This window comes from Micromonospora rifamycinica, from assembly GCF_900090265.1.
Classification (GTDB): Bacteria; Actinomycetota; Actinomycetes; order Mycobacteriales; family Micromonosporaceae; genus Micromonospora; species Micromonospora rifamycinica.
In genome coordinates, this window is record NZ_LT607752.1 from 2,649,750 (window position 1) to 2,765,092 (window position 115,343).

At 73.1% G+C, this 115,343-nt stretch carries 88 protein-coding genes, 2 pseudogenes and 1 riboswitch (2 of these 91 cut by a window edge); of the genes and pseudogenes, 26 read left to right on the forward strand and 64 right to left on the reverse strand.

Going from position 1 to position 115,343, the window contains the following annotated elements; all coding sequences use genetic code 11:
* The 9 genes from GA0070623_RS10680 to GA0070623_RS10720 all read right to left on the reverse strand — a co-directional run.
* A protein-coding gene (locus GA0070623_RS10680) for a helix-turn-helix domain-containing protein (RefSeq protein ID WP_067302700.1) crosses the window boundary here: on the reverse strand, positions 1-267 show its 5' portion. Its footprint begins 180 nt before the window's first position; the window shows 267 of its 447 coding nt (coding positions 1-267); it begins with the start codon at positions 265-267; the stop codon falls past the left edge of the window.
* 165 nt (positions 268-432) lie between these two features.
* Entirely contained in the window at positions 433-1,023 is a 591-nt protein-coding gene (locus GA0070623_RS10685) for a CinA family protein (protein ID WP_067302763.1), read from the reverse strand.
* 199 nt (positions 1,024-1,222) lie between these two features.
* Positions 1,223-1,888, reverse strand: coding sequence for a response regulator (locus GA0070623_RS10690; RefSeq protein ID WP_067302697.1), 666 nt, complete (start codon positions 1,886-1,888; stop codon positions 1,223-1,225).
* Positions 1,885-4,041 (reverse strand): GAF domain-containing sensor histidine kinase, encoded by a 2,157-nt coding sequence (locus GA0070623_RS10695; RefSeq protein ID WP_231932744.1) that lies wholly within the window; start codon positions 4,039-4,041, stop codon positions 1,885-1,887. Before GA0070623_RS10695 ends, GA0070623_RS10690 begins: the two co-directional genes overlap by 4 nt.
* A gap of 47 nt (positions 4,042-4,088) precedes the next feature.
* A complete protein-coding gene (locus GA0070623_RS10700; protein WP_089004003.1) occupies positions 4,089-4,550 on the reverse strand; it encodes a hypothetical protein in 462 nt (153 codons plus the stop codon).
* Positions 4,551-4,748: 198 nt separating this feature from the next.
* Positions 4,749-7,940 carry a hypothetical protein gene (locus GA0070623_RS10705; protein WP_157517452.1) on the reverse strand — a complete coding sequence of 1,064 codons (3,192 nt, stop codon included), beginning with the start codon at positions 7,938-7,940 and terminating at the stop codon, positions 4,749-4,751.
* Positions 7,941-8,191: 251 nt separating this feature from the next.
* A complete protein-coding gene (gene pgsA / locus GA0070623_RS10710; RefSeq protein ID WP_067302686.1) occupies positions 8,192-8,779 on the reverse strand; it encodes a CDP-diacylglycerol--glycerol-3-phosphate 3-phosphatidyltransferase in 588 nt (195 codons plus the stop codon).
* A 77-nt stretch (positions 8,780-8,856) separates the two neighbouring features.
* Positions 8,857-10,395 carry a 30S ribosomal protein S12 methylthiotransferase RimO gene (rimO, locus tag GA0070623_RS10715; RefSeq protein ID WP_231932745.1) on the reverse strand — a complete coding sequence of 513 codons (1,539 nt, stop codon included), beginning with the start codon at positions 10,393-10,395 and terminating at the stop codon, positions 8,857-8,859.
* Between the two features lie 211 nt (positions 10,396-10,606).
* Complete coding sequence (locus GA0070623_RS10720; RefSeq protein WP_067302683.1) at positions 10,607-11,530, reverse strand: ornithine cyclodeaminase family protein; 924 nt, start codon at positions 11,528-11,530, stop codon at positions 10,607-10,609.
* Positions 11,531-11,620: 90 nt separating this feature from the next.
* Positions 11,621-11,687: riboswitch (guanidine-III (ykkC-III) riboswitch) on the forward strand.
* A gap of 56 nt (positions 11,688-11,743) precedes the next feature.
* Between GA0070623_RS10720 and GA0070623_RS10725 the strand changes: the two genes are divergently transcribed.
* A complete protein-coding gene (locus GA0070623_RS10725) occupies positions 11,744-12,058 on the forward strand; it encodes a DMT family transporter (RefSeq protein WP_067302680.1) in 315 nt (104 codons plus the stop codon).
* 85 nt (positions 12,059-12,143) lie between these two features.
* Here GA0070623_RS10725 and GA0070623_RS10730 read toward each other — a convergent pair whose 3' ends face one another.
* On the reverse strand, positions 12,144-12,671 hold the full coding sequence (locus tag GA0070623_RS10730) for a DinB family protein (protein ID WP_067302677.1): 528 nt from the start codon (positions 12,669-12,671) through the stop codon (positions 12,144-12,146).
* A gap of 162 nt (positions 12,672-12,833) precedes the next feature.
* Between GA0070623_RS10730 and GA0070623_RS10735 the strand changes: the two genes are divergently transcribed.
* Positions 12,834-13,079 carry a hypothetical protein gene (locus GA0070623_RS10735; RefSeq protein ID WP_067302756.1) on the forward strand — a complete coding sequence of 82 codons (246 nt, stop codon included), beginning with the start codon at positions 12,834-12,836 and terminating at the stop codon, positions 13,077-13,079.
* Between the two features lie 120 nt (positions 13,080-13,199).
* On the opposite strand, the gene GA0070623_RS10740 is transcribed toward GA0070623_RS10735, so the two are convergent.
* Positions 13,200-15,668, reverse strand: a complete 2,469-nt coding sequence (locus GA0070623_RS10740; protein ID WP_067302674.1) for an FtsK/SpoIIIE family DNA translocase — start codon at positions 15,666-15,668, stop codon at positions 13,200-13,202.
* Positions 15,669-15,781: 113 nt separating this feature from the next.
* Between GA0070623_RS10740 and GA0070623_RS10745 the strand changes: the two genes are divergently transcribed.
* Together GA0070623_RS10745 and GA0070623_RS10750 are read left to right on the forward strand one after the other, a co-directional pair.
* Positions 15,782-16,258, forward strand: coding sequence for a type III secretion system chaperone family protein (locus GA0070623_RS10745; RefSeq protein WP_067302672.1), 477 nt, complete (start codon positions 15,782-15,784; stop codon positions 16,256-16,258).
* The gene (locus GA0070623_RS10750; RefSeq protein WP_067302669.1) at positions 16,255-17,859 is read left to right on the forward strand and encodes a type III secretion system chaperone family protein; all 1,605 of its coding nucleotides are present in this window, start codon (positions 16,255-16,257) and stop codon (positions 17,857-17,859) included. Before GA0070623_RS10745 ends, GA0070623_RS10750 begins: the two co-directional genes overlap by 4 nt.
* Before the next feature lie 193 nt (positions 17,860-18,052).
* On the opposite strand, the gene GA0070623_RS10755 is transcribed toward GA0070623_RS10750, so the two are convergent.
* On the reverse strand, positions 18,053-19,285 hold the full coding sequence (locus GA0070623_RS10755) for a S1 family peptidase (protein WP_084261071.1): 1,233 nt from the start codon (positions 19,283-19,285) through the stop codon (positions 18,053-18,055).
* 185 nt (positions 19,286-19,470) lie between these two features.
* On the opposite strand from GA0070623_RS10755, the gene GA0070623_RS10760 reads away from it, so the two are divergent.
* Positions 19,471-20,355 carry a helix-turn-helix domain-containing protein gene (locus GA0070623_RS10760; RefSeq protein WP_067302666.1) on the forward strand — a complete coding sequence of 295 codons (885 nt, stop codon included), beginning with the start codon at positions 19,471-19,473 and terminating at the stop codon, positions 20,353-20,355.
* 310 nt (positions 20,356-20,665) lie between these two features.
* Complete coding sequence (locus tag GA0070623_RS10765; protein ID WP_067302663.1) at positions 20,666-21,670, forward strand: SMP-30/gluconolactonase/LRE family protein; 1,005 nt, start codon at positions 20,666-20,668, stop codon at positions 21,668-21,670.
* 78 nt (positions 21,671-21,748) lie between these two features.
* On the opposite strand, the gene GA0070623_RS10770 is transcribed toward GA0070623_RS10765, so the two are convergent.
* The 5 genes from GA0070623_RS10770 to GA0070623_RS10790 form a co-directional block, all read right to left on the reverse strand.
* The gene (locus tag GA0070623_RS10770; protein ID WP_067302660.1) at positions 21,749-23,437 is read right to left on the reverse strand and encodes a ribonuclease J; all 1,689 of its coding nucleotides are present in this window, start codon (positions 23,435-23,437) and stop codon (positions 21,749-21,751) included.
* Between the two features lie 52 nt (positions 23,438-23,489).
* Positions 23,490-24,416 carry a 4-hydroxy-tetrahydrodipicolinate synthase gene (gene dapA / locus GA0070623_RS10775; RefSeq protein WP_067302657.1) on the reverse strand — a complete coding sequence of 309 codons (927 nt, stop codon included), beginning with the start codon at positions 24,414-24,416 and terminating at the stop codon, positions 23,490-23,492.
* A gap of 46 nt (positions 24,417-24,462) precedes the next feature.
* Entirely contained in the window at positions 24,463-25,206 is a 744-nt protein-coding gene (gene thyX / locus GA0070623_RS10780) for an FAD-dependent thymidylate synthase (protein ID WP_067302752.1), read from the reverse strand.
* A 135-nt stretch (positions 25,207-25,341) separates the two neighbouring features.
* Complete coding sequence (locus GA0070623_RS10785) at positions 25,342-25,884, reverse strand: DUF2752 domain-containing protein (protein ID WP_084261074.1); 543 nt, start codon at positions 25,882-25,884, stop codon at positions 25,342-25,344.
* 61 nt (positions 25,885-25,945) lie between these two features.
* A complete protein-coding gene (locus GA0070623_RS10790) occupies positions 25,946-27,175 on the reverse strand; it encodes a winged helix-turn-helix domain-containing protein (protein ID WP_067302649.1) in 1,230 nt (409 codons plus the stop codon).
* A 78-nt stretch (positions 27,176-27,253) separates the two neighbouring features.
* Here GA0070623_RS10790 and GA0070623_RS10795 point away from each other — a divergent pair, with 78 nt between their 5' ends.
* Positions 27,254-27,805, forward strand: coding sequence for a GNAT family N-acetyltransferase (locus tag GA0070623_RS10795; protein ID WP_067302647.1), 552 nt, complete (start codon positions 27,254-27,256; stop codon positions 27,803-27,805).
* Here GA0070623_RS10795 and GA0070623_RS10800 read toward each other — a convergent pair.
* Positions 27,704-29,014, reverse strand: coding sequence for a glycosyltransferase 87 family protein (locus GA0070623_RS10800; RefSeq protein WP_067302644.1), 1,311 nt, complete (start codon positions 29,012-29,014; stop codon positions 27,704-27,706). The two genes, GA0070623_RS10795 and GA0070623_RS10800, sit on opposite strands and share 102 nt — an antisense overlap.
* Positions 29,015-29,050: 36 nt before the next feature.
* On the opposite strand from GA0070623_RS10800, the gene GA0070623_RS10805 reads away from it, so the two are divergent.
* Together GA0070623_RS10805 and GA0070623_RS10810 are read left to right on the forward strand one after the other, a co-directional pair.
* Positions 29,051-29,632 carry a GNAT family N-acetyltransferase gene (locus GA0070623_RS10805; protein ID WP_067302640.1) on the forward strand — a complete coding sequence of 194 codons (582 nt, stop codon included), beginning with the start codon at positions 29,051-29,053 and terminating at the stop codon, positions 29,630-29,632.
* 72 nt (positions 29,633-29,704) lie between these two features.
* Positions 29,705-30,085, forward strand: coding sequence for a VOC family protein (locus GA0070623_RS10810; RefSeq protein WP_067302637.1), 381 nt, complete (start codon positions 29,705-29,707; stop codon positions 30,083-30,085).
* A gap of 141 nt (positions 30,086-30,226) precedes the next feature.
* Here the strand turns inward: GA0070623_RS10810 and dapB are convergent, their stop codons facing one another.
* From dapB to rimP, 16 genes are all read right to left on the reverse strand, one after another.
* Positions 30,227-30,994: a 4-hydroxy-tetrahydrodipicolinate reductase gene (gene dapB, locus GA0070623_RS10815; RefSeq protein WP_067302633.1), complete on the reverse strand. Its 768-nt coding sequence runs from the start codon at positions 30,992-30,994 to the stop codon at positions 30,227-30,229.
* A 137-nt stretch (positions 30,995-31,131) separates the two neighbouring features.
* Positions 31,132-32,502 (reverse strand): M16 family metallopeptidase, encoded by a 1,371-nt coding sequence (locus GA0070623_RS10820; protein WP_089004004.1) that lies wholly within the window; start codon positions 32,500-32,502, stop codon positions 31,132-31,134.
* A 121-nt stretch (positions 32,503-32,623) separates the two neighbouring features.
* Entirely contained in the window at positions 32,624-35,008 is a 2,385-nt protein-coding gene (locus GA0070623_RS10825) for a polyribonucleotide nucleotidyltransferase (RefSeq protein WP_067302627.1), read from the reverse strand.
* Between the two features lie 223 nt (positions 35,009-35,231).
* Positions 35,232-35,501: a 30S ribosomal protein S15 gene (rpsO, locus tag GA0070623_RS10830; protein ID WP_067302624.1), complete on the reverse strand. Its 270-nt coding sequence runs from the start codon at positions 35,499-35,501 to the stop codon at positions 35,232-35,234.
* A gap of 242 nt (positions 35,502-35,743) precedes the next feature.
* Entirely contained in the window at positions 35,744-36,670 is a 927-nt protein-coding gene (locus GA0070623_RS10835; protein WP_067302618.1) for a bifunctional riboflavin kinase/FAD synthetase, read from the reverse strand.
* A 142-nt stretch (positions 36,671-36,812) separates the two neighbouring features.
* The gene (truB, locus tag GA0070623_RS10840; RefSeq protein ID WP_067302615.1) at positions 36,813-37,697 is read right to left on the reverse strand and encodes a tRNA pseudouridine(55) synthase TruB; all 885 of its coding nucleotides are present in this window, start codon (positions 37,695-37,697) and stop codon (positions 36,813-36,815) included.
* 114 nt (positions 37,698-37,811) lie between these two features.
* Positions 37,812-39,134 carry an MATE family efflux transporter gene (locus tag GA0070623_RS10845; protein ID WP_067302612.1) on the reverse strand — a complete coding sequence of 441 codons (1,323 nt, stop codon included), beginning with the start codon at positions 39,132-39,134 and terminating at the stop codon, positions 37,812-37,814.
* A 1,560-nt stretch (positions 39,135-40,694) separates the two neighbouring features.
* Positions 40,695-40,904, reverse strand: a complete 210-nt coding sequence (locus tag GA0070623_RS10850; protein ID WP_172898506.1) for a DUF6186 family protein — start codon at positions 40,902-40,904, stop codon at positions 40,695-40,697.
* Complete coding sequence (locus tag GA0070623_RS10855) at positions 40,904-41,311, reverse strand: hypothetical protein (RefSeq protein WP_067315727.1); 408 nt, start codon at positions 41,309-41,311, stop codon at positions 40,904-40,906. Before GA0070623_RS10855 ends, GA0070623_RS10850 begins: the two co-directional genes overlap by 1 nt.
* Before the next feature lie 19 nt (positions 41,312-41,330).
* On the reverse strand, positions 41,331-42,431 hold the full coding sequence (locus GA0070623_RS10860) for a DHH family phosphoesterase (RefSeq protein ID WP_067315724.1): 1,101 nt from the start codon (positions 42,429-42,431) through the stop codon (positions 41,331-41,333).
* On the reverse strand, positions 42,428-42,913 hold the full coding sequence (gene rbfA / locus GA0070623_RS10865; RefSeq protein WP_067315721.1) for a 30S ribosome-binding factor RbfA: 486 nt from the start codon (positions 42,911-42,913) through the stop codon (positions 42,428-42,430). Before rbfA ends, GA0070623_RS10860 begins: the two co-directional genes overlap by 4 nt.
* 369 nt (positions 42,914-43,282) lie before the next feature.
* Positions 43,283-43,576 (reverse strand): DUF503 domain-containing protein, encoded by a 294-nt coding sequence (locus tag GA0070623_RS10870; protein ID WP_067304987.1) that lies wholly within the window; start codon positions 43,574-43,576, stop codon positions 43,283-43,285.
* 89 nt (positions 43,577-43,665) lie between these two features.
* Positions 43,666-46,671 (reverse strand): translation initiation factor IF-2, encoded by a 3,006-nt coding sequence (gene infB / locus GA0070623_RS10875; protein WP_067304986.1) that lies wholly within the window; start codon positions 46,669-46,671, stop codon positions 43,666-43,668.
* A gap of 93 nt (positions 46,672-46,764) precedes the next feature.
* Positions 46,765-47,097, reverse strand: coding sequence for a YlxR family protein (locus GA0070623_RS10880; protein WP_084261169.1), 333 nt, complete (start codon positions 47,095-47,097; stop codon positions 46,765-46,767).
* Positions 47,098-47,113: 16 nt separating this feature from the next.
* Positions 47,114-48,157, reverse strand: coding sequence for a transcription termination factor NusA (gene nusA / locus GA0070623_RS10885; protein WP_067304984.1), 1,044 nt, complete (start codon positions 48,155-48,157; stop codon positions 47,114-47,116).
* Positions 48,154-48,849 (reverse strand): ribosome maturation factor RimP, encoded by a 696-nt coding sequence (rimP, locus tag GA0070623_RS10890; protein ID WP_067304981.1) that lies wholly within the window; start codon positions 48,847-48,849, stop codon positions 48,154-48,156. Before rimP ends, nusA begins: the two co-directional genes overlap by 4 nt.
* Positions 48,850-49,078: 229 nt before the next feature.
* Between rimP and GA0070623_RS10895 the strand changes: the two genes are divergently transcribed.
* The 6 genes from GA0070623_RS10895 to GA0070623_RS10920 all read left to right on the forward strand — a co-directional run bounded on the left by GA0070623_RS10895 (position 49,079) and on the right by GA0070623_RS10920 (position 54,697).
* Positions 49,079-49,528, forward strand: a complete 450-nt coding sequence (locus GA0070623_RS10895) for a hypothetical protein (protein WP_172898391.1) — start codon at positions 49,079-49,081, stop codon at positions 49,526-49,528.
* Positions 49,525-49,974 (forward strand): ferritin-like domain-containing protein, encoded by a 450-nt coding sequence (locus tag GA0070623_RS10900; RefSeq protein ID WP_067304979.1) that lies wholly within the window; start codon positions 49,525-49,527, stop codon positions 49,972-49,974. Before GA0070623_RS10895 ends, GA0070623_RS10900 begins: the two co-directional genes overlap by 4 nt.
* Positions 49,975-50,075: 101 nt before the next feature.
* Positions 50,076-50,663 carry a PadR family transcriptional regulator gene (locus GA0070623_RS10905; RefSeq protein WP_067304976.1) on the forward strand — a complete coding sequence of 196 codons (588 nt, stop codon included), beginning with the start codon at positions 50,076-50,078 and terminating at the stop codon, positions 50,661-50,663.
* Positions 50,660-51,394: an ABC transporter ATP-binding protein gene (locus GA0070623_RS10910; RefSeq protein ID WP_067304973.1), complete on the forward strand. Its 735-nt coding sequence runs from the start codon at positions 50,660-50,662 to the stop codon at positions 51,392-51,394. The genes GA0070623_RS10905 and GA0070623_RS10910 overlap by 4 nt, the downstream gene beginning before the upstream one ends.
* Positions 51,391-54,132, forward strand: coding sequence for an FtsX-like permease family protein (locus tag GA0070623_RS10915; RefSeq protein ID WP_067304970.1), 2,742 nt, complete (start codon positions 51,391-51,393; stop codon positions 54,130-54,132). Before GA0070623_RS10910 ends, GA0070623_RS10915 begins: the two co-directional genes overlap by 4 nt.
* Positions 54,133-54,217: 85 nt before the next feature.
* The gene (locus tag GA0070623_RS10920; RefSeq protein ID WP_067304967.1) at positions 54,218-54,697 is read left to right on the forward strand and encodes a nitroreductase family deazaflavin-dependent oxidoreductase; all 480 of its coding nucleotides are present in this window, start codon (positions 54,218-54,220) and stop codon (positions 54,695-54,697) included.
* A 12-nt stretch (positions 54,698-54,709) separates the two neighbouring features.
* On the opposite strand, the gene GA0070623_RS10925 is transcribed toward GA0070623_RS10920, so the two are convergent.
* Complete coding sequence (locus tag GA0070623_RS10925; RefSeq protein ID WP_067304964.1) at positions 54,710-55,426, reverse strand: VIT1/CCC1 transporter family protein; 717 nt, start codon at positions 55,424-55,426, stop codon at positions 54,710-54,712.
* Complete coding sequence (gene map / locus GA0070623_RS10930) at positions 55,423-56,280, reverse strand: type I methionyl aminopeptidase (RefSeq protein ID WP_067304960.1); 858 nt, start codon at positions 56,278-56,280, stop codon at positions 55,423-55,425. Before map ends, GA0070623_RS10925 begins: the two co-directional genes overlap by 4 nt.
* An 84-nt stretch (positions 56,281-56,364) precedes the next feature.
* Here map and GA0070623_RS10935 point away from each other — a divergent pair, with 84 nt between their 5' ends.
* Entirely contained in the window at positions 56,365-56,682 is a 318-nt protein-coding gene (locus GA0070623_RS10935) for an STAS domain-containing protein (protein WP_172898392.1), read from the forward strand.
* Positions 56,683-56,698: 16 nt separating this feature from the next.
* Here GA0070623_RS10935 and GA0070623_RS10940 read toward each other — a convergent pair whose 3' ends face one another.
* The 6 genes from GA0070623_RS10940 to GA0070623_RS10965 form a co-directional block, all read right to left on the reverse strand.
* Positions 56,699-60,250 (reverse strand): SpoIIE family protein phosphatase, encoded by a 3,552-nt coding sequence (locus tag GA0070623_RS10940; protein ID WP_089004302.1) that lies wholly within the window; start codon positions 60,248-60,250, stop codon positions 56,699-56,701.
* A gap of 387 nt (positions 60,251-60,637) precedes the next feature.
* The gene (locus GA0070623_RS10945) at positions 60,638-61,189 is read right to left on the reverse strand and encodes a pyridoxamine 5'-phosphate oxidase family protein (protein ID WP_067304957.1); all 552 of its coding nucleotides are present in this window, start codon (positions 61,187-61,189) and stop codon (positions 60,638-60,640) included.
* 118 nt (positions 61,190-61,307) lie between these two features.
* Positions 61,308-61,988, reverse strand: a complete 681-nt coding sequence (locus GA0070623_RS10950; protein WP_067304991.1) for a gamma-glutamyl-gamma-aminobutyrate hydrolase family protein — start codon at positions 61,986-61,988, stop codon at positions 61,308-61,310.
* A 95-nt stretch (positions 61,989-62,083) separates the two neighbouring features.
* Entirely contained in the window at positions 62,084-62,851 is a 768-nt protein-coding gene (locus GA0070623_RS10955) for a 3-oxoacyl-ACP reductase (protein ID WP_067304953.1), read from the reverse strand.
* A gap of 5 nt (positions 62,852-62,856) precedes the next feature.
* Complete coding sequence (locus tag GA0070623_RS10960) at positions 62,857-64,212, reverse strand: aldehyde dehydrogenase family protein (RefSeq protein ID WP_067304950.1); 1,356 nt, start codon at positions 64,210-64,212, stop codon at positions 62,857-62,859.
* Positions 64,213-64,374: 162 nt separating this feature from the next.
* Positions 64,375-65,739 (reverse strand): glutamine synthetase family protein, encoded by a 1,365-nt coding sequence (locus GA0070623_RS10965; protein WP_067304947.1) that lies wholly within the window; start codon positions 65,737-65,739, stop codon positions 64,375-64,377.
* Positions 65,740-66,290: 551 nt separating this feature from the next.
* Between GA0070623_RS10965 and GA0070623_RS10970 the strand changes: the two genes are divergently transcribed.
* The gene (locus tag GA0070623_RS10970; protein ID WP_157517491.1) at positions 66,291-66,839 is read left to right on the forward strand and encodes a hypothetical protein; all 549 of its coding nucleotides are present in this window, start codon (positions 66,291-66,293) and stop codon (positions 66,837-66,839) included.
* Between the two features lie 111 nt (positions 66,840-66,950).
* Here GA0070623_RS10970 and GA0070623_RS10975 read toward each other — a convergent pair whose 3' ends face one another.
* The 6 genes from GA0070623_RS10975 to pcaF all read right to left on the reverse strand — a co-directional run bounded on the left by GA0070623_RS10975 (position 66,951) and on the right by pcaF (position 74,958).
* Positions 66,951-68,588: an amino acid permease gene (locus GA0070623_RS10975; protein WP_231932746.1), complete on the reverse strand. Its 1,638-nt coding sequence runs from the start codon at positions 68,586-68,588 to the stop codon at positions 66,951-66,953.
* Positions 68,589-69,267: 679 nt separating this feature from the next.
* A complete protein-coding gene (locus GA0070623_RS10980; RefSeq protein WP_067304942.1) occupies positions 69,268-69,468 on the reverse strand; it encodes a hypothetical protein in 201 nt (66 codons plus the stop codon).
* A 525-nt stretch (positions 69,469-69,993) separates the two neighbouring features.
* Positions 69,994-70,494, reverse strand: coding sequence for a DUF456 domain-containing protein (locus tag GA0070623_RS10985; protein WP_067304939.1), 501 nt, complete (start codon positions 70,492-70,494; stop codon positions 69,994-69,996).
* Positions 70,491-72,680: a putative bifunctional diguanylate cyclase/phosphodiesterase gene (locus tag GA0070623_RS10990; protein WP_067304936.1), complete on the reverse strand. Its 2,190-nt coding sequence runs from the start codon at positions 72,678-72,680 to the stop codon at positions 70,491-70,493. The genes GA0070623_RS10985 and GA0070623_RS10990 overlap by 4 nt, the downstream gene beginning before the upstream one ends.
* 7 nt (positions 72,681-72,687) lie before the next feature.
* Positions 72,688-73,506: an SAM-dependent methyltransferase gene (locus GA0070623_RS10995; RefSeq protein WP_067304932.1), complete on the reverse strand. Its 819-nt coding sequence runs from the start codon at positions 73,504-73,506 to the stop codon at positions 72,688-72,690.
* A 246-nt stretch (positions 73,507-73,752) separates the two neighbouring features.
* On the reverse strand, positions 73,753-74,958 hold the full coding sequence (pcaF, locus tag GA0070623_RS11000) for a 3-oxoadipyl-CoA thiolase (RefSeq protein WP_067304929.1): 1,206 nt from the start codon (positions 74,956-74,958) through the stop codon (positions 73,753-73,755).
* A 199-nt stretch (positions 74,959-75,157) separates the two neighbouring features.
* Here pcaF and GA0070623_RS11005 point away from each other — a divergent pair, with 199 nt between their 5' ends.
* The 3 genes from GA0070623_RS11005 to GA0070623_RS11015 all read left to right on the forward strand — a co-directional run bounded on the left by GA0070623_RS11005 (position 75,158) and on the right by GA0070623_RS11015 (position 78,493).
* Positions 75,158-75,841 carry a DUF998 domain-containing protein gene (locus tag GA0070623_RS11005; protein WP_067304925.1) on the forward strand — a complete coding sequence of 228 codons (684 nt, stop codon included), beginning with the start codon at positions 75,158-75,160 and terminating at the stop codon, positions 75,839-75,841.
* Between the two features lie 203 nt (positions 75,842-76,044).
* Entirely contained in the window at positions 76,045-77,352 is a 1,308-nt protein-coding gene (locus GA0070623_RS11010) for a dicarboxylate/amino acid:cation symporter (RefSeq protein ID WP_172898507.1), read from the forward strand.
* Between the two features lie 73 nt (positions 77,353-77,425).
* Entirely contained in the window at positions 77,426-78,493 is a 1,068-nt protein-coding gene (locus GA0070623_RS11015; RefSeq protein ID WP_067304919.1) for an NADH:flavin oxidoreductase/NADH oxidase, read from the forward strand.
* Positions 78,494-78,536: 43 nt separating this feature from the next.
* Here the strand turns inward: GA0070623_RS11015 and GA0070623_RS11020 are convergent, their stop codons facing one another.
* Together GA0070623_RS11020 and GA0070623_RS11025 are read right to left on the reverse strand one after the other, a co-directional pair.
* Positions 78,537-82,148 (reverse strand): ATP-binding cassette domain-containing protein, encoded by a 3,612-nt coding sequence (locus GA0070623_RS11020; RefSeq protein ID WP_067304916.1) that lies wholly within the window; start codon positions 82,146-82,148, stop codon positions 78,537-78,539.
* A gap of 129 nt (positions 82,149-82,277) precedes the next feature.
* Positions 82,278-83,117 (reverse strand): GNAT family N-acetyltransferase, encoded by an 840-nt coding sequence (locus tag GA0070623_RS11025; RefSeq protein ID WP_067304913.1) that lies wholly within the window; start codon positions 83,115-83,117, stop codon positions 82,278-82,280.
* A 128-nt stretch (positions 83,118-83,245) separates the two neighbouring features.
* Here GA0070623_RS11025 and GA0070623_RS11030 point away from each other — a divergent pair, with 128 nt between their 5' ends.
* Positions 83,246-83,845 (forward strand): PadR family transcriptional regulator, encoded by a 600-nt coding sequence (locus GA0070623_RS11030; protein WP_067304910.1) that lies wholly within the window; start codon positions 83,246-83,248, stop codon positions 83,843-83,845.
* A 90-nt stretch (positions 83,846-83,935) separates the two neighbouring features.
* Here the strand turns inward: GA0070623_RS11030 and ispG are convergent, their stop codons facing one another.
* From ispG to GA0070623_RS11060, 6 genes are all read right to left on the reverse strand, one after another.
* A complete protein-coding gene (ispG, locus tag GA0070623_RS11035; RefSeq protein WP_067304906.1) occupies positions 83,936-85,108 on the reverse strand; it encodes a flavodoxin-dependent (E)-4-hydroxy-3-methylbut-2-enyl-diphosphate synthase in 1,173 nt (390 codons plus the stop codon).
* Positions 85,109-85,116: 8 nt separating this feature from the next.
* Positions 85,117-86,358 (reverse strand): M50 family metallopeptidase, encoded by a 1,242-nt coding sequence (locus GA0070623_RS11040; RefSeq protein ID WP_067304903.1) that lies wholly within the window; start codon positions 86,356-86,358, stop codon positions 85,117-85,119.
* Positions 86,358-87,569 (reverse strand): 1-deoxy-D-xylulose-5-phosphate reductoisomerase, encoded by a 1,212-nt coding sequence (gene dxr / locus GA0070623_RS11045; protein WP_067304900.1) that lies wholly within the window; start codon positions 87,567-87,569, stop codon positions 86,358-86,360. Before dxr ends, GA0070623_RS11040 begins: the two co-directional genes overlap by 1 nt.
* 43 nt (positions 87,570-87,612) lie before the next feature.
* Entirely contained in the window at positions 87,613-88,374 is a 762-nt protein-coding gene (locus GA0070623_RS11050) for a Uma2 family endonuclease (RefSeq protein ID WP_067304897.1), read from the reverse strand.
* A gap of 547 nt (positions 88,375-88,921) precedes the next feature.
* Positions 88,922-89,128, reverse strand: coding sequence for a DUF397 domain-containing protein (locus GA0070623_RS11055; RefSeq protein ID WP_067304895.1), 207 nt, complete (start codon positions 89,126-89,128; stop codon positions 88,922-88,924).
* Positions 89,119-89,925, reverse strand: coding sequence for a helix-turn-helix domain-containing protein (locus tag GA0070623_RS11060; protein WP_157746965.1), 807 nt, complete (start codon positions 89,923-89,925; stop codon positions 89,119-89,121). Before GA0070623_RS11060 ends, GA0070623_RS11055 begins: the two co-directional genes overlap by 10 nt.
* Positions 89,926-90,420: 495 nt before the next feature.
* Here GA0070623_RS11060 and GA0070623_RS30955 point away from each other — a divergent pair, with 495 nt between their 5' ends.
* Positions 90,421-90,861: a hypothetical protein gene (locus GA0070623_RS30955; RefSeq protein ID WP_231932747.1), complete on the forward strand. Its 441-nt coding sequence runs from the start codon at positions 90,421-90,423 to the stop codon at positions 90,859-90,861.
* A 102-nt stretch (positions 90,862-90,963) separates the two neighbouring features.
* On the opposite strand, the gene GA0070623_RS11070 is transcribed toward GA0070623_RS30955, so the two are convergent.
* The 4 genes and pseudogenes from GA0070623_RS11070 to GA0070623_RS11080 form a co-directional block, all read right to left on the reverse strand.
* A complete protein-coding gene (locus GA0070623_RS11070; RefSeq protein ID WP_067311472.1) occupies positions 90,964-92,538 on the reverse strand; it encodes a pectate lyase family protein in 1,575 nt (524 codons plus the stop codon).
* A gap of 451 nt (positions 92,539-92,989) precedes the next feature.
* Positions 92,990-93,538 carry a GNAT family N-acetyltransferase gene (locus GA0070623_RS11075; RefSeq protein WP_067311468.1) on the reverse strand — a complete coding sequence of 183 codons (549 nt, stop codon included), beginning with the start codon at positions 93,536-93,538 and terminating at the stop codon, positions 92,990-92,992.
* A 380-nt stretch (positions 93,539-93,918) separates the two neighbouring features.
* Positions 93,919-94,146: a hypothetical protein gene (locus GA0070623_RS29910; RefSeq protein ID WP_157517583.1), complete on the reverse strand. Its 228-nt coding sequence runs from the start codon at positions 94,144-94,146 to the stop codon at positions 93,919-93,921.
* A 26-nt stretch (positions 94,147-94,172) separates the two neighbouring features.
* A pseudogene (locus GA0070623_RS11080) lies at positions 94,173-101,931 on the reverse strand (ricin-type beta-trefoil lectin domain protein).
* 451 nt (positions 101,932-102,382) lie between these two features.
* On the opposite strand from GA0070623_RS11080, the gene GA0070623_RS11085 reads away from it, so the two are divergent.
* Both GA0070623_RS11085 and GA0070623_RS30960 read left to right on the forward strand, forming a co-directional pair.
* Entirely contained in the window at positions 102,383-105,517 is a 3,135-nt protein-coding gene (locus GA0070623_RS11085; protein WP_067311454.1) for an FG-GAP-like repeat-containing protein, read from the forward strand.
* A gap of 126 nt (positions 105,518-105,643) precedes the next feature.
* Positions 105,644-106,579, forward strand: a complete 936-nt coding sequence (locus tag GA0070623_RS30960) for a YhjD/YihY/BrkB family envelope integrity protein (protein ID WP_084261443.1) — start codon at positions 105,644-105,646, stop codon at positions 106,577-106,579.
* Positions 106,580-106,611: 32 nt separating this feature from the next.
* Here the strand turns inward: GA0070623_RS30960 and GA0070623_RS11095 are convergent.
* Positions 106,612-108,690, reverse strand: a pseudogene (locus GA0070623_RS11095) (MMPL family transporter); the annotation flags it as partial.
* Between the two features lie 648 nt (positions 108,691-109,338).
* On the opposite strand from GA0070623_RS11095, the gene GA0070623_RS11100 reads away from it, so the two are divergent.
* Positions 109,339-110,940, forward strand: coding sequence for a phytoene desaturase family protein (locus GA0070623_RS11100; RefSeq protein WP_067311451.1), 1,602 nt, complete (start codon positions 109,339-109,341; stop codon positions 110,938-110,940).
* A gap of 77 nt (positions 110,941-111,017) precedes the next feature.
* Here the strand turns inward: GA0070623_RS11100 and GA0070623_RS11105 are convergent, their stop codons facing one another.
* Positions 111,018-111,770 (reverse strand): TMEM175 family protein, encoded by a 753-nt coding sequence (locus GA0070623_RS11105; protein ID WP_084261444.1) that lies wholly within the window; start codon positions 111,768-111,770, stop codon positions 111,018-111,020.
* 174 nt (positions 111,771-111,944) lie between these two features.
* Positions 111,945-113,501 (reverse strand): Rieske 2Fe-2S domain-containing protein, encoded by a 1,557-nt coding sequence (locus tag GA0070623_RS11110; protein ID WP_089004006.1) that lies wholly within the window; start codon positions 113,499-113,501, stop codon positions 111,945-111,947.
* Between the two features lie 291 nt (positions 113,502-113,792).
* Between GA0070623_RS11110 and GA0070623_RS11115 the strand changes: the two genes are divergently transcribed.
* Positions 113,793-114,014, forward strand: a complete 222-nt coding sequence (locus tag GA0070623_RS11115; RefSeq protein WP_084261577.1) for a DUF2631 domain-containing protein — start codon at positions 113,793-113,795, stop codon at positions 114,012-114,014.
* Positions 114,015-114,171: 157 nt separating this feature from the next.
* On the opposite strand, the gene GA0070623_RS11120 is transcribed toward GA0070623_RS11115, so the two are convergent.
* A protein-coding gene (locus GA0070623_RS11120; protein ID WP_067314440.1) for a DivIVA domain-containing protein crosses the window boundary here: on the reverse strand, positions 114,172-115,343 show its 3' portion. Its footprint extends 58 nt past the window's final position; 1,172 of the gene's 1,230 nt are visible here — the last part of the coding sequence; the start codon falls outside the window, past its right edge; it ends in the stop codon at positions 114,172-114,174.

Consider the following 115,343-nt stretch of genomic DNA (forward strand, 5'->3'; position numbering starts at 1 on the left):
GTCCTGGACCGGCATGAGCACGCCCGGCAGCTGCTCGGCGAGCGCGACGGTGTCGCTCACCTCGCGCAGCAGCTCGGACAGCCGGGCACCGAGCGCGTCACAGATGGCGGCGAGCAGCTCGCTGGAGGGCTCCTTCTGGCCGCGTTCGATCTCGGACAGGTAGCCGAGGCTGACGTTGGCGGCGGTGGAGACCTCGCGCAGGGTGCGGTGCTGACCCTGGCGTCGCGCGCGAAGTGCGTCACCGATCACCCGGCGTAACAGGACCATCGCACCTCCCCCTGACGGGATCTACTCTCCGGGCGGCTGATCGCCCGCGCCGGACGCGGTGGACCGCGCCGCCGCCGACACCGTACGCCGGAGCCTTCCCGCAACCGTACCCGTTGGTCGGCCCGGCGACATCCCGCCCCGCCTGTCGGATCCGGGCAGGGCCGGTCAGCGCCGCCGGGTGCCGGTCGGCGGGGCGTCGGCCGGCGGCCCGGGGCGCGGGGCGGGGCCGACCGCCGGGAAGGACCCGTGAATCCGCTCCGCGAGCAGGCGCAACGCCTCGGTCACCGCGGTCGCCCGGATGCGGTCGCGGCCCCCGTCGAGGTCCAGCCGACGGACCACCGGGCCGCCCGGCCCAGCCACCGCGACATAGACCAGGCCGACCGGTCGGCCGTCCTGCGGCTCGGGACCGGCGACCCCGGTGGTGGCCAGCCCCCAGTCGGCGGCGCAACGCCGCCGGCCCCCCTCGGCGAGGGCGACGGCCACGTCCGGATCGACCGGTCCGCGTTCGTCCAGCAGATCCTCGGGTACGTCGGCCAGCCGCGCCTTCAACTCCGTGGCGTACGTCACGAGTCCACCCCGGTAGACGGCGCTGACCCCGGCGATCTCCACGATCGCGGCGGCCAGCAGGCCACCGGTCAGGGACTCGACGGTGGCCAGGGTCTGCCGCCGCTCGTGCAGGCTGTGCACCACGCCCGCCGCCGGGCTACCCACCGTCGGGCTGCCCGCCGTCGGCCCGTGTTCCGTACCGGTCCCCATGCCGTCCTCCTTCCCCCGGGTCACCCCGCTACTCATCTTCCGGGCCGCCGGTCCGGCCGCCGCCGGGGGGCGACCAGCCGGCGTCCCCACCCGGGGGACGGCCAGCCGGCGTCCGCGACGGGCGGTCAGCGGGGTGGCCGACGTTCCCGGCCGGCAGGGTGGTCAGCGGGGTGGCCGACGTTCCCGGCCGGCAGGGCGGTCAGCCGGTGAGCCCGACGTCCCGGGCGAGCAGGGCGGCCTGCACCCGGTCGGCGACGCCGAGCTTGGCGAAGACGGCCGAGAGCTGGTTACGGACCGTCTTCTCACTGAGCCCGAGGTGCCGGGCGATCCGGGCGTTGGTGTCCCCACCGGCCAGCCGGCGCAGGATGTCCCGCTCCCGGGGGGTGAGCCGGTCGAACGGGGGCGGCAGCTCGACCGGCTGACGACGCAGGCTGGTCAGCACCTGCGGACCGACCCGGGGGCCGAGGACGAGCCCGCCACCGGCCACCGTGCGCAACGCGTCGACGATCACGTCCGGGTCGGTGTCCTTGAGCACGTAGCCCCGGGCACCGGCCCGCAGCGACCGGCCGACCACGTCCTCGTCGTCGGCCATGGTCACCATCAGCACCCGGATCTCCGGTCGGGCCTGCACGATCCGCCGGGTCGCCTCCACGCCGTCGCCGTCCGGCAGCGCCACGTCCATCGCGACCACCCCCACCGGCTCGGTCGCCGCGATGCCGACCGCCTCGGCGCAGGTCGCGGCCTCCAGCACGCCGTCGACCCAGGCCTCGCCCTCCAACATGGTCCGCAGGCCACGGCGGACCACCGGGTGGTCGTCCACGATCAGCACCCGGACCGCCCCGCCGCGCGTCGCCCCTCCGGTCAATGCCCTCCCCCTCCCGCAGCGTCTTCCTCCACACGACCCCCACCCGCCACGCCCCCCGCCGGGTTCCGGGAACCCCCGGTGATCAAGAGCTTGGCGTCATCCTCCGGCCGGATCCTGACGCAAACCTCTTGATCACCGGAAGCGGGCGGGCCGGGGGTGGGCGGGGCGGGGGTGGGCGGGCCGGGGGTGGGCGGGAGGGGGAGCCGGACCCGGACCAGGGTGCCGTGCGGGGCGCGGGCGACGAACTCGCAGTCGCCACCCAGCTCGGTGGCCCGCTCCCGGATCGAGTCCAGGCCGACCCCGCCCGGCCGGCGGGCGACGATGCCGGTGCCGTCGTCGGACACCTCGACGACCAGCGCCCGGCCCCGGCGCACCACCACGTCGCAGCAGGTCGCCCCGGCGTGCCGGGCGGTGTTGGCCAGCGCCTCGCCGACGATCCGGTACGCCGCGACCTCGACGGCGGCCGGCAGCCGGTGCAGGGCGTCCGGCACGCTCAGCCGGACGGCCAGGGCCGGGCCGTCGAAGCGCTGGCACTCGGCCCGCAACGCCGACTCCAGCCCCCGGTCCAGGGCCGCCGGCCGGAGCTGGTCGACCAGTTGGCGTACCTCGCCGGTGCAGGTGAGCAGGTCGTCGGCGAGCCCGTCGAGGATGCGGGTCAACCGGTCGGGGTCGGCGGCGACGATCTTGCGGGCCGCGCGTACCTGCATGGACATGCCGGCGAGGGTCGGACCGAGACCGTCGTGCAGGTCCCGGCGCAGCCGACGGCGCTCCTCCTCCCGGGCCGTCACCAGCCGTTCCCGGGAGTCCCGCAGGTCGCCGATCAGCCGGGCGGTCGCGGCGGCCACCGAGGCGTGCATCGCGACGTCGCCGAGCAGCCGCCGCTCGACCGGGGTGAACCGGGTGCCGGCCGCCCGGTGGGCCACCACCAGACGACCCACCCGCTCCCCGTGGGTGACCATGTCGAAGCGTTCCAGCGAGGTGGTGGCCCGACCGTACGCCGCGTGTACCCGTCCGGGGTGCCCCTCGTCGACGTCCTCCCCGCCGAGTTCCACCGCCACGTACGGCACCTGGAGCGAACGGGCGATGGTGCCGGTGAGCAACGGCAGCACCGCCTGCGGCTGCACCGTCCGCTCCAACAGGTCACCGAGCCGGGCCAGCACCGCGTACGGCTCGTCGCGGTCGCCGTAGAGCAGCCGGTTCACCCCGCGCTGCACCCGGTGCCGCAGCGGCTCGAAGGTCACCGCGATCAGGCCGGTCGCCACCAGGGACGCGTTCGAGGTGTCCCCGCGCAGCACGAGGTCCCGCAGCAGGGCGACCACCCCGACGAAGGCGGCGATCACCAGCAGGCTCATCACCAGCCAGACCAGGGTGCGGTTGATCACCTGTTCCAGGCCGTAGAGCCGGTAGCGGAGCACCGCCAGGGTCATCGCGCCCGGAATCGCGATCACCATCAGCAACCACGCGCCGGAGAGGCCGAGCCAGTCCAGCAGGAGGCCGAGCAGGAACAGCGTACCGGCGGCCAGCAGGCAGGCGAGCTGCTGCCGGACCTCGCCGACGGCCCGCCGCCACCGGCGGGCCAGCGACCCGAGCACGGCGACCACCAGCAGCAGCTCCACCGCGACGGTCAGCAGGGCGAGGCGGACCAGCAGCCGGGCGGTCGGGTCGGCGGCCGGGGTGGCGGACAGCAGCAGGCCCCGGGGGTCGCTGGTGGCGGCCACCGCCAACGCCACGGCCACCACCGACGTGGTGACCACCAGCCCGACGGCGACCGGCCGCCAGCGCCGACCCGGCAGCCGGCCGTCCGGGAAGACCAGCAGGGCCAGGAAGACCAGGCCGTACGGCGGCCACCAGAGCCACTGGCTCAGCCACGCCAGCGGGGTGACCGCCGACCAGCTCAGCGCCAGCACCGTCGTGCCCGCGACGAGACCGGCCGCCAGCATCAGCCGGCCTACCGGGTGGCCGGGCAGCCCGGCGAGCACCAGACCCCCGAGGGCGGTGAACGAGACGGCGATCGCGCCGGTCAACGCCGCCGGCCCGGCCGCCGCCGGGTACGGATCCCGCCACTGCCCGACCAGGACGAGCACGGCGACGACCAGGCCCACCCCGGCCAGGACCCGGCGCGGGGCGGACAGCACGGCGATGGTCGACGGCACGGCAGGCCCTCCCGGGGTGGTCGTCGGTGGTCGGGGCGGGTGTCGGTTCAGTCCGCCCAGCCGGCGGCGTGCATGGCGTTGTGCAGCCAGTTCCCGGAGTCGTGCTCGAGGTGTTCCGGCAGGGCGCCGATGACCTCGGAGAGGTCCGGGTCGTCGAGGCGGGGCAGCTCGGACAGCGCCCGCTCCAGCGGGATCCGGGACCGGACGAGCACGTCCGGATGGTCGTGGACGTACTGCGTCACGTGCGCGACCACCGTGGTCAGCCGCTGCCGGACGACGTCCGGCACCGCCGGGCCGGTGCCGGCCTCCAACGCCTCCAGCCGCCAGTCGGCGGAGAAGACCGGGTGCAGCCGGCGCCCGGTGACGTCGAAGAACTCGACCGCCCCGGCGAGCTTCTCGCCGTGGTCGGCGGTCGCCAGCAGGTCGGCCAGGTTCTGGTAGACGTGGCAGAACGTGTCGTTGGTGGCGATCAACAGGATCCGTCGGTCGTCGCCGGCGGTCAGCGTCATGGTCACTCCTCGGATGCCGTGCGCGGACGGCGGGTCCGGTCTCCCGGCACCCGTCCCGCCGCAGCGTAGGTGGTGGATCGTCCACAGTGGCACCGCCGGGTGGGCCGGTGGTCGGCGGTGAACGGTCGGACCATCGTCGTCCGTCGGCTGTCCCGCCGGCCCGGGGCGGATGTCCCGGGCCGGCGGGACGGATCGGCGTCAGCCCGCCGGGTGCACGCCCACCGTGGTCGCCCGGGTCATGTCGATCGTCGCCGTGACCTCCGGCAGCCCCTCGACGTGCCCGCCGGAGCGGATCCGGGCCGACCAGTGGTCGTACCGCTCGCCGAGCTGCCCGACCCGCACGTACGCCGCACCGGCCAGGCAGGCGCTCAGCGGGTCACGCGGCTTGTCCGGCATGGTGGCCTGGGCGCAGCCGGCACCGTACTGGCCCTGGTCGCGCAGCGGGTCGAAGCCCGACCGGTCCCCGTCGCACGGGTTCCAGTCGAACGTCTGCACGCAGTCGGCGTAGTTGGCCACCGCCTGCGTCATCGCGTTGCGCAGGTGCTGGTGGGCCGACTGGTCGGCGTCGCTGCGCGGCCGGGTGTAGTCGGCGGGCAGCCCGTTGCCTCCGAGGAGCAGGCCGGCGAGGCTGTCGTCGAGCTCCAGCGCGGTCCCCCAGCCCAGTTCGGTGTACGCCTGCAACAGCCGCAACGCGTCCGCGACGGCCTTGCCCTTCTGCCACAGCACCCGGGACACCTCCCAGGTGTCGCCGCTCGGCGGGTTCGGCCCGGTGCCGGCCCGCATCACCCGGTAGAAGTACTTCTGCCGGCCGGAGAGCATCGCGGCGGCCTTGGTGCGGGCGGTCGTCGCCTGGGTCGCGTCGACCGGGACCGCCGTCGACTCGAACGCCGGCTTGTACGTCCCGGCCCACCGCTCGGTGAGGTACTTGTTCTCGTCGTGGCAGTAGCCCTGCGGGATCGGGGACCGGACGTCCCACGAGCAGATCGTGCCGACCGGGAACGTCCGGGTGGTGTTCTGCACCTCCTGCCAGTCCCCGCCGGCCCACCTGACCCGCGACCGCAGGGTGATCTGGAGATCGCCGGTGGTGGTCACGAACCGGGGGCCCTCGTGCTCCTCGATGTTGACGAAGTTCGCGTCGTAGCAGGTGGAGAACGCCGGTGCGTGCCCCGGCGGCATGGCGTGGTGGGCCAGGTGGAAGGCGTTGGGCAGGTTGCTCCGACGCACCGTCGAGGGGGTGGGCCGGCTGACCCGGCTCGCGCCGCACCCGCCGATCGACTCGGCCTCGGGAATCCGGTTCGCCGCCGGGAGTTCCTGGTCCGGACTGCCCCACATGTCGTGCACCGGCAGGGTGTCGCTGCCGTTCCAGACCACCGCCCTGCGGACGTTCTCCACCTGGGCGTTCCAGCCGGCGACCGCCGTACGGTAGTCGGCCATCAGCGCGGTGAACAGCGGGTTGGTACGACCGTCGGCCGTGGGTTGGCTGAACTGCCGGACCCGCTCGTTGACGGTCCGCCCGGCCTGCGTCACGGCCTCCCCCCGGCCGGCGGCGACCTGGCCGGCGAACTGCGGGTTCTCCAGTTGCAGGATGTTGTAGACCCGGGCGGCGGTGGTCCAGGCGGCGGCGTTGGCGACCGGGCCGATGGTCCACTCGCCACCGACCCGGTCCCTGGCCCACCGACCGAGGTAGTTGATCGAGCCGGCCGGCAGGTGGGTGTCGAGCACACTGACCGGGTCGGCCAGGCTGGCGCCGGCCGGAGCGGTGAAGGTGCCCTCGTCGGAGGCGTTGACGGTGGCGAAGGTGAAGGTCGGCGACTCGGCCTTCGGGAAGTAGGTGCCCAGGTAGTCCGGGATCGGCTGCCCGGTGATCTCCCGGTGGTGCACGTACGTGGTGATCACCTGGTTGAGCTGGCTCTTGGCGATGTTCTCCAGGGCCACGTGGGTGGCGAGCGCCATCGAGTCGACCTTGCGCTCGATGGTCTGCAACTGGGTGGCGATCCGGCCGAGGTTGGCGCGTACCTCGTCGAGGCCCTTGGTGAGCGCGTCGAGCTGGGCGACCAGCCCGGCGTACATCTCCTTGAGCGCCGACTCGATCCGGTCGAACCGCTTGTCGATGCCCTTGGCCAGCCGGTCGATCTGCTGGCGCAGCTTGCCGATCTCCGCCTGGATCGCGGCGTTCGGGTCACCGCCACCGGCGAAGAGCCCGATCAGGCTCACCGCCGCGCCGAGCAGGTTGCCGGTCAGCACCGCCGTGCCCATCGCCGTCGCGGCCATGGTCAGCCCCTGGCCGAGCACCGTCGTCACGTACGTGTTGATCGCGGTCACCGAGGTCACCACGGCCTTGCCGATGGTCTCCAGTTGCTTGCCGAACTTCTTGTCGACGAAGCCGACCAGGGTGGACAGCACCGTGACGGTGGAGCCGAGACCCTCGAAGATCTTGCGGTTGACCTCGGTCTTCGCCTTCTCCGCGTCGACCAGGGTCTGGCTCGGCTTCGGGTCCTGGTTGAGCGGGTAGCTGTTGGCGTAGCCGACCACCTCGGTGATCCGGCTGTTGCCGTCGGTGTCGAGCACCTTCAGGGCGGCGTACGCCCGCTCCTGCACCAGCGTCCGGAAGGCGGTCGGGTCGCCGCGCAGGTCGCGGATCGCCGCCAGCGGCACGTAGTGGCCGAGGGTGCCGGTGTTGCCGTCGGCGCGCGGCTCGTGGATCCGGGCGGCCAGCAACCCGTCGACCGGGGTACGCACCCCGGTGCCGGTCCGTCCGACGAAGGCGCTGTCCCAGCCGGCCGCCAACGCGTCGTCGGTGGCGGCCCGCCGGTGCAGCTCCCGCCAGGTGTCCTGGGCCAGGTCCCGGGAACGGGCGTTCCACGCCGCGTCCTGGTAACCGCCCCGGACCAGGTTCAGCGCGTCCGGCACCACGTTCGCGCCCTCCGCGCCGACCGTGCTGGCCAGGAACGCCCGTACCGCCGGGCCGGTGGTCACCGCGCCGGTGGAGTCGCCGAGCCGGGCCAGCACCGCCATCGCCACCGCGAACCGGGAGCGGTCCTCGGCCCGTGCGTCACCGACCGCCGCGTCGGCGACCGCCCGGGTGGTGGCGACGTGCCCGGCCACCTGCGTCGCGTCCGCTCCCGGCTGGCCGGTGCGCCAGTCCAGCAGCTCGGCGGTGAGCAGGGCGTCCTTCAGACCGGCCGCCCCGGCGTCGCGCAGTTGCACCACCGCCCCGAACAGTGCCCCGTGCACCGCCTGCTCGTCGAAGGGCACCGGGTCGGCGGCACGGGCCGGGGTCTGGTGCATGGTGACCGCCAGCACCGCCGTCAGGCCGGCCGCCCACAGCCGTCGGCCACGCCACCCACCGCCCCGGGAGCGTCCCCGGATCTGTCTCGTCGCTGTCCCCACCGCTGTTCCTCCCGCACCGGGCGCGCACCGCCCGCCGTCGCCGGACGTCGACCCGACCGGGCCGACGCCGCACCGGACCACAGGGGCCGGTGCGGTGACGACTCTGCGGGGCGCGGTGTCCCGGCCGGCAGGGACAGCCGTCCCACCCGCCCCGGGATTCCGGCGCGGGCACCGAGACAATGGCGGGACGCCTCCCGGTCAGGCGGTGACGACGGGACGCCCGGTCGGGCGGTGACGGTGGGAAGCCCCGGTCAGGGACGGGGGCGGCGCAGGCGCAGGGCCTGGGCGACGTAGTCGAAGCCGGTGACCACGGTGACCAGCACGGCGGCGGCCATGATCCAGGGACCGACGGCGGCGAGGGCGGCCGGCATCGGCCACAGGTACCAGGCGATGGCCAGGATCTGCAACGCCGTCTTGAGCTTGCCGCCCCGGCTGGCCGCGATCACCCCGTGCCGGATCACCCAGAACCGCAGCCCGGTGATGCCCAGCTCGCGGACGAGGATCAGCACCGTCACCCACCAGGGCAGCCGGTCGTAGACGGAGAGCAGCACCAGGGCCGCGCCGGTGAGCGCCTTGTCGGCGATCGGGTCGGCCACCTTGCCGACCGAGGTGACCAGGCCGAAGCGGCGGGCGATCCAGCCGTCCACCAGATCGGTCATCGAGGCGAACGCGAAGATCAGGCAGGCGGCGATCCGCCACCCGGTGTGGGTCATCCCGGAGGCGGTCACCGAGACCGCGAAGACCGGCACCAGCACCAGCCGCAGCAGGGTCAGGCCGTTGGCCGCGTTGAGCACCGGCACCCGGGCGACCGGCGGCGCGGACTCCGCCGCCCCGGTCACCGCCGGACCCCGCTCCGGCCGTCGAGGCCCACCTGGCACCGCCCCACCTGGCTCCCCCGCTCCGTCCGGGCCCACCGTCACCGTTCCGCGCCGGGCGCCGCCGAGATCATCTCATCCGGCACGGCCACCAGGTCGACGCCCTCGGTCGCGGTGACCGTGGCCCGGACCAGGTCGCCGGGGCGCAACGCGGCCAGGTCGACCCCGCCGCCGACCGGGGCGACCAGGGTGGTCGAGCCGTCGACCTCGGGGGCCTGGTGCGCCGCCCGGCCCTCCACCACGCCGTCGTCGACCGTGTCGACCAGCACCTCGACCGTGCTGCCGAGCCGCTCCTCGGCCCGCTGCGAGCACAGCTCGTCGGCGAGCGCGGCGAGCCGGTCGTAGCGGCGCTTGACGGTGGCGGCGGAGAGCTTGCCGGGCAGCCCGGCGGCCTCGGTGCCGTCCTCGTCGCTGTAGTCGAACACGCCGATCGCGTCGAGCCGCGCCTCGGTCAGGAAGCGGGTCAGCTCGGCCACGTCCTGCTTGGTCTCGCCGGGGAATCCGACGATGAAGTTGCTCCGCGCGCCCGCCTCCGGGGCCAGGGCGCGGGCACCGGCCAGCAGCTCCAGGAACCGGTCGGTGGAGCCGAACCGGCGCATCCGGCGCAGCACCGGCTCGCTGGAGTGCTGGAACGACAGGTCGAAGTAGGCGGCCACGCCGGGGGTGGTGGCGATCGCCTCGACCAGGCCGGGACGGGTCTCGGCGGGCTGGAGGTAGCTGGCCCGTACCCGGACGATGCCGTCGATCGCGGCGAGCTGCGGCAGCAGCTTCTCCAGCGCCCGGGGGTCGCCCAGGTCCTTGCCGTACGACGTGGAGTTCTCACTGACCAGCACCAGCTCGCGGACGCCGGTCTTGGCCAGCCACTCTGCCTCGGCGAGCAGCTCGTCGGGGGTACGCGAGACGAACGCGCCCCGGAACGCGGGGATGGCGCAGAACGCGCACCGCCGGTCGCAGCCGCTGGCCAGCTTCAGCGAGGCCACCGGGCCGCTGTCGAGCCGGCGGCGCAGCACCTGCCGCAGGTGTGCCGGGGTGTGCGCGTCGGTCTCCGGCGCGACCCGGGTGGGGGTGCCGTGGCCGGGCAGGGACACCGCCGACTCCCGCCGGGCGACCGGGGTGAGCGGCAGCAGCTCGCGGCGGTCCCGGGGGGTGTGCGCGCCGATCGCCTCGCCGGCCAGCACCGCGTCGAGCCGGGCGGCGATGTCGGGGTAGTCGTCGAAGCTGAGCACCGCCTGCGCCTCGGGGAGGCTGTCGGCCAGCTCCCGGCCGTACCGCTCGGCCATGCAGCCGGCGGCGACCACCTTCGCCCCGGTGTCGGCGGCGGCGAGCAGCGTCTGGATCGAGTCCTGCTTGGCCTTCTCCACGAACCCGCAGGTGTTGACGACCACCACGTCGGCGCCCTCGCCGTCGGTGGTGACCTGCCAGCCGTCGGCGTGCAGCCGGGCGGCCAGCTCCTCCGAGTCGACCTCGTTGCGGGCGCAGCCCAGGGTCAGCAGGGCGACCCGGCGGCCGTCGGCGGGCGGCTGCTCCGGGGCGCGGCGGGACGGGCCGGCATGGTCGGGCGTGGGGGTGGCAGACACCATCCGAGGGTACCGGGCGCGGGAGCGGGCCTGACCGACGGCAGCGCGCGGTGTCGGCCGGTTCACCCTGCCGCCCGGCCCGTCGTTGATCAAATGACGAAAATGCACACGACACGCCGGGAACACTCGCTGCCACCGCAATCTGATCGTGGCGCACCCGCTGGGCGGTTCCGGTGACCGGCGAACCGTCGCGCCCCACACACCGCGACGACGGTCAGACCGCCGCCGCACCGACCCGGACCAGCCGGTCCAGCAGGGCGACCTCGGTGCCGGCCAGCCCGGTGGAGCAGAACACCGACACCTGGTCCGCGCCGGTCCGGCCGGGGACCGCGCCGGCCAGCACCGCCCCCAGGTCCCGCAGCCTCCCCCGGTACGGCCCGACGGCGGTCAACAGCGGCGGGTCGTACGCCGCCGCCTGGGCCGGCGAGTCGGTGACCAGCAGGTCGGCGGCGTCGAGCAGGTCGGTGCCGAACTCGTGCCGGTGCACCTGCTTGAAGCCGACGGTGTTGACGTGGGTGCCGGGGGCGAGATCGGCGGCGGCCAGCACCGGGGTGACGCTGGTGGTGGCGAGGACCACCACGTCCCGGTCGCGGACCGCCCCGGCGGCCGAGCCGACGGCGCGGGCGGGGATCCCCAGCTCGGCGCGGACCCGGGCGGCGAACGCCTCCCGGCGGGCCGTCGAGCGGCTGTGCACTGTCACCTCGCGCAGCGGCCGGACGGCGGCGGTCGCCCACACCTGCGTCCACGCCTGCCCGCCCGAGCCGATCACACCCATGGTGGCGGCTTCCGGGCGGGCCAGCGCGTCGACGGCCACCGCGCCCAGCCCGCCGGTACGCCGGGAGCCCAGCTCAGCGCCGACGGCGATGGCCCGTACCGCCCCCGTCCGGGCGTCGTGCAGCACCACCAGCTGCCCGCCGGCCGGGTGGCCGAGGGTGTCGTAGGAGCGGAAGCCGTACCACTCGTCGGCGAGCTGCCCGGCGGTGAGCACCATCCGGCCGCCCGCCAGGGGTGCGGACGCCCGGGGTGGGGCGACGAGCCGGCCGGCGTGGGCGGCCAGCAGGGCGTCCCGCATCGCCGCGACGGTGGTCGGTGCGTCCAGGGCGGCGGCGACCTGCCGGTCGTCGAAGAGCAGCGTCATGTCGTCATGCTGCAACCTCAAGCTGACTTCAGCTCAAGAGGTGGTGGGAGGGATCACCCCACCCGGGCAGCCGGCGGTGCTAGCGTCGGTCGTGGTGGCCCGCGCGGCCACCCCGGACGAGTCGTGGGCGTACCCGGTCAGGCCAAGACGCCCCGTACCGAACCGACTCGTCCCCGGTCGCGGCCCGGGACCGACCCACCGAGGTGATGCCCGATGGCCTGGATCGTGCTGGTGCTCTCCGGACTCCTGGAAACCGCCTGGGCGGTCTCCCTCGACCGCAGCGCCGGGTTCACCCGGCCGCTGCCCTCGGCCGTCTTCGCGGTCACCCTGGTCGCCAGCATGGCCGGCCTGGCGTACGCGCTGCGCGACATCCCCGTCGGCACCGGCTACGCGGTCTGGGTCGGCATCGGGGCGGTCGGCACCGCCGTGGTCGGCATGGTGGCGCTGGGCGAGTCGACGAGCCTGCCCCGGCTGCTCAGCCTGCTACTGGTGATCGCCGGCGTGGTCGGCCTCAAGATCTTCCACTGAGCCGGCCCGTGGACGCGGCCGGGCCGGCTGCCGGTGAACGACCGGGCCCGGCTGCCCGGCGCGCCCCCAGCCACCGCCCGACGGGTCAGGACCGGCTCGCCTGCCGCAGCAACCGGAGCTGGCCGATCTCGGCGACGTTCTTCATCAGCTCGGCGTTCACCCAGGCGACCTGGTGGGCGACGGTGTACGCCGGGTCGTCCCGCCACGGGAACGACGCGGTCGCGTCGAGGTCGACGTCGCTGAGCTGGTCGAGCACCGCCAACCAGGTGGTACGCAGGTCACCCAGCCACGCCACCGTCCGGTCCCGGTCGCCGGGCCAGCCGATCTCGGTACGCTCCCGCGGCCGACGACCCCGGGCATGGTCGCCAGCGACCGTCCACCACCAGCCGATGTGCCAGGTGATCCAGCCGATCGTCGGGACGGGAACCGGGTCGGGCTCGACGTCGGCCCAGTCCGGCACCCACCCGCCGTCGGCATCCGGGCGCATCGTCCAGCAGAGCGGCCCGGGCTCCCAGAGCAGGTCCGCCGGCTCCAGGCGTTCCAGGTGGTATCTGAACAGCGCCCAGGTCAGCTCGAACTGCGCACGCAACAGGTCACCACGGGATGCCGGCATCGGATGACCCTGCCACACCGGCAGGCCCCGGATCGACCGGAATTCCCGGGCCGACGCCGACAGGCACGCGGTGGGAGGTCGCCGCCCGGTGCGTAGTTTTCGTCCGGTGTGGGTAGTGAGCGATCAACACCGCACTCAATGCTCCCGACCACGGAGGACGTCATGGCCGACACCCACGCCCCCGCCCGCCCGCGTACCAACGCCGCCCGCATCTGCACCATCCTGGCGTTCGTCTTCGCCGTCGTCGCGCTGCTGATCGCGCCGGTCATCTTCGGCATCATCGGCCTGGCGCTCGGCATCGTCGGCGCGGTCCTCGGCGACAAGCCGCTCGGCTGGTACGCGGCCGCCGCGAACGTGGCCGCCATCATCCTCAGCCTCGTGCTCGTCAGCGCCATGATGAACAGCTGACCACGCCTGCGCGGACGGGCCCGCCGGACTTCCGGCGGGCCCGTCGCACGTTCCGGCCCGGCCAGGGGTACGGCCCGACCGGCATCGGGGGCCAGCCCCGACCGGCGCACCCCCGCAGGCTCAGTCCACGTCGCCGCGCAGGCCGTCCAGGACCTCTTCCAACTCGTCCGGCTTGACCAGCACGTCGCGGGCCTTGGAACCCTCGGACGGGCCGACCACCCCCCGGGTCTCCATCAGGTCCATCAGCCGGCCCGCCTTGGCGAAGCCGACCCGCAGCTTGCGCTGGAGCATCGAGGTCGAGCCGAACTGCGAGGTGACCACCAGCTCCACCGCCTGCACCAACAGGTCGAGGTCGTCGCCGATGTCCTCGTCGATCTTCTTCTTGCTGTCCTGTGCCGGGGCCAGCACGTCGTTACGGAACTCCGGCTCCCGCTGGTCCTTGCAGAACTTCACCACGTCGGCGATCTCGCGCTCGGTCACCCAGGCGCCCTGGATCCGGACCGGCTTCGACGCGCCCATCGGCAGGAACAGCCCGTCGCCCCGGCCGAGCAGCTTCTCCGCGCCCGGCTGGTCGAGGATGACCCGGGAGTCGGCCAGCGACGAGGTGGCGAACGCCAGCCGGGACGGCACGTTCGCCTTGATCAGGCCGGTCACCACGTCGACGCTCGGCCGCTGGGTGGCCAGCACCAGGTGGATGCCGGCGGCGCGGGCCAGCTGGGTGATCCGGACGACCGAGTCCTCCACGTCGCGCGGGGCGACCATCATCAGGTCGGCCAGCTCGTCCACGATCACCAGCAGGTACGGGTACGGCCGCATCTCCCGCTCGCTGCCCGGCGGAGCCTTGATCTCGCCGTTGCGCACCTTGCGGTTGAAGTCGTCGATGTGCCGGACCCCGTTGGCGGCGAGGTCGTCGTACCGCATGTCCATCTCGCGGACGACCCACTCCAGCGAGTCGGCCGCCTTCTTGGCGTTGGTCACGATCGGGGTGACCAGGTGCGGGATGCCCTCGTACCCGGTCATCTCGACCCGCTTGGGGTCGATCAGCAGCAGCCGCACCTCGTCCGGCGTGGCCCGGGTCAGGATCGACACCAGCAGGGTGTTGAGGCAGCTCGACTTGCCGGCGCCGGTGGCCCCGGCGATCAGGATGTGCGGCATCTTGGCGAGGTTGGCCACCACGAAGCCACCCTCGATGTCCTTGCCGAGGGCCACCACCATCGGGTGGTGGTCGCTGGTGGCGGCCCGGGAGCGCAGCACGTCACCGAGGGCGACGTTCTCCGGGTCGGTGTTGGGGATCTCCACGCCGACCGCGCTCTTGCCCGGGATGGGGCTGAGGATCCGCACGTCCGGCGACTTCACCGCGTACGCGATGTTGCGGGAGAGCTGGGTGATCCGCTCGACCTTGACCCCGTGCCCCAGCTCGACCTCGTACCGGGTGACGGTCGGTCCCCGGGTGAAGCCGGTGACCTCCGCGTCCACCCCGAACTGGTCGAAGACGCCGGTCAGCGCGGCGATCACCTCGTCGTTGGCCTTGCTGCGGGTCTTCGGGGCCGCGCCGCCGGTGAGCATGTTGGCCGGCGGCAGCACGTAGTCGCCGGCGAGCCCGGTCAGCGCGAGCTGCTCGGCCCGGGTGGGCGGGGCCGAGTGCTCGGGCGGCTCCACCGGCTTGCGGCTGGCCGGCACCCGGCTCCCCGGCCGGCGGGGCAGCACGATCGTCTCCTGGAGGTCCACCTCCGGGCCGACGTCGTCGAAGTCGTCCGGGTCGACCGGCGGCGGCGCGGCCTTGCGGGGCCGGCGACGGGCCGGCTTGGCGACGGTCTCCGCCGGCTCCGCAACCTCCTCCGCCGGGGCGTCGGGCGGGGCGACCAGCGTGCCGGCGAGCAGGCCGAGCCGTTCCGGGATCCGGTTGATCGGGGTGGCGGTGACCACCAGCAGCCCGAAGACGAGCAGCAGGATCAGCAGGGGCATGGCCACCCAGGCCGTCATCGCCCGCTCCAGCAGGTCACCGACCCCCGCGCCGATCAGGCCACCGGCGTAGTCCCGCTGCACCGGGTCGACCGGATTCTGTCCGATGTGCAGCATCGCCGCCGTGGCGACCAGCATGGAGCCCCAGCCGACCAGGCCCCGCCCCCGGTGCTCCGGGTCCGACGGGGTACGCATCAGCCGCCAGGCGCCGATCATCAGCAGCACCGGCACCACGACCGCGATCGCCCCCAGGAAGAGCCGCACGGTGTCGGCGAGGCGGGCGCCGAGCGGGCCCGCGCCGGAGAACCAGATGCCCACCGCGCTGAGGATGGCCAGGCCGAACAGCAGCAGCCCGGCGCCGTCGCGGCGGTGCTCCGGGTCCAGGTCCCGGGCGGAGGCGGCCTGCCGGCCGGCGGCCCGGAAGCCCCAGCCGACACCGTGCGCCAACCCCATCCACAGTGCCCCGACGGCCCGCCCGACGTACGCCGCCGGAGCGGGCCGGGCCGCCGGCCGCCGCCGGGGGGTCGCCCGGGTGGTCTTCTTCGCCGGCTGACGGGCACGACTGTTCGTGGTGCCACGCGGCGACGCGCCGCGCCGCCGGCTCGCCTGAGAGGTACGGCCCGCCATAGAGTCACCGTAACGGCGTCACCCGGCAGATCGCCGCTTTTCCGGGTCGTGTCCGCGCGTCGCAACACGGACCACGCCCGCAGACGTGTTATTCGCCTCAGAAGGGATGCCCGATGGCGTCGCCTGCCTTCGCGGACCGTCCGGACCCCCTGGCGGGTGACCCGCAGGCCCTGCGTCCGCTGACCGCCGAGCTGGTCGCCGCCGTGCTGCGCAACCGGGGGTACGTCGTCGTCACCGACGAGGACGGCGACCTCCTCGGCCGCTGGGACGACAGCCTGATCTGGTTCCTGCGCCAGGGCGCCCTCGGCGAACTGCTCCAGGTCCGCACGCTGGCGGCGCCGACCTTCGGTATCGAGCACGTGCCGGCGCTCTACGCCTTCTGCAACGCGTGGAACCGCGACCGGCTCTGGCCCAAGGCGTTCGTGCACGTCGACGACGACGGACGCGCCCAGGTCTGCGGTGAGGTGATCACCGACCTGGAACGCGGGGTCACCCCGCACCAGCTCGACCAGCTGCTCGACCGGGGCATCACCACCGGTTGCCAGCTCGCCGCCGCCGTCGGCCTGTTGCCCGGCGGGACACCCGGATGACCGCCGAGTTCCACCCCCCGACGGACCGGCCGGCCGTCCACCGCGACCCCGGCCTGGCGTCCGCGCTCACCGACGCCGCGGAGCTGCCCGACGGGGAGACCCGACTGGCCGAACTCGACCGGATCGCCGCCCGCGCCGACGCGCTCGGCGACCCGCACTCCGGCCTGGACGCCCGTTTCGCGCTGGTCGAGGCGTACCTGCGGGGTGGGGGCCGGTGGCGGATCGTCGAGCCGGTACGCCGGCTGCTGGCCACCGTCGACCGGTCCCCCGGCCTGCTCGACGCCCGCCCCGGCGACGCGGAGCTGCTGCGGCGGCACCTGCGGCAGGCGGTGGAGGCCGCCATCGGCACCCCCCGCATCGGGCTGGCCCAGGCCCACGCGCTGCTCGACGCGCTGGCCCGACGGATCGGCGAGGACGCCGCCGTGGTCGCCCAACTCCGCTGCCGGCTGGCCGACCACCGGGGTGACGAGCCGACCGCCCGCCGGTGGTACGACCGGTGGACGGCCACCGACCCGGACCCGGCCGCCGGCTGCCCCGGCTGTCTGCCGGTCCGTCGGGCGGAGCTGCTGGCCGGCTGGGGGGACGACCGGGCGGCGCTGGACGCGCTGCGGCCGGTGCTCGATGCCGTGGTCGAGTGCTCCGACCAGCCGGAGGGCGCCCTCGCGGTGGGTCTGCTGCCCTGGTTGCGCACCGGGGCGACCGCGCGGGCCGCGTCGGCGCACCTGCGGGCGTACCGGCGGCACCGGGGGGAACGGCGGGCGATGCCGTACCTGGCCGCGCAGCTGCGGTTCTGTGCGCTGGCCGGGCACCCGGAGCGGGGCCTGGACATCCTCGCCGAGCAGTTGCCCCGGCTGGACCACCCGTACGACGACCTGTCGGCGCTGGAGTTCGCCGCCGCCGGGGCGCTGGTCTGCGCGCTCGCCGTCGAGTCCGGACGCGACGGTCGACGGGTGCACCGCCCCGGCCACGCCGACCGGCCGGCCGCCGACCTGGACGTGGCGACCCTCGGCACCGACCTGCTGGCCGTGGCGACCCGGCTGGCGGGCAGCTTCGACGCCCGCAACGGCACCGGTCACCACGCCGGCCGGATCGCCGCCTGGCTGGCCGAGCGGCCGACCGGTGACCCGGTGCCGGTGCCGGCGTGGGAGAGCGTCGCCGAGCCGGACGACGAACCGGTCCCGCCCGCGGCCGACGAACCGGCCCCGCTGAGCCTGGCGCAGCTCACCGCCGTGCTGGACGCCCGGGGTGACGTGTACGCGGTGGACGCCGGTGGCGTGGTGGTCGGCCGCTGGGACGATGCGGTGATCCAGTTCTCCCAGTTGGGCCGGCAGGGGGAGGTCCTGCACGCCCGGGTGGTGGCGGCCCGGCGGCTGGCGGCGGGACGGCTCGCCGAGGCGTACGAGTTCTGCAACGCCTGGAACCACGACCGGCTGCTGCCCAAGGCGTACGTGCACGAACTGCCCGGCGGTGAGCTGGTGCTGGCCGGCGACGTCAGCACCGACCTGGCGTACGGGGTGGCCCCGACGCAGCTCGGCATCCTGGTCGACGCGGCGGTGAGCACCGGCGTCGCGTACGCCAGGGCCGTCGCCGCCCTGCCCTGACCCGCCTGCCCTGACCCGCCCGCCCGCCCTGCCTGACCCGACCGTCCCACCCTGACCCGACCGTGCCGCCCTGGCCCGGGCGGCGGGGCCGGACACGGAGCGGCCCCCGACCCCCGGGCGGTGGGGGTCGGGGGCCGCGGTACCGGTTCACCGGCGCGGCCGGTCGACGGCGGCCGGGGCGCGGGTTGAGCGCTCAGCGCACCGATCCGGGGGCGGTCCGCGCCCGCAGCCGGGTGTTCGCCTGCGCGTCCTGCCGGCCGTCGGCGGTCACCAGGGTCAGGTTGTTGCGCTGGAGGATCTCGTTGACCGGCTGGAAGAAGGTGACCCCGCCGACGGTGCAGTCACCGGAGCCGCCGGAGGTGACGCCCTGCGCCTGGTCGCCGGAGATCCACGAGCCGCCGGAGTCCCCCGGCTCGGCGCAGACGTCGGTGCGGGTCAGCCCGGTGACGGTCCCCTCCGGATAGTTCACGGTGGCGTTGCGGGCCTGGACGACACCGCAGCGGGCACCCGTGGTCGAACCGGAGCGGCAGATCGACGCGCCGGCCGGCACCTCGGTGGAGCCGTTGACCGGCACCACGCCGCCGTTGAAGTCGCTCACCACCCCCTGCGGGGTCCACTGGCCGTTGGTGCGGACGAACGCCCAGTCGTCGCCGGGGAACGACGACGCCGCGAAGACGCCCTGCCGGGCCTGGTTGAAGCCGGTGGTCCGGTCGCCGACCCGGCCGCAGTGCCCGGCGGTGACGAAGCCGCCCACCACCGAGAAGCCGATCGAGCAGCGACCCACGTCGTTGATGAAGAACGGCTCGCCGCCGACCAGGTCGAACAGGGGGCGCGGCTGCTCCCGGGAGGTGGTGATCCGCACCGCGTCGGCCGGTGCCCCGCTGCCCGCCGCCCACCGGCGGGCCCGCGCCTCGGCACCCGGCTGGGCGAGCACCACCACCGTGTTGGTGGCGACGTCGACGTACCAGCCGGTGATGGCGGGCGACGCCTGCCGGCCCACCGCGTCGAGCCGGCTCTTGGCCGCGTCCAGCTCGCCGACCGGGCGGTCGACCTGCTTGGGCACCGCACCGGCGGCCCGCACCCGGTCGGCTTGGGCGGGGTCGGCGACCGCCACGTTGAGGGTCGACCCGTCGCCGCTGATCCAGGCCCCGCCGTAGGTGTCGCCGAGGGTGGCCCGCAGCCGGGCCAGCCGCCCGGCGGCCTGCTGCTCGGCGGTCAGCCGCCGGACCGCCTGGTCCCGGCTGATCCGCAGGTCGCGGCTGAGGGCGTCCACCACCTCGGGGGCCACCCCGCCGGTGGCCCGCGCGTCGGCTCCACCGGCCTCCGGCGCGCCCTGGTCACCGGCGAACGACGGCAGGGTCACCGCCGCCGTCAGGCCCGCTGCCGCCAGCACGACGCCGATCGCTGTCATCCGTCTGCGGTCCATCCGTCATGCTCCTCCCGGCCGACGCGGGGTACGCCCGCCGGTCGGAGGTACGGAAACGGACACCGCCCGGTTGAGGAGATCCGCAGATATCGACGGAAGGTGTCCGCGCCGTCACACAACCGGCCGCCCTGGCTACCCCTGACAGGGTGTGGTTGGCCGGGTGGCCGGTGCCGATACTGGGAGTCATGCAGGCATCAGGACAGCTCGGCGAGTTCCTCCGCTCGCGCCGCTCCCGGCTCAGCCCGGAGGAGGCCGGGGTGGCCACCTACGGCGGGCGGCGGCGGGTTCCCGGGCTGCGCCGGGAGGAGCTGGCCCTGCTGGCCGGGGTGAGCGCCTCGTACTACGCCCGGCTGGAGCAGGGCCAGGCCACCAACGCCTCACCCGAGGTACTGGACGCGCTCAGCCGGGCGCTGCGCCTCGACGCCACGGAACGCCGCCACCTGACCGGACTGGCCGCCGGGCACCGACGCCCGGCCGTCCGCCGGTCGCCGCCGGAGCGGGTCGACCCGGCCGTACGCCAGCTCGTCGGCGCGCTCGGGGACGTGCCCGTGCTGGTGCTCGGCCGTCGGCTCGACGTGCTGGCCTGGAACACCGCCGGGCACGCCCTCTTCGCCGGCCACCTGGACCCGGCGGCGGTGGACCGGCCGGACCGGCGGCCGAACATGGCACGGCTGGTCTTCCTCGACGCGCACACCCGTGAGCTGTACGTCGACTGGCCGGCCAAGGCACGGGCGGTGGTGGCCACCCTGCGGATGGCCTCCGGGCAGCACCCGGCGGACCCGTTGCTCGCCGCGCTGGTCGGCGAGCTGGCGGTCCGCAGCCCCGAGTTCGCCGCCGGGTGGGCCGACCACCGGGTCAAGGCCGGCGGCGCTGCCGGCTACGTGATGCGGCACCCGGTGGTCGGCGAGCTGACCGTCACCCAGCAGACCCTGCGGACCACCGACGACCAGGCGGTCGTCGTCGCCACCACCGCACCGGGTTCCCCGTCGCAGGCGGCGATGACGCTGCTCGTGCACGCCGCGGTCACCGGCCGCGCCGCCACCCGGCAGCCACTCCCGGCCCACGGTTGACGGGTCCTGCCCACCCCTGGCCGACCCACCGGCGGCTGACCCACCCACCGCCCACCGGCGGCTGACCCCTGACCGCTATCCACCGGCGGCACCCGCCGCTCCCCTACCTGCGGCAGCCTGTGCTGCTGCCCTACCTGCGGCAGCGCTGTGCTGCTGCCCCCGCCGGCCCGGCGGGCCGGCCACCGGACCCGGACGGTCCGGCCGGTCGACGCCGCGGCGACACCGTAGGACGAGGGCACCTGAACGGGTGCCGGATCGTCCGCGCCCGAAACCGGGTCCGCTCCCGGACCCCTCACCAGAAGGACGAACCATGCGCAGCAGAATCCTCACCCTCGCCGTCGCCACCGCGGCGGCCGGCGCCCTGGTCATGCCATGGGCGGCTCCGGCACCGGCGAGCACCCCGGCCGCCGTCGTCATCCCGGCCGGGTCGGCCCCCGTCACCCCGGCCCGGTCGGCCCCGGCGGCCCGGATCGTGACCCACTTCGACCTGGCCAAGGGGCAACTGCCGGAGAACATCGCGCTGGGCCCCGACGGCACGGCCTACCTCACGTTCGCGGCGGCCCGGCAGGTCGCCGCCGTCGACCGGACGGGGCGCACCCGGGTGCTGGCCACCCTGCCGGCCCCGGCCGACGGCGGCGTCGCCACCCCGGTGCTCGGCTTCGCCCTGACCAGCGGCATCGTCCGCACCGGCGACGGCACGCTCTACTTCCTGTACGCCAGCGGCGACGCCGCCAGCACCGGCCTCTACCGGATGCCACCCGGCCAGCAGCCCCGACGGATCGCCGCGCTGCCGGCGGCCGGGCTACCGAACGGCCTGGCCCTCGACCCGACGAGCCGGACGTTCTACGTCACCGACTCGGTGCTCGGTACCATCTCGACCGTTCCGCTGGCCGGCGGCGCCGCCCGGGTCTGGTCGTCGGCGTCCGCGCTCGCCGCCACGGGGTTCCTCGGTGTCAACGGCGTCAAGGTACGCGACGGTGCGGTCTGGGTGACCAACCTGGACCAGGGCACCCTGCTGCGGATCCCGCTGCGGCAGGGCCGGGCCGGCAGTGTCGAGACCAGGGCGACCGGCCTGGTCGGCCTGGACGACTTCGCCTTCGCCCCCGACGGCCGGGTGGTCGCCACCCTCAACGGCCCGAACACGGTGGTGGTCGTCGACGGGGACGGGCGGACCCGGACTCTGCTGACCGGTGCCGACGGTCTCCAGAACCCGACCTCGGTGGCCGTCCGCGGGCACACCCTCCTGGTGGCCAGCGCCGCCTACACCACCGCGACCGACCCCAACCTGATCGCGGTCCCCCTGCACCACCGCTGAGCGCACCGCAGGTGCGCGGGCCGGCCGCCGTCGTCTCGACGGCGGCCGGCCCGCAACGCTGTCGGTACGACGACCCGCTCAGACCTCCACGACGGTCGGGACGATCATCGGGCGGCGGCGGTACGCGTCGTTGACCCAGCGCCCCACGGTGCGCCGGACGATCTGCTGGAGCTGGTGCGGATCGGTGACGCCGTCCGCGGCGGCCCGGTTCAGCGCCTCGGTGACCAGTGGGATCACCGGGTTGAACGCGGCCGGGTCCTCGGAGAAGCCCTTCGCCGACAGGGTCGGGCCGGCGACCACCTTGCCGGTGACCGAGTCGACCACCACGGTGGTCGCGATGAACCCGCCGTCGCCGAGGATCCGCCGCTCGGTGAGCAGCGACTCGCTGACGTCGCCCACAGCCAGGCCGTCGACGTAGACGTACCGGCTCTTCACGTGCCCGACCACGCTGGCCCGGCCCTCGACCAGGTCGACCACGTCGCCGTCCTCGCAGATGACCACCCGGTCCGGGGCGACGCCGGACTCGATGCCGAGCCGGGCGTGCGCCCGCAGGTGCCGCCACTCGCCGTGCACCGGCATCAGGTTGCTCGGCCGGACGACGTTGAGCAGGTAGAGCAGCTCGCCGGCCGGGGCATGCCCGGAGACGTGCACCTTGGCCACGTCCTTGTGCACCACCACCGCGCCGGCCCGGGCCAGCCGGTTGATCACCCGGTAGACCGAGGTCTCGTTGCCGGGGACCAGCGAGGAGGCCAACACCACCGTGTCACCGGGGGCGATGGTGATGTGCCGGTGGTCGCCACTGGCCATCCGGCCCAGCGCGCTCATCGGCTCACCCTGCGACCCGGTGGACATCAGCACGATCTGGTCGGGCGGCAGCGTGGTGGCCTCCTCGATCCCGATCACCAGCCCGGCCGGGATGTTGAGCAGGCCGAGGTCACGGGCGATGCCCATGTTGCGGACCATCGACCGGCCGATCAGCGCCACCTTGCGGCCGTGCTCCAGCGCCGAGTCGAAGACCTGCTGCACCCGGTGCACGTGCGAGGCGAACGAAGCGACGATGATCCGCCCCCGCGCCTTTGCGAAGATCGAGTCGAGCACCGGCCCGATCTCCCGCTCCGGGGTGACGAAACCGGGGATCTCGGCGTTGGTCGAGTCCGACAGCAGCAGGTCGACGCCCTCCGCGCCGAGCCGGGCGAAGCCGGCCAGGTCGGTGATCCGGCCGTCCAGCGGCAGCTGGTCCATCTTGAAGTCGCCGGTGTGCAGCACCAGGCCGGCCGGGGTCCGCACGGCCACCGCGAGCGCGTCCGGGATGGAGTGGTTGACCGCGAAGAACTCGCACTCGAACGGACCGAGCCGCTCCCGGCCCCCCTCCCGCACGGTCAGCGTGTAGGGCTGGATCCGCCGCTCTGCCAGCTTCGCCTCGACCAGGGCCAGGGTGAACTGGGAGCCGACCAGGGGGATGTCCGGCTTGTGGGCGAGCAGGTACGGCACCGCGCCGATGTGGTCCTCGTGGCCGTGGGTCAGCACGATCGCCTGCACGTCGGCCAGCCGGTCCAGGATCGGCCCGAAGTCGGGCAGGATCAGGTCCACGCCGGGCTGCTCGACGTCGGGGAAGAGCACCCCGCAGTCGACGATCAGCAGCTTGCCGTCGTACTCGAAGACGGTCATGTTCCGACCGATGGCACCGAGTCCGCCGAGCGGGATGATCCGCAGGCCGCCCTCGGGCAGTGGCGGGGGCAGTTCACCCTCGAATTGCGCCTCGGTCACGCGTCCACCTCATTCTGCGACGCCGTAACCCGGCGTCCGTCGTGTCGTTCGGTCATTCGGGCAGGTCCAGGCCTGCCGCCGCGCAGTCCGCGCGCAGCAGGGCCAGTTCGTCGTCGGTGGCGTCCACCAGGGGCGGACGCACCGGCCCGGCGGGCAGGCCCATCGTGTTCAGGCCCGCCTTCACCAGGATGGTCCCCGGGCTGCGGAAGATCCCGGTGAACAGGGGCAGCAGCCGCCGGTGCAGGGTCAGCGCGGTGCCGGTGTCCCCCGCCTCGTACGCCTCGATCATCCGCTTGGCGAGCGCGCCGGTGAAGTGGGTCGAGGTGCCGACCAGGCCGACCCCGCCGACCGCCAGGGTGGGCAGGGTGAGCGCGTCGTCGCCGCTGTAGAAGGCGAGGTCGGTGCGGCTGGTCACCCAGCTGGTGGCGGTCAGGTCGCCCTTGGCGTCCTTGACCGCGACGATCCGCTCGTGCGCGGCGAGCCGCACCAGCGTCTCGGTCTCGATCGGCACCCCGGCCCGGTGCGGGATGTCGTACACCATCACCGGCAGGCCGGTGCCGTCGGCGACCGCGGTGAAGTGCCGCACCAGGCCGCGCTGCGGGGGCTTGCTGTAGTACGGCGTCACCACCAGCAGGCCGTGCGCCCCGGCCTTCTCCGCCGTGGCGGCCAGCTCGATGGTGTGCCGGGTGTCGTTGGTGCCCACCCCGGCCACCACCTGCGCCCGGTCACCGACCGCCTCCACCACCGCCCGGACCAGGGACTCCTTCTCCGCGTCAGTGGTGGTCGGCGACTCACCGGTGGTGCCGTTGACCACCAGCGCGTCGTTGCCCTGCTCGTCGACGAGGTACGTCGCCAGCCGTGCCACGCCGTCGAGGTCGAGGGAGCCGTCGGCGGTGAACGGTGTCACCAACGCGGTGAGCAGACGCCCGAAGGGGCGGGAGGTGGCCCGGTCGGGGGCGGCAGGGTGGTCGTGCGTCATGCTCACAACCTAGCGGACGAGCACCGGACGTCCGGTGGGGAAGGGCTCAGGACAGCTGTGCGTGCGGGCTCGTCGCCACCTCGGTGCCGTCGGGCAGGGTGGCGACGACGAAGTCGGCGAACACGTTCGGGGCGACCCGCTGGAGCTGCCGCAGGCACTCCACGGCCAGCTCACGGATCTCGACGTCGGCGTGCTCGGTGGCCCGCATCCCGATGAAGTGCCGCCAGGCCCGGTAGTTGCCGGTGACCACGATCCGGGTCTCGGTGGCGTTGGGCAGCACCGCCCGCGCCGCCTGCCGGGCCTGCTTGCGGCGCAGCGTCGGGTTGGGCTCGTCGGCGAACCGCTGCTCCAACCCCTCCAGCAGCTCGGTGTACGCCCGGACGCTCGCCTCGGCGGCCTCGACGAACCGCTTGTGCAGCTCCGGGTCGTCGGCGATCACCGCCGGCTCGACCATCGCCGCGTCCCGCTCCGGCACGTAGCGCTGGGAGAGCTGGGAGTAGGAGAAGTGCCGGTGCCGGATCAGCTCGTGGGTGAACGAGCGGGACACCCCGGTGAAGTAGAACGTCACGCTGCCGTGCTCCAGCACCGACAGGTGCCCGACCTCCAGGATGTGCGCCAGGTAGCCGGCGTTGGTGGCGGTCGCCGGGTTCGGCTTCTTCCAGCTCTGGTAGCAGGCCCGGCCGGCGAACTCGGCGAGCGCCTGGCCGCCCTCGGCGTCGGTCGACCACGGCACGTCGTCAGGGGCCTGGAACTGGGTCCACGCGATCAGCTGCACCTGGGGCTGCACCATCTCCGGCATTCCTGCGACTGTAGTGGCCCGACGGGCTGCGGGGAAACTCGGGCCACCGCGCTGACCAGCGAGATCATGGACAGTTCCGCCCCGGGGCGGCGACGGGTGGCCAACGTCTCCCCCGGCGGCGACGGGTCAGACGTAGAGGGCGGTGAACGGTGCCCAGGGCAGGTTGCGCACCACCGAGAAGGCCATCCAGACGGCGAGGAAACCGCCGATCACCGGGGAGCTGAGCCGCAGCTCGGGCAGTCGCCAGCCGAACGCCTGCCGGCCGGCCCAGGCGACGAAGAGGTAGGCCAGGAAGGGCACCGCGAAGACGAAGAGGAAGTGGTGCCGGGCGGCGGCCGGCAGGTCGGCGTGCAGCAGGTACCACAGCGCGCGGGTGCCCCCGCAGCCCGGACAGTCCAGCCCGGTGGTGAGCTTGAGCAGGCAGCTCGGCGGAGCGTCCGGATCGCTGGTGGTCGGGCCGCTGATGAGTGCGTACGCCATCCCGGCACCGACGCAGCCGAGCGCGGCCAGCGGCACCGCCCACCGCGGCGAACGGTCGTAGAGGCGGACCACGAGCCGGGTCAGGCGGTCCGGCTCGGGCTGCTGCCACGCCACCGGCGGCCCGGCCGACCACGACCCGGGCGGCATCGGATCGGTGTCCGGCCCGGCCGACCAGGAGCCGGGCGGCATCGGATCGGTGTCCTGCCCCGACCGGCCCGGCCCGGTCGGCCCGTCAACGCTCGTCACGGCCTCACGGTACACCGGTGAGGCGATGCAGCGCGGCGGCGAGCGGGGCCGCCAGGTCGCCCGCCGCCGGTGGGGCGACCGCGTCCAGACCGAGCCAGCCGGCGAGCCGGCGCAGCTCGGCGGCGAGCGCGACGGCCGTCTCCCCCGGGTCGACGCCGGGCTCCTGCCAGACCGCCGGCACCAGCAGCACCCCGGCCTTCCGGTCGGCCTTGAGGTCGACCCGGGCGGTGAACCGCTCGCCCTGCAGGAACGGCAGCACGTAGTAGCCGTGCACCCGCTGCGCGGCCGGCACGTAGATCTCGATCCGGTAGCCGAAGCCGAACAGCCGCTCGGTGCGGGCCCGCTCCCAGACCAGCGGGTCGAACGGGCTGACCAGGGTGTTGACGCGTACCCAGCGGGGCAGCCGGGCATCGACGTGCCGCCAGGCGGGCTGCCGCCACCCCGGCACCGTCACCGGCACCAGCTCGCCGGCCTCGACCAGCTCGGCGACGGCCTGCCGGGCACCGGCCAGCGGGAGCCGGAAGTAGTCCCGCAGCTCCGGCTCGGCGGCCACCCCGAGCGACCGGGCCGCCACCGCGACCAGGATGCGGTACGCCTCGGCGTCGGTCGGCGTGGGCGCGTCGAGGACGGCCGCCGGCAGCACCCGCGCGGGCAGGTCGTACCGGCGGGCGAAGGAGGGGGTACGGGTGGCGGCGGTGACCTCGCCGGCCCAGAACAGGAACTCCAGTGCCCGCTTCACCGCCGACCAGTTCCACCCCCAGTTGCCGGTCTCCCGGGGCGCGTCGTGCTCGATCTCGGCGGCGGTCAGCGGCCCCCGCGCGGCCACCTCGTCGCGGACCCAGGCGACCAGCTCGGGCTGCTCCTGGGCGATCCGCCGCATCCCGCCCCAGGCGTCGTCGCGGGCCTTGGCCATCCGCCACCGCAGCGCCGGGTGCAGCCCCACCGGGACCAGGGACGCCTCGTGCCCCCAGTACTCGAACAGCTCCCGGGGCGGGCGGTAGGCGGCGGTGTCGAGCAGGCTCGTCGGGTAGGGGCCGAGCCGGCTGTAGAGCGGCAGGTAGTGCGCGCGTTGCAGCACGTTCACCGAATCCATCTGGATCAGCCCGACCCGGTCGAGCACCCGGCGCAGGTGCCGGCGGGTGGGCGCCCCGGTGGGCGGCGGGTCGGCGAAACCCTGGGCGGCGAGCGCCATCCGCCGGGCCTGGGCGAGCGAGAGCGATTCCGGTGCGGCCATCGCCGACGACCCTAGACCAGCGGTACGACACCACACCGGGTACTGGACCGAACACCCGCCGGGGCATAGAACGGACACATGCTCACCATCCGCCGCGAGGAGCCGGACGACGCCGAGGCGATCGCCCGGGTGCACATCCACGGCTGGCAGGCCGGCTACGCCGGCTTCATGCCGGCCGAGGTGCTGGCCCGGCTCAACCCGGTGGCCTGGGCACAGCGCCGACGGGACGTGGGCACCGCCGACCCGGAGCACCCGTTCACCACCCTGCTCGCCGAGATCGACGGGGTGCCGGCCGGGTTCACCACCTTCGGCCCGTACCGCAGGAACCAGGACCGGGGCGACCTCGACCCGGCGTACGGCGAACTGCTGGCGATCTACGTGGAGCCGGCGCACTGGGGCGACGGCACCGCGCGGACCCTGCTCGCCGCCGCCCGGGACGGGCTGGCGGCACGCGGCTGGCGGGAGTACCGGGTCTGGGTGCTGGCCGACAACGCCCGCGCCCGCCGGTTCTACGAGCGGGCCGGCCTGTCAGCCGACGGCCGACGGTCCCGCTACCCGGTGCCGCTGGCCGGCGGCGGACCCCCGGTCCACCTCGACGAGCTGCGCTACACCGGCCGGCTCCCCGGCTGACCCGAGCGGAGGCGGCGGCCCGTCACCCCGGCCACCGACCGGGGCCGCCCAGGCCCGGACCGGCAGCAGCACCAGCAGCGCGAGGCTGATCCAGACGTAGGTGTTGCTGCCCAGGAAGCCGCCGACCCCGGTGAAGTCCTTCTCCCAGGCCCAGACGATCCGGCTGCACAGCAGCGCGTAGCCGACCACCGCCAGGGCGAGCAGCAGCCACCGCCGCAGACCGCCGGCGGGGGCGGCGACGGCGTTGTCGACCAGCAGGATCAGCGCCGGGATCAGCCAGACCAGGTGGTGCACCCAGGTGACCGGGCTGACCAGGCACATCACCGCGCCGGTCAGCGCCAGCCCGGTGGCCTCGTCGCCGACCGCCACGGCGGCCCGGCAGCGCCAGGCCCAGACGACCAGGGTGAGCAGCACCAGGACCAGCCAGGCCAGGGTGCTCGGATGCTCCGGGTTCAGCCGGGCCACCACCCCGCGCAGCGACTGGTTGGACACGAAGGCCAGCTCGCCCACCCGGTCGGTGTTCCACAGCGCCGACGTCCAGAACTCCCGGGCGGCGTCGGGGAAGAGACCGGCGGCGAGCAGGGTGGCCGCCGCCGCCGCGGCGACCGCGGTGCCGGCGGCCCGGAACCGCCGGGTGACCAGCAGATAGACGATGAAGACGCCCGGGGTCAGCTTGATCGCGGTGGCCAGCCCGACACCGACCCCGGCCCACCGGTTGCCGGCCGGCAGCAGCCGCAGCAGGTCCACCGCCACCAGGAAGAGCAGCAGCATGTTGACCTGGCCGAAGTTGACCGTCTCGCGCATCGGCTCGAACGCGGCGGCCAGGCAGAGCGCCACCGCCAGGGTGAACCAGCGGGTCCAGCCGGCCCGCCGGGCGACCGGGTCGAGCAGCCACCAGACCAGCACCGCGCTGACCACCACCGTGGCCGCCACGCTGACCGAGATCGCCACCGGCCACGGCAGGTAGGCCATCGGGAGCATCACCAGGGCCGCGAAGGGTGGGTAGGTGAAGCCGTACTGGGTGCCGGGCTTGAGGTAGTCGTAGATCTCGCCGTGGTCGTGGACCCAGAAGTGCAACGCCCCGTAGTAGACCTTGAGGTCGAAGAAACCGTGCCGGACGGCCGCCACGGAGAGGAAGGCGGTCACCGCGACGGCGAGCGCCACCACCGCGACGACCTGCCCGGTCGTCCGCCTGGCACCCTGCGCCACCGTCGCCTCCCTCGCTGTGGCCTAGGCTTTCGTGCCATGGCTCTGGGGTTCGTCCGCCCGGCGCGTCCGGAGGACGCCGCCGAGATCGCCCGTGTGCAGCTCGCGACCTGGCGGGTCGCGTACCGTCGACTGCTGCCCCGGCACGTGCTCGACAACCTGGACGAGGCGTGGCTCGCCCGGCGGTGGAGCGCGGCGGTGCAGGAGCCGCCCTCGGCCACGCACCGGGTGCTCGTCGCCGTGGAACAGGCCGAGCAATCCTATCTGGTGGGTTTCGCGGCTTCCGGGCCGGCGGACGCCGAGGCGCTCGCCCCGGGCGAGCCGCCGGCCGCGCTAGGGGCCGGCGTGGCGGCGGTGACCGACCTGCTGGTCGAACCGCGCTGGGGTCGGCGCGGGCACGGCAGCCGGCTGCTCGCCGCCGCCGTGGACGGCTGGCGGGCCGACGGGTTCACCCACGCGGTGGCCTGGGCGTTCGACGGGGACGAGGCGACCCGCAAGTTCCTCACCAGCACCGGCTGGGAGCCGGACGGCGCGGCCCGCGCGCTGGACGTCGACGACATGCTCGTCGGCCAGGTACGGCTGCACGTGGCGGTCCCCGCCGAGCCGACCGACACGCCCTGACCCGGCCGGTTCTGTCGGCCCGCCCTGGTAGACCGGAGGCGACAGGGTGCCACCGACGGTGAGGAGACGACCATGTTCCGGGAGACGAAGGCGTTCAGCGGGTTCTCGGCCGCCGACACCGACCGGGCGCGGGAGTTCTACGCCGACACCCTCGGCCTGCGGGTGTCGCAGCTCGGCGGCCCCGGCGGACTGCTGAAGCTGCACCTGGCCGGGGACCGGGACGTGGTGGTCTACCCGAAGGCCGACCACGTGCCGGCGACGTTCACCGTGCTCAACTTCCCGGTGCCCGACGTCGACCGGGCGGTCGACGAGCTGACCGCCCGGGGGGTGCGGTTCGCGCGGTACCCGGGGTTCCCGCAGGACGACCGGGGGATCATGCGCGACAACGGGCCGACGATCGCCTGGTTCACCGACCCGGCCGGCAACATCCTGTCGGTGATCGAGCAGGAGTGACGCCGTGGACGGGTCAGCGGCGCAGCTCGGCGACCACGGCCCGCTCTGCCGCCCGGCGGGGCGGGGTACGGCACGGCGGGGCGGGGCGGGGCGGGGCGACCGGACAGCGGGGCGGGGGGCGTTACGGCGCGGCGCGGCGGCCTAGTCGAGCAAGGCGTCCAGGCCGATGGTCAGGCCCGGTCGTTGCCGGACCGACCGCACCGCCAGCAGCACCCCCGGCATGAACGACACCCGGTCGTACGAGTCGTGCCGGATGGTCAACGTCTCGCCCAGGGTGCCGAACAGCACCTCCTGGTGGGCGAGCAGACCGGTGGAGCGGACCGCGTGCACGCGCACCCCGTCGACGTCGGCCCCCCGCGCGCCGGGCACCTCGTCCCTGGTGGCGTCGGGGGTCGGACCGAGACCGGCCTCGGCGCGGGCCTGGGCGACCAGCCGGGCCGTGTGGGTGGCGGTGCCGCTCGGCGCGTCGAGCTTGCGCGGGTGGTGCTGCTCGATGATCTCCACGGACTCGAAGTGCCGTGCCGCGCGGGCCGCGAACTGCATCATCAGCACCGCGCCGATGCCGAAGTTCGGTGCGATCACCACCCCGACGTCGGGCCGGTCGGCCAGCCAGCCGCGCACCTGGTCGAGCCGCTGCCCGGTGAAGCCGGTGGTGCCGACCACGGTGTGCACGCCGTGCTCGACGCACCAGCGCAGATTGTCCATCACGGCGTCCGGGGTGGTGAAGTCGACGACCACCTCGGCGGCGGCGAGGGCGGACAGGTCGTCGCCCTGGTCGACCGCCACCACCAGGTCCAGGTCACCGGCACCGTCGACGGCCCGGCACACCTCGGCGCCCATCCGGCCCCGGGCACCGAGCACACCGACCCGGATCGACCCGTCCCGGCCTTTCGTCTGCTCCTCAGTCACGGGGCACAACCTATCCCAATCGGGACGCGGCCCACCGCCGGACCACCACCGTCCCACACCCGCCACGCACCACGCCCCCGCCGGGCGGACCACCGCCCGCGCCGGGTCACCGCACCGCCGCCCGGGGCGGCAGCGGCTCAGCCGACGAAGTCGCGCTCCCCGAACGGCCCGACCACCGCCAGCGACATCGGCCGGCTCAGCAGCTCGGCGGCCAGGGTGTTCACGTCGGCCACGGTCACCGCGTCGACCCGGGCCAGCAGCTCGTCCACCGGCGTCAGGTCGCCGTAGAGCAACTCGCCCTTGGCCAGCCGGCTCATCCGGGAGCCGGTGTCCTCCAGGCCCAGCACGAACGAGCCCTTGCTCATCCCCTTGCCCCGGGCCACCTCCGCCTCGGTGAGCCCGTCGGCGGCCACCCGGGCCAGCTCGGCGCGGGTGAGCTGGAGCACCTCGTCGACCTTGCCCGGCGCGCAGCCGGCGTAGACGGCGAACAGCCCGCTGTCGGCGTACTGGCTGGCATAGGAGTAGACCGAGTAGGCCAGGCCACGGCGTTCGCGGATCTCCTGGAACAGCCGGCTGGACATCCCGCCGCCGAGGACGTTGTTGAGCACCCCGAGGGCGAACCGCCGGTCGTCGACCCGGTCGATGCCGGGGCAGCCGAGGATGACGTGCGCCTGCTCGGTCTCCTTCGGCTCGACCAGGACGGTGGCCGGCTTCGTGCGTACCGCCGGGGTGTTCGGCCGGGGCGTGCCCGGCTCGGCCGGGGCGGTGTCCAGCGGAGTGCCGTGCAGCGCCCGGCGGACCAGCCGGACCACGGCGGCGTGGTCGAGGTTGCCGGCGGCGGCGACGACGATCTGCGGCGCGGTGTAGCGGCGGCGGTAGAAGCCCTGGATCTGCCGGCGGGTCATCGGGGTGACCGTCTCCTCGGTGCCGGAGATCAACCGGCCGAGGGGGTGGCCACCGTAGACGGCCCGGGCGAACAGGTCGTGCACCTCGTCGCCGGGCTCGTCGTCGTGCATGGCGATCTCTTCGAGGATGACCCCGCGCTCGGTCTCCACGTCGGCCGGCTCCAGCAGCGAGTCGGCGACCGCGTCGCACATCACGTCGATCGCCAGCGGCAGGTCCGCGTCCAGCACGCGGGCGTAGTAGCAGGTGTATTCCTTGGTGGTGAAGGCGTTGGTCTCACCGCCCACCGCCTCGATCTCCGAGGAGATCTCCAACGCGGTGCGCTTGTGGGTGCCCTTGAAGAGCAGGTGCTCCAGGAAGTGCGCGGCCCCCGCCTGCGGGCCGGTCTCGTCGCGCGAACCGACGGCTACCCAGATACCGAACGAGACACTGCGCACCGTCGGGATCGCCTCGGTGAGCACCCGCAGGCCGCTCGGCAGGACGGTCCGCCGCACGGTGCCGCCCAACGGGTCGTCACTGATCGTGCGGGTGACCGCCCGGGACGCCGTGCCGGCGCGACCGGCCGGCCCGGCGGTGGCGTGCCGGACGACACCGGGCGGGGTCACCGGCCGTCGAGCCGGGGGGAACGGCGAACGGCTCACGCGGACCTGCTCTCCGTGCGACGAGGGGTGGGAGGGAGACGCACCGGCCGGGTGACGACGTCGTCGTCACCCGGCCGGTCACTGCTCAGCTGTGCCGGGTACGCCGACGCGGACGCTCGCCGCCGTCGCCACCCTCGCCGCCACCCGGGCCGCGCTCGCCGCGCTCCGGGGCACGACCACCCCGGTCGCCGCCCCGGTCACCGCGGTCCCGCGGACCCCGGTCACCACCGCGGCCGGCCGGGCGGTCGCCACCGGCGGCCTCACCGGCCTCACCGGCGGCCGGCGCCTCGGCGCCCTCCGGACGGACCTTGTCCAGGTAGATCTTGCCGCGGGCGTCGATGTCCGCGATCTCCACCTCGACCTTGTCACCGACGTTGAGGAAGTCCTCGACCCGCTCGACCCGCTTGCCGTCGCCCACCTTGGAGATGTGCAGCAGGCCGTCCCGGCCGGGCAGCAGCGAGATGAACGCCCCGAACGCGGCGGTCTTGACCACCGTGCCGAGGAACCGCTCGCCGGCCTTGGGCAGGGTCGGGTTGGCGATCCCGTTGATCCGGTCCACGGCGGCCTGCGCCGACGGGCCGTTGGTCGCGCCGACGTAGATCGTGCCGTCGTCCTCGATGGAGATCTCGGCGCCGGTCTCGTCCTGGATGGCGTTGATGGTCTGCCCCTTCGGGCCGATCACCATGCCGATCTTGTCCACCGGGATCTTGACGGTGGTGACCCGTGGCGCGTAGTCCGACATCTCGGCCGGCGACTCGATCGCCGCCTGCATCACGCCGAGGATGGTCTGCCGGGCCTCGTTCGCCTGCTGGAGCGCGGCGGCGAGCACGTCCGACGGGATGCCGTTGAGCTTGGTGTCGAGCTGGAGCGCGGTGACGAACTCCGGCGTGCCGGCGACCTTGAAGTCCATGTCACCGAACGCGTCCTCGGCGCCGAGGATGTCGGTCAGCGTCACGTACTGGGTCTTGCCGTCCACCTCGTCGGAGATGAGGCCCATCGCGATGCCGGCCACCGGCGCCTTGAGCGGCACACCGGCCGACAGCAGCGCCAGCGTCGAGGCGCAGACCGACCCCATAGAGGTCGAGCCGTTGGAGCCGAGCGCCTCGGAGACCTGCCGGATCGCGTACGGGAACTCCTCGCGCGTCGGCAGCACCGGCAGCAACGCCCGCTCGGCCAGCGCGCCGTGGCCGATCTCCCGCCGCTTCGGCGAACCGACCCGGCCGGTCTCCCCGGTCGAGTACGGCGGGAAGTTGTAGTTGTGCATGTAGCGCTTGCGGTTCTCCGGCGAGAGGGTGTCCACCATCTGCTCCATGCGCAGCATGTTCAGCGTGGTGACGCCGAGGATCTGGGTCTCGCCCCGCTCGAACAGCGCGGAACCGTGCACCCGGGGCAGCACGCCGACCTCGGCGGTCAGCGCCCGGATGTCCCGCGGGCCCCGGCCGTCGATGCGGACCTGCTCGCGCAGCACCCGGTTGCGGACCTCGGACTTGGTCAGCGACCGGAAGGCCGCGGACAGCTCCTTCTCCCGGCCCTCGAACCGGCCGCCCAGCTCCTCGGCGACCTTGGCCTTGATCCGGTCCAGGGCCTCCTCGCGGTCGGCCTTGCCGGCGATCTGGAGGGCCTCGGCCACCTCGGCGCGGACCAGCTCGGCCACCGCCTGGTAGGCGTCGTCCTGGTAATCCAGGAAGACCGGGAACTCGGTGACCGGCTTGGCGGCCACCTCGGCCAGCTCGCTCTGCGCCCGGCACAGCTCGCGGATCGCCGGCTTGGCGGCCTCCAGGCCACTGGCGACGATCTCCTCGGTCGGGGCGGTCGCGCCGCCCGCGATCAGGGCCACGGCGTTCGGCGTCGCCTCGGCCTCGACCATCATGATCGCGACGTCGCCGTCGTCGAGCGCACGGCCGGCGACCACCATGTCGAAGGTGGCGCGGGCCAGCTCCTCCAGGGTCGGGAAGGCCACCCACTGGCCGTCGACGTGGGCCACCCGGGTCGCCCCGATCGGGCCGGAGAACGGCAGGCCGGACAGCTTCGTCGACATCGAGGCCGCGTTGATCGCGACCACGTCGTACGGGTGCTGCGGGTCGAGCGCGAGGACGGTCTCGACGACCTGGACCTCGTTGCGCAGGCCCTTGACGAACGACGGGCGCAGCGGCCGGTCGATCAGCCGGCAGGTGAGGATCGCGTCCTCGCTGGGCCGGCCCTCGCGGCGGAAGAACGAACCGGGGATCCGGCCCGCGGCGTACATCCGCTCCTCGACGTCGACGGTCAGCGGGAAGAAGTCGAACTGCTCCTTCGGGTGCTTACCGGCGGTGGTGGCGGAGAGGACGACCGTCTCGCCGAGCTGGGCGACGACGGAGCCGGCGGCCTGCCGGGCCAGCCGGCCGGTGGAGAAGGTGATCTCACGGGTGCCGAACGACCCGTTGTCGATCACGGCGGTACGGGATTCGGTGCCGAGGTTGGTCTCGGTCATGTGCGGCGGTACTCCTTCGCGTCGTGGGCCCACGACACCGGAGCTGCTCAGACGGCCGGTCTTCGATCGAAGCGCCCGGGTGGCCGGCATGATGCCGGGTTGCCCGGGGGCCACTACCGGAGACCGGTACGCTGACCGGCTCCCTGTCGGGTGGTCGCGCGGCCCTCTTCTTCTGGTGGTGCGCGGAACGGGGGAGCGACCCGGTGGCCGCTCCCCCGTCACGTCATCGGCGCAGGCCGAGCCGCTCGATGAGCGACCGGTAGCGGTTGATGTCCTTCTTCTGGACGTAGTTGAGCAGCCGGCGGCGCCGACCGACCAGCAGCAGCAGCCCGCGGCGGCTGTGGTGGTCGTGCTTGTGCACCTTCAGGTGCTCGGTCAGCTCCGCGATCCGCTTGGTGAGGACCGCGACCTGCACCTCCGGCGAACCGGTGTCGCCCTCGGCGGTCGCGTACTCCGAGCGGATCTTGGCCTTGGCTTCCTGGTCGAGCGCCATGTTCTCCCTGTTTCGGTGGGTTGACAACTGATGTCCGTCGTACGGATCCGAGTGGACCGGGGACGGACGAACCTCGCACCCGCGGCGTCGTGCAGGCACGCGAGGCCCCGCGTCGGTCATCCGACGTCACCGCCACCTTACCAGCCCGTCGCGGAACCGCCCGGTCAAGGCCCACGCGCCGGCCCCGACGGCGCATCCCGGCCAGGCTGCCGAGGACGCCGGCCCGCCGACGGCCCGACCGGTCAGGCGACGGCCCGGCGGGTCCGCTCGACGTCCTCGGCCATCTGGACGAGGAGCGGCTCGATCGCGTCGTAGCGGATCTGGCCGCGCAGGTGGGCGGCGAAGTCCAGGGCGACGTGCTCGCCGTACAGGTCGCCGGAGAAGTCCAGGACGTGCGCCTCGACCCGGCGCTCCCGGCCGGCGAACGTCGGGTTGGTGCCGATCGAGATGGCCGCCGGCAGCCGCTCGGTACCCCCGCGCACCAGCCAGCCGGCGTAGACCCCGTCGGCGGGCACCGCCGCGTGCGGCGGGCAGCGCAGGTTGGCGGTGGGGAAGCCCAGTTCCCGGCCGCGCTGGTCGCCGAGGACCACCACCCCTTCGAGCCGGTGCGGTCGGCTGAGCACCGCCGCTGCCGCCGCCACGTCACCCGCCTCGACCCGGGACCGGATGTACGTCGAGGAGAAGACCGTCCCGGCGGCGGCGACCAGCGGGGCGTGCTCCACCTCGAAGCCGGAGTCGCGGCCGAGCCGTTCCAGCAGCTCGACGTTCCCGGCGGCCCGGTGCCCGAACCGGAAGTTGTCCCCCACCACCACCAGCGCGACGTGCAGGTGCTCGACCAGGATGTCGTGCACGAACGCCTCGGGCGACAGCCGGGAGAGCTCTTTGGTGAACGGCACCACACAGAGCACGTCGACCCCGAGCGCCTCGATCAGCTCGGCCTTGCGGGCGGGCTCGGTGAGCACGGCCGGGTGCGAGCCGGGGCGGACCACCTCGACGGGGTGCGGGTCGAAGGTCACCACCACCGAGCCGATGCCCAGGTCCCGGGCGCGGGCCACGGCGTGCCCGATGGTCGCCTGGTGCCCCCGGTGCACGCCGTCGAAGACGCCGATGGTGACGACCGACCGCCCCCACCCACCGGGCGTCGCCTCGTACCCCCGCCACCGCTGCATGCCGCTCCTCCCCTGCTCCGCCGCTGACCGGCCCACCGTGCCCACCACCACCGCCGGGCCGTCCCGGCCGCTGTCCCCGCTCGTCGCGCCGTGCCGTCCGTCGCCGACCCACCCGCCGCCGTCGGCGCTGGTCGGCGACCGGTCAGGCCGGGGCGAGCACGATCTCCGCCCGGGCCCGGCCGTCCCGCTCGCTGACGATAGCGATCAGGCCGCCGTCCGGTCCGAAGACGGCGTACGGCCCGGCGATGCCCACCGGGTCGAGCGGGCCACCGTGCGAGAGCACCCGCGCCTCGTCGACCCCGGCGTCCCGGCGGGGGAAGTACCGGCCGGCGGCGGTGTCCAGGGGCAGGTTGACCACCTCGGGCGCCCGCTCCTCCAGGGCGGCGAGGGTGGCCGCCTCGGCGAGGGTGAAACTGCCCACAGCGGTCCGCCGCAGCGCGGTGAGGTGCCCGCCGACGCCCAACGACCGGCCGGCGTCGCGGGCCAGCGCCCGGATGTACGTCCCCGACGAGCAGGTGACGTCGATGTCGACGTCGACCACGTCCGGGGCGTCCCGACGGATGGCCAGCACGTCCAGCCGGTGCACGGTGACCCGGCGGGCGGGTAGGTCGACGCTCTCCCCGTCCCGGACCCGCTTGTACGCCCGCTCACCATTGATCTTGATAGCGCTGACCGCGCTGGGCACCTGGTCGATCTCGCCGGTCAGCGGCCCGAACGCGGCCCGGATCGCGGCGTCGGTCAGCTCACCGGCCGGCGTGCTGGTGAGCACGTCACCCTCGGCGTCGTCGGTGACGGTGGACTGGCCGAGCCGGACCGTCGCGGTGTAGCTCTTGCCGGCCCCGATCACGTACGTCAGCAGGCGGGTGGCCCGGCCCACCCCGATCACCAGCACCCCGGTGGCCATCGGGTCGAGGGTGCCGCCGTGCCCGACCCGGCGGGTCCGGGCCAACCGGCGGATCCGCGCCACCACGTCGTGCGACGTCATGCCGCCGGGCTTGTCGACCACGATCAGACCGTCACCGTTCACGACCGCCAAGCCTGCCAGACGGGCCGGCCGCCCCCGTCACCGCACGGCGACGACCGCGACCACGACACCCGCCACGCACCACGGCACCGTGCCCGACGGGCGGTCCCGCCCTGCTCAGCCGCGTACCGCGCCGACCACCGCCCAGCCGCCGGAGCGCAGCCGCAACAGCAGGGCGACCAGCCGCAACAGCACGAAGAGGGTCAGCCCGGCCCAGATGCCGCCCAGGCCCAGATCGAACGCGTAGGTCAGCCAGATCGCCGGCAGGAATCCGCCGAACGCCGCGACGATCGTCAGGTTGCGCAGGTAACGCACGTCCCCCGCGCCGATCAGCACCCCGTCGAGGGCGAACACCACGCCGCCGAGCGGTTGCAGGGCCACCAGCCAGGGCCAGGCGACCATGGCCTGTTCGCGTACCCGGGCATCGGAGCTGAACAGGCCGGGCACGACGCCGGCCCCGACGGCGATGAGCACCGCGAACGTCACTCCGCAGGCGGCCCCGAGCAACGCGAGGCGGCGGGCCAGGGCGCGGGCGCCGGCCGCGTCGCCCGCCCCGAGCGCCGCGCCGACCAGCGCCTGCCCGGCGATCGCCAGGGCGTCGAGCAGCAGGGCGGTGAGGAACCACAGTTGTACGGCGATCTGGTGCGCGCCGACCGACGCCGCGCCGAACCGGGCCGCGACAGCGGTGGCGGACAGGAAGCTGGCCTGGAAGGCGACGCCCCGGACCAGCAGGTCCCGGCTGAGCATGAGCTGCTGGCGGAGCACCGCGGGACGGGGACGCAGCGCCACCCGCTCGCTGATCAACGCGGCGACGAACAGCCCACCGGCGACGGTCTGGGCGAACGCGTTGGCGACCGCCGAACCGGTCAGCCCCCAGCCGACGGGATAGACCAGCACCGGGCAGAGCAGCGCGGAGAGCAGGTTGGGGCCGAGCACGAACCACAGCGGCCGGCGGGTGTCCTGCACCCCGCGCAGCCAGCCGTTGCCGGCGGCGGCGAGGAGCAGGCCGGGAGCGCCGAGCGCGGCGACCCGCAGCCACCGCTCGGCCGCCTCGGCCACCTCTCCCGGCCCGGCGAGGAGGTCGGCCAGCGGGCCGGCGCCGAGCTGCATGCCGAGCGCGACCAGCAGCCCCACCCCGAACGCCAGCCAGGAGGCCTGGACACCCTCGGCCACCGCGGCGGACCGGTCCCCCGAGCCGAACCTGCGGGCCGCCCGCCCGGTGATCCCGTACGCCAGCACGGTGCCCAACCAGGCGATCAGGGTCAGCACCGTGCCACCGACGGCCAGCGCGGCGAGCGCCACCCGGTCGAGGTGCCCGGCCACGGCGGTGTCGACCAGGACGTAGAGCGGCTCGGCGGCGAGCACCACGAGGGCGGGCAGCGCCAGCGCGGCGATCCGGCGCGGCGCGGCGACCGTGGGTGGGGTGACGGAGGTGGTCATCGGAGCCGATCCTGCCATGATCAGGTAAGGATCACAATAGGTGTCATTCCTTACGTGAGCGAACTCGGCAGAACGGTCGAGCGAGCAGCCTTCCGGCACGTCGTCGCGCCATTCCCGGAAACAGATACCGATAGCCGAAAACAGGAACGCCGCCGCCCGACGGCGGCGGCGAAACGGATGGCGAGGGTCCAGCGGAACCACCGGACCGGCGGTCGCCCAGTCGTCGGCTGAACTCGCCCGTGCCGGGCGTCGGCGACGGCGCGGAATGCGCGTGCGTGACCGCGGCGGGCAGGGGCGGCACGGAAGGAGCCCGGGTTCCCAGCACGGTGGTCAGCCGGCACCACGCGCCTGCCCGGACACGCTGTTTCGCCGCCGGGAACCTCGGCGTACCGGCCAGGGCGTCGCACCCGGCGGCCGGGACCACACGCGGAGCCGGCGACCGTCGCCCGACCGTGGCCCCTTCGGGGGCGGAAGGCGCCGCCACCCGCCCCGGCCAGGTCGTCCCGCCGCCGGGACGGCCGGGGCGGGACACCGCTGCGCACCCCGGAGGGGATCGTCACAGCCACCGAGGCGGACGGCGCTGCCGCGCGCCCCGGGGATCGTCACAGCCACCGAGGCGGACGGCGCTGCCGCGCGCCCCGGGGATCGTCACACCGCCCGGGGCCACCGGCGGCCCGCGCGACGTGGTCAGCGCGGCGGCCGTCGACCTCGGGGTCGAGCATCCTCTGACAGGGGTCGAGCATCCTCTGACGGGAGCGTCGGAGCAGGAGTGCCGGCCCCGAACAGGCGTCGCCGTCATGAGCTGGACCGTCCGGCGGCAGGAAGACCCACCGGCGGCCCGCGGTGACGCCGACGAGTCGGCGTCACCCTCGGTAGGTCAGTTCACTGCCGGGTGTCCATCGAGGTCTGCAACGCGCGACGCATCTGCTCGCGGGCCTCGTCGGTGGTCTCGGTCTTGGGCTTGGTCGCCATGGCGGTGTCCTTCCAGGGTGCGGGTCACCGGAACAGGTGGCCCCACGGGCGGTCCTGCTGAGCGCCGGGAGGGCGGCCCGGGATCACCGGAACGGCTCGCCTGGCAGCGTGAGCCCGGGTCGGTCAGACCCTGGAGGGAGGCGGCACCGGGTGTGGCACCACCGCCCACGACCTGCGTCGCGACGCGACGTCGGCCTTTCCCAAGTTAACGTTTACTTTCCACATGCTGTCCACTCTTCCCGCCATCTGGACGGGAGGGGAGGAACCGGTCCGGGCGACCCCGCCGGTGACCGAGCCACCCGCGCGCAGGCCGCTGACGAGCCACCCACGCGCAGGCCGCTGACGAGCCATCCGCGCGCAGGCCGCCGCCATCGGCAGCGCGGGAGAGCAGGCAATCCGCACGTGTCGACCCCATACCGGCCTTCGACACGTCGACGGGCGGGCAGCAGCATCGACGCTGGTGCTCGACGACACCGGGGTCCGACCGCGCACGGGATCGGCGGCGACGCGGCTCGACGACACCGGGACGACAGCCGCGACACGGCGACAGTCAGCGGGACCGCTGGCCCGGTGGCGGATGGTTGACGCTCAGCGGGCCAGGAAGTGCCAGCCCAGCCACCACCAGAACCCGAACAGTCCGATCCGGCCGACCGGCACCGGGCCGACCTCGTACCGCATCACGTAGGCGCAGACGTCGCCCAGGGACGGAATCCGGGAGCCCTCCCGACGGGCGGCCCATTCGACCGCCGCGAACATCACCAGCGAGGCGAGGAACCCGCTGATGGCGAGGGTACGCATCATCGCCGCACCAACCCCCAGAACGCGGCCAACCAGGCGAACCAGGCCGCCGAGCGGACCAGCTCGTCCTCTAGCAGCGGGTCGGCCAGCCGGGAGAAGGTGGGAAAGTCGTCCCCGACCGACATCACGAAGGTGGCACCTTCGAGGACACCGAACACCGCCGCCGGGAGCAGCCACCACACGGCGCCCCGGCCCAGCCGGCGCGGTGCCGGACGACGCTGCACCCGGTTGCCCAGGCCGAGCCAGATCAGCGCACCACCGGTGCTCAGCGTCCAGAGGTTGGCCTGGGCGGAGAACGACGGAAACTGCCCGCCGACCAGGGAGATGCAGGCCAGCACCGGCACGGTGACCACCGGCCTGTCCCAGGTACGGGAGGCTTCCAGGGCGATCTCGTGCGGCTGTTCCATCGTCCGATTCTCCCCGGGCTCACCCTGTGCGGGAAGGCCGACACCCGTCGACATCGGCGCGGCTCCCCGTCAGGGCACCGGGCAGCTCAGCTCGGATGAGGGCGATGACCTGCTCGGCGTCGCCGCGTCCGGTGAACCCGGCGGCGAAGCGGTGACCTCCGCCACCCAGCGCCACCGCCACCGCGCTCACGTCGACCGCTCCCTTGCTCCGCATCGACACCGCCCACTCGTCCGGCCCGACCTGCTTGAGCACACACGCGACGTCCGCCTCGGCGGTGCACCGCACCGAGTCGATCAGTGACTCCAGCACGTACGGTCGCTGGTCGTGCCGGGTCAGGTCGTCGAGGGTGGCCTGCGTCCAGACCAGGCCGTGACCGGCGGCGGCCTCCGGTTCGAGCCGGGACCGGCCCAGCACCTCGCCGAAGAGCCGGACCGCGCCGAACGGCCGGGTGTCGAAGACCTCGCGGGAGATGTCACCGGGGCGCAGGCCGGTGGCGAGGAGCCGGGCGGCGAGCTGGTGCACCTCCGGCGTGGTCGCCGCGAACCGGAACGAGCCGGTGTCGGTGGTCAGCGCGACGTAGAGGCCCGCCGCGATCTCCGCGTCCAACGGCACGTCGAGCCGGGCGAGCAGCTGGGCGGCGACGACCGAGGTGGCCGCCGCGCCCGGGTCCACCAGGCGCACCGTACCGAAACCGGTGTTCGAGGCGTGGTGGTCGAGGACCACCGCCGTGCCGGCGGTGTCGAGCCGGTCCACCAGGTCACCGAGGCGCGACTCCGCCGCCGCGTCGAAGCAGATCACCAGATCCGGATCGGGGTACGCCTCCGTCGCCGGCACCAGCAGGTCGATCCCGGGTAGCCAGCGGAACGGCTCCGGCACCTCGGGCGGCCCCGGAAAGGTGGCCTGCAACCGTCGTACGCCGAGCCGGCGCAGGCCCAACCCGAAGCCGAGCATGCTGCCCAGCGCGTCACCGTCCGGATTGACGTGACAGATCAACAGCACCCGGGCATCGGCCGGCAGGCCGCGTACCGCCGCGACGGCGGCGGCCCAGTCGTCGTCGCCGGGGCCGGTGGACGGCGAACCGGTGCGGAGCCCGTCGGCTGTGCCCGGGGCGGCGGTCACCGTCGGTCCGTCACGGACGGGTCGGCGTCGGCGTCGGCGTCGGCGTCGGCGTCGACGGCGTTGTCCGCGTCGACCCGGTACGGCTGGGCGTCGCCCGCGTACTTTGCCTGCGCGGCCAGCCGCTGCACCTCGGCGTCGGCGTTGCGGGCCTGCGCGAGCAGGTCGTCGATCTGCTTGACCTGGTCCTGTACGTCGTCCAGGGCGAAGGTCAGCGAGGGCGAGTGGCGCAACCCCAGGGCCTTGCCGACCGTGCTGCGCAGCATCCCCTTGGCGCTCTCCAGCGCGGCGGTGGTGCTCGCCTGGGCCGTCGCGTCACCGAGCACGGTGTAGAAGACGGTGGCGTCGCGAAGGTCGGCGGTGATCCGGGCATCGGTGATGGTGATCATCCCCAGCCGGGGGTCCTTGATCTGGCTCCGCACCACCGAGGCGACCAGTTCGCGGATCCGCTCGGCGTGCCGGCGAACCTTGGCCGGATCAGTCATGTCCCCCACCTCCAGGGCTTTCCTCCCGCGGCCGGAGCGGCGACGCCGAACGCCACCGAACCAACCACCCAACACCCGAACACTACCCGCGATCCACCTCCACCCACCCACCCCACCCGCCCGCTCCCCCACCCCACTCCCCGCCTCGCCCGATCCCCCGCTCCGCCGGCTCAACCCCACCCGTCCACCCCCAGCCCCACCCCGGCCCACCCACCCACCCACCCCGCAGTCTCCCGCCCTGGTGCCAACCGCCCCGGTGATCAAGAGGTTCAGGTCACCACCCCGCGGAAACCCTGACGCGAATCTCTTGATCACCGGGGCGACGCGGGACGGACCAGGGCGGGGCGGGGCAGGGCGGGGCGGGGCGGGTCAGGTTTCCGGGGTGTGGAGGTCGCGGCGGACGGAGAGGAGCTCGATCTCGGGGCGGGCGGCGACCAGGCGCTCGCAGGAGTCGAGCACGTCGCGGACGTGGGCGGCCTCGGCGGCCACCACGGCCACCCCGATCTCGGCCCGACCGTGCAGGTCGAGCGCACCCACCTCGGCGGCCGACACCTCGAAGCGGCGCAACGCCGCCACGATCGGCCGGACATACGATCTCTTTGCCTTCAGCGATCGGGAGTCGCCCGGCAGGAGCAGGTCGAAGAGTGCGGTTCCGGTATACATCGCCCAGGACGTTACGGAACCGTCCCGGACATGCTCAAGGGGTTTACGCCGGTCGGCGTAAACCCCTTGAGCACTGTGTCAGCCCCGGATCAGGAGCGCGGCTTCTCCCGCATCTCGAAGGTCTCGATGGTGTCGCCGACCTGGACGTTGTTGAAACCACCCAGGGTCAGACCACACTCGAAGCCTTCGCGGACCTCCGTCGCGTCGTCCTTGAACCGCTTGAGCGAGCTGATGGTGAGGTTGTCCGCGATGACCGCCCCGTCCCGCAGCAGCCGCGCCTTGGCGTTGCGGCGGATGATGCCGGACCGGACGATACAACCGGAGATGTTGCCGATCTTGGACGAGCGGAAGACGTCGCGGATCTCCGCGGTGCCCAGCTCGACCTCCTCGTACTCCGGCTTGAGCAGCCCCTTGAGCGCGGCGTCGATCTCCTCGATGGCCTGGTAGATGACCGTGTAGTACCGGATCTCCACGCCCTCGCGGTCGGCGATCTCGCGGACCTTGTTGGCGGCCCGCACGTTGAAGCCGATGATCGTGACCGCCTCGGACGAGGCGCTCGCGAGCATGACGTCGCTCTCGGTGATCGCACCCACACCCCGGTGGATGATCCTGAGCTGGACCTCCTCGGGGATGTCGAGGTTGAACAGCGCGTCCTCGAGGGCCTCCACGGAACCGGAGACGTCGCCCTTGAGCACCAGGTTGAGCGAGGTCTTCTCGCCCTCCTTGAGCTGCTCCATGAGCGTCTCGAGGGTGGCCCGGCCACGGGAGTTGGCGAAGGACGCCGCCCGCCGCCGTGCCTGCCGCTGCTCGGCGATCTGCCGCACCGTACGGTCGTCGGCCGCCGCGAGGAAGGTGTCACCGGCACCCGGCACCGCGGTCAGACCGAGAACCAGCACCGGACGGGCCGGACCTGCCTCGGTGACCTGGTTGCCGTTCTCGTCGAGCATGGCACGGACCCGGCCGTGGGCCCCACCGGCGACGATCGAGTCGCCGGCCCGCAGGGTGCCCTTCTGCACCAGCACCGTGGCCACCGCGCCGCGACCCTTGTCCAGGTGTGCCTCGATGGCCACACCCTGGGCCGGGCCGTCGATCGCCGCGGTCAACTCGAGCGACGCGTCGGCGGTCAGCAGGACCGCGTCCAGCAGCTCGTCGATGCCGATGCCCGGCTTGGCCGCCACGTTGACGAACATGGTGTCGCCGCCGTACTCCTCGGCGACCAGGCCGTACTCGGTCAGCTGCTGGCGGACCTTGTCCGGGTTGGCCTCCGGCTTGTCGACCTTGTTGACGGCCACCACGATCGGCACGTCGGCCGCCTTGGCGTGGTTGAGCGCCTCGATGGTCTGCGGCATGACACCGTCGTCGGCCGCCACCACCAGCACCACGACGTCGGTGACCTGGGCACCACGGGCACGCATGGCGGTGAACGCCTCGTGACCCGGGGTGTCGATGAAGGTGACCGCCCGGTCCTCGCCCTCGTGCGGGACGTGGACCTGGTACGCGCCGATGTGCTGGGTGATGCCGCCCGCCTCGCCGGCCACGACGTTCGCCTTGCGGATCGCGTCGAGCAGCTTGGTCTTACCGTGGTCGACGTGACCCATGACGGTCACCACCGGTGCCCGGCTGACCAGGCGGTCCGCCGCGACCTCGGCGTCGAGGTCGATGTTGAACTGCGCGAGCAGCTCGCGGTCCTCGTCCTCCGGGCTGACGATCTGCACGTCGAAACCGAGGTGCTCACCCAGCAGCAGCAGGGTCTCGTCAGAGCAGGACTGGGTCGCGGTGACCATCTCGCCCAGGTTGAACATCTCCTGGACCAGCGAACCCGGGTTGGCGTTGATCTTGTCGGCGAAGTCCGACAGCGAGGCGCCACGGGAGAGCCGGACGACCTGACCCTGACCCCGGGGAGCACCCGAGGACATGGTCGGGGCCGACAGGTTGTCGAACTCCTGTCTGCGCTGCTTCTTGGACTTGCGGCCACGGGTCGGCCGGCCACCCGGACGCCCGAAGGCACCCGCGGCGCCACCGCCACGACCACGGCCACCGCCACCGGGGCGGCCACCGCCACCGGCCGGGGCACCCGGACGGAAACCGCCGCCGGGAGCACCACCGCCACCACCGGGGCCACCACGGTAGCCACCGCCGCCGGCGCCACCGCCGCCGCCGGGACCGCCACGGAAGCCACCGCCGCCGCCACCGCCACCGGGGCGGAAGCCACCGCCGCCGCCACCGGGACGACCGGCGCCGCCACCGGGGCCACCACGACCGCCACCGGGACCACCGGGGCGACCGGTGGTGGGCCGCTGGCTCGGCATCGAGGCCGGGCTGGGACGCGGCGGCATGGAGGCCGGGCTGGGACGCGGCGGCATGCCGGCCGGGTTGCCGGGCCGGGGACCACCAGCACCGGCGGCCGGGGGCCGCTGGGGCTGACCGCCCTGGATCCCGAACGGGTTGTTACCGGCGCCGCGCGCCGGCGGACGACCACCGGGCCGGGCACCCGGACCCGCCGGGGCGCCACCGGGACGACCGGCGGCCGGGGTACCCGGACGCGGCGGCACGGCGTTCGGACCGGGACGCGGACCCGGACGGGGACCACCCTCGGTCGGGGGCTCCCGTCGGACGGTGTCCCGCTGCTGCTGCCGGGCGGCCTGGGCGGCCTTGACCGCCGCCTCCTGCTCGGCCTTCAGCGCGGCGGCGCGCGCCTCGGCGGCCGCCACCTCGATGTCGTGGGCGCTCGCCGGCTTGGCAACCGGGGTCACCGGCTGCGGCGGACCGGGGACCGGGCCCTTGGGCCTCGGTCCAGGGGTCGGCGCGGCCGGCCGCCGGGGCGGCATCGGTCGGGCCGAGACCCGGGGGGCACCCGGGGTCGGGGTCGGCGTCGGGGTCGGTGCCGGGCTCGGGGCCGCCGCCGGAGCGGACGGTGCCGACGAACCACCGGCGGACGCGACGAATGCGCCACGCAGCCGACGGGCGACGGGCGCCTCGACGGTGCTGGACGCGGACTTCACGAACTCGCCCATTTCCTTCAACTTGGCGAGCACTGTCTTGCTCTCGACCCCGAGCTCCTTCGCAAGCTCGTGTACGCGGGCCTTACCTGCCACTGCACTCCTCACTCCGAGGTCGTGCGGGCAGCACCCGCAGCGACCTCACTCCTGCACTTGAAGCCTGGTCATTTCAGGGACTTCATCGTGTGCTCATGTCGGTCGTCCTACCTTGCTAGCGACCCTCGCCCGGTCGGGTTGACCGGACGTAGTGGTTGGCGCATCGACGTGCTCCGCGACGGCACCGTGGTCAGGAACCCCGGTGAGCCGCAGCGCCCGCCCGAAGGCGCGACGCCGCACCGCCAGCGCGAAGCAGGCCGGATCCGGGTGCAGGTTCGCTCCCCGACCCGGCAGACTGCGGCTCGGATCAGGCCGGAGACTGTGACCATCCTCGTCACCGACCGCGACGATCCGCAGCAGTTCGCTGGCCGGCGCGCGTTTCCGGCAACCCACACAGGTGCGCTCCGGTTGCGCGCGTCGTACCACTGGAGGAAGTCTACCCCTAGCCGCCCGAGATCGCTCCGCCCGGCTCCGGGACGCCCCCGGCCGCCTCCCGGCCGCCGGTGCCCGCCTGCTCCGCGTCGGAGCGGATGTCGATCCGCCAACCGGTCAACCGGGCGGCAAGTCGGGCATTCTGCCCCTCGCGCCCGATGGCCAGGGAGAGCTGGAAGTCCGGCACGGTCACCCGGGCGGTACGGGTGGCCAGGTCGACCACCTCCACCCGCAGCGCCTTGGCCGGGGAGAGCGCGTTGCCGACGAAGGTCGCCGGGTCGTCCGACCAGTCGATGATGTCGATCTTCTCACCGTGCAGCTCGCTCATCACGGCGCGGACCCGCTGGCCCATCGGCCCGATGCAGGCCCCCTTGGCGTTCACGCCCGGGGTGGTGGAGCGTACGGCGATCTTGGTGCGGTGACCCGCCTCACGCGCGATCGCCCCGATCTCGACGGTGCCGTCGGCGATCTCCGGGACCTCCAGCGCGAAGAGCTTCTTCACCAGCGCCGGGTGCGACCGGGAGAGGGTGATCTGCGGACCGCGCATCCCCTTGGTCACGTGCACCACCACGCAGCGGATCCGCTCGCCGTGGTGGTAACGCTCCCCGGGCACCTGCTCGGACTGCGGGAGCACGCCCTCCAGCTTGCCGAGGTCGACGCTGACGATGCCCTTCTCGCTGCGGGCCTCGTGCGCCTGCACCACGCCGGTGACCAGGTCGCCGTCGCGGCCGACGTACTCGCCGAAGTGCACCTCGTCGGTGGCCTCCCGCAGCCGCTGGAGGATCACCTGCTTGGCGGTCATCGCCGCGATCCGGCCGAAGTCGTGCGGGGTGTCGTCCCGCTCCCGCACCACGCTGCCGTCGTCGTCCAGCTCCTGGGCGTAGACCAGGGCGGCCCCGGTCCTACGGTCGATCTCCACCCGGGCGTGCGACTCGGCGCCGTCGGTGTGCCGGTAAGCGGTCAGCAACGCGGTCTCGATCGCCGCGAGGATCGTGTCGAACGGGATCTCCCGCTCGCGCTCCAGTGCGCGCAGCGCCGCGAGGTCGATGTTCACCTCTCCTCGCCCTCCACATCATCATCGTCGTCGTCATCTTCGTCGTCGGCGTCGTCGCCGGCCCCGTCGCCCAGGTCCGCCTCGTCGATCTCGTCGAGGCGGTGGAACTCGATCTGCACCCGGCCGGGACCGAGGTCGGCGTGGCGGTGCTCCACCCGGCCGGCGTCGGTCTCCAGCACCACACGCTCGTCGTCGACCGCGACCACCCGGCCGGTCACCTGACGGTCCACCGCAGGCTGCCCGTCGGGTCGCGCGACCCGGGCGGTCACCTTGACCAGCCGGCCGGTGCTGCGTCGCCAGTGCCGGGGCAGCGTCAGCGGACGGTCCACCCCCGGGGAGCTGACCTCCAGCTGGTACTCCCCCGCCACGATGTCCCCGCCGGACTCCTCGGCCGCGTCCAGCGCCGCCGAGACCAGCCGGGAGACGTCCGCGACGGCGTCCAGGTTGATCCCGCCGTCGGCGTCCACGATCACCCGCACCACGTGCCGACGGCCGGCCCGGGAGACGGAGACGTCCTCCAGGTCGTAACCCGCGCCGGTGACCACCGGTGTGATCACGTCACTCAGCGTGGCCCGGCGGGCGGCCAGGTCGCCCCGGGACGCGCCCGCACGGTCCCCGCCCCGGGGGCCGTCGGTGCGACGGGAGCGTCCCGTCGGCGCCGCCGGCCTGGTAGCACGACCACGCTGCGTCATCTGGGCACCCTTCTCCTGGTCAACGGCGGTCGTCGGAACGGCACGCCGGGACGCCACCGGGGCGGCAGCGCCGGTGGCTGCGCAGAGCGTAACGCGCCGCCGGGGGGACGGCCCCGGCGGCGCACCGACGGCGGTCGCCCGACGGTCGGCACGGATGGTGTTGACTTGTCCGGTGGCCACCGGCAGAACGACGACTCACCACGACGGAGCGGGGCGATCCCGGCGTTCCGTGCTCCGCACCGGCGCGCTCCTGGCGGTCGGCGTGACCGCCGTACCGCTGACCGGTTGTGACCTCCTCGACCGCGACGGGCCGGACCGGCCGCCCGACCCGCTGGAGCCGCTCGCGGGCGAGTCCCGGGCGCTGGCCGACCGGTACCGGGCCGCGATCGCCGCCGACCCGGGGCTGACCGACCGGCTCACCCCGATCGCCGACGCGCACGCCGCGCACGCCGACGAGTTGCGCCGGCTGATCGGCCGCCCCGCGCCCAGCGGCCCGGCGACCCCGGAACCGACCGCGGCCACCGGTACACCCGCCACCGTCCTGGCCGGGCTGCGGGCCGCCGAGCAGAGCGGCCGGGACAACGCGGCGAAGGCGTGCGCCGACGCGCCGGGCGAGCGGGCCGCGCTGCTCGGCTCGATCGCCGCCGCCCGGGCCACCCACCTGGAGGCGCTCAAGTGAACCGCCGTACCGCCCCGTCCGCCCCCGGCGGCGCGCTGGCCGACGCCCTGGCCGCCGAGTACGCCGCCATCTACGCCTACGGCCCGATCGGGGTACGCCTCACCGACGCCGACCGGCGGGCGGCCCGCGCCGCCGAGGCGGCCCACCGGTCCCGCCGGGACGCGCTGGTCCTCCAGCTCAGTGCCGCCGGCGGCACGGTCCCCGCCGACCAGGCGGGCTACGCGCTGCCGTTCCCGGTCACCGACCGGGTCAGTGCGCTGCGGCTCGCGGTGCAGGTGGAGGAGCGCACCGGGGCGTTCTGGCGGGCGGCGCTGCCGGTCACCACCGGCGCGGACCGCACCCGGGCGCTCAACGCGCTGACCGACTGCGCGGTACGGGCCACCCGGTGGCGGCGCAGCGCCGGCACCACCCCGCTGACCGTCCCGTTCCCCGGCCGCCCCACCTAGCCCCGACGCCGGCCGCACGACGGGCCACCGGGTGACGCCGGTCACGCCCCGGTGCTCGCTCCGGTTGCGCTGCGCATACGGGGTATGCATACTCCGTTGCCATGTCCATCCGTCACGGCCTGCTCGCCCTGCTCGAGCGTGGCCAGATGTACGGCTACCAGCTCCGGGCCTCCTTCGAGGAGTCGACCGGCTCGACCTGGCCGTTGAACATCGGTCAGGTCTACACCACCCTCAACCGGCTGGAACGCGACGGCCTGGTCCGTTCGCTGCCCGAGCACGAGGGCGGCCAGCGGCCGTACGAGATCACCGACGCCGGACGGGCGGACCTGGCGCTGTGGTTCGTCACCCCGATCAGCCGCACCGACCGGCCCCGCGACGAGCTCTCCATCAAGCTGGCCCTGGCGCTGACCACCCCCGGGGTGGACGTCCGGGCCGTGGTGCAGACCCAGCGCAGCGCGACCATGCGTACCCTCCAGGAGTTGACCCGGTTGAAATACACCAGCGACCGGCCGGAGGACCTGCCCTGGCGGTTGGTGCTGGACGCGATGATGTTCCAGGCCGAGGCGGAGGTCCGCTGGCTGGACCACTGCGAGACCAGCCTGGTCCGGCACCGACCCGCGACGCCGACGACCCGCACCGGGTCACCGCCGGAGGTGGTGGACCGGGCCGACGAGGAGGCCCACCGGTGACCGGTTCCGACTGCGCGGTGCTCGAACTCCGCGACGTGCACCGTACCCACGGCGGCGGCGCGGCGGCGGTCCACGCGTTGCGCGGGGTGAGCATCACCGTGCGTCCGGGTGAGCTGGTGGCCGTGATGGGGCCGTCCGGTTCGGGCAAGTCGACCCTGCTCACCCTGGCCGGCGGGCTGGACCGGCCGACCGCCGGGGAGGTGCTGGTCGAGGGGGAGCCGCTCGGCCGGCTGGACGGGCGACGACTGGCCCGGCTGCGCCGCCGCCGGATCGGCTACGTCTTCCAGGACCTGAACCTGCTCGGCAGCCTCACCGCCGCCGAGAACGTGGCGCTCCCCCTGGAACTCGACGGGGTGGGGGTACGACCGGCCCGGCGGGCGGCGCTGGAGGCGCTGGAGGAGGTCGGCCTGACCGGGCTCGGCGGGCGCTTCCCCGACCAGATGTCCGGCGGCCAGCAGCAGCGGGTGGCGATCGCCCGCGCGCTGGTCGGCCAGCGGCGGCTGGTGCTGGCCGACGAGCCGACCGGAGCGCTGGACTCGCAGACCGGGGAGGCCGTGCTGCACCTGTTGCGGCGCCGGGTCGACGCGGGCGCGGCCGGTGTGCTGGTGACCCACGAGGCCCGGCACGCGGGCTGGGCGGACCGGGTGGTCTTCCTCCGCGACGGCCGCATGGTCGACTCGACCGCGCCGCTGACCGGGGTCGAGCACCTGCTCTCGGGCATCGGCCGGTGAGCCGACCGCCCCGCCCCGAACGCTCCGGGCGGCTCGGCGAGGCGGTCGGGTCCTGGCGGGCGGCGCTGCGGATCGCCCGGCGGGAGGCCCGCCGGGCGCGGGGGCGTACCGCGCTGGTGCTGGCGATGATCGCGCTGCCGGTGCTGGCGTTGAGTTTCGTGGCGGTCAGCTACGACATGGCCGCCCTCACCCGGGCGGAGAGTTTCGACCACCGGGTCGGTGACGCCGACGTGGAGCTGCGCTGGTTGTCGGAGAATCCCCTGCATCAGGACACCTGGGGCGAATCGACCTGGCCCCGGCAGGGTGAGCAGGTGGACCGGGAGCGGCCGGTGGACCGCCGGGAGATCGAGACGTTGCTCCCCGCCGGCAGCCGGATCAGCCGGATCCTCTGGTGGGTGCCGTTCGAGGTCCGGATCGGTGACCGCACCGAGACGATGGACGGGCGGGTGCTGGACTTCACCGACCCGCTGGCCCGCTCGACGGTGCGGCTGCGGGCCGGTCGGGCGCCGACCGCCCCCGACGAGGTGGCGGTCAGCAGGCGGGCCGCCGCCCGGCTGGGCGTACGGGTCGGTGGGACGGTCGCCCCGGCCGACGGTTCCGGCCGGTGGCGGGTGGTCGGCGTGGTGGAGTTCCCCAGCCAACTCGGCGAGGTGGTCGCGGTGGCCCCGGGCGGGCTCCCCCGCCTCGGCCCGGGCCACGAAGAGAGCTGGCTGGTCGACCTCCCCGGTGCGCTGGACACCGCCCTGGTGGACCGGCTCAACGCGCACGGCGTCATGGTCCGCGCCCGCACCGCGGTGCCCGGCGGGCAGCCGCCCGGCGGGGGGCCCGAGCGCGTCACGCTGCCCGATCCGGTGGCGGCGAGCAACTCGGTCCTCGTCGGTGGGCTCGGCCTGTTGGAGGTCGTCCTGCTGGTCGGCCCGGCCTTCGCGGTCGGGGTCCGCCGCCGCCGACGGGATCTGGCGCTGGTCGCGGTGGCCGGCGGTGACCCGGTGCACCTGCGCCGGATCGTGCTCGCCGACGGGGTGGTGCTCGGTGGCCTCGGCGCGGTGCTCGGGCTGCTGCTCGGGGTCACCGCCGCCGTCCTCGGCCGGTCGCTGGTCGAGGAGTACGTCATGGGCGAGCGGGGCGGCGGCTACCGGTTCTTTCCGGCGGCGCTCGCCGCGATCGCCGGGGTGGCGGTGCTGGCCGGGGTGCTGGCCGCGCTCGCCCCGGCGCTGGCCGCCGCCCGGCAGGACGTGGTGGCCGGGTTGGCGGGCCGCCGGTCGGTGCCACCGCACCGGCGGCGCTGGCTGGTCCTCGGGGTGACACTCACCGTGCTGGGGGCCGGGGCCGCCGCACTCGGTGCCGGCCACGGCGACACCCCGGTGCTGCTCGCCGGGCTGGTCCTGGGCGAGTTGGGCCTGGTCTTCGCCACTCCGACGCTGATCGGGCTGCTCGCCCACCTCGGCCGGCTGCTGCCCCCGGCACCCCGGATCGCGTTGCGCGACGCCAGCCGCAACCGTTCCTCGGCCGCGCCGGCCATCTCGGCGGTGATGGCCGCCGTCGCCGGCAGCGTCGCGCTCGGCGTCTACGTGGCCAGTGACGACGCCCGGAACCGGGCCGAGTGGCAGCCGGGCATGCCACCCGGTCGGGTGCTGCTGGTGCGGGCGGACCGCGAGGGCACCGGCCCGCTGCCCCCGCTGCCGCTGGTCACCGAGCGGATCCGGGCCGAGCTGGGCACCGACGCGGTGGTGCCGCTGGCCGTCCCCGAATGCGTCGACCAGACGCCGGACGGGTACTGCTCGGTGACGTCGGTCCTGCCGGCGGAGCGGGTCTGCCCGTACGAGGCGAGGGAGTACCGCTCGGCGGAGATCCGCCGGCAGGCGCTGGCCGACCCGCGCTGCGCCGCGCCGGCCCGGGCGGTGAACGGCTCCTACCTGCCCACCCTGGTCGACGACGGAGCCGCCCTGAGGGTGCTCAGCGGTGCCCCGCCGGAGGAGGTGGCGGCGGCGGGCGCCGTGTTGCGCGCCGGTGGCGTGGTGGTGACCGACCCCCGGTACCTCGTCGAGGGTCGGGTGGTCGTCCGGGTCGACCGTTCGACGGGTGGTTCCCGGCCGTCGACGTTGACCACCGTCACCCTCCCCGGGTACCTGTTGCGCGGCGGGCTGCCGGTCGACCGGCTGGTGCTCTCCCCGGCTGCCGCCGGTCAGGCGGGCCTGGCCGCCCGGCCGTTCGGCTATGCCGTCGACACCGCCACCGCGCCGTCCCCCGCCCAGCTCGACCGGGTGGTGACCGCCCTGCGGCCGGTGTTGCCGGTGTCGGTGGAGGTGGAGCGGGCCCCGCCGGCTTCCGCGCAGCGGCCGCTGCTGCTGTTGCTGGCCGCCGGTGCCGGGGTGATCACGGTGGGCGCCGCCGGGGTGGCCACCGGGCTCGCCGCGGCGGAGGGCCGCCGGGACCTGTCCACGCTGGCCGCGGTGGGGGCCAGTCCCCGGGTACGCCGGGTGCTCTCGCTCTGCCAGGCGGGGGTGATCGCCGGGGTGGGTTCGGTGCTCGGCATCGCCGCCGGGCTCGGCTCCGCGTTGATCATCCTGACCGCGATGAACCGGCAGTACGCCCAGACGTGGCCGGTCGAGTCGCCGTACCCGGTAGTGGTGCCCTGGCAGACCCTCGGCGTGCTGGTGGTGGTGCCGTTGGTGGCCATGCTCGGTGCGGGTCTGTTCACCAGGTCCCGTCTCGCGGTCGAACGCCGACTGGACTGACGGTGCGGCCGGCCTGGTCGGTCCGTCGGTGCCGGGATGGGATCCGGTGGGTGCGGATACGGGTCCGACCAGGCAGACTGGCCCGGTGCCCGTCATCGGAAGCCTCACCCGTCGGCTCGGTCACCACGAGTGGTTCGGCACCGCCATGCGCCTGCTGGTCCCCGCCGACCGGCTGGTCGGCCGGCTCACCCGCGGCCGGGTGGTCGCGTTGGGGCTGGTCCCGTCGCTGATCATCACCACCACCGGGCACCGGTCCGGGCTGCCGCGCAGCAATCCCCTGCTCTACGTGCCGGACGACGACGGTTTCGTGGTGATCGGCTCCAACTGGGGTCAGCGCCAGCAGCCGGGGTGGGCGTTGAACCTGCTCGCCCGGCCGCAGGGGGAGGTGACCGTCAAGGGTCGCCGGCTCGCCGTCCGGGCCGACCGGGCCACCGGGGCGGAGCGGGAACGACTCTGGCAGCTCCTGGTCACCGAGTGGCCGGCCTACCGGACGTACGTGCAGCGGGCCGGCGGCCGGGAGATCCACATCTTCCGGTTGGTCCCGACCGGTCCGGCCCAACCGTGACCGCGCCGGCCGTCAGCCGAGGCCGCCCTGGACGCCGATCAGCATGCCGACGAGGTACGTCGCTCCGGCCGCCGCCGCGCCGAGCAGGAGCTGACGCAGCCCGCCGGACCACCACGGGCGACCGGTGAACCGGGCCACCACCGCCCCGGCAGCGAAGAGCCCCACCCCGCCGATGGCGAGCGCCAGCACCAGGCTGGTCGAGCCGAGCAGGTAGCTCAGCAGCGGGATCAGCGCGCCGACGGAGAAGCAGAGGAACGACGAGACGGCCGCCGCCCAGGGGCTGGGCTGTTCGTCGGGGTCGACGCCCAGCTCCTCCCGGACGTGCACCCGCAGCGCCTCCTCCGGGTTGCGGCGTACCGCCTCGGCGACCTGGGTGGCCAGGTCGCGGGGCAGGCCCCGGGCCACCCAGGCGTCGGCCAGCTCGCGGGCCTCCGCCTCCGGGTGGCGTTCCAGCTCCCGGCGTTCCTTGGCCACCTCGGCGGCGACCTGCTCGTTGGCCGAGCGGACGCTGGTGTACTCGCCCAGCCCCATCGAGATGGCGCCGGCGACCAGGCCGGCGGTGCCGGTCAACACGATGCTGTGCGCCGACACCCCGCCGCCGCCGACCCCGGCGATCAGGGCGATGTTGGTGACCAGCCCGTCCATCGCGCCGAAGACGGCCGGCCGGAGCCAGCCGCCGGACACGTCCGCGTGGTGCGCCTCGCGCAGCGCCGCCGGGGTCTCGGTCACGGCAGGGTGAGGATCTCGTGGCCGTCGTCGGTGACGACGATGGTGTGTTCGAACTGGGCGGTCCACTTCCGGTCCTTGGTGACGACCGTCCAGCCGTCGTCCCACGTGTCGTACTGGTAGGTGCCGAGGGTGATCATCGGCTCGACGGTGAAGGTCATCCCCGGTTCCATGATGTCGGTGGGGCGGGGGCTGTCGTAGTGCGGCACGTAGAGGCCGCTGTGGAACGCCTCGCCGATGCCGTGGCCGGTGAAGTCGCGGACCACCCCGTAGCCGAAGCGCTTGGCGTACGACTCGATGACCCGGCCGATCACGTTGATCTGCCGGCCGGGGCGGATCGCCCGGATGCCGCGCATCATCGCCTCGTGGGTGCGTTCGACCAGCAGCCGGGCCTCCTCGCTCACCTCGCCCACGCAGAAGGTGGCGTCGGTGTCGCCGTGCACCCCGTCGAGGTACGCGGTGACGTCGACGTTGACGATGTCGCCGTCGACGAGCTCGGTGGAGTCGGGGATGCCGTGGCAGATGACCTCGTTGATGCTGGTGCAGCAGGACTTGGGGAAGCCCCGGTAGCCGAGGGTGGAGGGGTAGGCCCCGTGGTCGACGAGGAACTCGTGCACCACCCGGTCGATCTCGTCGGTGGTCACCCCGGGCTTGCAGTGCTCCCCGGCGAGCTGGGTGGCCTGGGCCGCCAGCCGGCCGGCGACCCGCATCTTCGCGATGGTCTCCGCGGTCTGCACGTGGGAGCCGCGCCACTGCTGCGGTTGCTTCCTGCCCACGTACTCCGGTCGGGCGATGTGGCCCGGAACCGCTCGCCACGGGGAGAGCGTGCCGGGGGTGAGCGGGGCACGGACGGTCATGACGACAGCCTATCTCCGGGCACCCGCGTGATCCCCGGCACGGCGGTTGTTGCCGGCACCACCGGGCTGTGCCATTGTGGCTGCGTGGATCAAGGGGGCGCACCTCCCGTGTTCTCCGCATGCGCGGAGGTCGCCGGTGACCACGCCCGCGTCACGGTGACCGGTGAGGTCGACATGGCCACCGCCGACACCATGATCCAGACCGCGCTGCGGGAGCCTGCCCGGCAGCTCACGCTGGACCTGCGCGCCGTCACCTTCTTCGACTCGGCCGCCATCCACGCGGTGGTCCAGCTCGCCCAGCGGTTCCCTCCGGGCGCGCTGACCGTGCTCCCGTCCCGGCAGGTCAGACGGGTGTTGGAGATCTCCGGCCTCGGCGAGCAGGGCTGGCTCGACCCGGCCTGACCAGCGCCGGCCCGGCTCAGTCGGTCAGCCGGCGGCGCAGCGACACCTCCGTGCCCTCCCCGGTGCGCCGTACCGTCAGCTCGCCCAGCGCCTCGATCAGGGCGAGTCCCCGGCCCCGGAAGCCCGCCCCGGTCGACTCCCGCCAGCGGCCGGTGTCGCGCACCGTCGCCACCACCGTGCGGTCGACGATCGACACCTCGACGGCGATGGTCGGCTGGACCGGCGCGACCGGGTGCTCGATGGCGTTGGCGGCGGCCTCGGAGACGGCGACGGTCAGGTCGAACAGGTCGTTCTCGGCCACCCCGTGGGCGACCAGGAAGTCCTCCAGCCGCTTGCGCAGCACGCTGAGCCGGGTCGGGTCGGCGGGCAGCCGCAGCGTGAACCGGTTCGGCTCGGCGGCCTCCAGCGCCAGCACCGCGACGTCGTCGTGCCGGGTGCGCCCGTCGACCCGCGCCACCACGGCGTCCACCAAATCGGCGACGTGCTCGCCGCCGGTGCCGGCGTCCACCCGGAGCTGGGCCAGGGCGGCGTCGATGCCGGCGTGCCGGTCCTCGATCAGCCCGTCGGTGTAGAGCAGCAGCCGGCCACCGGGGGCGAGTTCACCCCCGGCCGTCCGGTAGTCGGTGCCGGCGATCGCGCCGATCGGCGGTCCGAGCGCCCGTTCGTGCAGGAAGGCCACGTCGTCTCCTCGGATCAGCAGGGGGGACGGATGACCGGCGCTGGCGTACCGCAGCCGGCCGGTGTGCGGGGAGAAGGAGAGGCAGAACACGGTGGCGAACGACTGCCGCTCGGTCGAGCCGACCAGCCGGTTCAGCCGGGTCAACGCCTGCCCCGGGTCGTACCCCTCCAGCAGGTACGCCCGCAGGCCGTTGCGGAGCTGACCCATCGCGGCGGCGGCCCGCACCCCCTTGCCCACCACGTCGCCGATGACCAGCACCACCTCGTCGTCGCCGATGCCGATCACGTCGTACCAGTCGCCGCCGACCTCGACGTCGGTGCTGCCGGGCAGGTAGCGGCTGGCCACCACCGCGCCGGGGAGCTGGGGCAACGAGCGGGGCAGCAGGCTGTGCTGGAGGGTGGTGGCGATCCGGTGCTCGGCCTCGTAGAGCTGGGCGTTCTCCAGCCGTACCCCGACCAGCCGGGCCAGTTCCGCCACGGCGGCCTGGTCGGTGCCGTCGCCCTCGTGCCGCCAGACCCGCAGCTCGCCGAGCTGCGCACCGGTGGTGCCGGTCAGCGACAGCACCTGGGACGGCTGGTCGGGGGCGGTGCCGCCGCCGTCGGCCTCGTGCCGCGCGCCGGTGGTCGTGGCGACCACCACCCGGGCCGCCTCGGCCAGGTGCAGGGCGTGCCGGGCGGCGACCTGGACCACCTCGGCGGTCGACTTCGCGGTGTTCACCGCCACGGCGGCGTCGGCGAGCGCCCGCAGCCGGCGGATGATCTGCCCACGGAGCTGGCCCAGCTCGACGTTGGCCCGGACCCGGGCGATCAGCTCCGCGCCGGAGAAGGGCTTGGTCAGGTAGTCGTCGGCGCCGACCGAGAGGCCGGCGACCGCCTCGGCGGAACCGGCCCGTGCGGAGAGCAGCACGATCGGCACGTGCCGGGTACGCCGGTCCGCCCGCAGCGCGGTGACCAGGCCGAAGCCGTCCAACCGGGGCATCATCACGTCGGTGAGCACCAGGTCGAACGGGCTCGCGGTGGCCTCCCGCAGGGCTACCGCGCCGTCCGGGACGGCCACCACCTCGTACTCGGGGCCGAGCAGTCGGGTGACGTGTTCGCGCAGGTCGGCGTTGTCGTCGGCGAGCAGGACCCGGCCCGCCCGCCCGGTGCCGCCGCCCGCCGGGGCGGCCGGCCCGCCGTCGGTCCACAGGGCGGTCTCCGCGACGTAGAGCGGCGCCTGCGGCGACTCGGCGGTGGGCAGCGGCGTCGCCTCGGCGACCCGGTCGGCGGGCAGGTGCGCGGAGCCGAACGGCACGGTCACCGTGAACCTGGTGCCCTGGTCGACCCGGCTCGCGGCGGCCACCGTGCCGCCGTGCATCTCGACCAGCTCACGGACCAGGGCCAGGCCGATCCCGGTGCCCTCGTGGCTACGCGACCGCGCCCCCGGCACCCGGTGGAACCGCTCGAAGACGTGCGGGAGCTCCTCGGCGACGATGCCCACCCCGGTGTCGGACACCTCCAGCCGGGCCGCGTCGTCCGCCGCGACCAGCCGGACCCGGATCTCACCCTCGAAGGTGAACTTCAGCGCGTTGGAGAGCAGGTTGAGGACGATCTTCTCCCACATGTCCCGGTCCAGGAAGACCGGCGCGGGCAGCGGCGGGCAGTCCACCACCAGCCGCAGCCCGGCCCGCTCGGTCGCGGAGCGGAAGGTGCTGGCCAGCCGGGCGGTGTACGCGGCGAGGTCGGTGGGCTGGTAGTGGGCGGCCAGCCGGCCGGACTCCAGCCGGGAGAAGTCGAGCACCGTGTTGACCAGCTTGAGCAGGCGCAGCGCGTTGCGGTGCATCACGGTCAGCCGGTCGAGGTGCGCCGGCGGCAGCGCCGGATCGGCCAGCATGTCCTCCAGCGGGCCGAGCACCAGGGTCAGCGGGGTCCGGAACTCGTGGCTGACGTTGGCGAAGAAGTTGGTCTTGGCGCGGTCCAGGGCGGCCAGCTCGGCCGCGCGGGCCCGCTCCTGCTCGTAGACCCGCTGCTGGCCGACCACCCGGGAGACCTGGGCGGCGATCAGGCCCACGAAGTCGCGGTACTCGTCGTTGAACGGCAGCCGGGCGGAGAGGCCGACCACCAACACCCCGGCCGGCTCACTGGTGGCGGTGAGCGGCAGCGCCAGGGCCTGCTCGGCGACACCCTGGGGCACCTCGCCGCACAGCTCGGCCACGTCGATCCGGGCGGCCACCCCACCGGCGGCGACCCGGGACAGCACGCTCGGCAGTTCGGCCGGCACCCGGTCCGGATCGATACCGCTGGCTCCGGTCAGCACCGGGCGGCCGGTCTCGTCGGTCAGGTGGACCAGGGCGAAGGGGACGTCGTCCCGGTGCCCGTCCAGCACACCCGCCGTCGCCTGCCCCAGCTCCGCCATGCTGCCCGCCGCGCCGAGCCGCGAGCCGAGTTCGGCCAGCGCCCGCAACCGTCGTTCGCCGAGAACCCGGCCGGTGGTCTCGTTGACGAAGCAGAACACCCCGTTGACGCCGCCGTCGGCGTCCCGGATCGGGTCGTAGGAGATGTCGAAGTAGACCTGCTCGACGAAGCCGTGCCGGTCGAGCAGGAACGGATGGTCCTCGCCCCGGTACGCCTCCCCGGTGCGGCGCACCCCGTCCAGCAGCGGGCCGAGCGCGTCCCAGGTCTCCGCCCAGTGCTCGGGGGCCGATCGGCCGAGCGCCTGCGGGTGCTTGTCGCCGATGGTCGGCCGGTAGGCGTCGTTGTAGAAGGCGAGCTGTTCAGGACCCCAGAACATCACGATCTGCGCACGCGAGGAGAGCATCATGCCGACCGCGTGGCACAGCGCCGACGGCCAGGTGTCCGGGGTGCCCAACGGGCTGGTCGACCAGTCGTGCGCGGCCAGCAGGCGGCCCATCTCGCCACCCGCGGCGAAGGACGCCGCCAGGGCCGGCGCCAGCCTCGGCAGGGCGGGCGGAGCGGGGTCACCGGGCACGGTGCCCCCGGGCGGCGTCGAACTCCCGGACGGGGTGGCCCTGCCAGACCGGGGGGCGTCGGCAGCCGACAGGAAGGACAACCCTCGTCCCTCCTCGCCCCCATAGGACGAGCTCATCCGCGCCCCCTGCTCGGCCGGTCGTGCCCCCCAGTACGCCCCGGCTGACGCCGGCCGCGCCACGTCTTCTACCCCGACGGGTCGGAAACGTAACGCGGGGGTTCCGGCGGACGCTGGTAACCCGTGCCTCATCCTGCCGTCACTCTCCCGACGGCGCACGGCGGGAGCCCGTGGAGGGCGGGCGGACCGGCCTCAGAACACCGGCAGACCGTCGATGCTGGCGGCGTTCTTGGTCGCCCGGTAGGTGACCAGGTCGTCGGCGGTACGCCGGGAGTGTGACGTGAGCAACAGGTCCCGGTCGCCCCGGTAGTCCATCAGGGGCACCGCGAAGCCGCAGGAGTCGCTGACCCGCTCCACGGCCACGTCGATCACGGCCCGGACGGCGTGCAGGTCGGGCGGGTCGGGAAAGGCGGCCAGCAGGGCGGCGAAGCCCGGGTCGGTGACCGGGGTGGCGACGCCCCGGCCGTGCAGCCGGAGGATCTTCGGCGGGCCGTCGAAGGCGCAGAACATCAGCGTGATCCGGCCGTTGTCCCGCAGGTGGGCGATCGTCTCCGCCCCGCTGCCGTGGTAGTCCAGCCAGGCCACCCGGTGTGGGCCGAGCACGACGAAGGTGCCGCGCATCCCCTTCGGCGAGACGTTGACGTGCCCCTCGGCGCCGCTGGGCGCGGTGGCCACGAAGAACATCGGCTGCGCCTCGACGAACTCCCGCAGTCGCCCGTCCAGCGCCGGATACACGGTCCCCATGCCGCCATCCTGCCGCCGCCGACCGCATTCCGGGAACGTCGTTCCCACCAGGCAGGAAGACCGTCCCGGAAACGTCGACACGGTGGGCCGCGCGGCCGGGCCGTCGGCGCGGCGGTGGTCAGCCCGGGCGGGCCGCCCGGACCAGGGCGGTCACCGGGCGCGGGTCGTCGTCGTTCTCCGGATGCCACTGCACCCCGAGCAGGAACCGCCGGGCCGGGTCCTCCACCGCCTCCACCACCCCGTCGTCGGCCCAGCCGGTGACGGTGAGGCCGCCCGGGTCGGCCACCCCCTGATGGTGGTACGAGTTGACCCGCTCCACCCCGGCCAGCACGGTCGCCGTCCGGCTCCCCGGGGCGAACCGCACCGGATGCGCCCCGTACACCCCGGGGGCGGGGCGGTGCCGGTCGTGGCCCACCACGTCCGGCAGGTGCTGGTGCAGCGTCCCGCCGTACGCGACGGCCAGCAACTGCATGCCCCGGCACACCCCGAGCACCGGCAGGTCGGCGGCGAACGCGGCGGCCAGCAGGGCGGACTCCCCGGCGTCCCGGTCCGGCCGGGGTTCGGTGCGCGGGTCCACCGGCTGGCCGTAACGCTCCGGGCCGACGTCCGCGCCCCCGGCCAGCAGCAGCCCGTCGAGGACGTCGACCACGTCGGCGTCCAGGTCGTCCGGGGGCAGCACCACGGCCCGGCCCCCGGCGGCGGTCACCGAGCGGACGTACGCCTGCGGCACCAGCGACGCCGGGACGTCCCGCCAGACCGCCCAGCTCGCCGGCTCGACGTACCCGGTGATCCCGATCAGCGGACGTGCCCGCCGGCCGGTCCCCGCGGGCCGGAGTGCGCGGGCCGGCGGGTGGCCGGGGTGGTCGCCGACCGGGCCGGGCCGGGCGGAGCCGGTCACAGCGGGGTGACGTACGCGCCGGTGATGCCGCCGTCGACGACGAACTGCGCGGCGGTCATGAACGAGGCGTCGTCGCTGGCCAGGAAGGCCACCGCGGCGGCGATCTCCTCCGGTGCGCCGAACCGGCCCATCGGCACGTGCACCAGCCGGCGGGCGGCCCGCTCCGGGTCGGCGGCGAACAGCTCCATCAGCAGCGGGGTGGCGACCGGGCCGGGGCAGAGCGCGTTGACCCGGATGCCCTCCCGGGCGAACTGCACGCCCAGCTCCCGGGTCATCGCCAGCACCCCGCCCTTGCTCGCGGTGTACGCGATCTGCGAGGTGGCCGCCCCCATCAGCGCCACGAACGAGGCGGTGTTGATGATCGACCCCTTGCCCTGCCGGCGCATGTGCCCGATCGCGTACTTGCAGCACAGGTAGACGCTGGTGGTGTTGACCCGCAGCACCCGCTCCCAGGCGTCCAGCCCGGTGTCGAGGATGGAGTCGTCGTCGGGCGGGGAGATGCCGGCGTTGTTGAACGCCACGTCGACCCGGCCGTGCCGCTCGACCACCCCGTCGAAGAGGCTCCGCACGGCCGCCTCGTCGGCGACGTCGGTGTGCACGTACTCCCCGCCGACCTCTTCGGCGGCCCGACCGCCGGCCTCGTCGTCGATGTCGACGCAGACCACCCGGGCCCCCTCGGCGGCGAACCGCCGCACGGTGGCCAACCCGATCCCGCTGCCCGCTCCGGTCACCACGGCGACCCGGTCCTGTAACCGACCCTGCACTGGCGTCACTCCTCCGTGCCGATGAAGACGTTCTTGACGTCGGTGAAGGCGTGCAGCGCGTCCGGGCCCAGCTCACGGCCGAGCCCGGAACGCTTCATCCCACCGAACGGGGTCCAGTAGCGCACCGAGGAGTGCGAGTTGACACTGAGGTTGCCCGCCTGGACCGCGCGGGCCAGCCGTAGCGCCCGGCCGACGTCCCGGGTCCAGATCGAGCCGGACAGGCCGTACTCGGTGTCGTTGGCGAGCCGGACGGCGTCGGCCTCGTCGTCGAAGGGGAGCACCGAGACGACCGGCCCGAAGATCTCCTCCCGCCAGTGCCGGTCGGCCGGGGAGTCGGCGAGCAGCACCGTCGGGGCGTGCCAGAAGCCTGGGCCTTCGGGGCAGGTGCCGGTGAAGGCGACCGTCGCGCCGTCGAGGTAGCCGGCGACCCGGTCGCGGTGGGCGGCGGAGATCAGCGGCCCCATCTCGGCGGTCTCGGCGGCCGGGTCCTCCACCCGCAGCGCCCGGACCGCGGGTTCGAGCAGCTCCAGGAACCGGTCGTACACCGGACGCTGGACCAGGATCCGGGAGCGGGCGCAGCAGTCCTGGCCGGCGTTGTCGAACACGGCGTACGGCGCGGTGGCCGCCGCCTTCTCCAGGTCGGCGTCGGCGAAGACCAGGTTGGCGCTCTTGCCGCCCAGCTCCAGGGTGACCCGCTTCACCTGGGCGGCGCAGCCCGCCATGATCCGGGTGCCGACCTCGGTGGAGCCGGTGAAGCAGACCTTGCGCACGGCCGGGTGGGTGACGAACCGTTCGCCGACCACGTCACCCCGACCGGGCAGCACGGTGAACACCCCGTCCGGCAGGCCGGCTTCGCGCCCCAGCTCGGCCAGCCGCAGCGCGGTCAGCGGGGTCAGCTCGGCGGGCTTGAGCACGACCGTGTTGCCGGCGGCCAGCGCCGGGGCGAAACCCCAGGCGGCGATGGGCATCGGGAAGTTCCACGGCACGATCACCCCGACCACGCCGAGCGGTTCGTGGAAGGTGACGTCCCAGCCGCCGGGCACCGGGATCTGCTGCCCGGTCAGCCGCTCCGGCGCCCCCGCGTAGTAGTCGAGCACGTCACGGACGTTGCCCGCCTCCCACCGTGCATTACCGATGGTGTGCCCCGCGTTGCGCACCTCCAGCTGAGCTAACTCCTCCAGGTGCGCGTCCACCATCCCCGCGAACCGCCGCAGAATCCGCCCCCGCTCCCCCGGCGCCACCCCCCGCCACGCTTCGAACGCGACGGCGGCCCGCGAGACAGCCCCATCCACCTCCCCCACCTCCACGCCCGGGACCTCCGCCACCACTTCCCCCCGAGCCGGATCCACCACCCGCGTCACACCCCACCCCTTTCCCCGTCGATCATGGAGTTGTGGTGCCCTACATAAGCCACGTCACACCACATATCGTCCACCACAACTCCAAGATCGACGCGGGAAGGGGGTTGGGGTGAGGGGGGTGGGGTGAGGGGGGTGGGGGTGGGGGTGGGGGTGGGGGTGGGGTTAGAGGCGTTCGAAGCCACGGGTCAGTTCCCAGTCGGTTACGGCGGCGTCGAAGGCGGACAGCTCGACCTTCGCCATGTTGGTGTAGTGGGCGTGTACCTCCTCGCCGAAGGCTGCCTTGGCGATGTCGGAGGTCTGCCAGAGGGTGAGGGCGTCGCGGAGGGTGGGTGGGACGCGCTCGGCGGACGGGTCGTCGTAGGCGTTGCCGGTGCACTCGTCGGCCAGCTCCAGCTCCTGCTCGATGCCGTGCACGGCCCCGGCGACCAGGGCGGCGATCGCCAGGTACGGGTTGACGTCCGCGCCGGGCACCCGGTTCTCCACCCGCATCCCCTGCCCGTGACCGACCAGCCGCAGCGCGCAGGTGCGGTTGTCGGTGCCCCAGCGCAGCGCGGTCGGCGCGAACGAGCCGGGCTGGTAGCGCTTGTAGGAGTTGATGTTGGGGGCGAACAGCAGGCTCATCTCCCGCATGGTGGCGAGCAGCCCGGCCAGCACCCGCTGCCCGGTGACGCTGAGCTGCGCCGGCCCGTCGCCGAGCATCGCCGAACGGCCGTCGACGTCGCGCAGCGAGAAGTGGATGTGGCAGGAGTTGCCCTCCCGGGCGTTCGGCTTGGCCATGAAGGTGATCGACATGCCCTCCTGGGCGGCGATCTCCTTCGCCCCGTTCTTGTAGATCACGTGGTGGTCGGCGCAGGCCACCGCCTCGTCGTAGCGGAAGGCGATCTCGTGCTGGCCGAGGTTGCACTCGCCCTTGGCGCTCTCCGGGGTCAGCCCCGCGCCGGCCATCTCGGTGCGGATCCGGCGCAGCAGCGGCTCCACCCGGGCGGTGCCGAGCAGCGAGTAGTCCACGTTGTACTGGTTGGCCGGGGTGAGGTCGCGGTAACCGCGCTGCCAGGCGTCCTCGTACGAGTCGCGGTAGAGGACGAACTCCAGCTCGGTGCCGGCGTACGCGGTCAGCCCGTGGTCGGCCAGCCGGTCGAGCTGCCGGCGCAGGATCTGCCGGGGCGAGGCGACCACCGGGCCGGACCCGTCCAGCCACTCCAGGTCGGCCAGGAGCAGGACGCTGCCCGGCTGCCACGGCATCCGGCGCAGGGTGGACAGGTCGGGACGCATGGCGAAGTCGCCGTAGCCGCGTTCCCAGCTCGACATGGCGTACCCGTCGACGGTGTTCATGTCGACGTCCACGGCGAGCAGGTAGTTGCAGCCCTCGCTGCCGTTGGCGACCACCTGGTCGAGGAAGAACGGGGCGTGGAACCGTTTGCCCTGGAGGCGGCCCTGCATGTCGGTCAGGGCGAGCACCACCGTGTCGATCTCGCCGTCGGCGACGGCGACCCGGAGCTGTTCCAGCGTGAGCGGGGCTTTCCTCATCCGTGCGCCTCCATCACCAAGGTCTACCGGCCTAGCGGATCACCGTCAATGCCCCGTCCGGGCGTCCCGGCAAACCCGCTCCCGGGGTACGCCGTCCCGCTCCGGAGCCGTCGCCCGCCACTGCCGCCCGGGGTGTCCGGCGCGGTGGCTCCGGGCGGTCCCCGCGCCCGACGACCCGCCCGGCTGGTGGTGCGCTCCGGTGGCATCGATTACCACTGGGAATTGCCGGGGCGCACAACACCGGAAACGATTATCTCCAACCCGGGAAAGAACTGCGGCGACACGCCGTTCATCCATTCGGACAGACCCTCGGAACGGCTATCGCCAATCACACAGTGACCTTGCGGGAGCGCCGCCGCCTTGCCAGACTCTGACCAACCGGGTTCGGCGTACCGCCTTTTCTCGAACGACCCGCCCCACTCCCCCGCCAACCACCTGCGCATGTGCGCGCCATGCGCCGGTGCGGCCTGCGGAGAAACGGCGCGTCCGCCGCACCCGACAGGAATTCCGACCGCCCGAACCATTCCAGCACGACGCACAAAGGACACGTCATGACGAGAGCAATTCTGCGCGGCACGCCCCGGTCCTTCGCCGCCATGGTGGCGACCGCCCTGTCCACCGTGCTGCTCGCGGTGGCCGCCCCGGCCCAGGCCGCACCCGCCGCCGGTGCCGAGTCGACCGGCCCGCTGTCCTCCCTCTCCGCCGGGACCATCGGCCGGCCGGCCGGCTCCGTCGGCACGCTCGCCTCGACCTCGGTGACGGGCACCGTCGGTTCCATCACCGTCACCTGCACGCTGACGCCGAGCACGCCGTTCGTCTACTACGGCGGCCCGTACGGTGGCGGCGAGGAGGGCCTGGCCACGGTGCGGTGTACCTACCCGGTCTACGCGATCCAGGTCGAGGTCGCCCTGTTCCGCTACGGCACCCAGGTCACCTACAACACGCACACCCTCTACAGCACCACCACGGCGAGCGCCGACACCGAGTACCCCCGGTCCACCGGGGAGTACAAGACCGGCGCGGACGCCTTCATCACCTGGAGCTACGGCGGCTCCACCAGCTTCGTCCCGCTGACCTTCAGCAACAGCATCTACCTCTGACGGTGCCCTGATCCGGCGCGGCAGGACATCCGCCGGCCCGACCGGGGCGGCCCCTGGCCGAGGCCTCTCTCCGGAGGCCCCACCAGGGGCTGCCCGTGGTGCGTGGGGTCGTCAGGCCGGCTCGTCGGCCCGCGCGGGGTCCACCGCCGCGGGCGACCCCGGCGGGGGCAGGTCGACGGTCCGGCGGGGGCCGGTGAACCACTTCCGGGCCGAGGCGTACCACCAGATGCCCACCCCGAGCAGCACCCCACCGACGGCCAGCGGCGCGTAGTTCACCGCCGACCAGCTGAACTCCGCGTTGCCGGGCACCCCGGCCGGCACGATCGGCAACACGAAGTAGACCGAGATGACCACGATCTCGACCACCGCGATCCAGCCGAACAGCTTGTACTTCCGGCCGAGGGTCCACGGCCCCGGCTGGAACCGGTCGCCGAGGCGCAGCCGCAGCGCGATCGGGATGACGAAGGACAGGTAGAGGCCGATCACCGCCACCGACACCACCGCGTAGAACGCGACCGGGACGCCGCCGCTCTGGTAGAGCGCCGGCAGGGTGAGCACCAGACCGGCCAGCGTCGCCCCGATGATCGCGTTGGCCGGGGTGCCGTTGCGGTCGACCTTGGACCACAGCCGCCAGCCCGGCACCGCCCGGTCGCGGCTGAACGCGTACGTCATCCGGCTCATCGAGGTCACGCAGCTCATCCCGCAGAAGAACTGCCCGATGGTGGAGATGATGATGACCGTCTTGAAGAAGAACGGCGTCAACGCGGACTCGAAGATCGCCCCGGAGAACCCGCCGGCCGCGTTGATCGCGTCCACGTCGGTGGCGGCGAACAGGAAGGCCAGCAACAGGATCCAGCCGCCCACCGCCGAATAGAAGATCGACCGCCACAGCCCCTTGGCGGCGGCCTGCGACGCACCCCGGGTCTCCTCCGAGACGTGCGCGCAGGCGTCGAATCCGGTGATCGTGTACTGGGTGAGCAGGAAGCCCAGCGGCAGCACGTAGAACCAGAAGGTCAGCCCACCGGTGTCGCCGTCACCGAAGCCCGAGTTGTTGAACCGCTCGGTGAACACGAACTGGAAGCTCTGGTGCTCGTCCGGCACCAGCAGCAGGATGGCCACCACGGCGGCCGCGCCGGCCACGTGCCACCAGACCGAGACGTTCTGGAGTACGTCGATGATCCGGTGCCCGAAGATGTTGATCAGCCCGTGCAGGGCCAGGATGATCACGAACAGGACGAACGCCTGCCGCAGCGTCCCCTCCCACCCGTCGAAGAGCGCCGACAGGGTGAGGTTGAGGAAGGTGGCGCAGCCGTAGTCCACCGACGCGGTGACAGCGACCAGGCCGATCAGGTTGAGCCAGCCGGTGAACCAGCCGTGCACCGGCCGGCCCATCTTCGCCGCCCACCAGTAGATCCCCCCGGCGGTCGGGTACGCCGACACCAGCTCGGCCAGGCAGAAACCGATGATCAGGATGAACAGCGAGATCAGCGGCCAGCCCCAGGAGATGGCGACCGGCCCGCCGTTGTTCCACGCCTGGCCGAACGTGGTGAAGCAACCGGCCAGGATCGAGATGATCGAGAACGAGATGGCAAAGTTGGAGAAGCCGCTCCACGTGCGGCGCAGCTCCTGCTGGTAGCCGAGTTCGGCGAGCCGTCGGGCGTCGTCGTCCGGCGGCGCGGTCGGCGGTTGCCCGGCGGTCGATTGTCCGTTGGTCGGTCGTCCGCTGGTCGGCGGGGGCGTCGTGGCCACAGCACACCTCCGTGAGGTGGTACCCGGTACCGCCCGGGTGGTCCCGGTACGAGTGCGCCCGAGTCTCGTCCCGCCGATAACCACGGTCAATCCGTCGCCGGTGCCGAACTCGTTACATCGCGCACCCCGGCCCGGCAGTAGCGGCATCCCCAGTGGGCAATGGGGACGTTCCCAGCCAGGCGGGAGGGACGCCGACCCAGGCGGGAGGGACGTCCCAGCGGGGCAGTGGGGCGTCCCCAGCCCGCGGTAATCAGATTGCCCCGAGCCGCGCACCGCCGCATGCTTGAGCCCGTGACCAGGCCCGATCGCGACGGGCCGACGCCGGGCGCTCGGCAGGAGCCCGGCTCACGGCGGCGCGGGGCGTCCACCTCTCTCTCACGTACGGCGTCCCGCCGTACCCGACGGACGTCCCGCACCGCCGTCCCCGGTCGACACCGGGCCGACCGCCCCTGGCCAATGGCAACGGCGCGGGGAGTATGCCCAGCAGTCATATTCATGCCTGAGGGGCATAAGGCTGTCGACGGAATGCTGACACGTCGACCCGCTCGGCGCCGGCCGGCAAGAGGCGATCAACATCATGTCCGTCGATACGACGCCCGGCCGCCGCACGACGAGGTCGGCGCGTTCCCGCCGAGCCGACCCCGGCGGGCTGGTGCCGACACGAGGGTGAACCGCCCCGTCAGAGACTCCCACCGGAGCTGCGGAGGTTACTGCCGTCCGTCGGGTTCCGGTGGTCGTCCAGCCGGCGGCGGGCCTCCGCCGACGCCGCCAGGTCGCGGACCCGGCGGTCCCCGTCGATCGCCGTCCGCCGACTGCGGCGCCACAGTGCCAGGGCCACGACGGCCAACAATACGACGATGAGGATGATGAGCCAGCGCATGATCGCCTCCCGAAGGTGAAGTCCCTGCCGTCCAGGTTGCCCTTTCAGGTCAAGGATGGGAAGTGGCGCAACCCGGGGCGAACTCCAGATCAGATTGCAGTTTTGCAGACGACATGCCGATACGAGTACACGAAATCGCTATTTGATCACGTCGATTCTCAGCATTCCTACCGGCGGCCCAGTAGCAGCGCATCTCCGTCACCGAGTGCGGGCGCATGAGGCGGGCTACCAGGCGTTGATCACCTGACCAGACAGATCACCACCGCTGCCCGATCTTCCGCCCAGCCTCGGCGACCCACCCCGTCTTGATCGACACACCTGGGTCGATGTTGCGCTGTCCCAGCGACCGGATACCGCATCAACGACCCAACTGAGTCGACCATGCCCCCGGCAGGGGAGAGTCGATCATGCCGGCCCCCGCCCGCACAGGAAGAGTCGATCATGCCGCCCCTGCCAGGATGGGTGAGTCGATCATGCCGGCCCACGCCGGCACAGGTGAGTCGATCATGGCTGTGTCGTGGGGGGTCAGGTGAGCAGTAGGCCCGCCACCCAGAGGGCGGCGACGAGCAGCCCGGCCAGGAACTCCACCAGCATGGACAGGCCGGCCGCCTTCAACGCCTGGACGGTCGCCGGCCAGGCGAGCTGGTTGCTGCCCAGCCGCAGCCGCTCGGCCCCCCACACCCCGCCGACGAAGCCGATCACCAGGCCCACCACCGGGATGACGAAGAACCCGACCAGCCCGAGCAGACCCCCGACGAGCAGGGACGACGTGGGCACCCCGGTGCGCTTCAGGTTGCGCCCCGGCCAGGCGTACTTGACCACGGCACCGGCGGCGGCGACCACCGTGGCCGCGCCGAGCACCGCCCAGCGGCCCGGCCCGGCACCGCCGAAGAGCGCCCAGACCAGCACCCCGCCCCAGCACAGCGGCAGCGCCGGCAGGCCGGGCACCACCACCCCGGCCAGGCCGGCGACGATCGCGAGCGCCGCGATCACCGAGGCCGCCGTCCCGCCGTCGGTCAGGCTCACCCCGCCACCTCTCCCCCGTCCGGTCCCGATCCGATGCCGCCCCGCAGGCGGGCGGTGATCTGGCCCGCCGGGGTGGGCGGGCCGAACCAGCGGCCCTGCCCGGTGTCGCAGCGCAGCGCCCGCAACCGCTCCGCCTGCTCCCCGGTCTCCACCGCCTCGGCGGTCACCCACAGCTCCAGTGCGTGCGCCAACCGGACCAGGGCGTCGACGATCCGTTCGTCACGGTGGTCGGGCGGAGACCCGTCGCCGACACCCCGGATGCCCTCGACGAACGGACCGGCCAGCTTCAGGCAGTGGATCGGCAGCCGCCGCAGGTAGACCAGGTTGGAGTAGCCGGTGCCGAAGTCGTCGATCGCCAGCCGTACCCCCAGGTCGGCCAACCGGTACAACGACCGTAACGGCTCCCCGGCGGTGCCCATCACGGCGCTCTCCGTCAGCTCCAGCTGCAACAGCTCCGCCGGCAGGCCCGTCCGGCTCAGCGCACTGGCCACCGTGTCCACGATCGCCGGGTCGTCCGCCTGCCGGGCCGCCAGGTTGACGCTGACCACCAGTTTCGCCTCGGGGAACTCGCGGTGCCAGGCGCGGGCGTCGCGGCACGCCTGCCTCAGCACCCACTCCCCGAGCCGGACGATCAGCCCGGTCTCCTCGGCCAACCCGATGAACCGGTCGGGGCCGACCAGACCCAGCTCCGGGTGCGCCCAGCGGACCAGCGCCTCCACCGCGATCATCGAGCCGTCCAGCAGGGAGACGATCGGCTGGTAGTGGACCACGAACTCGCCCCGGTCGAGGGCTGCCGGCAGGCCCGCCGCCAGGGCGGACCGGGCGATGTCGGCGGCGCTGCGCTCCGGGTCGTACACCGCCCAGCGGCCCCGGCCCTCCGCCTTCGCCCAGTACAGCGTGGTGTCGGCGGCCTTCATCAGCTCGGAGACGCTGGTCTCGCTGGCCGGGCACTCGACCACCCCGATGCTGGCCGAGACGGCGAGCTGGTGGTCGCCGACGAGCACCGGGGCGGCCACCGCGGCCAGCGCCAACTCGGCGACGCCCACCGCATCGTCGATCCCCTCTCCGCCGTTGACCAGGATGACGAACTCGTCGCCGCCCATCCGGGCCACCAGGTGCCCCTGGCCGATCACGCAGTCGGAGAGCCGTCGGGCGATGGTGACCAGCAGCCGGTCACCGAGGTCGTGGCCGAGGCTGTCGTTGACCGCCTTGAAGCCGTCCAGGTCGAGGAAGCAGACGCCGATCCGCTGCTCGGGGGCGGCGTCGGCGAAGACCTGACCGAGGGTCTCGAAGAACAGCGTCCGGTTGGGCAGGCCGGTGAGCGGGTCGTGCAGCGCCTGGAAGCGCAGCCGCTGCTGGAGTTCGTACCGCTGGGTGATGTCCTCGATCATCGCGACGGTGAACCGGGGTCGACCGTCGTCGTGGCGGATCAGCGAGACGGCCAGGTCGGTCCAGACGACGCTGCCGTCCTTGCGGTAGTAGCGCTTCTCCACCCGTACGCTGTCGTGCTTGCCCTCGATCAGCTCCTGGTACAGCTCCCACATGCCGGCCGCGTCCTCGGCGTGGAAGAGCGACGCGACGTTGGTCTGCCGCAGCTCCTCCGGGGTGTAGCCGAGCATGTCGGCGAAGGACTGGTTGACGTCGATGATCTGACCGTCGATGCCGGCGATGCCGATACCGATGGCCGCGCCGGTGAAGACGGCCCGGAACCGGGCCTCGCTGTCCCGCAGCGCCCGCTCCACCGCGTCCCGGGCCTGCCACGCCGAGCGGGCGATCCGTTCCTGCTGGCTGAAGGTACGGTCCCGCAGCGCGCGGCCGAATCCGGCGGCCAGTCCACCCTGGAGGGCGGCCACCCGGGTGGTCAGGTCGGACGGCAGGTCGACCGGGGGCAGCACCCGCTGCGGCAACTGCTCGCCGAGCGCCCGCACCGACCAGTCCAGGATCCGCGGCTCGGTCAGGTGCGCCTCCACCAACGCCCGGCCGACCTCCTCCGCCGGGGTGGTGGAGAAGTCGTCGGCGAGCAGGGCCTGCGCCAACCGTACGGTGTGCACGAGCAGCAGCCGCTCGGTCTCGTCCGCGCTCATCGGCACGAACCCGAGCCGGCGTACCGCCCGTGCCCAGTCGGCGGCGTAGCCCTGGGCACCCGGCCGGGCGTCGGTGCCGCCGGAGTCCGGAACGGCGGACATGGTCGGCTCAGCCGGCTGTGCGGTCGTACCGGGCGACGCCGCCGAACGCCCCGAACCGCTCGGGGTGCTCGTCCACGTCGGACGGGGAGTCGGGCCGCCACAACGGCATGTGCACCACGCCGGGCTCCAGCACAGTCCAGTCACCGAAGAAGCCGGTGACCTCGGCGCGGGACCGTAGCGTGATCTCGGTGTCGGTGCGCGCCGAGAGCCGCTGCGCGTCCAGCATCTCCTGGGGTTGATCCTCGAACGTGGAGTGCGAGACGACCAGGAAGCTGCCCGGTGCGGCGGCGGCCCGCAGGGTGGCCAGGATCTCCGCCGGCCGGTCGGCGTCCGGGACGAAGTGCACGACCCCGGCGAGCAGGATGCCGAGCGGCCGGTCGACGTCGATCAGGCCGCTGGACCGGGCCTCGTCCAGGATCAGCTTCGGCTCGCGCAGGTCGGCGTGGATGGCGACGGCCCGGTCGTTGCCGGCGAGCAGTTCCCGGCTGTGCGCCACGGCCACCGGGTCGATGTCGACGTAGACGATCCGGGCCTGCGGGTTGGCGGCCTGGGCGACCTCGTGGACGTTGCCGACGGTGGGGATGCCCGAGCCGATGTCGAGGAACTGGTCGATGCCGGCGTCGAGCAGCACCCGGACCGCGCGGCGCAGGAACTCCCGGCCGGCGCGCATGGTGTCGGCGAGGTTCGGGGTCATGCTGGCGATCTGTTCGGCGAGCCGCCGGTCGATCTCGAAGTTGTGCGCGCCGCCGAGGAAGTAGTCGTAGACCCGGGCGGCGCTGGGCCGGCTCAGGTCGATCTCGGCGGGAAGTCCGTCCGACGTCTGCATCGCTGACTGGCCCCCAGTTCGTCGCCGCGGTGCGGGAGGGCACCGGTGTCGGCGGCGTGCGCGGGCACGCGGAGCCGCACCGGCCGACCCGCGGATCGTGTGGTGCTGACCACTCTAGGCCCGTCCGTCCAGGTGCGGGAGATCAGCTCACCCCGATCTGTGGCCGCCCCAGCAGGGAGGACGGCCCGAACGGCCGGCGGTAACCCTAAGCAGCCGGACACCTATCGGTCGGTGACGACGACCGGCTCAGTCGGCGGATTCGAGCAGTAGGGAGATGCCCTGCCCCACCCCGACGCACATGGTGGCCAGCGCCCGTCGACCGCCCCGGCGGCGCAGCTCCAGGGCGGCGGTCAACGCCAGCCGGGCGCCGCTGGCCCCGAGCGGGTGCCCCAGCGCGATCGCCCCGCCGTTCGGGTTGACGTGCTCGGCGTCCTCCGGCAGGCCCAGCTCGCGGAGCACCGCGACCCCCTGCGCGGCGAACGCCTCGTTCAGCTCGATCACGTCGACGTCGGCCAGCGCGACGCCGAGCCGGTCCAGCAGCCGGCGGGTGGCCGGGACCGGCCCGATCCCCATGATCCGCGGCGGTACGCCGGCCGCCGCCGCGCCGCGGATCCGGGCCAGCGGGGTGAGCCCGTAGCGGGACACCGCCGCCGCGGAGGCGACCAGCAGGGCGACCGCGCCGTCGTTGACCCCGGAGGAGTTGCCGGCGGTGACCGTACCGCCGTCCCGGAACGGGGTGGGCAGCGCGGCCAGCTTCGCCAGCGACGTCTCCCGGGGGTGCTCGTCGACCTCGACCAGCCTCGTCTCCCGGCGGCCGGCCGGCACGGTCACCGGCACGATCTCTTCGGCGAACCGGCCGTCGGCCTGCGCCTTGGCGGCCCGCTGCTGCGAGCGCAGGGCGAACTCGTCCTGCGCCCGCCGGTCGACGCCGAACTCGGCGGCCACGTTCTCGGCGGTCTCCGGCATCGAGTCGATGCCCCAACCCGCTTTCATCAGCGGGTTGACCAGCCGCCAGCCGAGGGTGGTGTCGTACACCTCGGCGGCGCGGGAGTAGGGGGTGGCGGCCTTCGGCATGACGAACGGGGCGCGACTCATGCTCTCGACGCCCCCGGCGAGCACCAGGTCGGCCTCGCCGGCCACCACGGCGCGGGCGGCGGTGGCCAGCGCGTCCAGCCCGGAGCCGCAGAGCCGGTTGACGGTGCTGCCGGGCACCTCCTGCGGCAGGCCGGCCAGCAGCGCCGCCATCCGGGCCACGTTGCGGTTGTCCTCGCCGGCCTGGTTGGCGCAGCCCAGCACCACGTCGTCGACCCGGGTCCAGTCCACCGAGGGGTGGCGGGCGACCAGTTCGCGCAGCACGTGGGCGGCCAGGTCGTCGGGGCGCACCCCGGCGAGGGCACCGGCGTACCGGCCGATCGGGGTACGGACTCCGGCCACGAGGTATGCCACGGTCATCGACGCACGTCCTTCGGGGGGTGGGAAGGGGCTGGCGGGCCGGCGTGGCCCGGGTCACGCCGACGCCGGCCGTCAGGATATCCGCGCCCGGTGGGCCGTGCCGGGGGCGGATAGGTTGGAGACATGGCCCCGTTCAACGCAGTGACCCCCACCGGTGGGGCGGTCGTCCGCCGGCCCGGCCGGGCCACCCCGTACCGCCGTGCCTGACGCCGCGTCGGTCCGGGCCGCCGCCGGGTGGGTCGCCGCCGGGTGCGTGCTGGTCGGCGCGGTCGCGGTGACCGTCGCCGTCGCCGCCGGTCCCGGCAGCCCGGCGGGCGGGTACGTCAGTGAGGCCGGTGTCCCCGACAGCGCTCTCGCGTCGACGTACCGGATGGGGGTCTTCACCCTGGCGGCGGCGCTGCTGGCGCTGGCCGCCGCGCTGCCGACGGCGCTGCGGGCCGCGGCCGTCCTGCTCGCGGCCGGCGCGGTCGGCGCGGTGCTCTCCGGCGCGGTCACCTGCAGCGCCGGCTGCCCGCTGCCGCCGTTCGAGGCGGCGACCCCGGCGGACCTGGTGCACGGCGGGGCGAGCATCGCCGCGGTCGGGGTGACCGTGCTCGCGATGCTGGTGATCGGTTTCCTCCGCCCGGCGACGCCGGCCCTGCGGCGGGTGGCCCGGGTGTCCGGGGTGCTGGCGTTGCCGGTGGCCGGGGCGACCGCCCTGGGGCTGCTGACGGTGGGTCGCGGCGGCCTGCTGGGCGGGCTGGAACGGCTGCTGCTGGCGATCTGCGTCGGCTGGGGCCTGCTCACCGCGCTGCTGCTGACCCGGCACCGACCTGCGGCACGGAGCGTGCCGGACGGTGCCGAACATGACGAACCGGTCGCCGCGTCGAGAACGCCCCTGTAAGGAGCCTCACGCCGAGCGCTCCTTCCACCTGCCGAGCGTCCCGGAGTAGCGTCGGCTGGCGATGACCAATGTCTGGCACCTCACCGTGCGCCTGTACGTCGATCTCCGACGGCAGGCCAGCGGGGTCTGTCCGGCGCAGCCACGCTCCTGACGCTGCCCACCGGCCACCCCCTTCAGACCCGGGACACCCCATGTCTTCCACCCTGCGTAAATTCCCCTTCTCCGCCCAGATCCTGCTCGGCCTCGTCCTCGGCGTGGCCCTGGGCTTCCTCGCCCGTGCCAACGACCTGAGCTGGCTGGCCAGCACCCTCGACACCGTCGGCGGACTCTTCGTCCAGCTGCTCAAGCTGGCCGTGCCGCCGCTGGTCTTCACCGCCATCGTGATCAGCGTGGTCAGCCTGCGCGGGGTGGCCAACGCCGCCCGGCTGGCGCTCAAGACGCTGCTCTGGTTCGGGGCCACCGCGCTGATCGCGGTGAGCATCGGCATCGGTCTCGGCCTGGTGACCAACCCGGGCCGGGGGGTCAGCCTGGACGTCGGCGGCGCCACCGCGCCGAAGACCACCGGCTCGTGGACGGACTTCCTCACCGGCATCGTGCCGACCAACCCGGTCGGCGCGTTCGTCGAGGGCAACGTGCTCCAGATCGTCTTCCTCGCCCTGGTCGTCGGGGCCGCCGCGCTGCTGGTCGGCGCGGCCGCCGAACCCTTCGTCGAGGTCAACCGGGCGGTGCTGGCCATCGTGCAGAAGGCGCTGTGGTGGGTGATCCGACTCGCCCCGATCGGCACCCTCGGCCTGATCGGCCACGCGGTCGCCGCGTACGGCTGGGACCTGCTGGCCCCGCTGGCGAAGTTCACCACCGCGGTCTACGTCGGCTGCGCGGTCGTCCTGTTCGTGGTCTACCCGCTGCTGCTGGTGACGGCCGCCCGGCTCAACCCGCTGCGCTTCTTCGCCGGTGCCTGGCCGGCGATCGAACTGGCCTTCGTCTCCCGTTCCTCGGTGGGCACCATGCCGGTGACCCAGCGCTCCGTCGAGCGGCTCGGCGTCCCCCGCGAGTACGCCTCCTTCGCGGTGCCGTTCGGCGCGACCACCAAGATGGACGGCTGCGCCGCGATCTACCCGGCCCTCGCCGCGATCTTCGTGGCCCAGGTCTTCGGGGTGGACCTCGGCGTCGGCGACTACCTGCTGATCGCCTTCGTCTCGGTGGTCGGTTCGGCCGCCACCGCCGGCCTGACCGGTGCCATCGTGATGCTCACCCTGACCCTGAGCACGCTGGGCCTGCCGCTGGCCGGGGCCGGTCTGCTGCTGGCCATCGACCCGATCCTGGACATGATCCGCACCGCCACCAACGTGGCCGGGCAGGCCGTCGTGCCGACCATCGTGGCCGCCCGCGAGGGCACCCTGGACCGGGACGCCTACGCCGCCGCCGGCCGGCGGGACCTGACCGACGCCGACGAGACCGCCGACGCCGAGCCGCCGGCCCGCCGCGACGAGCTGACGCCGGCACCCGCCTGAGCGCGCCGGGCGCTCCCCCGGACCCTGCGCCCCGCCCCGCACCGCCACCTGCCCGTACCGGAGGATCACCCGCATGAGTTCCCTGTTCACCCCCCTCGCCCTCCGCGGCGTCACCCTGCCGAACCGGATCGCCCTGGCGCCGATGTGCCAGTACAGCTCCGGCCCGGACGGCCTGCCCACCGACTGGCACCGGGTGCACCTCGGCTCCCGGGCCGTCGGCGGTGCCGGCCTGATCGTCACCGAGGCCACCGCGGTCGTCCCCGAGGGACGGATCAGCCCCCAGGACACCGGCATCTGGTCCGACGCGCACGTCGACGCGTGGCGTCCGGTCACCGCGTTCGTCGCCGGGCAGGGGGCGGTGCCCGCCGTGCAGCTCGCGCACGCCGGGTTCAAGGCCAGCACCTACCGGCCCTGGGCGCGGCAGCACGGCGGGGTGCCGGACGCCGAGGGCGGTTGGACGCCGGTCGGCCCGGGAGCCGACCCGTTCCTGCCCGACTACCGGCGGCCGACCGCGCTGGACTCCGCCGGGATCGCCGGGGTGGTGTCGGCCTTCGCCACCGCCGCCGGCCGGGCCGTCGACGCCGGCTTCGCCGTGGTGGAGATCCACGCCGCGCACGGCTACCTGCTGCACGAGTTCCTGTCCCCGCTGACCAACCACCGCACCGACGGCTACGGCGGCGACCGGGCCGCCCGGATGCGGCTCACCCTGGAGGTCGCCCGCGCGGTCCGCGCCACCGTCGGCGAGCAGGTGCCGGTGCTCACCCGGATCTCCGCCACCGACTGGGTGGACGGCGGCTGGACGGTGGACGACAGCGTCGCCCTCGCCGCCGAACTCGCCGCGACCGGGGTGGACCTGGTGGACGTCTCCTCCGGCGGGGCGGCGGCCGGAGCCAGCATCCCGGTCGGGCCGGGCTACCAGGTGCCGATGGCCGCGCGGATCCGCCGCGAGGCGGGCGTCCCGACCGGCGCGGTCGGCCTGATCGTCGAGCCGGAGCAGGCCGAGCAGATCGTCGCCGCAGGCGAGGCCGACCTGGTGCTGCTCGGCCGGGAGCTGCTCCGCGACCCGTACTGGCCGCGCCGCGCCGCCGCCAAGCTCGGTGCCGCCCCCGACTGGCCCGACCCGTACGCCCGCGCCTTCTGACCTGCCCGCCGGCCACCACCGGCTGACCCCGCGCGAGGCGGGGTCAGCCGGCCAGGTGACCCCAGTCGTTCTCCAGGTCCCGCCACGGCCCCTGCGCGGCGACCGTGCCGTCGACCAGGACCACCACGTGGTCGGCGCGGACCAGCGCGGCCCGTTTCGCGGTGGAGCCGACCACTGTCACCCCGTGCTCGCGCAGCGCCGCCCAGAGCGCCAGCTCGGTGGTGACGTCCAGCGCGGACGACACGTCGTCGGCGACCAGCAGTTCGGTACGCGGCGCCAGCGCCCGCGCCAACGCGAGCCGCTGCAACTGCCCGCCGGAGAGCCGGGTGCCCTTGTGCCCGATGAGCAGCCCCAACCCTCCCCCGGCCGCCAGATCGGGGGTGAGCTGGGCGGTGGTCACCGCACCGGCGGCGTCCACGTCGTGCCCGAGGGCGATGTTGTCGGCCACCGTGCCGGAGAGCACCCGGGGGAGCTGGCCGACGTAGCCGACCTGACCGGGGCGCAGGAACAGCTCCGGCTCGGTCACCGGCTGGCCGTTCCAGCGCAGCTCGCCGACGTGGTGCACGATCCCGGCCAGCGCCCGCAGCAGCGACGACTTGCCCGCGCCGACCGGACCGACCACCAGCACGAGCTGCCCCCGGTCCACGGTCAGGTCGACCTCCCGGACGGCCAGGGTGCCGTCGGAGTGCAGCGCCCCGAAGCCGGCCAGTTCCAGCCGGCGCAGCGGCCGACGCGGCGGCGGCTCCGGCGCGGGGGCGGTACCGGCGACCAGGTCCACTCCGGGCACCTTCGCCGAGTACGCCCCGACCCCGGTCATCGCCACCGTCCGCCGGGTCCAGACCCGGGCCGACGGGTACTGCGAGACCAGTGCCGCGGTGGTCCAGGCGAACCAGCGGGCCGCGCCGAGGGTGGAGACGGCGACCAGGGTGGCACCGGCGGACAGCCCACCGGCCAGGTAGAGCGCCCACGCCCCGATCGGCAGCAGCCCGCTCACCACCGACGGGGTGGAGCGGGCCCACACCTGCGCGGCGATCTCCCGCCGCTGCCGGTCGCTGCGCACCAGGTCCAGGGCTGAGAGATGGTCGAGCACCGGCCGGGTCGCACCGGCCAGCTTGACCGTCCGGGCCGCCGACAGCGAGGAGACCAGCGCGGTGGCGAAGGCCGCGCGGGCGGCGACGGTGTCCCGGGCGGAGCGCTCCAGCCGGGGCCCGAACAGGGTGGCGGCGAGCCCGGAGACGGCCATCGTGCCGAGGAAGAACAACCCCGGCACGGGGCTGCCCGTCACCGCCGTCATGACCACCATGATGATGACGGCGATGAACTGGTCCATCAGGTTGTCGGCGAGCTGCACCACCCGCTCGGTGTCGCCGCTCTGGGCCACCACCTCGGCCGGGGTGTGCGTACTGGTCCGGCGGGCGCCGGTCTGCCCGTGCACCAGCCGCAGGCTCATCCGCAGCATCTGCCGCACCCACCACTGGGGGAAACGCAGGTTGGTCCAGTAGGGCAGCGGCAGCACGACCAGCAGCGCGCCCACGATGCCGATCGCCGGCAGCCACGGGCTGCCGCCGTCGACCACGTCCGCCCAGAGCCAGGGCAGCACCGTGCCGTCCAGGCCCAGCACGCTCATCACCACGAACATCGCGACCGACAGCAGGCCGAAACGCGGGTCGTTGACCGCCAACCGCAGGATCTCCCCCATGGTCCGCGCGGGGGCGGCGGGTGGCAGCGGCGGCGGATCCCTCTTGGGTACGACCACCGCCCTCCCGCCGGCCGCCCCCGCTCCTCCGCCGGTCGCCCCCGCTTCCCCGGTGGCCTGGCCGGCGGATCCCCGCACCGCCTCCCCGACAGCTTCCCCGGTGGCCGGTCCTTGGGATCCCCGGACGGCTCCCCCGGCCTTCCACTCCTCGCCGTCGCCGTCCGGGCAGGTCGGAGCCGGGCCGTCGAGCAGGCCCACCCCGCCCCGGGCGGTACCGGCCGGGGTGTACGCGGCGGCGCGGCTGGTGGCGAGCAGCTCCGCGAAGCGGGCCGAGGAGCGCAGCGGCCCCGCCTCCAGGACCGCCCCGTCGGCCATCACCACCACCTCGTCGCAGCGCTGCACCGAGGAGAGCCGGTGCGCGATGATGATGCCGATCCGGTCGGTCAGCAGGCGTTCGGTCGCCTCGCGTACCCGGATCTCGGTGACCGGGTCGAGCCGCGCGGTGGCCTCGTCGAGGATCACCACGTGCGGATCACGGACCAGGATGCGGGCGAACGCCACCAGCTGCTCCTGACCGGCGGAGAGCACGTACCCGCCCTCGCCGAGCCGGGTCCGGATGCCGTCCGGCAGCTCCGCGACCCACCCGGTGAGGCCCAGCTCGGCCAGCGCCCGGGGAGCCGCGTCGAGCAGGTCCGGGTCGAACAGGGCGACGTTCTCGGCGAGGGTGCCGGCCAGGATCTCGGTGCGCTGCGGCACCACGGCGATCCACCGGCGCAGCTCCTCGACATCCAGGTCGCACAGGTCGGTGTCGCCGAGCAGGACGGTGCCGCGCGGCACCTCGACCGCCCGGGTGAGCACCTTGGCCAGGGTGGACTTGCCCGAACCGGTCCGGCCGACCAGCGCGTACGACCGGCCCCGGACGAAGCTGAGCCGGACGTCACGCAGCGCCGGCCCCCGCTCGCCCTGGGCGGCCGGGTAGCGGAAGGTCAGCCCGCGCAGCGTCAGGTCGCCGTCGGTGGGGGTGACCCCGCCGGAGGGTTCCTGCCGGGAGTCGGAGAGCAACAGCACCCGCGCCCAGGCCCCGAGCGCGTACTGGAGGTGCGGCACCCAGCGGGCGAGATGTTCGACGGTGGCGCCGAAGCTCAACGCGAGCAGCCAGATCGCCGTCAACCGCGCCCCGTCGACCCGCCCGGTGGTCAACGCCCAGGCCCCGGCCAGCACCACCCCGGCGATCCCGATCCGGATGACGCCGGCGGCGAACGCGGTGACCCGCGCCGACATCAGGAACACCCGGCGACAGCGGGACAGCACCTCGGCGGCCCGCCGGGCGAACAGCCGCAGCACGTACGGCTGCGCGAGGCTGGTGCGTACGTCGTCCTGGCCGTGCACCGCCTCCTCCATCACGGCGGCCAGATCTGACCAGGCCTCCTCCTCGGCCATCCGGGCTGGCGTGATGGCCGCGGTGGGTCGGCGCAGCAGCACCCCGAGCAGCGCGGTGAGCAGCAGCATGGCGACGCCGGCCGGCCACCAGACGAACAACGCGCTGACCGCGGCGAGCAGACAGAGCACCAGGCCCTGGATCAGCCGTACGCCGGTGTTCCGCAGCTCGGCGGCGACCTGGTAGACATCGTTGTCGATCCGGTCCAGCAGCTCGCCGACCGGGGTGCCCTCCAGCGTCGGCAGATCCTGGCCGAGCGCGACCCGGCAGAGCCTGCGGCGCACGTCGGCCGACCAGTCCGCGGTGATACCGGCCATCAGCAGCGCGATCACCAACTCGCTGAAGACGGCGACGACCAGCGCCACCACCAGCGCCACGAACCAGCCCGCCGACCGGTGCACCAGCACCGGACCGGCGACCGCCGAAGCGGCGGCCTGACCGGCGGCACCCAGCACGACGAGGACGATCACCACCGACACCCGACGCGGCGCGGAGGCCCAGAGATCACGGAGCAGGCGCATGGAGATTCCCTCCGGACTGGGGTGGCGGTACCCCCAGCCTGACCCGCCCCGAGCCTCCCCTCAACGGATTTACCCCACCGCCCCCACCCGCTCGCCGGCCAACCCGCCCGCTCGCCGGGGCGGGGCCGGTCAGAAGAGGATGGTGGCGAGGGTGCCTACGGGGTGGAAGCCGCAGCGTTCGTAGACCCGGCGGGCGGGGCGGTTGAAGTCGTTGACATAGAGGCTGACGGTGGGGGCGACCCGGAGCAGCGCGTCGCGTACCACGGCGGCCATCGCGGCGGTGGCGATGCCGCGTCCGCGCCACTGCGGCGCCACCCAGACGCCCTGGATCTGGGCGGTCCGGCGGGTCACCACGGCCAGTTCGGCTTTGAACACGACCTCCCCGTCGACCAGGCGGGCGTACGCCCGGCCGGCGCGGACCAGGTCCTCGACCCGGCGGCGGTAGGCCCGGCCGCCGTCGTCGGCCAGCGGGGAGACGCCCACCTCCTCGGCGTACATGGCGACGGCGGCCGGGAAGAGCCGGTGCACCTCGCTGGGCCGGACCCGGCGTACCTCCGGGTCGGCCGGGATGGCGGGCAGCGCGTCGGTGGCCAGTAGCGGCTGGTTGGGGCGTACGTCGCGGGCCGGCCCCCAGTGGTCGGCGAGCCGTTCCCAGAGGCCGAGCACCGCGTCGGCCCGCCCGACGATGGAGGAGCAGAGTCGTTCCTCACCGGAGAGCTGCTCGGCGAACGCGGCGACGGCGGAGTCGGTGGCGAGGATCGGGGTGAGGTTGCCGCCGAGCCAGCAGATCGACTCCAGGTTGCGGCGGGTGCCGTAGCCGAGGATCCGCCCTTCGGCCCGCCACCAGGCCAGACCCCGGGCGGAGATCCGCTCGGCGACCTGCGCTCCGGCGAACGGGTCGAGGTCGAGCAGCCGCTCCACCGCGCGACGCTCCGACTCTCCCAGTTGGCGTACCGGCACCGTCAGCACGGTTACCAGCCTGCCAGATGGGGGCGGTGCTCCGCCGGGCGACCGGCACAGCCAGTGAGGGACTTGTCGACAACACATTGCCGATATATCGTTGATGCATCAGCGACAACACGAGGGAGGACACCACGATGGGATTTCACCGTCGAATCCACGCACTGCACGAGGCACGGCAACGCGGCTTCGGCTTCCCGCCCGTTCCGCCCGGCCCGCACGGTCCCGCGGGTTGGGGCGGCGGCCCCGGGGGCTGGGGCGGCGGGCGGGGCGGTCGCGGGCGGGGCCGGGGTCGCCGGCCGAACGTCCGGGCCGCCGTGCTGGCCCTGCTCACCGAGCGGCCGATGCACGGCTACGAGATGATCCAGGAGATCGACTCCCGCACCGGCGGGGCCTGGCGGCCCAGCCCGGGTTCGATCTACCCGACCCTGCAACTGCTGGAGGACGAGGGCGTCATCGCGGCCAGCACCGATCCGGCCGGCGGCGGGCGCAAGCGGTTCGGCCTGACCGACGCCGGTCAGGAGGAGGCCGCCACGGCCGCGCAGACCCCGCCCTGGGCGGAGTTCGCCGAGAACACGGTCAACAGCTGGCACGACATCCGGGACGCCGGCGCGCAGGCCATGCACGCGCTGCGGCAGGTGATGATGACCGGTACGGACGACCAGCGGGAACGCGCCGCCCAGGTGCTCGACGAGACCCGCCGCAAGCTGTACGCGATCCTCGCCGAATCCGAGTGACCGCCGGGACCACCCCGGCGGGCCCCCACCACCGCAGGCACGCAGAAGGGCGGCTCTCCCACCGGGAGGGCCGCCCTTTCCGACGGTGGCTCAGTGCACGGTGACGGTGGGGCCGGGGACCAGCTCGCGCAGCTCCTCGGGGATCTCCGCGCCCATCTCGTCGGCGATCCGCAGCGCCTCCTCGATGAGCGTCTCGACGATCTGCCCCTCGGGGACGGTCTTGACCACCTGCCCCTTGACGAAGATCTGCCCCTTGCCGTTGCCGGAGGCGACCCCGAGGTCGGCCTCACGGGCCTCGCCCGGCCCGTTCACCACGCAGCCCATCACGGCGACCCGCAGCGGCACCGGCAGCCCTTCCAGGCCGGCGGTGACCTCCTCGGCGAGCTTGTAGACGTCGACCTGCGCCCGGCCGCAGGACGGGCAGGAGACGATCTCCAGACCGCGTTCGCGCAGGCCCAGCGACTCCAGGATCTGGTTGCCGACCTTGATCTCCTCGACCGGCGGGGCCGACAGCGACACCCGGATCGTGTCGCCGATCCCCTCGGCGAGCAGCGCCCCGAAGGCGACCGCCGACTTGATGGTGCCCTGGAACGCCGGCCCGGCCTCGGTCACGCCCAGGTGCAGCGGGTAGTCACACTGCTCGGCGAGCTGCCGGTACGCCCGGATCATGACCACCGGGTCGTTGTGCTTGACCGAGATCTTGATGTCCCGGAAGCCGTGCTCCTCGAACAGCGAGCACTCCCACAGCGCCGACTCGACCAGCGCCTCGGCGGTGGCCTTGCCGTACTTGGCGAGCAGCCGCTTGTCGAGCGAGCCGGCGTTGACGCCGATCCGGATCGGCGTACCGGCGGCGGAGGCCGCTGCGGCGATCTCCTTGACCTTGTCGTCGAACTGACGGATGTTGCCCGGGTTGACCCGGACCGCCGCGCAGCCGGCGTCGATCGCGGCGAAGACGTACTTCGGCTGGAAGTGGATGTCGGCGATCACCGGGATCTGCGACTTGCGGGCGATGGCCGGCAGCGCCTCCACGTCGTCCTGGCTGGGCACGGCGACCCGGACGATCTGGCAGCCGGAGGCGGTCAGCTCGGCGATCTGCTGGAGGGTGGCGTTGACGTCGGAGGTGAGGGTGGTTGTCATCGACTGCACCGAGACGGGCGCACCTCCACCGACCGGCACCGAGCCGACCATGATCTGACGGCTGATCCGGCGGGGGGCCAGCGGCGGGGGCGGGACGGCGGGCATACCGAGACTGACAGCGGTCACTTGGGCACTCACCTCGTGAAGAGCGTGATCGGGTTGACGATGTCTGCGGTGGCGGTGAGCAGCGTGAACGCGCCACCGATGAGGATCACCGCGTACGTGATGGGCATCAGCTTGAGGTAGTCGACCCGGCCCGGGTCGCGCCGGCCGATCCGGGCGTAGAGCCAGGAGCGCGCCCGCTCGAACCAGGCGATGGCGATGTGACCACCGTCGAGGGGTAGCAGCGGCAGCAGGTTGAAGACGCCGACGAAGAAGTTGAGCGAGATGAACAGCAGGACGAGGAGCTGCCAGACGCCGTTCTCCAGCGCCTCGCCACCGAGCCGGCTCGCGCCGACCACGCTGATCGGGGTGTCCTTGTCCCGTTCGCCGCCGGTGATGGCGGTCCACAGGGCGGGCACCTTGTCCGGGATGCGCTTGATCGCCTCGTAGGTGCCGACGGCCAGGTCCTTGGTGTAGCCGGCGGTGGCCGGGATCGCCTCGACCGGGCCGTAGGTGACGTTCGCCGGCACACCGGGCGGGAGCATCGGGCCGGCGACACCGAGGGCGGAGACGGTGACCGGGGCGCCGTTCGGGTCGTCCAGCGGCCTGCGCTGCACGGCGGCGAGGTCGGCGCGGACCTCACCGGACACGCCGTCGCGCTCGTAGGTGATCGTCGCCGGCTGGCCCGGGGGCAGGTCGCGGACGGTCTTGACCAGCGCGGTGTAGTCGGCGACCGGAACGCCGTTCACGGCGACGATCTTGTCGTCGTCGCGCAGCCCGGCCTGCTTGGCGGGGCTGACCGGGTCGCCCGCAGCGCACTCGCGGACCGCGTCGGTGGGGATCACGCAGTCGACGACCTTGACGTGCGCCGGCAGCGGGTTGGGCAGATCCTTGTTGGGCAGGCCCATGAACATGGCGGCCAGCCAGATCGCGACGACGGCCAGCGCGAAGTGGGTGACCGAGCCGGCGGACATCACGATCGTCCGCTTCCAGACCGGGTAGCGCCACATCGCCCGCTTCTCGTCACCCGGCTCGACGTCGTCGTCCTGCGGCGTCATCCCGACGATCTTGCAGAAGCCGCCGAGCGGGATGGCCTTGAGGCCGTACTCCGTCTCACCCCGGCGGAACGACCAGATGGTCGGTCCGAAGCCGACGAAGTAGCGGGTGACCTTCATGCCGAACGCCTTGGCGGTCAGCATGTGACCCGCCTCGTGCAGGCTCACCGAGATGAGGATCGCCAGGGCGATCACCACCACCCCGAGCAGATAGAGCATCAGGCTTCCTTCCCCGACCCCGAGATGATCTCCTGCGCGTGCGCGCGCGCCCATGATTCGGCGGCGAGCACGTCCACGACGGTACCTGGTTCGTCGAAATCGGGGGTGTCCTCCAGGACCCGCTCCAGGGTGTCGACGATGCCGAGGAACGGCAGCCGGCCGGCGACGAACGCCGCCACGCACTCCTCGTTCGCCGCGTTGTAGACCGCCGGGCGGCAGTGGCCCGCCGTACCGGCCGCCTTGGCCAGCGCCACCGCCGGGAACGCCTCGTCGTCCAGCGGGGTGAACTCCCAGGTGTGGGCGGTGGTCCAGTCGACGGCGGCGGCGGCGTCGGGCACCCGGTCGGGCCAGCCGATGCCGAGCGCGATGGGCAGCCGCATGTCCGGCGGGCTCGCCTGGGCGAGGGTGGATCCGTCGACGAACTCGACCATCGAGTGGATCACCGACTGTGGGTGCACCATCACGGCGATGTCGGCGTAGGGCACGTCGAACAGCTCGTGCGCCTCGATCACCTCCAGCGCCTTGTTGACCATCGTGGCCGAGTTGATCGTGACGACCGGCCCCATGTTCCACGTCGGGTGGGCCAGCGCCTGCTCCGGGGTGACAGCGGTCAGCTCGTCGCGCCGCCGCCCCCGGAACGGCCCGCCGCTGGCCGTGACCACCAGCCGGCGCACCTCGCCCCGGGTGCCGCCGCGCAGGCACTGGGCCAGCGCCGAATGCTCCGAGTCCACCGGCACGATCTGCCCCGGCCGCGTCACCGCGGCCTTCACCAGCGGGCCGCCGGCCACCAACGACTCCTTGTTGGCCAACGCGAGGGTACGACCACAGCGCAGCGCGGCCAGCGTCGGCGCGAGCCCGAGCGACCCGACCACCCCGTTGAGGACCACGTCGCAGGGCCACTGCGCCAACTCGGTCATCGCGTCCGGGCCGGCGATGATCTTCGGCAGCTTGAAGTCCCCGGTGGCCCAGCCGCGCCGGCTCGCCTCGGCATAGAAGGCGAGTTGCAGATCCTGCGCGGCGGACGCCTTGGCCACCCCGACCGCGTCCACCCCCAGTTCGAGCGCCTGGGTGGCGAGCAGGTCGACGTTGCCGCCGCCCGCACCGAGCGCCACCACCCGGAACCGGTCCGGGTTGCGCCTGACGATGTCGATCGCCTGGGTGCCGATCGAACCGGTGGAGCCGAGCAGTACGAGATCCCGGGGAGTTGTCACGCGGTCATTCTGCCCCGGCCGCGCTGTACTCCCGCTGGGAGCCTCACCGCTCGACGTCGACCTCCCCGGCCGTCCGCTCCCCCTCGCCCGGTTCCCCCTGTTCGGCCGGTGCCTCCTCGCCGAGGGGTGCCGCCTCGTCCAGCAACTCGGCCGGGTCGACGGAGAACGCGAACGGCTGTGTCATCACGAACGTCGTCCCCGCTGCCGCAGCGGCCGTCGGTCGGTACTCCCCGTCGGCCAGCTCGTAGAGCGCCAGGGTGGGCACGCGGTTGCGCAGGTCGACCCGGAGGAAGAAGGGAACCCCGGCGGCGGCGTACTCCCGGGGCCGGTCGATCACGTCCTTGCGCCGGTTGCCGGGTGACACGATCTCCCCCAGCAGCACCGCCTGCCGGATGTCGATCGCCGTCCGCCCACCACCGGAGGAACGGAGCACCGCGATGTCCGGAATGTAGAGGTCCTTGCCGGAGATCAGATTGATCTCGGGGTACACCCAGTAGCCGGCTCGGCGTGCCGCGCGGTGCAACAGGTAGGGCAGTTCCCGCTCGACCGACTGATGGTCGATTCCGGCATGTGGGGTCACGATCACGCTTCCGCTCAGGACTTCAACCTTGGGACCGTTGGTCTCCGGCAACAGGTCGAGGGCGAGCTGGGCGGTCCACGGCTCGTCGTGCCAGCGCAGCGCGTCGAACGACGGCCCCGTCGGCCGGCCGGCCGACCCTTGCGGCTGGCCACTGGACTCGGGCCAGTGGGACGTCGGGTCAGGTGACTGTGGTGCCGGCTCGGGCGCGAATGCGGCCTGGGCCATCCGGGCTCACCCCCTCAGCGGAACATCCTGCTGGTCCCACCCTAATCGCCGCAGCCCCCGTGGCCGCCCGTCGCACCACCGGTGCGCCTCGGTCAGCCCACGGCCTCCCCGCCCGTCGACCACCACCACGCACGTGATCAACACATCGGAGCCGATACAGGATGGCCCCTCCCCCGCGGCCCCCACGCCCGCGCCGCCCGACGCCAAGATCGCGCTCGATCCGGGTTGTAGTGGTCTCGAACCAGGAGGGATGCCACTACATCCCGGACAACACCGTTGCGTTAACGCCGTGGGCGGCTGGTCAACCCGGGGCAGGAAGTGCCCGATCGGGAAGCGGGTGTGCCCGCTTGGCGATCATGGAGTTGTGGTGCCGATTTTGGGGATTTTACGGGCGTTTTGTTACCCACCGCAACTCCATGATCGGCGAGGCAGTGCTGGTTGACGAACAGCCGTTCCGCCTAACGCAACGGTGTTGACATCCCGGAAGTAGCACGACCTTGGCGCGTGGCGCAGGAACGCAGACGCGGGGCGATGGTGAGTGGAGCCGCTACGGGCGATCGGCGAACGAGCCCGCCCTGGTTGAGGCTACGAAGCTGGACCAGGCGGCGGGCGCGAAGGTCAACGCGGGGCCACGCCGGTCCTTGCTGTCCCGCACCCCGACCACCTGCGACAGGTTCGTCGCCACCTCCACACAGGTGGCACCGCCGTTGTCGCTACGGGTGGACTTGCGCCAGATCGCGCCGGTCAGCTCCATGACTTCGCCAACTCCCGTATCAGCTCCCGGGAGGCCCGCCTGGGCAGTGCCTCGCCTCGCAGATTCTCCCACCTGCGTTGAAGGCTATCAACGTCGTCCGGACGGTCGGTGACCTGCGCTCGCAGCGGAGTGTCCAGGTGCGCCACCTCGCCGCCCTCGGGTGTGCGGGCCAGGATGAACGGACCCGCCAGACCGGCGTGCATACCGGCCTCGGCCGGCACGACGTGCAGACTGACGTAGGGCCGCTCGGTAGCGCAGAGTAGGTGCTCGAACTGTCCGATCATCACCGCCGGCTCACCGACCGCCCGGTGCAGGACCGCCTCGTCGATCACCGCCACGAACTCCGGTGGATAGTCCCGATCCAGCACGGACTGCCGTTCCAGACGCGCCGCCAGCCGCTGTTCAATCTCCCCCTCGCGCAGCATCCCGCCGCCATGCAGCACGGCCCGGCCATACGCCTCGGTCTGCAACAGACCCGGGATGAGGGACGGCTCGAACCAGCGGATCAATGTGGCCTCCCGCTCCACGCTGATCCACTCCCGAAACCACGGGGGCGCGGAGTCGGCGCGTACCAGGGTCAGCAGCCGCTCGAAGAGGCCGCCGGCCTCCAGGGTGGCGTCCGCGCGGGTGATGAAGTCCTGCGACGGCGTACGATGGCCGATCTCCACCATGCCCACCAGCGACGACGAGTAGCTGATCTGTTGGGCCAGCTCCTCCTGGCTCAGCCCGCGATCTTTGCGCGCCCGGCGCAACTCCGCCCCGAGGAATTCCAGGGTCGACATCGGTCCGCCGGTCATCACACCTCCCCCCACGTCTGCCATCCGCCCCCACCGTCGGCCACCGCACCGACGCCGGTCGGCACACCCGACGCTGAGGTCACGCGCCGCCTTCCGACAGTAGTCGCGTCACCGCAGAGTGTGAACAGGCATACGGAGGGAGTGGTGGATGAGCAAGCGCGACAGACCGGTACCGACAGCGCCACGGCATCGGCGGGACTGGTCGAGGTGGGGGCGGCACTGCACCTGCGGATTGCGCTGGCCGTGCCCGGACCGGCTGGCCGCCGTACCGCCGGGGGAACCCCCACCGTCTCCGCTGCCGGCGCACCGCCACCATCCGTGGAACGGCCCCACCGTCGTGTACCGGGTGGGTGCTGCGGACCCGGCCACCGGGGGCCGGGCCTGCCGGGCGACCGGTCGCCGCCGGTGACCCCGCCGACGGGCGGCACCCGGCGCGGGCGGCCGGCACCGGCGACCTCAGCGGACGGTGACGCACGGCAGGGGTGGCCGCCGCCGGTGACCCTCGGCACGCGGCGCGGGCGGCCGGCCTCGCAGGAGGGTGACGCAGGGCGCGGGCGGGCGGCGGGCGGCCGGTTGGACGGGCCGGGCCGGCACGTCGCCGCGCGGCCCGCCTGGCGGTGCCGGGCCTGCGCCGCGCCGTGGCCGTGCCAGCCGGCCAAGCTGGGCCTCCGGCGGGAGTACGCCCACGACCGGCCGATGTTGGCCATCTACCTCTGCCTGCTGATGCACGATGCGATCACCGATGCGCTGCGGGTCGGCTCGGGGACGGTCGACCCGGCCGCCTACTTCACCCGGTTCCTCGCCTGGACCCGCCACGGCTGGCCGCCACCCGGCCCGCCACCCGGCCCGCCCTCCAGGCCACCCCCCGGCCTGTCGCCCAGCCCACCACCCGGCCCGCCGTCCGGGTCGTCGCCCGCACCCGCCGACGCGGGTTGATCGACACAACGGGGCCGATATGGGGGTGTCCACGCCGACCGGACACCCCTACATCGGCCCCACTGAGTTGATCATGGCCCCGGACGCGGCCCGGGGACGACGTCAGGCGTAGGTCTCGAACTCGGCGATCTTCGGGGTGGCAGCAGAGCTGTTGATCCGGAAGGTGATCTTCTTCAGCGAGGTCCGGGCGAAGGTGATCACGCCGGCCCGGCTGCCGGAGGCCAGCACCGCGCCGGTGTCACCGTTGAGGACCTGCCAGGAGGTGACGCTGCCGGCCGAGCCGGACGCCTCCCGGATGTTGATCGAGGAGATGCTGGTCGCGGAGCCCCACTTGATCGAGATGTCACCGGTCGACCCGGCCGGCGACCAGAAGGTGCTCATGTTGCCGTCCCGCACGTCGCCGTAGCTCGTACCGCTGGCCTTGCTGGAGCCGTCGGAGCCGGCCCCGATGCTGAGGTTGGTCCCGCCGGGGTTGCCGGTGGGCGGCGGGGTGGTCGGCGCGGGCGTGGTGGGGGCGGGGGTGGTGGGAGCCGGGGTGGTCGGTCCCGGGGTGGTCGGGTTGGGGGTGGTCGGCGTGCAGCTGCCGTTCGACTCCTTGAGACCGGTGTTCGCGCCGGCCGTCTGCCGGACGATGTCCGGCACGCAGCTCGCCCCGTCCAGCCGGTAGGAGTACGGGATGCTGACGCTGGTGTTGGACGGCATGCCCGGGCCGGCGGGGTTGGTCTCGCTGCCGGGGCTGGACCAGGTCACGTTGTCCAGGATGTTGCCGCTGGCCTGCCAGTAGCCGGCCTCGCTGGTGTAGAAGGTGCCCAGCACGTCCCGGGAGTTCTTGAAGTAGTTGTTCTCCACCTTGGCCCGCGCGCCGGCCCGGGAGTTGATCCCGGACTCGTTCAACTGCACGTAGGAGTTGTTGTAGGCGTGCGCGATCCCGCCCCGCAGCAGGGGCGTGCGGGAGTCGATGTTCTGGTAGAGGTTGTGGTGGAAGGTGACGAAGCCGTTGCCCCGGTCGCTCTCGCTGGAGCCGATCAGGCCGCCCCGCCCCGAGTTGCGCAGGATGCTGTACGACAGCGTGACGTACTGGACGTCGTCCTTCATGTCGAACAGCCCGTCGTAGCCCGCCGACTCGCCGCCCGACGCCTCCAGCGTGGTGTGGTCGACCCAGACGTTGCGCACGCTGCTCTCCATGCCGATGGCGTCGCCGCCGTTGGAGGTGGGCGAGCCCGACTTCTTGACGTTCCGCACCGTCACGTTCTGGATGATGATGTTGCGGGAGTCGCGGATGTGGATGCCGAGCTGGTCGAAGACCGCGCCACTGCCGACCCCGACGATGGTGACGTTGCTGATCTCCTTCAGCTCGATCTTGTCGGCGGCGGTGTTGCAACTGTTGCCGGAGACCTTCGTGGTGTTGCCGTGGTTGATCGTGCCCTGCACCTCGATGACGATCGGGGTGCTGCTGCTGGCCCGGTTGCACAGGGCAGCGTGGATCGCGGTGCCGGTGCTGGCCCGTACCGTCTGGCCGCCCGCGCCGCCGGTGGTGCCGCCGTTCTGGGTGGCGTAGCCGCTGGCACTGCCGGCCGCCGCCGACGCCTGGTGCACTGGCAGGGCCACGCAGATCGCCGCACCGACGGCGGCCGTGGCCAGCCCCGCCTGGACTCGTCGTGCAACTGGTCGTCTCATCCTCGCCTCATCTCCGTTCGGCAAAACCGGGTGGTGGTACTGCGAAACGTGGTGGTGCTGCGAAATGTGGTGGCACTGCGACCCCGGTGCCGCTGCCCCGGTGCCGCTGCGGACCGCGAGCGCACGGGGAACCGTGGTCGTCCCGGTCAGCCGTCGAGGCCGCCGACGGGTCGACGGCCGTGAGTCCGGCCACGGATGATCGCGCTCGGGCTCCGGCCCGCTCGGGTCGGATCCGCTCCGCCCACCGTGCTGCCGCGCACGGCGAACTGGCGCCGTCGGCGGCGGCAGAACTCGCCGGGGCACCCGCTCTGACCATCTGGAAAGCGCTTTCCGAAACCGACAATAGAGTGACGTCTATTAACATCGCAAGATGTCGTCCGGATTGCGGGGGAATGACCATTCTGGGGCGGGTCGGCTGCGGCGATCACACCCGCCCCACCGCCGTCGAGGTCTACGGCTCCGCTCGGCGGACGAAGGTCTCCAACTCCTCGCCGCCGTACCAGTCGGTACGCCGGCCCAGGTGGGTCATGCCGAGCCGGCGGGCCACCGCCATCGACGCCGTGTTGCCGGGGGCGACCACCGCGTACACCTGCGGGGTGCCGGTGGCGAGTTCCCGGTCGACCAGCGCGCGGGCCGCCTCGGTGGCATAGCCGTGGCCCCACGAGTCGGGGTGCAGGTGCCAGCCCACCTCGATGTCGTCGGTGGGCACGCGCTCGTCCCGGCCGGGCAGCGGTTTGAGCAGGATCGTGCCCACCACCAGGCCGGCGTCGCGCGTCTGCACCGCCCAGGTGCCGTACCGGTCGCCGTGGTCGGCGTGCCGGGCCTGCCAGAGCGCCAGCCGGTCGGCCGCCTGGGCCAGGTCGGTCAACGGCAGGCCGGGGGCCGCGCCCAGCCAGCGCACCACCTCGTCGCGGGAGTAGAGGTCGTAGATCCGGGCCAGATCGGCTGGGCTGTCGGTCCAGTTTCGGATGGTCAGCCTGGTGGTGGTGAGCACGGTCATGCCCCGGGATCGTAATGAGTACGCGAAGCACCAGCGGGGACGACGATCACGCAGCGGGCCAATGGAACTGAGCCAGCGACACCTGGAGAGTCAGCCACGATGACGATATCCACGGCAGCGCGCACAAAGGTCTCTCAACCGCTATTTGTGCCGACGCTTGAGCATGAGGCTCATGACTGGCAGATTCGCAGGGAGACCCAATAGAAGCAAAGTACTCCCCCAACGATGCATCAATATCATGGCGATCGAAAGCTAGGATTGCAGCCACAACACCGACCTTGAAGTGCTCGGTGGAACCACCCCGCCCAAGCCATAACGAGTCGTCGTCACAAAATCACTTGACATAGAAGAAGAACGCCGGCACCGTGACGCCGATCCAGCTACTTGATTCCCGTTTGAATCGTGCGGCATATTTCCAAGAGAGATGCTTCACTGCCGTCTCCTCCTTCAGCCCAACCCACAACCGCCAAGGCTTCAACGATCTTGAATCCAAACTCTTTCCGCAGTGCCGCCGCCGCCTGAACATATTGACCAGATTTTCCGTGAAGCCTGATTAAGCGAGCAATATCAACCAGTTCGCCACCAGAATCAACCGACGCACGGAACATGTGGCGCCACTCTCCCACACCGGGCATCACGGCCTACCGAACTTTAGCCGAACAGGCGCCCCACCAGATACCTCCTGGTCTACATGCAACAGTGTCGTAAACCCATGCCTTTGAGCCATTTTTCCGGTCCAGGTCATCCATGCAGCCTGCTCCGGCGCGTGTCCGCTCGCAAGTGCTGCGACAAACGCCGCCTTGTTCTCATCCACAAGGTTCCCATTGATTGTTCGCACCTTGCCACCTAGAGCATCCATCATCCGCCCAAAGATCACTTGCCCCCTCACCGGGCTGTTTTTCATGTCGGCCAGTAGAGTTAATCCGCCGTCGGCATCAACTTCACTATAAAGAAGACTGCCACTCTCGTCATGATCCCATTCGTAGCTGCTACCGCTGAGGCTCTCCCGACCCTCACAGTTGTGCACAAGCACTGAAGTTGTGCCGGCCAGCACATAGTACGTGTGGGTGTTGGCGACCGTGAGGTTGTGGACTCTGGCCTGTAGGACGGTCCACCGTTCGACAGCGGTGACCTGGACGAGAGTCCCGGCGCTGGTCCGCAACCACTGCCCCGACCGCAGGTCCGTGGCGTGGACCCACTCCCCCAGCTCAGGCATCCAGAACGGATGCGCCTCGGTCGCCACCAGCCCGGCCGACTCCGACTCCGACTCGGGCTCCGACGACGACTTCGACCCCGCCGCGTCGACGGTGATCCTCACCAGGTTCTTCACACCCTGGCTCGTGACCGTCGCGGTGACCGTCTCCACCTCGACCCGACCCGTCCGCGGATCAGTGACCCTGACCCGGTCCCCCGGCTTGACCTGCTCGATCGGCTTGGTCGACCCGTCGGCCATCAGCACCCGGGTACCGGGAAGGAAACTGTTGGGCCGGGTACAGGAGTCGCCCGCACCACCACCGCTGGACCCACCGTTGCTGCGCGCGGACCCACCCGACGAACCACCCGACTTCGACCCACCCCCACCGGACGACGACGAGGGCTTCCTCCCACCACCGCCGGACGCGGCAGCCGAGGACGCCTTCGGGTTACCGTTCGCCTGCGCCTGCTTCTGTACCGGGTTGCCCGTCTTCCGCGCCGCCTGCGCCGCCGCGTTACTCGTCGTGTTGACCTTGTCGACCGGCTTCTTGGCCGCCGCCTGGGCAGCCTTCTTCGCCCGTTCGATAGCCAGTTTCTTCGCGTTCAACGCCGCCGTCTCGGCCGCCCGCGCCGCCGCCAGGACCGCCTCGGCGGCCCGCTTCGCCGCCTTCCACGCCTGGATCGCGGCGATCGTCCGATTGATGGCTCTGGCCACCGCGGGGATCTTGCCGAACTTGGCCCAGGGGATCGCCCCGATGATGAGGCTGCCGCACGCCCACAGATCGCCACCGAAGCAGTTCAGGGCGTCGTTGATGCCGAGGAACTCCTTCAGCATGTACCAGGCCGAGTCCAGGATCACCGACATCAACGACCGGCCCATGTTGGCCTGCGCCTGCGCCACCTGGGCCGTCGACAGGCCCGCACCGGCCAGCGCCGCCGCCATCTCCGACGCCGTCAACGACACCGACAGCCCCGACGGGTCCGAATGCGTCACCGGGTTGTTGTGCGCGTAGGCGTAGCCGTTGTTCTGCTGCGGGTCCGTCAGGTCCAGCACCGGATCGGCCGACAGGAACCGGCCCACCGACGGGTCGTAGAGGCGTGCGCCGAGCGGCACGAAACCGGAGGCGTCGTCCCGGGTCGCGCCGAGGAAGCCCGCGTTCGTCTGCATGTTCGCGCCCAGATCGGCCGCACCACGCTGGTTGCCGAACGGGTCCTGCTTCCTGATCCGCACCGGCATCCCGCTGTACAGGCCCACCTCCGCGTACGGGCTGCCCTGGTGGTCACCGGCCACGGCGACCAGACCTGGGGCGTTGACGCCGTGGGCGTAGCGGACCACCGCACCGCCGGGGGCGGCGTACGTGCGCTGGGTGTTCACCAGCGTGCCGCCCCGGCCGACGGTGACCTGCGACTCGCCCAGGTCGAGGGTCGCCTGCCGGCCCTGGATGGTCAGCAGCCGGTTGCCGCCCGGTCCGTAGATGTGCCGGGTCTCCGACTGCGCCTCCCACTGCTGGGCGGTGGAGGCGTTGTCGCAGGCGGTCAGCAAGATCGGGGTCGCGTTGGTCGGGGCGGCGTTCTGCACGGCGAGGCACAACCCGGAGGCGACGTGCCTGAGCTGGCCGGTCGACGCACGAACCAGGTGCTGGGCGGTCGACCGGTCGCACTTCTGCAGACGCAGCGGCGACCCGGCGGTAGTGGCTGCCGGCTGGACGCACCAGCCGTCGGGGCCGGTGAGAGTGCCCAGGTTCGGGTCGTTCTGGTCCATGCCCGGCACGGGAGCGAAGGCCCACTTCTGGGCCGGCGAGCCGTTGCACGAGTAGAGCTGGATCGGCTGGTTGGCCTGGGCGAGGCCGGCGCTGAGATCCAGGCACTTGTCGGCCAGGCCCACGTACGGGGTCCGCCCCTTGCTGCCCAGGCCGGTGATCCGCTCGACCTTGCCGTCGTACGTCCAGGTCAGGGTCTGCTCGTCGCCGTTGTTCGAGGTGACCGACTTCGTCTCGCCGGTCAGCTCGTACAGCCGGGTCGCCTCGGAGGTGATCTCGACGCCCTGTGGGGTGGTCCAGTGCCGGGCCACCGTGCTGAGGGTGCGCGGCTGGCTGCTGGTGTACTGGTACGTGCTGGTGATCGCGCCCGTCGCGGTCGCACCGCTGAGGTCCTGCTCCACCAGGGACTTGCGGTTGCCGAGCAGGTCGTAGCGGTACTCCTGCCAGTAGCCGGTGCCGTCCTGGCCGGGCGACACCGCGAGGGCGCCGAGCGGTCCGGTGGCACAGGCCTCCTGGTCGGCGGAGGTCCAGGCGGTCTCGAGCTGGCCGAGCGCGTCGTAGCGGAAACACTGCCGCTCGGCGATGTCGGTCGCACGCTCCCGGATCGCGGTGACGTTGCCCGCGTCGTCGTACGAGTACGCGCGGCGCGAAACCAGGTTGCTGCCGTCGAACCGGTTGCTGGTCTTGTCCTTCTGTTCCCGGTGCACCTGCTGCTCGGTGAGCGCGCCGCTGGCGTCGTCGTAGCTGGCGGTGGTCCACACCCGGTAGGGCTGCGCGCCGAGCGTGGAGCGCAGCACCTGCCCGTACGGTGAGTAGACCGTCTCCGCGCCGTACCAGTCCTTGCCCGAGACCGAGAGCGGCAGGCCGTCGGCCGTGTACCTGACCAGGATCTTCTCGGCGGGCAGGTTACCCACGGCGGGCAGGGTCGACGACTCGGCCAGGCCGGTGTCGGTGTACGAGTAGTCGTACCGGTAGGAGGAGCGCAGGCCCCAGGTGTCGGCCACCGACTGCGGCAGGGTGAGCGTGGTCGACGTCGGCTGGTAGTCCTCGGTGTAGCCACCGATCGTCTGGGTGTAGGGCAACCCGTCGGTGTATCGGGTGGCGCTGGCCGGCAGACCCTTGCCTCCCGGGACCGTGTCGTAGCTGAACTCGGCCAGGAGCGCGCCGGTGCTGCCACCGAGTCGCTGCCGGGTCGGGCGGGACAGCTCGTCGTAGCCGTTCCAGACGGTGACGCCACGGGCGTTGGTGGCGGTCAGCTGCCGGTCCCGGTGGTCGTACGTGAACTGGGTGGTGCCGGCGTCCGGGTCGGTGCTGGAGGTGAGCCGGCCGCGCTGGTCGTAGTTCCACGTCCACGGGCGGTCCGCAGCGGCGGAGTGCCGGGCGTTCGTCAGCCGTCCCTGCGCGTCGTACCCGTACGTCATCGAGGTGAACTCGGTGCGGGCCTCGTCGGTGAAGGTGTCCACCCGGGTGGTCCTGCCCAGCGCGTCGCTGAACATCCGGTAGGAGGCCGACCCGGTCGGGTTCACCACGGTGGACTGGTCGGTGCCGTAACCGTAGGTGGTGGCCCGCTCGGGCCGCTCCTGGTCGCGGAGGATGGGCAGTTCCCGGGTCACCCGGCCGAGGCCGTCGTAGCTGTAGCGGGTGATGTTGGGTACGGCGGTGCGCGCCAGCGGCACGAAGAGTTCGCCGCGCGGTCCGCCCTCGGTGTAGTAGGCGTTGTAGGTCTCGAAGACCTCGCCGGCCTTGTTGTAGTACCGGTCGGTGATCAGCCGCCCGCCACCGGTGGCCTGTTCCTGCCGCTGCCGCTCCCGGCCCAGGCCGTCGTAGATGGTGACGGAGGTCTGCACCCCGTCCTCGTGGCCCCGGCTGAAGGTCGTCACGTACGGCGACCTGCCCTCGGGGGTGGCGTACTCGGCCCGGAAATCCGGGACGGCGGTGACCGACGGGGTGCGGCCCGGCCCCCAGGCTTCGACCAGACGGCCCAAAGCGTCGTACCTGGCGTTGCTGACCCGCCCGTTGGGATCGGTGGTCTTGAGCGTGACGGCGCGACCGGGATCGAGTTCGCGGACCTGATCGTGCCCCAGCGGGTTCCGCTCCTTGACCGAGTACGCCTGGCCGGTGGAGGGCAGGTACTCGATCTGCGACTGCTTGCCGTCGGGGTCGGTGCGGAAGGTGACCCGGCCGATGCCGTCGATGGTGGTGGTGCCGTCGGACTGGAAGCCCGCGCCGTCCGCCTTCAGCGACCACGTTTCGCGGACGCGGCCCCTGGTGTCGGCGGCGAGAGCGACACCGTACGCCTCGTCGTCGTAGGCGATCCGGCTGGCGGAGCTGAGCGTCGTCAGATCGCCGAAGGCGGCTGCCCCGCAGGTTGTCGGGCTGGTCAGGACCTGCTTGGTCAGGCCGATCAGGTTCTTGTCGGTGCGGTGCAGGTACTCGATCGTGGTGCAGGACTCGTCACCAGCCTTGCCGACCTCGCCGAGGGACTCGATGCGGTCGGGCAGCCCGTACGTCTCCTCGAACCTGGTCTTCGTCTCTATGGCACGGTCGCCACCGGAGGAGCGCCTGTACGCGACCTGGCGCGGCTCGGTGACCCGCCAGGCGCGCAGCGGGCTGAGGCCGGACCCGCGCTCCCGGGTGGCGAGCAGCGTCGCCTCCGGATACGTGATGCTGCGGGTGAGCCAGTTCGCCCTGAGGTGGGCCGCGTCGGCGCCGGGCTCGGCCTCGACGTACGTCAACTCCTCGGCGACCCGGCCGGCGAAGGGCTCCTTGTCCTTCGCGATCTCGTCGCCGGCGATGTCCTTCACCGACACGGTGTCGCCCAGGCCCCGGAAGTAGCGGGTGACGGACATCGTCTGCCGGCTCCCGGTGCAGCCTCGTTCTCTCCGGTGAGGACGGTCACCTGGTCGAAGCCGGCGAACTGGGACCAGGTGCGGGTGGACTTCTTGGTGAACTCCTGCTCGGCGAGCTTCCAGCCGGGGGTGCCGTACTCGTACACGGTGCGGACGTTGAAGGGCCCGTCGACCGCGGGAACCTCCTCGACCGACTCCACCACGTACTTGTGGAACCAGTCGATGGACTCCTCGGCCGGGTCCGGGTGCCAGAAGGCCGGGTAGCAGAGCCGGGTGTTCGCCTTCAGCGCCGCGGTGACCGCCGGGTCCTTCGGGTCGTTCGGCAGGCCCGTACCGGTGGCGCAGGCCCCTGTGGGCTGCTTGTAGGTGACGACGGTCTCGCCACCGTACTCGTTGACGACCCGTCCGATCCGCAGCCGGGAGAAGCCGGGGCGGTTGTCGTTCCTGACCCGGTTCGGCATGTCGTCGACGTTGGCCGCGAACCGCACCGGGTTGAGGGTGATCCGGTCGCCGGTCACGCCGTAGCCGGATCGGGTGACCGACTCCAGCCAGAGCGCGGTGTTGGGGCCGGTCCGCAGGGTCGGGAAGGACTGCTTGAGCTGGTAGTCGTCCACCGCCTGGAGACTCGTGCTGCCCTGCTGGCGCTGGGCCCAGGTGGTGATCTTCGTGAGCCGCTTGCGGGAGAAGAAGGACGGCCCGGCGTTCCAGCACTTCTGCTTGTCGGCACAGCGCAGGTCGGCCGGGGTGTCGTACCAGATGCGGTACTTCGCCGGGTCCTTGCTGGTGAAGTTGGCCTCGGAGCAGGTGGTCGTGCCCTCGGTGAAGCAGCGCTCGGCGACGTCGAAGGTGACCCGGGCCAGCGGGGCCGCCGAGTACACGTTGCCACGGCGCTGCCCGTAGTCGATGCGGGTGAGGTAGCCGGCCCGGTCGTACTTCACCGGGGCCTTGAAGTTGAAGTTCCTGGCGTAGTAGTTCGACTCGCGGGCCCACCACAGGCTCATCGCGTTGCTGTGCACGTCCTCGACGTAGTCGAGGTTCCACCGCCAGGCCCGGGTGCAGACGGAGCCGGCCCAGTTGCCCGCCTTGTAGCAGGGCTCCCCGGGATGGTTGCCGTACACCGGCACGGTGAGGACCGAGTTGGTGACCGGATCACCGGTGCTCCAGCCGGGCAACTCGTTGAGGCCGAAGTGGTACTTCGTGCCGTCCCGGGTGGTGACGATCCAGTGCTCGCCGTCGGCGTCGCCGTTGCTGGCGTCCGTCTTCAGTTCGATCCGGGAGCCATCGCCGTTGGCGGTGGTCCAGCTGCCATTGGCGTAGACCAGCTCGGTGGTCATGCCACCGAGGGAGAGGGTGGCGTTGTCCGAACCCCAGCAGAGGTCGGCGGTACGGTGCGTGGTGTTGTTCGCGCCGGAGGTGGCGTCCTGCCGGCAGTTGGCGTAGCTACGGGTGATGGAACCGGCGCTGTAGTCCCAGCCGTCGCCGATCCAGGACGCCTGGTTGTTGGTGGCGGAGGTACGGCCGTCCACCGACTGCGACGAGTACCCCAGCGCCACCTTCGGCATCAGGCCACCGGCCATCTCGGGTATCTGCATCTGGTACGAGTAGGTGAAGGCCCCGGAGGAGGAGCCAGCCGCCCAGGAGCCCGAGGAGAGCAACGGGCTCGCGGTGAAGTCGCCGCCCGCCGATGCGCCGGTGTCCAGTACGCCGACGACCTTCGGGCTGCCGTAGCGGCAGCGACACCGGTGGTGCGCGCGGACCGTGGGTCGAGCAACGGGCCGACCGGCACGGTGCCGGTGACGACCCGGCGGACCGGTGCCTGCTCGGCCCGCGTGGTGCGGGCGGACGCCGACGCGGCGGGCACCAGGGTCACCTCGCTGGGCACCGCCTGCGCGGGTGCGGGGCCGACCGGCTCGGTGCCGTCGCCGCCATCGGCGCAGTCCCCGCTGTCGGGGGCGTCGTAGACGCAGTCGGGCAGCAGCATGACGCCGAACCGGTCGGCGGCCTGCGGACCGTACAGGTCGGCGAAGGAGGTGTAGTCGACGCTGAGGGTCACCTCGGCGGCCGGATCGGTGGTGACCGGCGGGGTGAGCTTCATGATCAGGCCCGACACCCCGGCGACCTGCGACGTCTCGGGCGCGGCGAGGTCGACCGTCCAGGTGCCGGCCAGCGCGGCCGGGTCACCGTCCTGCGGTACGCCGAGCGCGACCGGCAGGTCGTCGACCGGCCGGGTGGCGCCGGGCGCGACGCCGGTCAGGTCCACCGTGCCGGTGTCCTGCACCCAGGGCTCGACGGCCGACGGGGCGTACTCCGTCACGTCGCCGACCTTCTCAGTGGTCATCTCGGTCTGCGCGACGTTGTCCTGCTCGACCAGCGCGGTCTCCGGCAGGTCCGGCAGGTCGAGCCGGTCCTTCTCGCGGCTCATCCCCGGTCCGGGCACCGCCAGCGCGGCGGCGGGCAGGCTCGTCGCCGCCAGCGTGGTGGAGAGCGCCAGGACGAACGCGGTGCGGGTGGCCCGCCCCCATCGACGGCGGGCGACCGCCCGGGTCTGTCGGCCGGGCGACCGTCGGAACAGCAAACCGTTACCACGCATGCGCGTCGACTCCCACCCAGGCGCGAAGAGGAAAGAAGAGGTGCGGACAACCGCGACGGCACATGCCGGCGGCTGCGACATGTGCTTGAGCACTCTGCGTCAGGAGAGCCTCACGCTCAACCCCGTTATCGGTTACCGCCCGCAGGGTCGAGTGATCTGGACCACTGGATGATCGATAGCAGAAACCATCAAAGGTCTCGTGCCACCTGAAAGCGCTCACAAGATCGCAAACATTGCCACCCTGCGGCACCAAAAGCCGCATCGGTTCAAATTCGGGGCATGTCTCTCAGTAACTTTTCCTAGCGGATCACGAATCAATAACGGTCACGGGATAGACGAGGTGCCCTGGTGCCGTGCGATCGTGTGCCCTCGTTCTGCCCCTGACCCGCCGGATCCGCCGGCCGGGCGTCCCGTTTCCCTGTCCGCCCGGCCCCACGGGAGTAGACCCGCCGTGACCGCGCCTCGCCTGCTCAAGCCCTTAGTGCGTACACGCACCAGGCTGACCCTCACCCTGGGTGTGCTGCTGGCCGCACTCGTCGTCGCCCCACTGCCGTTGCGACCCGGCCCCGGCCCGCCCCGGGTGGCCGCCGCACCCGCGCCCGGCGCTGCTCCGCGGGACGAACCGACCGCCGTGGCGCACGCCGCCCGCACCGGAGACGAGGTACTTGTCGACACCGCCACCACTGCCACGTCGCTGACCTGGGCGCTCCCTGATGGGCGACTACGCACCACCGTCCACGCCACCCCGCAGCGGGCCAGGGCCGCCGACGGGCGGTGGACGAGGATCGACACGACGCTGACCCGCGCCGGAAAGGCCGCCGGTCGCCTCGACGTCCGTCCGGTCAACGTTCCCACCCCGGTCCGCTTCTCCGGCGGCGGCACCGAAACCGGTGGCAGCGGGGGTCGCAGCCGCAGCGAAGGTGGCAGCGCCACCAGCGTGCTGGCCGAGTTGGAGGCCGACGGACACACCATCACCTACACCTGGCCGGGCCCGTTGCCGGAACCGGTGCTCGACGGCCCGCGCGCCCTCTACTCGGAGGTGCTGCCGGGGGTCGACCTACTCGTCGTCGCCCGCGAGGCAGGCGGCTTCGGCCAGCTGTTGATCGTCAAGAACAACGCCGCCGCGACGCTCCAGGCCGTCGACGCGCTCAGCTACGGACTCAGCTCCGCCACGGCGGTCTTCCAGCACGATCCGGAAACCGGCGGTGTCCGCGCCCTCGACCCGACGGACGGTCGGGAGGTCGCCTCGGTCCCCTCGCCCTTCGCCTGGGACTCCGCCGGGCAGGACGCCGAGGATCCGCAGGCGGTGCCACGTACCGCGGTGGACACTCCGGCCGACGTGCTACGGCTGTCCGGCCTCAGCGGCAGTGAACCGGGTGCCCGGCAGGCCCCGATCCGCACCCGCCTCGATGGTGACGGCACCGGCGAGACCCGGCTGCACCTCGACGCCGCCGGCACCGGCCTGCTCACCGATCCGACGGTCGCCTTTCCCGTCTTCATCGACCCGACGCTGATCAGCGGCACGCTGGCCTGGGCGACCGTCTACTCGCAACACCCCAAGACCAACACCTGGAACGGCACCAACTTCAACTCCGGCACCTCCGACGCCCGCGTCGGATATGAGCAGCAGACGCCGCTGCGGACCCGCTCGTTCTGGCGCATGCAGTACCGCACCGACATGAGCGGCGCGGCGATCAGCTCCGCGAGCTTCAAGGTACTGAACAACCACTCGTGGTCCTGCACGAGCCGGGAGATGCAGCTCTGGCTCACTGGCGCGATCTCCTCCGGCACCACCTGGAACTCCCAGCCGAGCTGGCAGACGTTGCAGCAGAAGAAGTCGTTCGCCTACGGCTACGGCAGCAACTGCGCCGACGACTACGTCAGCTTCGACGTACGGAACGCGGCGCAGCAGGGCGCGGACAACGGTCTGGCGAACCTCACCTTCGGCATGCAGGCCACCAGCGAGTCTGACACGCTGACCTGGCGTAAGTTCAAAGCCACGTCGGCAGAGCTGACCGTCGTCTACAACCGGCCGCCCGGCACGCCGACGAACGTCACCTCGTCCCCCGGCGGCAACTGCGTGCCCGGTCCGGGCGGCGGCGTCACCGTCGCACGAAGCAACCTGGTGTTGTCGGCGACCGCCGCCGACCCCGACGGCAACCTCAAATCGCTGCGCTTCCGGTTCTGGAAGACCGGCACGACCGTGCCCGCCGGCACCCTGGTCACCCCCAACAGCGCCGGCAGGGCCACGCTGACCGTTCCCGCCAGCACGCTGGAGGACACGGCCGTCTACTCGTGGAACGTCCGGGCCGAAGACACCTCAGGCACGACGTCGGCGTACTTCCCGACAGGGGCCGAGCCCTGCCGGCTCACCATCGACGCCTCCGCGCCGCCGGCACCCGACGTCAGCAGCGATGTCTTCAAGGAGGCCACCGACGACGGAGCGACCTGGGCCACGGTGAAGTTCGGCCAGACCGGCAAGATCAAGTTCAGCGCTGCCGGCGCGGCCCGGTTCACCTACTCCTTCGGCGGCGTCGGCAGCCTCTCGGTGACCGCCACCAACGGCGTCGCCGAGGTGCCCGACCTCAAGCCCCGGCATGCCGGCCCGAACACCCTCCAGGTGTACGCCCACGACACGGCGGGCAACCGCAGCGAACCTACCAACTACACCTTCTTCCTACCGCCGTCCGACCAGGCCGACGGCCCCGGCGACACCGGTGGCGACAGCATCCCCGACCTGCTCGCGATCACCATCGGCGGCGAACTGCGCACCTACCCGGGCGACAAGGGCGGCGAGCTGCACGAATCCCTCACCAGCTCGTACGCCGCCGACGGCACCCGCAACCCGCCGGGGCACTGGACCGTCCGCGCCGGTCCGGCCGCGCTGATCACCAAGTACGGTGACACCTACCCGGGCGACGGCACCACCGACCTGTTCGCCCGTACCCCCGACGGCGGTTTCTGGCTCTATCCCGGCGACGGGTACGGCAGCTTCCCGGTGGACCGCCGGCTGCGGGTGCTCCTGCCGACCGACACGCCCACCCTCCCGGCACCGGCCACCTGGACCCAGATCAAGGCGGTCGGCGACCTCGACGGTGACAAGCTGCCGGAACTGGTGGTCCGTTCCGGGACGCAGTTCTGGGTGCTGAGCGGCTACACCGGCGGCAGCTTCCAGGCGGCGACTCTGATGGAGGGCACCGCCTGGGCCCGCCGTGAGGTCGTCAACATGGCCGACATCGACCTGGACGGAACCCCCGACCTGCTGTGGCGGAACCTGGACAACGGCAACATGTACGTCCGGCACGGCAAGCCCGGCGCGGTAACCGGCACTGTCATCCTGGACTCGCTCAAGACCGCTGCCGGCTCCCGCGCCGGGGACGTCCCGTACGGGACGGGCTGGACGGAGGCGGCCGTCGACGCGCTCATCGGCATCCCCGACGTGAACGGGGACCAGGTGCCCGACCTCTGGGCCCGGTACTCCTCCGACGGGAAGCTACGGATCTACCACCCGTCCAGCACCAACACCGGCGGACCAGTGAAGATCGTCATCGAGCAGGACTGGGGCCCGGTGCAGTCCTTCGGCTGACCGATGACGGGCACATCGGGCCTCGAATCGGTCCGGTTGCCCGGGATCAGCTGTCACCTGGTGGGTACCGTCACAGCCGAGGGAGGGTGAGGCGTATCCGGGGATGACAGGGGGAAGAACATCGCGATGGGCGACGCATGGCAGCGTACGAAGCGGATCACCAGTGCCGCGTTCCGACCGGTACGGGGTCGGGACCTCTCCCTGCACGCCGCCGCCATCACCTTCTACGGGGCGATCGCCGTGGTGCCGGTGGCCCTGCTGGCGATCTGGCTCACCTCGCTGCTGGCCGGCGCGGACCGGGTACGCCGGCTCACCTCGTACGCCGTGGAGACGCTGCCGGACGCGATCGGTGCGCCCGACGCGGTGGACGCGCTGGTCAATGCCGGGGTGCAGTTGACCCCGCTGCTGGCGCTGGCCTCCCTGCTGCCCGCCTCGCTCTACGGTGAGGGGCTGCGCCGGGCGTTCGTCTCGGTGGCCACCGCGCCCAACCCGGACGAGACGCTGGTCGGCTGGCGGGGGCGGTTGCTGCTGCTGCCGCTGCTCGCCCCCGCCCCCGCCCTGCTGCTGTCGATCCTCATCGCGCTGCCCACCACCACCCGGCTGATCCGGCAGGGCGGCTGGATCGCCGCCCTCGGCATCGTGCTGTCGTTCCTGGCGGTGTGGCTGGTGCTCACCCCGGTGCTGACGTGGGTGTTCCGGGTGGTCGGGCCGGCCTCACCGGACTGGCTGTCGACCCTGGCGGTCGGGTCGTTCACCGCCGCCAACCTCTCCGGCTTCCTGCACGGCTTCGTGCTGTTCTGTTCGCTCCCGCTGGACCTCGGTGTCCCGTTCGGCGGCTTCGACCCGGTCGGGGCCGGTGTCGCGGTGCTGCTCTGGCTCTACCTGTTCCACGTGATCGTGCTGGCCGGCTACTCGGCCACCCTCGCGCTGTCCCGGTGGCGGGTCCGCCGCGCCGCCGCCTCCGGACCGGCGTCCGGGGACGGGTCCGGATTTGCGGCCGGGTCCAGGGATACGGCGGGGTCCACGGATACCGCCGGGTCGTCGGTCTCGCGCAGGCCGTAGCGGGTCCAGAGCCGGGCCAGGGGTGCCGGCGCCCACCAGTTCCACCGGCCCAGCAGCCGCATGGTGGCCGGCACGAGCAGCGCCCGGACCAGGGTCGCGTCCACCACGATCGCCACGATCATGCCGACGCCGATCAGCTTGATGTAGGCCATCCCGCCGGTGGTGAAGCCCGCCACCACGATGATCAGCAGCAACGCGGCGGCGGTGATGATCCGCCCGGTGCGTTGCAGGCCGGTGGCGACCGAGGCGGTGTTGTCGCCGGTGCGGTCCCACTCCTCGCGGACCCGGGAGAGCAGGAACACCTCGTAGTCGGTGGCCAGCCCGAACAGCACCGCGAGCATGAGGATGAGGTTGCTCGGCTCGATGAACCCGGTGGAGGTGAAGCCGAGCGGGCCGGACAGGTGGCCGTCCTGGAAGATCCAGACCACCACGCCGAACGACGCGCCGATCGACAGCAGGTTCATCAGCACCGCCTTGACCGGCAGCACCACCGAGCCGAAGGCCAGGAAGAGCAGCAGCAGGGTCGCACCGGCCATCAGCAGGGCCATCCACGGCAGCCGGTCGCCGAGGCTGTCCAGCAGGTCCACGTCGGCGGCGGGCCGACCGCCGACCAGCACCTCCGACCCGGCCGGGCCGGGCAGGTCCCGCAGCGTCCGCACCAGGTCCCGGGCGTCGTCGCCGGTCGGCTCCCCCGGGTAGCTCACCGACAGCAGGGTGGACTCCCCCTTCGCCGCCGTGACCTGCACCCCGGTCACCCCGGGCAGCGCCGCGACCCGGTCGGCGAACGGGCGTACCGCGTCGGCCGGTGCGCCGGAGACCAGCACCTCGACCGGGGCGATCGTGCCGCCGGGAAAATCGGCGGCGATCCGCTCGGAGACCACCCGGGGCGCGGCGTCCACCGGCAGCACCCGCTCGTCGACCCCGCCGAAGGTGATCCGCGCGAACGGGGTGGCCAGCACGGCGAGCAGCGCCGCGACCCCCACCAGGTAGAGCACCGGCCGGCGCATCACGCTGCGCGCGATCCGGGCCCAGGCGCCGCCCGCGTCACCCGCCGCCGGCCGCGCACCCGTCGTCCCACGCCGCCACGGCAGCGGTACGCGCACCGCGTCCACCCGATGGCCGAGTACCACCAGCAGGGCCGGCAGCACGGTGAGCGCGGCCAGCATGGCGATCAGCACGGCGGCCATCCCGCCGAAGCCCATCGACCGCAGGAACGGCTGCGGGAAGATCAACAAACTGGCCATGGCCAGCGCGACGGTCAGCCCGGAGACGAAGACCGTCCGGCCGGCGGTGAGCATGGTGCGCCGGATCGCCTCGGTGGTGCTCCGGCCGGCGGCCAACTCCTCCCGGAACCGGCTGACGATGAACAGCGCGTAGTCCACCGCCATCCCGAGCCCGATCAGGGTGATCACGTTGATCGCGAAGATCGACACGTCGGTGACCAGGTTGACCAGGCGTACCGCCACGAATGCGCCGAGGATGGCCAGCCCACCGACGAGCAACGGCGTGCCGGCGGCGACCAGTCCACCGAAGATCAGCACGAGCAGCACCAACAGCACCGGCATGGACAGCAGCTCGGCCCGGGTGATGTCCTCGGTGCTCTGGGTGGTGGCCGCCGCCTGGAACGCCACCAGCCCGCCGACGTCGGTCCGCAGCCCCGGCGCGTCCATTGCAGGGCGCAGCCCCTCGAACTGCGCCGACCGGGCGTCCTCGTCGCCACCGGTCAGCTTGACCACCGCGTAGGTGGCCCGCCGGTCCTCGGCGACCAGCGCGGGCGCGGGGGCGTCGTACCAGGTGGTCACCTCGGCCACCTCGGCCCGCTGGCGCAGCCCGGCCACGGTGACTCTGACCGGGTCGCGGAACTCCGGATCGTCGACGGACGCGGTGTCGCTGGACCAGAGCACGATCACGTCCGCGCCCTGCCGGCCGAGTTCGGCGGTGACCCGCTGCACGGTCCGGCTGGACTCGCTGGAAGGGTCGTCGAACCCGCCCCCGGTCAGCTCTCCGAACACCCCGCTGCCCCAGGTGGCCCCGACGACCACCAGCACCCCGGCGGCGGCCAGCACCGCCCACCGGGCGCGCACCACCACCCGCCCCCACCAGGCGAACATCCACCTCTCCCCTCGTCAACCCACCGAACCATCGACCCCTGGACCCACCGACCCACCGACCCGTCAAGCCGCCGACCCACCGACCCGTGGACCCGCCGACCCGTCGCGCCGCCGACCCGCCGCGCCACCGAGCCGCCGACCCGTGGACCCGCCGAGCCGTCGCGCCGTCGACCCGTCGCGCCGCCGACCCGCCGACCCGCCGACCCGTCGCGCCGTCGCGCCGTCGACCCGTCAAGCCGTCGCCCGCCGGCCGCACCTGGCCGCCCACCGACGGGGCCGGCGTCGGCCCCACAGGATCGCCGTCAACTATCGCAACAACCGTTCACGTTCGACGGGCCGGCCCGGCCTTCCCGGCTGCCGGAGCGGGGGAGCCCACTTCCCGTGGCGACCGGTATGCCTGTGGGGCATAAATATGCCGCACAGGCATACCGCGTTCCGCGCCTGATGGTGCCGGCACCCGGACGACCACGGTCCAGCTGGACGGCCACGAACCAACCGGCCGACCCGGACCACCCGGGCAAGCCGGACCGCCAGCGTCGAGCCGGACGGCCACGGGCCAGCCGGACGGCCACGGGCCAGCCAGTCGAGCCGGATCACCCGGGTCGAGCCGGCAGACGGACGCCGCCCGCCGCACTAGGCTGCGCAGGCATGAGTGATGCGAGTGCGCTGCCGTCCCGCGCCGACGTCGTGATCATCGGAGCAGGGCACAACGGGCTGGTCTCCGCCGTCCTGCTGGCCCGCGCCGGGCTGGACGTGCTGGTGCTGGAGGCGGCGGAGGTGATCGGCGGGGCCACCCGCACCGAGAACCCGTTCCCGAAGGTGCCCGCGCTGCGCCACTCCACCGGGTCGTACCTGCTCGGGTTGATGCCACCGGAGCTGCTCGCCGCGCTCGACGTGCGGATCCCCGTGCTGCGCCGCGACCCGCACTACTTTCTGCCCACGCCGGGCGGGCCGGGAGCGCCCTACCTGCTGTTCGGCAGCGACACCGCCGCCACCCGGCGGCAGCTCACCGAGTTCTTCTCCCCCGCCGACGTGGCCGCCGACGACGCGCTCCAGGCCGAACTGGCGCAGCTCCGCGCGGACCTCGCCCCGGCCTGGCTCGCCGAACCGCTGCCGGTGGAGCAGACCGCCGAGCGGTACGTCCGTCCCGGGCTGCGACAAGTCTTCGTCGACCTGGTGCGTGGTTCCGTCGCCGACTACCTGGCCCGCTTCGACTTCCGCTCCGAGCTGCTGGTCAGCATGTACGCGGTCACCGACGGGCTGTCCGGCCTCAACGCCGGCCCCGACGACCCTGGCACCGGCCACAACTTCCTGGTGCACAACATGTGCCGGCTGCCCGGCGCGGACGGCACCTGGATGATCGCCGAGGGCGGGATGGGCACCGTCTCGCGTACCTTCGCCGAGGCCGCCCGGTCGGCCGGGGCGACCATCCTGACCGGTGCCCGGGTCGAGGCCGTCACCCTGGCCGGGGGCGCGGCGTCGGGCGTCCGGCTCGCCGACGGTCGGGAGGTCGCCGCCGAGGTGGTGCTCGGCGCGTGTGACCCGTACCGGCTGATGGAGCTGGTGCCCGACGGCGCGCTGCCGGCGGAGCTGGGCGCGCGGATGACGGCGGTCCGCCGGCCCGGCACCACGCTCAAGCTGAACCTGGCGCTGACCGGGCTGCCCCGCTTCTCCTGCCTGCCGGCGGACGCGCCCAGCCCGTTCGGGTCCACCATCCACCTGCTGCCCGGGTCGGCGTCGCTGGTCGGGGCCGGCGGCGAGTCGCCGATGGCGGCGCTGCGGGCGATGTGGGCCGACGTGCAGGCCGGACGGCTGCCCGACGAGCCGACCATCGAGTGGTACCTGCACACCACCGTCGACCCGTCGCTGTCCGACCCGGCCGGGCACCACTCGTCGGCGCTGTTCGTCCAGTCGGTCCCCTACACGCTGGCCGGCACCGACTGGGACACCGCGCTGCCCGGCTACGTCACCCGCCTGGTGGAGATCTGCGAACGGTACGCCCCGGGCACCGGTGACCTGATCGCCGACGCGGTGCCGCTGCCCCCGCCCGGCATCGAGGCGCACTTCGGCATCACCGGCGGACACATCCACCACGTCGACAACACCGTCTCGTTCACCGACCGGATGCCGTACGCCACCGGCGTCGACGGCGTGTACGCGGGCAGCGCCGGCTGCCACCCCGCTGGCAGCGTGATCGGCGCCGCCGGGCACAACGCCGCCCAGCGCGTCCTCGCCGACCTCGGCCGCTGACCCCGCACCCCGGCCCGCTCGCCTGCCCCGGGGTGGTCCGGCCCGCCCGCCTCTCCCGTCCGGCTCGCCGCCCCTGCTCAGGCGCGGGCCGGGCGGGACGACGGCAGGTCGCCCGGACCACGGATCAGATAGAGCCCGGTCAGCAGGAAGTACGCCACCAGGCTGAGCACCGGGTCGACGAAGGAGATACCGAACGCCACCACGTAGAGCAGCGGGCCGAGCAGGAAGCGGCGGGCCACCGCTCGGGCCAACCGGGGATCCAGCCCCGGGTCGAGTAGCCGTCGGCGGCGGGCCCACCACCAGCTCAGGTTGAAGAACAGCGCCTCACCGAGCACCGTGCCCACGTAGATCGTGGCGGTCAGCCGCTGGTCGGCGACGGTGCCGCGCAGGTTGTCGGCGAGCAGGATGGCCGCGAACGGAATGGCCGCCACGAACAGCAACAGCAGCAGGTTGAGGACGAGCAGGAGCTGGTCGACCTTGACCACGTACCGCCACATGTTGTGGTGGGTCAGCCAGACCTGCCCCACGATCACGAAGGTGATCACGTACGCCAGGTAGGCGGGCCACTCGTGGAACAGCGTCTCGGGCAGCTCCTGCCCCTCGGGCCGCTGCGGGCTGAGTTGGAGCAGCTCCACCGCCATCAGGGTCAGCACGATCGCGATCACCGCGTCGCTGAACGCCTCCACCCGCGACGCGTCCCGCTCCTTCTCCCGCCACCGCCCAAACTCATACCCCTCCCCCTCCCCCTTCCCCGCCCCACCACCCACCCCCACCCCGCCCTCCTCTCCCCCGCCCTCCACACCCCACCCCTCCCTGCCTGTGTCGATCATGGAGTTGTGGTGCCCGGTGTGCACCGGTTCAGGGCCTTTACGGCCCACCACAACTCCATGATCGCCGGAAACGGGGGTGGGGAGGGGGGTGGGGAGGGGGGAGGGGAGGGGGTGGGGAGGGGGGAGGGAGGGGGGAGGGGGAGGGGAGAGGGAGGGGAACGGGGTGGGGTGGGGTTAGGGGGTGGGGGTTTGGGTGCGGGCGGCGCGGATCTTGTGGCCGACGCTGGTGAGGCAGCGGCCGGAGGGGAGGTCGAACTTCCAGCCGTGCAGCTGGCAGGTGAGCTGGTCGCCGTCGACGATGCCGAACCGGGTCAGGTCCGCCTTCAGGTGTGGGCAACGGCGCTGCACCACCCAGTCGCCCAGGGTGATGTCCTCCGCGTCGGTGCTGCGCTCGTGCTCGTCGTACCAGCCCTCGGCGTACTGGAGGCGCTCGGTGGACAGGCACTTGAAGAAGGCGTACACGAACTCGTTGTACTGGCCGATCCGGGCCGCCGAGAAGCGGCAGGACAGGAAGAGGGAGTTGACCCAGTCGACCTCACCGATGTGCAGCAGGTGCTCGATCAGCGCCCGCTCGGTGCGGAACCGGTACCGGACCTTCTCGTCGGCGTACGGCCGGACCTGCTTGCCCGGGAAGTCCACCACGATGGATTCGACGCTCTCGCCGTCGTAGCCCACCAGGTCGAAGCGGACCGGGCCGCCGACCCCCTTGGCCAGGTAGATCGACTCGTCGAGCAGTGGCTCGATCCGGCTCTTCATCCCGGCCAGGACGTCGACCTCGGGGTGCCGCCAGGACGCCTTCTCCGCCTCGATGACCGGGCGCTTGCGCTCCCGCATCTCCTCCAGATGGGCCTTCTTGTTCGCGAAGAACTCCTCGACCGGCTGCGGGTGGGTGGTGGTCGCCCCGACGGTGGTCACCTCGGCCACGCTGCCCGGCAGCAGCACGATGCCGTTGGTGCCGCCGACCTTCGCGTACTCGGACAGGAACACCGACTGGTCCGGGAAGATGTTGCCCTCGTCGCCGTGGATGTCGTTGAACTGCCACAGCGCATCGTCGAGGAAGCACGGCGGGCCGGCGATCGGGAAGACGTGGTCGGCCTTCAGGTCGTCGATGTAGCGCCAGGTCCGGTCGAACTGCCGCTCCCGCTTCTGCTTGCCGAACGCGGTCTTCGCCGCCTGCGGCAGCTCGTACACCATCGGGTACCAGATCGCGCCGGAGAACTGGAGCAGGTGCGCGTGCACGTGGCCCAGCTCGGCGAAGACGGTCAGGTCGGTCGGGCGGGCGTCGTTCTGGTTGAGCAGCCGGACCCCGTCGTACTCCACCCAGAGCGACGAGTCGCCGATCGGGCCGTCGGTCGGGCTGGTCAACGCCTGAATCATGATCTTCAGGCCGCCGTCCAGCTCCACCACCTGCTCGTTGGGCGCCCGCAGGAACTTCGTGAAGCCCAGCGCCCGCAGCTCGTCCTCCATCTCCGAGGTGGGGAACTCGGGCAGCAGCACGGTGGCGTCCTTCGAGACGAAGTCGCGCAGGTGCTTGGCGTCGAAGTGGTCCCGGTGCAGGTGCGACACGTACAGGTAGTCGACCTGGCCCAGGGACTCCCAGTCGAGCAGGGAGTTGTCGGGGAACGGGAACCAGGAGGCGAAGTAGGCCGGATTGACCCACGGGTCGCACAGGATGCTGCCCGCAGCCGTGTCGATCCGCATGCTGGCATGTCCCGTACCGGTCACTCGCACCGCAGTCCCCCTCAAACCGACAATCAAGGTGTACGTCCGAACGCTACCGGAGGCAGTGTGGTCGACGGCCCGCGACGCCGGTAGAGCCGATCCGCCCCACCGCGAAGGGGTCCTTCGGCCCGCAGCCCGGGGCCGTCCCGGCCCATCGCGCCCGCCGGATCCGCCGCGCTCACCCCCGGCCCGCCGCACCCGCCCCGGTCAGCCGTGCCCCAGCAGGGCGGACCCCGCACCGGGCGCAGGGCAGGGCGTGCCAGACTAACCGGAGTTCCGATCGCGAGGGAAGGACCGACAGTGGCAGGAAGCGAGCCGGTAACCGCGCCAGATCAGCACAGGCCCGGACACCGCAAGGCCGGACGGATCGGCGCGGTGGTCTCCGCGCTGGCGCTGTTGGCGATGCTGTGCGGCAACCACGAGGGCAAGGTCGAGGACATCTGGCTGGTCGGCCTGGCCGTGCTGCTGCTGGCGATCGTCGTCGGCGACGCCGTGCTGCGCCGCAGCGGGCTGCGCTCCTGACGGACCGCCCCACCGACGTGTGAAGGCCCGCCCCGGTCCGGGGCGGGCCTTCGTCGCCCTCGACCCTCGACCGACGCTCCACGGCAGGACCCGGCACCCGCACCGGCAGCAGCGCCGCGGCCGTCGGTGGTCACACGGCGGCTCCGGCCCCTGGTGGTCAGCGGCCGAAGAGGATGTCCTGCACGTCCTTGAGCGCGGCGTCGACCTCGGCCTCGAAGTAGCCACCGGGCACCAGCCCGAAGCGCAGCGTGTCCAGGTCCTTCGGGTTGACCGGCATCTGGTTGCGACCCTGCATGCCGCCGAGCAGGCTCTCGAAGAACCGGTCCACCTGGTCGGGGTCGTATCCGCTGCCGAAGCGGCGCACCTGGAAGCTGCGACGGATCTGGTCGACCCGGTACAGCTCACTGCCGGGCGGGCCGGCCATCGGCGGACCCACCATCGGCGGGCCGGCCAGCGGCGGCGGACCACCCAGCGGCTGCTGCGGCAGCGGCGGTGGCCCGGCCGGGCCACGGCCACGCAGTTCCCGCGGATCCCGCTCGGGCATCCGGTCCCGTTCCGGCATGCGGTCGCGTTCCAGCATCCGGTCGCGCTCGGGCATCCGGTCCCGCTCCAACATGCGGTCGCGCTCGGGCATCCGGTCCCGCTCGGGCATCCGGTCGCGTTCCAGCATCCGGTCCCGCTCGGGCATCCGGATCTCGGCGGTCATGTCCGCACGACCGTGCCGGCCCGCCTCGAAGCCGTCGAAACGCTGCTCGTCCGGAGGACCGTAGCCACTACCCGGTCCGGCCGGCAGGCCACGCGGCGGCGGGCCGCCGTGCCCCATCGGCCCACCCGGGCCAGGACCCATCGGCCCACCATGCCCCATCGGCCCACCCGGGCCAGGACCCATCGGCCCACCGGGCCCCGGCCCCACCTGGCCTCGCGGCGAGTCGTACCCGCCGCGCGGGGCGTCGTACCCACCGGCGAAGGCACCGGTCGGCTCGTCGTAGCGGCTGCCGAAACGGTCCGGCGGGCCGGGCTGGGCCGGCATGGCACGGGGCGGCATCGGCGGTGGCGCGGATGGTACGCCCCGGTGGTCGTCGCGCATCGACGGGGCGAGCCGGTCCACACCGCGCGGGTCGGCGCCCCGGCCAGTCGGGGCGCTGCGCTCCTCCAGCTCGGCCAGCTGCCGCTCCACCCGGTCCAGGTGGAGGTCGACCTGCCACTCGTCGTAACCGTTGAAACGGACCCGGAAGACCACGTCGTGGACTTCCTGGGAGGCCACGGGAGCGCCGACCGGCTGACCGGCGAGGGTCGCCTCCACCCGGTCCAGGAAGGCGTCGACCTCGT

Bases quoted from the DNA above. Each gene is read 5' to 3' on its own strand.
- pcaF (WP_067304929.1), bottom strand. From the start codon at position 74,958: ATGACCGTGGCATACCTCGTGGCCGGAGTCCGTACCCCGATCGGCCGG.
- GA0070623_RS10730 (WP_067302677.1), bottom strand. From the start codon at position 12,671: ATGCCGGCATCCCGTGGTGACCTGTTGCGTGCGCAGTTCGAGCTGACC.
- GA0070623_RS10725 (WP_067302680.1), top strand. From the start codon at position 11,744: ATGGCCTGGATCGTGCTGGTGCTCTCCGGACTCCTGGAAACCGCCTGG.
- GA0070623_RS11075 (WP_067311468.1), bottom strand. From the start codon at position 93,538: ATGACCGTGCTCACCACCACCAGGCTGACCATCCGAAACTGGACCGAC.
- GA0070623_RS10760 (WP_067302666.1), top strand. From the start codon at position 19,471: ATGCAGGCATCAGGACAGCTCGGCGAGTTCCTCCGCTCGCGCCGCTCC.
- GA0070623_RS10905 (WP_067304976.1), top strand. From the start codon at position 50,076: ATGTCCATCCGTCACGGCCTGCTCGCCCTGCTCGAGCGTGGCCAGATG.
- GA0070623_RS10740 (WP_067302674.1), bottom strand. From the start codon at position 15,668: ATGGCGGGCCGTACCTCTCAGGCGAGCCGGCGGCGCGGCGCGTCGCCG.
- GA0070623_RS10685 (WP_067302763.1), bottom strand. From the start codon at position 1,023: ATGGGGACCGGTACGGAACACGGGCCGACGGCGGGCAGCCCGACGGTG.
- GA0070623_RS10870 (WP_067304987.1), bottom strand. From the start codon at position 43,576: ATGTATACCGGAACCGCACTCTTCGACCTGCTCCTGCCGGGCGACTCC.
- GA0070623_RS11070 (WP_067311472.1), bottom strand. From the start codon at position 92,538: ATGAGACGACCAGTTGCACGACGAGTCCAGGCGGGGCTGGCCACGGCC.
- GA0070623_RS10855 (WP_067315727.1), bottom strand. From the start codon at position 41,311: ATGGAACAGCCGCACGAGATCGCCCTGGAAGCCTCCCGTACCTGGGAC.
- GA0070623_RS11050 (WP_067304897.1), bottom strand. From the start codon at position 88,374: ATGGCCCAGGCCGCATTCGCGCCCGAGCCGGCACCACAGTCACCTGAC.
- rpsO (WP_067302624.1), bottom strand. From the start codon at position 35,501: ATGGCGCTCGACCAGGAAGCCAAGGCCAAGATCCGCTCGGAGTACGCG.
- GA0070623_RS10700 (WP_089004003.1), bottom strand. From the start codon at position 4,550: ATGACGCTGACCGCCGGCGACGACCGACGGATCCTGTTGATCGCCACC.
- GA0070623_RS10765 (WP_067302663.1), top strand. From the start codon at position 20,666: ATGCGCAGCAGAATCCTCACCCTCGCCGTCGCCACCGCGGCGGCCGGC.
- GA0070623_RS11040 (WP_067304903.1), bottom strand. From the start codon at position 86,358: ATGCTCTATCTGCTCGGGGTGGTGGTGATCGCCCTGGCGATCCTCATC.
- GA0070623_RS10825 (WP_067302627.1), bottom strand. From the start codon at position 35,008: ATGACCGAGACCAACCTCGGCACCGAATCCCGTACCGCCGTGATCGAC.
- GA0070623_RS10785 (WP_084261074.1), bottom strand. From the start codon at position 25,884: ATGCCGCCCGGCTCCTGGTCGGCCGGGCCGGACACCGATCCGATGCCG.
- rbfA (WP_067315721.1), bottom strand. From the start codon at position 42,913: ATGACTGATCCGGCCAAGGTTCGCCGGCACGCCGAGCGGATCCGCGAA.
- GA0070623_RS10745 (WP_067302672.1), top strand. From the start codon at position 15,782: ATGGCGTCGCCTGCCTTCGCGGACCGTCCGGACCCCCTGGCGGGTGAC.
- thyX (WP_067302752.1), bottom strand. From the start codon at position 25,206: ATGGTGCAGCCCCAGGTGCAGCTGATCGCGTGGACCCAGTTCCAGGCC.
- GA0070623_RS10845 (WP_067302612.1), bottom strand. From the start codon at position 39,134: ATGACCACCTCCGTCACCCCACCCACGGTCGCCGCGCCGCGCCGGATC.
- GA0070623_RS10790 (WP_067302649.1), bottom strand. From the start codon at position 27,175: ATGGCCGCACCGGAATCGCTCTCGCTCGCCCAGGCCCGGCGGATGGCG.
- GA0070623_RS10720 (WP_067302683.1), bottom strand. From the start codon at position 11,530: ATGACGCTGCTCTTCGACGACCGGCAGGTCGCCGCCGCCCTGGACGCA.
- GA0070623_RS10940 (WP_089004302.1), bottom strand. From the start codon at position 60,250: ATGGGCCGCCTGCTGGCCGCGCACGACTGGTCGACCAGCCCGTTGGGC.
- GA0070623_RS11055 (WP_067304895.1), bottom strand. From the start codon at position 89,128: ATGGAGCTGACCGGCGCGATCTGGCGCAAGTCCACCCGTAGCGACAAC.
- GA0070623_RS10735 (WP_067302756.1), top strand. From the start codon at position 12,834: ATGGCCGACACCCACGCCCCCGCCCGCCCGCGTACCAACGCCGCCCGC.
- GA0070623_RS10850 (WP_172898506.1), bottom strand. From the start codon at position 40,904: ATGCGTACCCTCGCCATCAGCGGGTTCCTCGCCTCGCTGGTGATGTTC.
- rimO (WP_231932745.1), bottom strand. From the start codon at position 10,395: ATGGTGTCTGCCACCCCCACGCCCGACCATGCCGGCCCGTCCCGCCGC.
- GA0070623_RS10995 (WP_067304932.1), bottom strand. From the start codon at position 73,506: ATGCAGACGTCGGACGGACTTCCCGCCGAGATCGACCTGAGCCGGCCC.
- GA0070623_RS10990 (WP_067304936.1), bottom strand. From the start codon at position 72,680: ATGTCCGCCGTTCCGGACTCCGGCGGCACCGACGCCCGGCCGGGTGCC.
- GA0070623_RS10970 (WP_157517491.1), top strand. From the start codon at position 66,291: ATGACGAGAGCAATTCTGCGCGGCACGCCCCGGTCCTTCGCCGCCATG.
- GA0070623_RS10755 (WP_084261071.1), bottom strand. From the start codon at position 19,285: ATGGACCGCAGACGGATGACAGCGATCGGCGTCGTGCTGGCGGCAGCG.
- GA0070623_RS11015 (WP_067304919.1), top strand. From the start codon at position 77,426: ATGAGTTCCCTGTTCACCCCCCTCGCCCTCCGCGGCGTCACCCTGCCG.
- GA0070623_RS11100 (WP_067311451.1), top strand. From the start codon at position 109,339: ATGAGTGATGCGAGTGCGCTGCCGTCCCGCGCCGACGTCGTGATCATC.
- map (WP_067304960.1), bottom strand. From the start codon at position 56,280: ATGACCGTCCGTGCCCCGCTCACCCCCGGCACGCTCTCCCCGTGGCGA.
- rimP (WP_067304981.1), bottom strand. From the start codon at position 48,849: ATGACGCAGCGTGGTCGTGCTACCAGGCCGGCGGCGCCGACGGGACGC.
- GA0070623_RS10965 (WP_067304947.1), bottom strand. From the start codon at position 65,739: ATGAGGAAAGCCCCGCTCACGCTGGAACAGCTCCGGGTCGCCGTCGCC.
- GA0070623_RS30960 (WP_084261443.1), top strand. From the start codon at position 105,644: ATGGGCGACGCATGGCAGCGTACGAAGCGGATCACCAGTGCCGCGTTC.
- GA0070623_RS10750 (WP_067302669.1), top strand. From the start codon at position 16,255: ATGACCGCCGAGTTCCACCCCCCGACGGACCGGCCGGCCGTCCACCGC.
- GA0070623_RS10945 (WP_067304957.1), bottom strand. From the start codon at position 61,189: ATGGGGACCGTGTATCCGGCGCTGGACGGGCGACTGCGGGAGTTCGTC.
- GA0070623_RS11020 (WP_067304916.1), bottom strand. From the start codon at position 82,148: ATGCGCCTGCTCCGTGATCTCTGGGCCTCCGCGCCGCGTCGGGTGTCG.
- GA0070623_RS11060 (WP_157746965.1), bottom strand. From the start codon at position 89,925: ATGACCGGCGGACCGATGTCGACCCTGGAATTCCTCGGGGCGGAGTTG.
- GA0070623_RS10835 (WP_067302618.1), bottom strand. From the start codon at position 36,670: ATGCAGCGGTGGCGGGGGTACGAGGCGACGCCCGGTGGGTGGGGGCGG.
- GA0070623_RS10795 (WP_067302647.1), top strand. From the start codon at position 27,254: ATGCTCACCATCCGCCGCGAGGAGCCGGACGACGCCGAGGCGATCGCC.
- GA0070623_RS10805 (WP_067302640.1), top strand. From the start codon at position 29,051: ATGGCTCTGGGGTTCGTCCGCCCGGCGCGTCCGGAGGACGCCGCCGAG.
- dapA (WP_067302657.1), bottom strand. From the start codon at position 24,416: ATGACGCACGACCACCCTGCCGCCCCCGACCGGGCCACCTCCCGCCCC.
- GA0070623_RS10810 (WP_067302637.1), top strand. From the start codon at position 29,705: ATGTTCCGGGAGACGAAGGCGTTCAGCGGGTTCTCGGCCGCCGACACC.
- GA0070623_RS10980 (WP_067304942.1), bottom strand. From the start codon at position 69,468: ATGCGCTGGCTCATCATCCTCATCGTCGTATTGTTGGCCGTCGTGGCC.
- GA0070623_RS29910 (WP_157517583.1), bottom strand. From the start codon at position 94,146: ATGTTCCGTGCGTCGGTTGATTCTGGTGGCGAACTGGTTGATATTGCT.
- GA0070623_RS11105 (WP_084261444.1), bottom strand. From the start codon at position 111,770: ATGATCGACACAGGCAGGGAGGGGTGGGGTGTGGAGGGCGGGGGAGAG.
- GA0070623_RS11030 (WP_067304910.1), top strand. From the start codon at position 83,246: ATGGGATTTCACCGTCGAATCCACGCACTGCACGAGGCACGGCAACGC.